Source organism: Methanoregula sp. (genome assembly GCF_050010295.1).
Classification (GTDB): Archaea; Halobacteriota; Methanomicrobia; order Methanomicrobiales; family Methanospirillaceae; genus Methanoregula.
In genome coordinates, this window is record NZ_JBEKLH010000002.1 from 114,172 (window position 1) to 229,514 (window position 115,343).

A 115,343-nucleotide genomic window follows, 5' to 3' on the forward strand; every position below is an offset into this window, starting at 1 on the left:
CGGCAGCACGGCAGTTCCCGGTTTTTGCCAGTGCATCGACATACTCGTGACTCTTTGGCATGTCCGCGCCTGCCATGGCGTGAGCTGCCAGAGCTTCTTCAGCCTCATCAATCTCGATGAGCACTCTCATCAGGTTCTTTATGTCTTCAGGTCGTTTTACCTGCCTGACCAGTCTTCTGAGGACGGGCAGGGCCCCCCGGTAATCCCCATGCGTCAGGAGATACCCGGCATAACTTCGCAGGGCATCCTGGTTGGTCGGGTCCAGCCGGACGGCAGTTGCATACTCGCCAATTGCCCCCTCATCTTCCCTCTCTTCCAGCACTTTTGCCAGATAGCTGTGAACGTAGGAAGAGTCCGGCATCTTCCGGGCAAGGTCGCGGAAAGAGACCTCAGCATCCTCATACTTCCCCGTGTAATAGGAGTTGGTTGCGGCAAGCACTTCGATATCGGGATCCCTGCCGCTCTCCAGAATTTGAGTGCAGGCCCTGAGGGATTCCTGGTATCTTCCGTCTTCAAACAGGCGGAATGCCTCTTTTTTCTGCTCTTCCCGTGAAGAGGGGATCATGCACATACCCGGTGAAATATGAGCATGAGAAGTCCAAACAGCATCCTGATCATATCACGTTTCTGGACCCGCGAGTCTCCTTTATTCTGCCATTCGATGGGAATTTCCATGATACGGGCCCCGTTCTTTTTCAGCCTCCAGAGGAGTTCGACATCGAACTCAAAACCCGTCGAGTACATCAGCGGGAGAATTTCATCGATAACCGGTTTTTTGAATACCTTTGCCCCGCATTGCGTATCGTGAAAGTCAAGGCCGAAAAGGATCCTGATGATCAGGTTGAACATACGGCTCTCGATCCTCCTCATGAAGCTCTGGCTCACGGTGAGGGTCGATCCCGGAACCCAGCGGGAACCGATGACACAATCGCTTTCTTTTAAGCAGGAAAGCAGTCGCATCATCTCCCCGATGGTTGTCGAGCCGTCTGCATCGAAATAGCCCACCCGGGATGAATGTGCCGCTTTCAACCCTGCCATCACGCCTCCTCCTTTACCCAGACGGTGATCAAAACGGAGACACCGGATAGCCAGGTCCCCCCTTTCGGCCGCAATCCGACCGATGATATCTGCCGTGCCATCGGTACCATCGCAGACAACGATGAGTTCACCTTCAAAATGCGGTATCCCATCGAAAAACAGGGTAATCCTCTTCTCCTCATTATAAGCAGGGATTACGAGGCTGTACTGGGGGCGGGGTGTCGGTGTCATGATCTCAGGGAGCCTGTCCTGATGAACGTCACGAAGTGTAACCTGTTTCATGACTGATCAGGTGTGTTGTTGATGCCGTCTGAAGCCAGAACCCGTGATACGGCATCTCTGGTATACTACTTTTTGCGGGATGCCCCAATAACATTACTGGTGTTTGCCGAGATGCTGGGCAAGCATGGTACTGGGACGGTATTTTTCCGCCATGGCAAGCGCGGTCTCACGAAGTGCGTGGTGTTCTGCGAGACAACTTGCCGGAGGAGCGGATTTGTGGAGGATTGCCGAGCTGTTCTCGGTAATCTGGATGAGTTCGGTCGCTATGACTGCGTTGAGCCAGACAAGGTCGGCAAGCATTTCTCTGGTTTCCGTATCGTGCATACAAAAACTCGTATGTTGTTGGATATAAGCCTGAGGAAATCCTGTGCGTGAAACTCCTTCCAGTACCTGGGTGACTTGTCTGACAGGTAAACAAACGGGGCGGAATATTCCCAATGCCTGTTGGCAACGTTAACGCGGGAATAGTGGCAATTTGCTAAAAATCCGGTGAGAACCCGTCATGTCGTTTCCGTACGAAGCCGGCAGAGAAGTACAGCAGATTTTCGGCTTGGTATAACCGGAAAAAGCGTCATCGCCCCAAAAATTTCCCGTCGGGTACCTCGTCTTCCGCACCGGATCCGGGTTTGCGGGATGAAGCCGGGTTAGATCAAATGATAAAACCTGATATATTCCGGGCCATGATGGTGTGAACTTCAGGGTTCAATTATCCGGGATTTTGAACAATACTCAGACCGCTGCGATACTGCGAATATAATATCCCTTATTGACATTTTTCTGCGTATAAACGCCCTGCCCGGGAACGATGTACGGCTGCAGGGAGACAGATCTGCCCGGGTAACGTCAGGAAGGAAAACCCGGCCGGATATCTGCTTTTTCTGATAAGGGCGGGTTGTCAGGAAGAAGAAATGGAGGAATCATGAAGAAAATAGTGGGAATTTTTAGTTGTATCATGCTGGTACTGATGCTGGCAACTGCTCTTGTGGCAGCAGACGACAGTACCAGTTCAACTACCAGCAGTATCAGTTCCAGCAGTTCTGCCAGCAGTACCAGTTCGGTAACCTCAACAAGTGGCGTATCCGTTGTCACTGTAACGAATATCACCACGGATCCCGAGGTTTTTTTCCCGTATGAAAAAGGTTCGATCACGGCGACGCTGACAAACTCGGGCGATACTGCTGTTGGCCTTTCCGGTGAGAACCTGCTCAGTGAAAAAATCTGCATCATAGATAAGAATACCTGGAAGACGATGGATTATATCGGGGCCGGATCCACCATGACCTACACGTTCCCCGTAACTGTTGATGCCTCTGACGGAACGTATTACGGTCTCTTTACGGTCTCCACGAAAGATGGCGGATCAATACACTATCCTTTTAAGGTCAAGGTGGATTCGCGGGAGATCAAAACTATCATTGAGGACAAACCCGATTATTTTTCCGAATCCAATGCAGGTTGCGTCAATGTGACCGTCATAAATCTGCGGGACGGTGCAATAAAAAATATCCTGATCACCCCAGAGGGTTCCGGGTTCACGACGAGCCCGGCACAAAAATATGTAAGCTTACTGGCAGCACAGGGGTCTGTCACAATTCCGTTTGAGATAACGCCCAGTATGGCAACAAACGTTACGTTCAACGTCAGTTACCAGAACGGGGATACGACCCTGGCATCGGACGTGGTTCTTCCCATCACGCTCGATCTGGATAAAACCGCAGCGTTGCCCGTGGTCAATAACGTTGCACTCGTCTCCAAAGGCACCTATTACGATCTTACCGGCGATATTACCAACGCCGGTATCACCGATGCGAAGGGACTCGTGGTCTCGTTGGGATCCCCCGCAACGGGTACGGGAACGTACCCGGAATACGCTATCGGAAGTATAGCATCCGATGATTCCGGAAGTTTTGAGCTGACGTTTACCAGCACGGATCTCACGTCAGTTCCCCTGATTATCCACTGGAAAGATTCGGATGGCAATGACTACCACATCATAAAGAACCTTAATCTCAATTCAGTATCAGGTTCCGGTGCGGCAAGTACCAGTTCCACGACCTCAGGTAGTTCCGGTATCTCCGGCGGCCCCTCCGGCACGGGAGGCCCGGGCGGGGATATGGGAGGCCCCGGAGGTAGCACCACCAGCTTATTCAGCAGCAAAGGTAACGGGATCAGTTCGTTTTACCCCGTAATTGCCGGTGGTATCATCCTCGTCGCTGGTCTCGTACTGTGGAAGAAGCGGAAATGGCTCTCTGCAAAACTGAAGAAACAATGAGAGGATCGGATATGGCCGATACCCCCCTTATCCGGCTCGCAGATGTATCGAAAGTGTACCATCTCGAGGCCGGTGACTTCACTGCGCTCGATCATGTCTCGCTCGGTATTATGGAAAACGACTTTGTCGCGCTCATGGGACCTTCAGGTTCCGGTAAATCGACCATGATGAACCAGCTGGGGATCCTCGATGTTCCCACTTCAGGAGAGCTGTATATTGCCGGGAGGAATGTGGCCACGATGACGAATCTTGAACGGACCCATATGCGCCGCGACACCATCGGGTATATCTTCCAGAAATTTTATTTAATCCCGCTCCTCTCGGCATTCGAGAACGTGGAATACCCGCTCATCCTGAAGTACAAGAAGAGGGACACAACCGGCAAAGCCACGGCCCTGCTCGAAGCAGTAGGGATTGACAAGGAAATGAGTGCCCACCGCCCCACCCAGCTCTCCGGTGGTCAGCAGCAGCGCGTGGCCGTGGCCCGCGCCCTGGTCAATGAGCCGAAAATCCTTCTTTGCGATGAACCGACGGGAAACCTTGATCGCAGGACCGGTTACCAGATCATGGATATCCTCTGCGGCCTGCACAAAGAGGGAAAGACGGTCATCCTCGTGACCCATGATCCAAAGATCGCGGAATATGCTCAGCGCACGATACGGCTTGAAGACGGGAGGATTGCAGAATCATGAGAGATATTTTCTTCGATCTTTCGGTCAGAAGTGTCCGGCTGAATTACCTGCGTTCGATCTTAGCATCCATCGGTATTGTTATTGGTGTGATCGCCATCTCCACGATGGGGATGCTCGGGACCAACATGCAGCTGGAGACAAAAGACCAGCTCTCAGCCGGAGCAGATACCATTGTTATCACGCCGGATGCGGTCAGGATGGGTCCGCCGGGATCCGGTACCACTTCCCCCACTGCTTCATCGGTTATAACCAAGACGCAGCTTCTTAAAATCAAGCAGGCTGCGGGATCAAATGCCAGTAGTATAATCCCCGTTTATTCGACAAATACGGAATTCACGTTGAGTTCTATCCCCGGCAGGGGCATGATATACGGGATCGATCCCGATCAGATTACCGAGTTCCTTACGATTGAGAACGGGACAAACATTGTTGGCGCAGATGATGCTCTCGTGGGGTCTACTATTGCTACCAATTTTAACCTCAAACTCGGGAGCATGATCAAGGTAGGATCCAGTACATCAGGATCCCGCTCGGAGGTCAAGGTCGTCGGGATTCTCAAGGAACGGGGACAGGCAGCGGATAGCGTCAGAACCGACAACGCCATCGTTGTCTCCAAGGACTGGTATGTAAAAGAGTACGGCGGGAAAGATGAGTACCCCCAGGTAAATGTGATCGTGAAAAACGTCGATAACATAACAGGTACCGAAGAGCTGATCACCGCGAAGCTCAACACCAATGCAAAAACTCCCGTTGTGCGGGTTTCGGATGCAAGTACCCAGTTGTCCAGCATCACATCGACCCTGAGCACGATGACCACGTTCATTCTTGCGATTGGTGGCATCTCGCTTCTGGTCGCTGCCACGAGCATCTTCAACGTAATGATGATGTCGGTCACTGAGCGGGTGCAGGAGATCGGGATCCTGCTCTCCATCGGGACAGAAACCGGGGAGGTACGACGGATGTTCCTGTACGAGGCATTCATCCTTGGCATCATCGGTGCCGGTCTGGGAGGAATCGGCAGTCTTGTCATCGGGTATTCCGTGGTAAGTTACATGATCGGTACGACTGAGTATTTCTTCCTGCCGGATAGCATCGTCTACATCCCTGCAGGTATGCTTATTGGTGTGGTCGTATGTATCATATCAGGGCTTTATCCTGCCTGGAGGGCTTCGAATATGGACCCGATAGACGCCCTGAGGAGCGAATAATAGGAAGAGCATCATGACACGTGCAACTCTTTCCATCCGACAAGAGGCGGTTCATATGTAATCATCATTTTTCCGGGCAGGATATCGGATGCAGGTAACATTATACCTGGCTGACGGTCATCTGGAGCAGAATTACCTTGGTAAACGGTATTGTTGCGACAGAGGAACCCGGAGACGGCACAAGGAGTGTGATTGAATGAGAATAGCGCAGGGGATGCTCACCCGGAATTCTCCCTGACGTTTTTCCATCCTGAATACATGCGTTCTCAATTGAGCAAAAGCCAATACGACTGGCCAGACACTTTGCAGGTTTATCACCACCGGGTCTTACTACAGCATGCATGTTTTTCCATTGACTGTCACCCGGGATGAAATTCCCTCACGTCCGGTTATGTATGTCTGGTTCGTACTCATCTCACAAGCTATCAGTGGAAACCTGCAGTCCCTGTGCCTTCCCTGTTCTCACTCTCTGAAATGGAACATAATTCCCACAACAAGGATAAGCACCGTGATTTTATCACCACGATCAACCATTTTTAAAAATTGTCTGTTATACTGATATCCGGTGAACCAGTGAGATATGAGATACGTATACCTGTCTGGTTCAATTATCCCTCGTCACAATTCATTATATCACTCACCTCATACTCCGAATATATACCAGCCTGGGATTATCGTTTTACAGGATGATCTGCCTGAACCGGCAGTCATCGGAAAAGGAGGTGCTCGCCAGGACGTGAGGTTACAGGTATAATGAAGACCTTTACCATGACTGGAGTCTCCAGCGATGCGCCAGGGATTATTGCAGGCCCTCATCGCAGGCGGCACCAGCATGATTTTGTGGGAGACCTCCGGCGTAAGGGAGATCAGCACCCGTACCCGGGGGATGTATCGGAACCGGCAGGACGCGATGAATGCGCAGATAAGAATTGCCAGGAATCCCAAAAACCAGGGACACCGTTGAGGTGGATATGTGATAAACCTCCCCGCAGGATAGGGCGGGCCGGCTCTCAAATCCGTGCTCTCCAACCGGAAACGGGAATGTGGCGGCACCCACAACGCGCAGCCCGCCACCCGGATTGTGCAGGGAACATCTATCCCCCTCATGCCCTGGCATCGCCCTCTCTTTTTCATCACGCTTCCCGGCGAAGGCAGTAAAACGGGGTATTGTATCTGATACGATCGGAGTTGTTGCATGAAACCGGTTTCATGCGGGTACGTCTGGCTTGGGGGCCAGTCTGTTGATAATATTCACCAGCCGGTTGAATAAATGACGATCTTTTTCCATTATATCACTCCCCTCATGCTTTGAATATAATAGGGCCCGGGAGGATCGTGATGGAGGATGATCCCAATGGGGATCATTCACAGAAGGATGATAGTGAAAAAGTCAGGAATGCCTGGAGCTCTCAGCCATATGCCCTCGATAACCGAAAGGATCACGCGGCTGGCTGCAAAAGCATACGGCTCTCCAGGTAACGACCCGGGTCGGGCCGATAAAAAAAGGAAATATCCGGTAACGTGTAAAAATTGTGCACATCATGATATTTCAGGAGAAACATCCCATGAAAAAGAGCAGTATTCTCATGTTGATTGCATCAGCAATCCTTGTAACAGCATTGATCACGGCCGGTTGTACGCAGGATTCCGGAAGTTCTTCAACTCAGTCTTCAGGACAGTCTTCAGGACAGTCTTCAGGACAGTCTTCAGGAAGTTCAGTATCGACGCCGTCTGCAGATCAGTCTGCAGCGCCCTCCGGAACACCCGCCGGTGGTGCAATGATGAACGGAACGGCACCCTCCGGAACACCTCCCGGTGGTGCAATGATGAACGGAACAGCACCCTCCGGAACACGCCCGTCAGGCACACCGCCATCCGGTGGGATAGCCTCCGGTACGCCCCCGTCCGGTACACCGGTGTCTGGTACGTAAAGGAGAGGTCCCAAGAGAGAACGCAGGCAGACAACCCGGTAAAAGAGCGGGCAGGGTGGAAATGACAGGTTTGAGGAAATGTTGTTCCGGTTAAGGTTTTTGAAAACCACCAGAAAAAAACCACGATGCCGAAGATGCAGCCCCGCAGACCCGGCCTGACGTGTCCTCCGGATCAATCTAGGGACATGTCCATTCTTTTTGGACATTCAGAGAGAGGCGGTCCCTGGCAGGATACTGGTACACAGTGTTATGCCATTGGCGTGGTATCTTGCTGTTTCCGAACATTCAGGTAAAATACCGGGATTTTCCGGTTTTCAAAAAAACATGTACCGGACAATGGGCAGGATTTTTCAGAATATTGCAGGAGCCGTATTGTCAGCCGGTTTATTGTGCATGTTCAGCCCGAATCTCTGTATTATCGGCGGTCCGGGTGCGTGCGGATAGGTGCCGGCCTCCTCTTGGCGGAAAAGCGGGGCAGGGATCAGAAATCGCCCGCAGAACCCCCTGCGTTTCATGGCACGTGCAATCAGGATTGTAAAGACAGATCCAGGCTGTTGAGATCGGAAATAAGTTCTACAACCGAAGTATACCGTTCCTGGGGTTTCTTCCGCAGGCATTTTTTGATAATGTCGAGGATGGATCTGGAATTCCTGTCGTTCAGTTCCGGGAACACCGGGTCTTCATGGAGGATTGACTGCGTCACCTCACCCATGCCATCGCCTCTGAAGGGTACCTTGCCATAGACCATCTCGTAGAAAAGGACCCCGAGCTGGTAAATGTCTGTCCATTGGCCGGAATCCCCATAGATATTCGGTGCAAGCTGTTCCGGCGCGGCATAATCCATGGAAAAACTGATAGCTCCCGTCTGTCTGGTGTCCGCGAGGGCCTTTGCAAGTCCCCAGTCCGTAATCTTCGGAATACCTTCAGGTGTTATCAGAATATTCTCCGGCTTGATATCACGGTGGACGATCCCACGATCGTGAGCATACCGCAACCCTTCGGCAACCCCAGAAATGATTGCGGCCGCCTGGTTAATCCCGAGAGGAAATTTCATGGTTGCCAGGGACGACCCGATATACTCCATTTCGATGTATGGCATGGGAAAGACGTTTGCTGCGTATATCCCGACGATGTTGGGGTGGTGGAGCCCCTGCCAGATGTGGAGTTCCTTGGTAAACTGCGTGCCGGTCACCTCGTCAAACCGGATCGGGACCTTAATCGCGATCTCCCTCCGCTCTTCCGGATCCCATGCCCGGAATACCCTGCCGACCCCGCCCTCGCCCATATATTCTGCCCCGGGATATTTTTTCTCCAGCTGGGGCGGGAGGCGGACTGCATAATAGGGTTCGGGGGAACCGGCGCTCTCGTCCCTGACGGGACCGGGTTTTTTGACGAGGGTAATGTTCCGTGGTGACGTGCCAGGCACATAAGCTGCATTCCCGGCAGGCACTCCCCGCTTTCGGGTCCGTTCAAACCAGATACCCGCTCCCGCTGACAGGATGATGGCAACCGGGATGATCCACCAGAACTGGATCAACGTGACGAGAAGCGGGGAGGGTGGCCCGGCGGTATTCGCCTGCCCGATCTGGGGCAAATTACCATATCCTGCCTGCACCGGAACCCCAGGGAGTTGCTGGGTACCCGGCTGTCCAGCCGCCGAAGTTTCCGGCGGTTTGACAAGCTGGTCCATTCCTGTTATGTTTACCAGGCCTGCGGATCTCACGAGCGTGTAGGATTCCGGCCCGCTCACAAGGGGGGCGCGATCGACGATTGGTGTTTCCCCGAGCGAGACAGGGAAGCCGTTTATCGTGTAAGGCGTATCCCCGATCCCATCGCCATTGCTGTCGGCACCTGTATAGCCCGCCCATGAATTCCCGATCGGGCCGGTAATATCGCGACCGAGGTACTGGTAATCCTGGCGGCCGGAGAACCATGCATTATCGTTTGACTGGCTGGCGACTTCATCGGGATTGTCGAACCGGTTCAGAAAGAACGTATTGGTGTGGGAAAAACGGTCGACCTCAACGCCGATACTGTTGTTCACGAACGTGTTGCCTGATATGATGTTGTTTGCTGCTGCTCTCAGGCCCATGCCGTGATCAAACCCGTCGATAGTTATCGCACTGATCCGGTTGTTGTTCGACTGGACGAGAAGCCCGTACTGGGCATTCCCCGAAAGATTTACCGCGTTCAGGGTAATTCCGTCAGCTGCAAGAACGATCCCTGCACCCGGTCCCCCCGCGATAATTTCTGGCGGGTTTCCGGTATCCAGCGCACCGAAGACGATCGGGCGGTCGATCACCACGTTTTCGTAATATTTCCCACCCGCGAGAAAGATACTGTCACCGTTACTTGAACTGTTTATCGCGTCCTGGATGGAACCGGCACTGCTTTTCCCGTCATATATGAAAACTTTGGCAGAGACCGGCGATGCTGCCAGAAGGATAACCAGGATGGAAACGGCTGCCAGGGTGGAATACCTGTTCACCATTGCCAGCCGCCGAACTCCGGAAGCCCCCAGGTCCGCCATCAGACTTCACTCATTTACGACGAAGAGGAACCGTGCTGAACTGTCACCAATCGCGAGATCGATGACATCCCCGTTTTTCAGCCCGGTCCTGCACATCGGTGCGATCAGCTCAGCGTTGACATAGGTCCCGCTTGAGCTCCCACGGTCCTCGATGAACCATTCCTTGCCCGTCCGGGAGATAATCGCGTGGGGCTTGGTTATTCTTGTCACCACCACGTAATTCTCAGGAAGGACGATGTCTCCCTCCCTGGCATGGCCCGGGAAATCCGGGTCGAACCTCCCGATGCTGACCCGGTCCTTCCTGATCAGAAATGTCCGTCCTGCCTGGTCACCCTCCACCAGATGGAGGGCCGGAAAATTCTGCCCCGATTCCAGGAGAATTGCTTTCCGCACCGGTTCAATACGCGTATGGATATCCCCGTACCCCATGGGAATGTTGACACTCGAAAAAACGCCCAGGTTCCTGATGAGCATCTCGAGTCCGCCATCGACGAGGGAAAATTTCCAGACCGGGTGGATACCCTTTGCCGTCTCCCTCCCGAACCCCGCTTCTTTTTTCACGAGACCGATCCGGACGAGCTGGTCTATGTGTTTCTTCGTGTTGGCGTAACTTGTGGTGATACTTGAAGCGATCTCGCTGATCTCTTTTGGCTGTTTCTCAATGACTTTGAGTATCTTCAACCGGATCGGGTTCGACAGGACTTCCAGGTACTCTGACAGTTCTTTTAAAAATACAGGATCTGTCGAGATTGATACCGTCTCTTTATCGGTCATGAAAGAAACCCCCGGGGGAAGTTCATATGCACACAGGAATATGCCGGGTGCTTTATCATACTATCATTGCGTGTGATAAAATATGTTGGTATCTTTTTACCGGCACGAATCGCTCGAACTCTTTTTCGGAGATATTTCCGGGCCTGGTCCGGGCACAGGGACAATCTTAATCCTCTCAGACCAGAAACCTCCTAGAATGACCATGTCATATCTGGACAAGATCAAAAAAGACGGGAAATATGCAAACCCTTTTTTTTGCCTTATGGGGATTGAAGTGGTGAGTGTGGAGCCGGGTAAATCCCTGCTGAAAATGCAGGTCCGCCCCGACATGCGTAACGGGGTCGGTTGGCTTCAGGGGGGAATGCTCGCGGCTATTGCCGACGAGGCTATGGCACTGGCCCTCTATCCTCTCCTGTCGGAACAGGAAGGAATTGCAACCATCTCGGAATCAACGAGTTTTGTCAGGGGGGCCCGGGACGGGGTGATTTTTGCCGAAGGGAGAGTGATCAGGAAAGGGCGCCGTGTCGCATTCACCGAAGGTGAAGTCTGGGCAGACGATGATAAGAAGACCCTGCTCTCCCGGACATCGGCGGCATTTGCGGTTACAACAAATTCGTAAAAAATAAGAAAAATTTATTCTTTCTCACTTATTTTTCTTCTTTCCTTTCTCTTTCTTTTCCGGTTGTTTCTGTTCAACGGGCCGGTGGTATTTGACGTACCAGATGACCCCGGCTGCAGCGACAACCAGGACAACGATCACGACGATCATCGTCGTATGCATTGAGCCGGCAGCAGCCGGTTGGGCCTTAACCAGGCCGGCCATAGCCGCAGAATTGCCTGGATCTGTCTGGTTTGCTGCAGTAAACGAATCAACTGCCTCCTGGAAACGTCCCATCTTGGAGAGGACATTTCCTCTGTTGATCAGGGCGTTCGTGTCATTCCGATCGAGGCTGATTGCCTGGTCATAGGCCGTGAGGGCATCCTGGTTTTTGCCGAGCAAGAAGAGTGCGTAGCCCTTGTTGTTCCAGAGCATGCTGTCATTGGGATAGAGTGCGAGCCCCTGATCAAGGGTCAGGAGCGAATCATTGTACATCCCCATCTGGATCTGGGCAAAGGACTTACCCTGGTACGTATAGAGGAGGCCACCTGTTACTTTAATCGAGCTCGTGTTCGACGCAAGGGCCTGGTCGAAAAAGGTAATCGCCTGCCCGTAATCTCCAGATGAGAGCAACGTTACCCCCTTGTTGTAGAAGTCTGTCGCGTTGTCCGTCCTTGTCGCATTCGCTGCGGCAACCGGGTACACCAAACAGAAAAATAATGCTATTACCAGAATGCCGGTAATCTGCCCGAATTTCATGGTTACCGGTTTGGGTTTTTCCATAAATTAATGTTGCTTCAGAAGCCCCCGTGCCGGGAATGCAAAAACGCGAAGGTCTGCGGAACGTATCCTGCCCGAATCTGCCGAAAATCGTTTTTCGCCGCGATAAGATAACACTAATAGGTATTGTGAGCAAATTGTAAAGCAATCGGGGAGTCACTGTGAAATACATCATTATTACCGGCGGTGTGATGAGCGGTCTGGGAAAGGGCATCACTGCAGCGTCCGTTGGGCGCATCCTGAAGAACAGGGGCTACCGTGTCACGGCAGTCAAGATCGATCCGTACCTCAATATCGATGCAGGCACCATGAACCCGGCACAGCACGGCGAGGTGTTCGTACTCAAGGACGGGAGCGAAGTCGACCTCGACCTCGGCAACTATGAACGGTTCCTCGACATCGAGCTCACTGCCTCCCATAATATCACCACCGGGAAAGTGTACCGCACGGTCATCGATCAGGAGCGCCGCGGCGATTTCCTCGGAGAAACGGTGCAGATCATCCCCCACATTACCGACCAGATCAAGAAGTGCATCCAGCAGGCTGCAGAAGAGGAATTCCCGGACGGGACCAGGGCAGATGTCTGTCTCGTCGAGGTCGGCGGCACAGTAGGTGATATTGAGAGCATGCCGTTCCTTGAGGCCATCCGCCAGATGCGGGGCGAGCTGCCCGCCCACGACTATGTCCTGATCCATGTCACCCTTATCCCCGAAGATACGATGGGGGACATGAAGACCAAGCCGACCCAGCATTCAGTGAAGGCGTTACGGGAGCTGGGCCTGCATGCTGACATCATCGTCGGCCGGAGCGAGAACCCTATCGGGGCAGGCACGAAACGGAAGATCTCGGCGTTCTGCGATCTCCCCCAGAGTGCGGTTATCTCTGCCGCAACCGTCCCGGATACCTACGCAGTCCCCATGGAGATGGAGAAAGAGGGCATTGCCGATGTGCTGACCCTCCACCTCGGGCTGGACAAAAAGGAGGCCGATACCAACTGGTACCGGCTGGTGACCAAGGAGTACACCAACCGTGTCACGGTTGCGATCGTCAGCAAGTACGGCATCGAGGACGTGTACATCAGTATCAAGGAGGCCCTCAAACATGCCGGGAGGGCGCTTTCCACGGAAGTGAAGATCGCGTGGCTGGATGCGGAACGCTACGAGCGGTGCCAGCTCAAGGATTATGACGGCATCCTGATCCCCGGGGGGTTCGGCAAGCGGGGTATCGAGGGAAAGATCGAGGCGATCCGGTTTGCCCGCGAGAACAATGTCCCGTTCCTCGGGCTCTGCCTCGGGTTCCAGCTCGCAACCATAGAATATGCCCGGAACAAGGCAGGCATTGCGGATGCGACCAGCGAAGAATTCGGCGACGGTTCTCATGTCATCGCCCTCCTGCCGGAACAGGAAGGGCTCCACGAACTCGGCGGGACGATGCGGCTTGGCAACTATACTGCCGATATGCGGGAAAAAACCCTGGCGCTCAAATTATACAACGAACGCCAGATCACCGAACGGCACCGCCACCGGTATGAGGTGAACCCGGAGTACATCGCCCGGCTTGAGAAGGCCGGGCTTGTCTTCTCGGCTACCAACCGGAACCGGATGGAGTGTATGGAGCTGCCCGGCCACCCGTTCTACTTTGCCACCCAGTTCCACCCCGAGTTCAAGTCCCGCCCGACCCAGCCGTCCCCCCCGTACCTCGGTTTCGTGGAAGCGTGCCGGGCGAACCAGAGGACAAAATAGGGAGAGATCCATGGTCAATACGGAGAAATTTATCCGGGAATCCATCGACGAGATCATGGCAGCTGCCGGCGATGACAGGGTCGTCATGGCCCTGTCCGGCGGTGTCGACAGCTCGGTCTGTGCGGCGCTTGCGGCCCGGGCAATCGGCGACCGTCTCATCCCGATCTATATCGATACCGGCCTGATGCGCAAAGGCGAGACGGAACGGATCCGGACGATCTTCGGTACTATCCACCTGCAGGTCGTGGATGCGGGCGACGAGTTCCTTGAGGTCCTCCGGGGAATTAGCGATCCCGAAACCAAGAGGAAGGCGATCGGGGAACGGTTCATCCGCGTCTTTGAACGGGAAGCACGTAAGCAGGGAGCAAAGTGCCTGTTGCAGGGGACCATCTACCCGGACAGGATCGAGAGCGAAGGCGGGATCAAGAGCCACCACAATGTCGGCGGGATGCCACTCCACATGGAGTTCACGAAGGTGATTGAGCCGATCCGGGACCTGTACAAAGACGAAGTGCGGGAAGTGGCCGGGGCCCTTGGCCTGCCAGGGGAGATCCAGCACCGGATGCCGTTCCCGGGGCCCGGGCTTGCGGTACGGGTGCTCGGGGACGTAACGAAGGAAAAGGTTGCAGTCATTCGGGAAGCCAACTGGATCGTCGAGGACGAACTTGTCGAGAAGTACCGCCCGTGGCAGTGCTTTGCGGCTCTCCTCGGGCTCGGTATCGGAGTCAAGGGGGACAACCGGATCCACGGGTGGATCGTCGCGATCCGGGCGGTGAATTCACGGGACGGCATGACCGCGGACCCGCTGGAAATCCCGTTCGACCAGCTGGTGAGAATCGGGTCGCGGATCACGTCCGACATCCCGAGTGTTGCGAGAGTGGTGTATGACATCACGGCGAAACCGCCGGCAACAATCGAATATGAATAATTGACAGACAAAAGGGAAAAGAAAAATCCGAATGCAACATGGGGTAACAATGGACACAACACGCCAGTATAAGGAGCTTGATGAGTGCTATTACATGCCCGCGTTCTCCCGGGATATGGCCATCGTCCGGGGAGAGGGGACAAAAGTCTGGGATGCAGAAGGAAATGAGTACATTGACTGCGTGGCGGGCATTGCCGTCTGCAGCACCGGGCACTGCCACCCGGCAGTCGTACAAGCGATCTGCGACCAGGCACACCGGCTGATCCACTGCTCCAACCTGTATTATGTCCCGCACCAGGGAGACATGGCAAAGAGACTGGTGGAGATCACCGGCATGCACAAGGCCTTCTTCTCCAACTCCGGGGCGGAAGCAACCGACGGGGCCCTCAAACTGGCCCGGGTCAGGACCGGAAAGAAAAAGTTTGTCGCCTTCACCCACGGGTTTCACGGGAGGACGGTAGGTTCTCTCGCCGTTACCCACAAACCGTCGATCCGCGAACCGTTCGAACCCCTCGGGCTGATCAGGACGTTCGTTGAATACGGGGACGTGGACGCGCTCAAAAAGGTTGTCGACCAGGATACGGCCGGCGTGATCGTGGAACCGATCCAGGGTGAAGCAGGCGTTATCATACCTCCCGACAGTTTTCTCGAGGGCATCCGGGAAGCATGCGATACGACCGGGGCCCTCATGATCGTCGATGAAGTGCAGACCGGGATGGGGCGTACAGGAAAGTGGCTCGCCATGCAGCACACGAAGGTGACCCCCGATATCGTGACGCTTGCCAAGGGAATTGCAAGCGGTTTTCCGATGGGGGCGCTCCTTGCCCGCGAAGGCATTGAGTTCAGGAAAGGCGAGCATGGAAGTACGTTTGCCGGGGGGCCTCTTGCCTGCTCGGCAGCACTTGCCACCATCGGCGTGATCGAGAAGATCCTTCCCGAGGTAAGCCTCAAGGGCGAGCGTTTCCGTCAGGGGCTCAAAAAATATCATCCCCGCATCCGGGGACTGATGATCGGCATCACCGTCGGGGATACCTGCCCGGATATCCAGAAGAGTTGCAGGGAGGAGGGGGTGCTAGTCAACTGTGCGGCGGACGGCAACCTGCGGCTCGTCCCGCCGCTCACGATCAGCGATTCAGAGATTGACCGCGTGGTCAGGGTGATTGATGGAGCACTTGGTCAGATCCTGCTATAAAAAGAAGAGCGGATACGTCTTCGCGAAGAAAGCGGAGGATATTGCGCGGGAGTACCGCCTCGGGCAGATCGCCCGGCTTGCAAGCAACGAGAACCCCGAACCTCTATCGGCGGCCGCACGTGTGGCGGCAGAAGAAGCACTCCTGAAGGTGAACCGCTACCCGGACGAGCGCGTGAACGTGCTGATGAACGCGCTCAGGGCGTACTATGGCGATTACCACTTTGTCACCGGCGTCGGGATGGACGGGGTCATCGAGACCCTGATCCGCACGCTGGTGGAGCCCGGGGAGGAGGTGGCAATTGCCACGCCGACGTTCTCGTTCTACGCCCTCGCCGCCATGGGGCAGGGTGCCGGTATCATACCCGTGCCCCGCGAAAGGGACTTCTCGGTCGACCCGGAAAAACTGATCCGTGCAGCCGGACCGGCAAAGGTTACCGTCGTGTGCTCTCCGAACAACCCGACCGGGAACGCAACCCCTGTCGAAACGGTTGCAGAGATACTCGAAGGGATCGAAGGGGTCCTTTTCCTCGACAATGCCTATATTGAATTCTCGGACTGCGATTATCTCCCGCTGATGAAAAAGCACGAGAACCTGGTACTCGGGAGAACGTTTTCCAAAGTCCACTCGCTTGCCGGGCTGCGCATCGGGTATGCGTTCACCCCGCGCTGGCTCCCGCCCTGGTACCAGCGTGCCAGTACGCCGTTCACGGTAAATTCCGTATCTGCTGCTGCCGCGGCCGCCGCACTTCCGGACAGGGACCACGCAGAGCGGTATATCGCTCAGGTCAGGAGATGGCGGGAGAAGTTCACGGAAGAGGTAAAATTCCCGGTCCTGCCATCCGACGCGAACTTCGTCATGGTCGATGTCAGGCCCCATACCGGGGACCGGATAGCAGAAGAACTCGCCCGCCAGGGGGTCGTCGTCCGCTCCTGCCGGAGTTTCACCGGACTGCCCGATCATTTTATCCGGGTGAGTGTCGGCGAGGACTGGGAGAACGAACGGTTCGTGACGGTGATCAATTCGTTATGATGTGCGGCATCACCGGCACGCCGGGCACCGGAAAATCCCTTGTGGGTATGGAACTTGCAGAGCGCGGGTATACCGTGGTCCATCTCACCGATACGGTCGGGCCGTATGTGGTCGGCGAGGATGAAGAGCGCGACGCCCAGGAGATTGATACGGATCGGTGGGCAGAAGAGTTTGTCCCGGTCGACGGTTTCGTGGAAGGCCACTTTGCCCACCTGCTGCACTGCGACCGGATTGTCGTGCTCCGCTGCCATCCCGATGAGCTGAGAGCCCGGCTGGCCCGGCGCAAGTACCGGGAAAGGAAGATACGCGAGAATGCCGAGGCGGAAGCGCTGGATGTCTGCCTCGTAGAGACCGTTGAAGCGTATGACCCTTCACAGATCCTGGAACTGGACACGACCGGCCGTTCGGCCACGCACTGTGCTGACCGGATCGAACAGTTCCGGAACGGGGAGATCCCGCCGGACTTTGGCCATATCGACTGGTCGGGCTATCTTGAGGGACTGCTATGACCCTTGACCAGTACCGCTCCCACGCGAAGGTCTATTTCGACCCCCTGGTCTCGATAGCAATCCGGTGCAGGCTGACACCGAACTTCTTCACCATCGCAGCCCTTCTTGCCTCGGCTGTTGCAGGGCTCTTCTTCTTTTTCAGGATGGAACTGTGGGCGATCGTCGCGGTCGCCGCAAACGCGCTCTGCGACGCGATGGACGGCGCCGTTGCCCGCGAGATGAAGGTCCAGAGCAAACGGGGAGACTTCCTCGACCATGCCGTCGACCGGTACGCGGACATCTTCATCATCACCGGGATCTTTGCCGGAGGGCTCGTACCCTGGCAGATCGGGGTTTTCGCCCTGACGGGGGTGCTGATGGCATCGTATCTCGGGACGCAGGCGCAGGCGGTTGGGGTCGGGCGGTACTACGGGGGGCTGCTCGGGAGGGCGGACCGGCTGGTCATGATCATGGCCGTGGGTATCATCGACCTGCTCGTCCCGCTCAGTTTCTCCGGCATCTCGCTCCTCGGCTGGATGCTCATCCTCTTCGGCCTGTTCGGGCATATCACCGCTTTCCAGCGGTTCGCGTATGTCTGGGCGAAGGTGGAATAATGTATTTCCCCGCGTTAATTCAAATTTTTTCACGGCCACTGTCTGTTTTATCACAATGCAGACACATTTTTCCGGAGAGAACCCGCCCGTTGTTTTTTCCCCGGTATTTCAGCGGTCTTTCCTGCTGGCTGCACACACCATAATTCCGGCCTGTGATCATCATGAATAGCACCGGATCCTGTAACCGGCCGGATGCTCCAGCATACGTAAGTGCCGGATTTTCGGGGTGTTTTCAATCTTCCCGGTTCAGGCACGTCCGGGCGAGGGGGTAATCACCGCTAATGGGATCGGATCCTGGCAATCATCTCTCTCTTATTTTTATGAAGAGCCGGAATATTGTTATGGGCATAGTGTCATTTTGACCACCACCTTTTTCAAAATATTCGAAAGAAAAAATGGATAATCGGACAACCAGAATAATTTTCAAAAAAGTGAATCATTGATGTGAGGCAGGGTGAATTCAGAGTTCGTACACTGAATCCGTTCTATCGCAATTTTGGGATGCCCGAGAGGCGAAGAATTAATCGTCTCATTAGCGAGGATTAACCGGAAAGAATTGATCAGAATTCATTGACTAAAAGCAGGTTGCGAAGCGACCTGTGAGCCCCGGGAACATAACGATCTCAAAATTCTTTTTAAAAGATCCGGCCCACTCATTCCACCGGCGTCATGACACGGCGCAGGCGCTCCTGAACGAACAAGCCGCCAAGGGCGAACGAGTCAAACGGGGGTGTGCAGGACCGGATCCCCCGTTCCGGCGAGAACATCACCCCGATGTCGAGATTGTCTGCTGTCAGGGCCCGGGTAAGGTACTGGAGGTCCTTCTTTATCTGGAGATCCTGGTCGTCCCTACCGTTCATGTTCATTAGTAGTTTGTTCGATTTTATAAATTTTCCGATTCCTCGAAAATCATTTTAAATTGACTGAATGACAAAAACAGGTTATTATCAGCGGATTCCGGGGTTTTCCCGGCAGCGGGTTACCGCTTGCGGCCGTTGCGGCGAGACTCCTTTTTCCCGGCTGAGGGTTTTGTCTCCCGCTGCAGGTCTTCGCTCTCCAGTTCTGCGATTATGTCAACGGGATCCTCCATCGTTCCGGTTAGCCGGATGACCTCGAGCAGCCGCTCCATCCCGATGAAATGCTCCGCCATGACCCGTGCGAGCGGCGTCATCACCAGTTTTGTCCCGCGTTTCTCCACAAGCCGGTGGGCAACAAGTTCCGGCAGCACCGGTTCCATGCTCCCGACCATCAGGCCGTTGATCCGGTTGATATCGGCTTCCTCCCCATCGCAGGCAACGGCGTTGGCCACATACTCCTCGGAGCTCTTCTCGAGGTCGTGCTCGGGGGCCACCTCCTCCATCTCGCCTTTCAGGAGCCGGATCGCCACCTCTTCCTCAGTGAACGGGTTCTCGCGGGAATAACTGCCGCCAGGTTCGGCGAGGATCACCACGCGGCCGAGGTCGTGGAAGTCCGGCCTCCCGGCCCTTCCGCCCATCTGGTTGAACTCCTGCACCGAGAGCCAGTCCCTGCCCATGGCAAGCGCGTCGAAGATTACCTGCGAGGCCGGGAAGTCGACGCCGGCCCCGAGCGCCGCGGTCGTCACCACCGCCATGAGCTTGCCCTGCGAAAAGCGGGTCTCCACGTCCCGGCGCTCCTGCGAGGTGAGCCCGGCATGGTACGCCGCCGCCCGTATCCCGAGCGCCTCTGCGATGGTGTGGCAGCGGGCCCGGGCGTTGGTGAAGATGATGGTCTGGCCCCGGTAACCCTTGGACGACGTCCGCTTGTACTCTTCGGTCGTCATCTGCTTGATGGTCGGGATCTTCTGCTTGCGCTCGACAAAGAGAAGGTAGCGCTCCAGTCCGACGGGCCGGTCCGCGTACTGGACGAGCGTGCAGTCCAGTTTTTTCGCAAGAACCTTCGGCGACCCGATGGTGGCAGAGAGGTACAGGAACTGGGCCTGCGGGGCAAGGTACTTGAGCCGGGCGATCATGCCGTCGAGCCGGTGCCCCCGGTCGTTGTCCTCGAGCATCTGGACCTCGTCGATCACCACGGTCGCTATGTTCTTCATCTTCTGCCCCCGCCGGATCATGTTGTCCACCCCCTCGTAGGTGCCGACGATGATGGGCGCCTGCGGGTTCCGGTCCCCGACCTTGCGGGTCTCGGGGAGGTTGAGCCGGCTCGTCCCGGTCAAAAGCCCGGTCCGTGCAAATTTTCCATACCGTTCGGTGAACCGCTCGTACTTCTGGTTTGCCAGCGCCACGAGCGGGACCAGAAAGAGCGTCCGCCCGCGCCCTTCGAGATAGTTCTTGATCCCTGCCATCTCGCCGATGAAGGTCTTGCCGCTCGCCGTGGCCGCAACGACCAGGAGATCCTTCCCGAACAGCAGCCCCGCCTCAACGGCGAGCTGCTGGGCAGGCATCAGCTGCTTCACACCGGCCGCATCGATGAACTGGCGGGGGAGGGGCAGTTCCTCCACCGGGGAGGTCGTCATCACCGGGTGGGGTTCGAGACGGTCGAAGAGCGCCGCCTCCATGGTCAGTTTCTCTGGCTGGAGGGTAGCGAGCACCCGGTCGAGGTTGCGGAACTGGACGAGCAGGCTCTCGAGGTGGCTGATACCGTCCCGCCCCAGCCTGCCGAGGTGGGAGACCTCCCGGCGCAGTTCCCGGCGCCCGCAGTCGAGACAGATCCGCTCCCCCTTGCCGAACACCACCGTGTTGTTGTCGTCGAGGGGCGTGTATTTCTCATCGAGCAGGCACATGCGGCAGGCACTGACTGCCCCGGCCCTGACCTGGAAATCGTGGAGGAACAGCTCGAACTTCGGGTCGCTCCTGACCATCCGCACGTCGGATTCGCGGAGGTTTGCGACAAGGTCCTTTGAAGGGGTGTGCTTGTACTCTTTCTTTCCGCCCCACTTCACGCGGTACTTGGTCGGGCGGGGGCCCCTCGGGGTCTCCATCAGGTCGACATACCCGGCCCCCCGCGTATTCCTGCCATCGACAAAAAGGAGTTTGTAGTTGCCCCCTTTCTGGGGCTGGATCAGGATCTTCATGGGGAGATCAGGTCATGGATCACGTAGGCGAGTTCCACGCTCTCCAGCCTCTTGAGGAAATCGGTGAATTCCTCGTCCACGATCACGATCGCGCAGTCGATCCCGTGGAACGCCGCCTCGATGACGCCTTCGCGGGCGCCGAAGAACATGTCGGGCTTCCTGCCCGCGGATCTCAGGGCGATGCAGGCCTCGAGGCCGACAGCGGCGACCATGCCTGCCGATCCGGTAACTTCCAGCAGCTTGTCCCGCCGCACCTTCCGGGAGCCGCCGTGCTGGATCCGCGGGACCTTGCAGACGTGGACGACCCCCTCGTGGTGGTCGATGATCCCGTTCAGGCGGGCTACTCCCACGTCCTCGCCCGTCTTCGCATCCGCCACCACGCTGCCCGTGGCCGCAAGGGGCTCCTTCCCGGCGTAGAGGAACCCGGCCTTCATGTACACGCCGACCTCGTCGCCAGCCTTCAGGTCCTCGGCGGCAATTGCGGTCCAGACCGAGACCTGCTGGATGATGTCGCGCCGTATGTGCCGGGCATACGACTCGAGGGACTCGGCGTTGGCGAGCACCCATTCGATGCCCGACTTGGTCACCTCGTAATTGCCCCTGCCGCTGGCCGAGACCATCCCTTCCTCCACGAGCTCGCGGATGTACTCCGAGATCGCCTGCGGGGTCACGCCAAGTTTCTCGGCGATCTCCTGCTGGCGGACCGCGGGCTGGTGCTCGGCGATCTCCACGAGGATCTGCATGCGCGAGACCTCGCGCTTGCTGCGCAAAATAGAATAGAGGGGGTCCTTAGCGCCCGGTGTCAAGCAGTACCAGTCCCTGTCCCTTCACGTCCATGTGGGTGATCCGTTTGGCAAGTCCTTTGATAAAGACGGAGCTGACGCCGAATTTCCGGGAGAGGTCGTTGATGGAGCTGTTGCCCTTGCCCAGTTCCCCCTCGATCTGCTCCACGACATCGCGGAGGTTCTCGTCGTTGGAGAGCGAGATGTACAGGATATCGGAGAGGTCTGCGAGGTTGCACTGGAAGTTCGCGCGGAATTTATTGTAGGTCGCCCGGAACTCTTTTTCCGGCTTGGCGCCGGGCTTTGGCATCCGCCACTGCTCCTCGACAAGATTTCCCTTCTTCAGGATCTGGAGGCACAGGGCTACGCTGTCATCATTGACCTGGGCCCTGATCTCATCTTCGGTCAGCCACGATTTGTTCAGGAGTTCGTAGACCTTCTTGAACGTGGGGTCGTTGAACGTCATCAGGAGCGGAACTAGCTCTACGGGATCGTTTACGATTCGGATATGGCCCGGCACAGTGAAAACCCTATACTTATATCGTGCCGCGAATCAATAAAATTTTGCGACAGCATCATGCAGCAAAAGGGCAGAATTACCGTTCGCGGGATCGTTCAGGGTGTCGGTTTCCGCCCGTTTGTTTTTGCACAGGCACAGGCGTTTTGCATCTCCGGGACTGTCAAGAACCTCGGCAGTGAAGTGGAGATTTATGCGAAAGGCGACCGTTTTGAAGATTTTCTTGCCGCAGTCTCCCGCGGCCCCCCGCTATCCCGGATCGATTCCGTTGAGGTTGAGGACACCGACCGGGAGATCCCGGACGGCTTCCATATCCTGAAGAGCGGGACCGGCTCGTTCAGCGGCATGATCCCGCCCGACATCGCGATCTGCGACGAGTGCATTGCCGACATTTTCGAGCCAGGCGGAAGATACGAACACTACTGGGCAACGTCCTGCGTGAACTGCGGGCCCCGGTACAGCATCATCCACGAGATCCCTTACGACCGGGAGCGGACGTCGATGGCAGCGTTCCCGGTCTGCCCGGCCTGCGGGAAGGAGTACGGCGACCCCGGCTGCCGGCGGCATCACGCGCAGACCATCGCCTGCAGCACCTGCGGCCCGGGACTGGAGCTCCTCGACCGGCTCGGGCAGCGGGCGGACTGCCCCGACCCCGTGGCGAAGGCCGCCGCCCTGCTCGACTCAGGGCACATCCTCGCGGTGCGGGGCGTTGGCGGGTTCCACCTCGCCTGCATTGAGGAATCGGCCGGGAAGCTCAAGCAGCGGCTCGGCAGGATCGAGCAGCCGTTTGCCATCATGGTCCGCCCGGACCATATCGATACGCTTGCCCGCGTTTCGCAGGAGGAGCGGCTGCTGCTCGGGGGCCAAGTCCACCCTATCGTCGTCCTTGAGAAGTGCGACCCGACGGCGCATGCCACGATCAGCAACCTCCATACCATCGGGGCCATGCTCCCCTATACCGGGCTCCACCACCTCCTCTTCCGCCACCTCGCCCACCCGCTCTTGATCATGACCAGTGCCAACATGCCCGGCTACCCGATGATAACCGACATCGGCCACGCGATGGCGAAGCTGAACCGGGACGCAGACTATTTCCTGACCCACAACCGGACGATCGTCAACCGTTGTGACGACTCGGTGGTCCGGGACGGGTACATAATCCGCCTCTCGCGCGGGATCGCCCCGAAACGGACCGCGATCGATCTCGGGAAGCACTGCATCCTCGGGGTGGGCCCCGAGCTGAACGCGAACGCCACGATCTACCGGAACGGGTTTGCCGTCACCTCGCCGCATGTGGGCAATGTACGGAACCCCGCAACCCTTGAGTACCTGCAGGAGACCGTGCGGAACCTCCAGCGGGTTCTCGGCGCACGGTTCGATGTCATCACCCACGACCTCCACCCGCAGTTCCTCTCCACCCGGTTTGCCCGCGAGATCGCCTCGGAACACGGCCTTGAACTGGTACCGGTGCAGCACCACCGCGCCCACATCGCCGCCGCGACCACGGGGCCCTGCATCGGCATCGCGATCGACGGGGTCGGGTACGGGGACGACGGCACGGTCTGGGGCAGCGAGATCTTCTCCGGGCAGGTGCCGGACCTGCGACGGGTCGCCCATCTCGAAGCGGTGGGAATGCCGGGCGGCGACCTTGCGACCCGGTTCCCGGAGCGGATGCTCTATGGCATCCTCCCGGACGAGGAGGTGCTCGGGCTCCTCTCCCGCCGCGGCTGGCCGGATATCGAGCTGGGCGTGCTGAAGAAACAGGTCGACATGGGGTTCAATGTCGCGATGACGACGAGCACCGGCAGGGTGCTCGACGCCTGCGCCGCACTCCTCGGCATCTGCCGCGAGCGCACCTATGACGGTGAACCCGCGATGAAACTGGAATCGGCCGCCGCCCTCGGGGTTGCCGAACCATGGAATCTCACATTCTCCACGGGTGACGGGTGCGAGGTGTTCTCCACCCGTGCACTCCTGCAGACCGCGCTGGAGAAGGTGCAGGCAGCACCGGCAGGTGACCTGCGGGCGATCCGCTCCACCGCCGCTTCGTTCCAGTTCAACCTCGCCCGGGGGATTGCCTGGATGGCCGTCCGGGCTGCCGGGCGGGACGGCATGAAGACCATCGCGCTGAGCGGCGGGGTCGCGTACAACCACGCGATCCGCGAGACGATCCGGCAGGAGATCGCGGCGCAGGGCTTCGACTGCCTCATCAACGCGGATTACCCGCTCGGGGACGGGTGCGTCTCGTTCGGCCAGTGCGTGTACGCCGGGACGTTCCTGAAGAAGAGGGATTGACGGGGAATTTTGGGGTTGAGGAAGCAGTTCCTCATGTATTTGATGGGGGCTGATGCCCCCATACCCCCGGCCATGATAGACGCCGCCGCCCCCGGCGGGGCGCCCCCGCGGCGGATCAGTAACTAGAAACAAATTTTGGGGAAAAAAACTCATTGCCCCGCCGTGCTCGAAGAACCTGATGGTTCTTCTCGACTTCGTAGTTCTGACGAACCACTCATTCCTTGGAGAGGACCTGAGGCGGGGAAGCCTCACGAATATTTCATTATCTTACGATTTTCATCATTCAGAAGCGAACGCATAGGTTCATTCCGTTTTTACAATGCCAAATATTCAACACCTGCTGACATTACTTGAAATAATTGCACCCACTCCACTAAGGTAACCAAGGAATCATATGCGGAATTAATGAACGGACGTTCATTCGACTCCTTTATCATCCAAAAAACAAAATCATGAATCAGGAGCAATGGAGCCGTCCGACCAGATCACCAACCAGGAAAAGAAGATAAAGGAGCTCGAACAGGGCCTCAACGACCTCCGGCAGGGTCTCACCCTCGTCCGGGACTATTACCGCGACCTCGAACCAGTCTCCCGGGAGCAGGACGCAATCGAAGCTGTCGACGAACAGGTCACCCGCCAGCTGATAGACGAAGATATCGAGTTCGAAGGTATCTGGAAGTTCCACGAGGACGCCCTCGTTCCCGACCCCCTTGCCCGGGTGCCACTCGGGGAGATGTACGGGGCGTTTGTCCGGTACTGCGAAAAGAACGGGAGGAGCGTCGTTGACCAGGACGCCTTCGAGTTTGTTTTTGAACGCCTGGAGAATCCGAAGCCGGAGCTCAGCCGCGGGGAGTGGATCGGGTACCGGCTCCGCACGGACCGGGGCTGACCGGTGAGAGGACCCGGCCCTTTTGCATGAGCCACGTCAGGATTACCCGGGAGTCCGGGATCCCTCTCGTCGGTTCGCTCTACTTCGGCATCATTGACCGCGGCACGAGCCTCCTGCAGGTGCGCCCGAGCTGTGGCTGCAACCTGAACTGCCCGTTCTGCTCCGTGGACGCAGGGCCGGCCACGCAGACCCGGGCGACCAGTTACGAAGTCGAGATGGAGTACCTGCTCGAAGCAGCGGAGGAGATCGCCCGGTTCAAGGGGGCCGGCGTCGAGTGCCACATCGATTCTCCGGGCGAGCCGCTGATGTACCACAAGCTCCCGGAACTCGTCGCGGCCCTCCGGCAGATCGACAGCGTGAGCGTCATCTCGCTCCAGACCAACGGGACGCTCTTGGACGATGCGAAGATCTCGGCACTTGAGTCGGCGGGGCTCGACCGGATCAACCTTTCGATCCACGCGCTCGACCCGGAGATCGCGAAGGTGCTGGCGGGCGCTGACTGGTTCGATATCGAAAAACTCAAAACGGCGGCAGAAGCGGTCGCCCGGAGTGAGATCGACCTCCTGATCGCCCCAGTCTACATCCCCGGTATCAACGATGCCGAGATCCCAAAACTGATCCGGTATGCGCAGGAGATCGGGGCCGGCAAACGCTTCCCCCCGCTCGGGATCCAGAAGTTCGAGCGCTACAAGTACGGCCGGACACCGAAGGGGGTGAAGGCCCAGAGCTGGTGGCAGTTCTTCAACCGGAGCCTGAAGACCTGGGAGAAGGAGTCCGGCCTGCGGCTCAGGCTCGATGCGGAAAAAGACTTCGGCACGGTCAGGCGCCCGTTCGTCCCGCTGGCTTTTAAAAAAGGAGAGAAGGTGACCGTCGAGGTCCGGGCGCCGGGCTGGATCCATGGCGAGATGCTGGGCGTCGCCCGCGACCGGGTCGTCTCCGTCTTCAACTACCCGAAGGAGTCCGGGCAGGTCCGGGTGAAGATCGTGGCAACGAAGCACAACATCTACGTCGGCGTGCCCGTGTAATTCCCTCCCGGTCTAAAAATCGTGTTTTCGCCCATATAGACCGGTGCTTCCTATGCTTATGACTGGGGGCGAAGACGGGGCATGTAATTTTTCTAAAAAACGTTTTCTTCTATCTCGCGTACCAATAAATTTTGATATCGTGGAGTTCCGGATGATCCTTACATCCTGCAGCATGAAGTGCTGTCTCCAATCATCGCTTCGAAGTCCGTAAGCACGGCCTGGATCTTCCCCGGGACATCGATGAAGTCGATGATCACCGGCAGGTCGGGTGAGAACGGGAAGACGTCGGGAGCCCGATGGTTGTTTTCGTGCCCGAATCCACCCGGACGACCCATTCTCTTTCACCGTCCGGCCCGGCAAAGCAGCTGTCAGCCGCAACAAAATCTGATACAACTATTTCCTGATCCCACTGTCCTCCCTCGATCTCTAGGTTTCATTATCCGGTACCGGATTAATCCGGCGTTTTCTCCATACTATCATCTTTTGCCTTCTTCAGGGTCTGGGAGAGTGCTATTATCCCCGTTGTGTCCCCCAGCCCCATCGTATTGAGGACGGATGATGGGACGAGTATCAGGACGGAATTATTGGTCTTCAGTCCCTCGTACAGCATATTCATGCCCCGGAGGTGGAGGGCGGTCGGGTTATCCGCATATGTTTTTGCAGCATCCTCAAAGCTCTTGGCAATCTGCCGTTCGGAGTCCCCGAGGATGACCCGTGCCTGGCGTTCGCGCTCCGCCTGGGCCTGCATCGACATCGCGTTCTGCAACTGGATCGGGATAACGACGTCGCGTATTTCCACAGATAAGACATTAATCCCCCACCCTTCGATCCTGCTCTGGATTGTTTTCTGGAGTTCGTGGTCGATTGTCTCTCTCCCGGCGAGCATGTCCGCGAGGACAGTTTTCCCTATGACATCCCTGAGAGCGGTCTGGGCCGCGAGGAGCACCGATTCGCGGTATTCTTTCACCTGGAGCGCTGCTTTTTCCACATCGTAAACCTGCCAGAAGAGCACCGCGTCCACATTCACCGGCACGGTATCCTTGGTGAGGGTCTGCTCAGCGTTGAACGAGGTCGTGATCACACGGAGGTCGACGATGTACGGGACGGTATTGAGGAACGGGATAAGGATGATTAATCCGGGCCCCCGTATCCCGATGAATTTTCCGAGAAACAATACCACGATCCGTTCCCATTGTTTGACAATCCTGATGCTCAACGCAACAAGCACGAGAACTACGATCAAAATTACTGCAACAATCATGAGGGTGAATGCATCCATCTTTATTTCCTCCCGGAACTGTCCGTCCGATGGCCGTCACACGACAGTCAACAGAGGATATCTGCCGGAGTATATATGCGTGGCGATAGTTCCACGCGGGCCAGGTCCTGATAAGGTATCGCGGGGTGACCGTCTTTCCCGCTGGTAAAAATTCCCTGCCGGCCCTGCTCCACACAGATCGTGAGACGCCCCCATGGTGGTATCACGGATTGTTTGAAATGCCCACGACCGGCCTCACGGGAAGCAGAGGGAAAAATGGGTTGGATGCTCCCGCGGGCTCAGCGATCCAGGATTTTCCGATGAAAAATCTCCTCCAATTGATCCTCATCGAAAGGAGGATTCAGTCCCCGCCGCCAGGGACCCCCGGTTGCGGGGATCCCAAAAACGGGTAATGCAGGACAATCGCTCAGCACTGGGGCGGGCCACAGGAAGCGTGAAGCGGCAGGTGACGGTGGTGCCTGCCTCTCCCTCCGGGCCTCCCTATCTGCACTCGTGCGCGAGATCCAGGTCTGGGCTGACGTTGCACCCGTTCGGGCAGCTGAACTCGGTATGGTAGTATACTTCGCCGACAACCGGCTTCACCGGAGAATAAAATATGGTGCCACAGATCTTACACTGCAGTTCGCCGGAATCCGGGTTGATGAGTAAAGTGGTCATATGGGACATGGTTTTCTCATTATCTCCCGTCAGTCTGCCGGTCTTCAATGCAGTTTCTTCCGGGGAGAACATTCCTGTTTGGAGTTCCCGGATCGTTCCGGAAGATATGGTGCAATTGTTACCGGTTGACTCTGAGTAAAATAAAAAGTGAGACAATATATTACAACCTCTTTGAAATTTTTAACAACGTTATAATCCCCCGGATACCGGAACTGGTCCGGGCCCGTTTGGTGGATTTTTATTACGGACCGTCGGAGACAGGTGAACATGTTGAATGAAATATCCTTGAAATTGTCCGCAAATTGAGATGTCTCATTCTACCGGTATGCCGGAATTAAAACAAATTGTAAAACAGATTTCGACGGATTATAATCCGGGCATGCGAAATATTCCGGAAAACAGGACCAATAAAACACTATCAAAAAGTCGAAGAATTCTGAGGAGTTCTTCTCGTCTCTCGGGTTCTGATGAATCGGCCGAAATTCGAAGATTTGCTGCGCAAATCTTCTCTTCCTCGCGGTTCTGATGAGCCACTCGGATTTCGAAGAATTCTGACGAAATTTTCTCAGATATCAGATTTAGACTGAACATTCTGAGAAGGGGATAAAAAGAGAATTCGAAGATTTTCTGCGGAAATCTTCTCTTCCTCCTGGTTCTGACGAACCAGTCGGATTTATCCGAACAGGGCACCGAGCCCTGCCATGCCGCTCTCTTCGTCTTCTTTCTTGTGCTCTTCCTTGTGCTCTTCCTTGGCGGGTGCTGCTGCGTGTGCAGCTGCGGGTGCCGCTGCGGCTGCAACGGCAACCGGTGCTGCGGCTGCCTTGCTGATGGCCTCCTCAATGTTGACACCCTCGAGGGCGGCAATGAGTGCCTTGATCCGTGACTCGTCTGCTGCTACACCTGCGGCGGTCAGGACTGCCTTGACGCCGTTCTCATCGACCTTCTTGCCTGCCTTGTGCAGGAGAAGTGCTGCATAGATATACTCCATTTGATTCACCTCAACTCTATCAAAATTTATTTTACCAGGGTCTTGAGGACCTGGCCTTCTCTGTACGCTTTACCGATAATCGCATCGACAACGTCTTTCTCGTAAACGCTCGCCTCGACCGCAAGACCGCGTGCATCCCTGACCGCCTTGATCAGGATCGCATCCATCGAGTCCTTCGTCGGGATCGCTGCTTCAATCGAGAGGGCGAGTGCCTGCCTGGCTGCGAGCTGGATCTGTCCGAGGATGACCGTCTCGTCGACCGCGAGCACGGACGGCTCGTAAATGCTGCCGTCGTGGAATGCTGCCTGGAGGGCAAGCCCCACGTCCATGGGCTTGATGTCGAGCTTGACGAGCACCGCGGCAAGTTTTGCCGAGATGACCCCGCCCTTCTTGACGACGGTCCTGGTCTCTTTGATCTTGACCTTGCCGCTCTCAATAGCCGCGGGGATTCCGGCCTGCTGCAGTTCACCGACAATCGGGCCCGGCTTGAAACTGGTCGGACCGCCCGGGACGACGATGTCCTCCGGCGCTTTCTCGCCGGGCTTTGCCGCCATCTTGGTCTTGGTCTTTTCCAGCTGCTTGTACAGCCTGAACGGGTTATCGTTGGTGAAGATGATCGCCGAGTGACCGGAGATGAACTTCGAGAGGTTCTTGACGTCCCCTCCGATCTCCTCGAACGCGTGTTTGATCAGGGTGTTCCTCGTCACCTTGATGACAGCCTTGCCCCGCAGGTTCCTGCGGATCTGCTGCACCTGCTGCGCCGGGATGCCGTACATGTCGACAAGCCCGATCAGCTTGTACTGCTTCGCATTCTTCTTGATGTCAGCGACCTCGTCCTTCTTCCACGCGGGAAGGTGGTGGGTGTATAACGCCATTATTCCAGCCTCACTGCGGGACCCATCGTGGTCTTGACAAAGACGGAACGGACGTTCAGGTGACCCTGTTCAAGGACAGACTCGATCCTCTTGACGATCGTCTCGATGTTCTCAGCGACCTGCTCCGGCTTCATTGCCGTTGTCCCGACCTTGGTGGAGAAGACCGTCTTGTCCTTGGTACGGATCTTCACCGAGTTGCGCAGGCGCTCGACGATTGGGCGGATATCCTGCCCGCCGGAGATCGGCATCGGCATCCTGCCCCTCGGACCGAGCCGGGGACCTAAGTACCGACCGACACCGGGCATGACCCCTGTCTCTGCAAGGAAGTACCGGTACTGACTGGCAACTTTCCGTGCTTCGCGGGGCTGTCCGCCGAGCCGCTCAACTTCTTCAGGGCCGATGATCAGGTCGACCTTGGCATCCTTTGCCTGCGTGACGATATCGCCTTTCCCGATGACACAGATACCGATCTTCTCGCCGGTACCGTGGGGGAGCATTATCGTCTCGTCGATACGATTCTTCGGCTGCGCCATGTCGATATTCTTGAGATTGATGGTAATATCGATGCTCTCAGAGAACTTACGCTTAGGCGCCTTCTCAATCGCCGTTTTTACGGCTTCCAAAATTCTGGTCCTGTCAACCATCAGTTTCCTCCATAGTTCTGCGACCGGACCTATACCCGATCTCCTATGGTTTTCTCACTCTTATTTCACGAGCACGCTGTCGTACTTGCCTTCATTGATGAGGGCGAAGACATCCTTTGCCTTCTTGCCGTCAATGGTAACTCCCATGCTGACGCACGTGCCGACGACTTCCTTTACGGCAGTCTTCAGCTCGTAGGAGAGCATGCCTTCGAGTTTCATGTTGGCAATCCTGACAGCGGCCTCGAATGGCAGGTTCCCTGCCACTTTGACGTTGGGCTCTGCGGATCCTTTCTCGATACCGGCCTCTTTCTTGATGAGCGCCGTGGTTGGAGGAATACCAACCGTCACCGTGAACGCCTTCTTCGCGTCGACTTCGATCCTGACCGGGACCTGCATTCCGTTGAACGAGGCGGTCTTCTTGTTGATCTCGTCGACTACTGCCTTCACGTTGATACCGAGTGGTCCGAGCGACGGTCCAAGGGGTGGACCTGCCGTTGCCTTTCCGCCGGGTACTAAAACCTCGACCACTTCTGCCATAGTCTTTGCACCATGCCGTCCCTTTGTTCAAGGGGTTCAAGCTTGGGTCTGTAAATATTGATGCCAAGGGAAATAAAGGTGATCTTGGAATGAAGATAAGATCAAACTTCTGAATCAATGAGTTGAGCGTAACACCTCTTCAATAGTGTAATTACCTAGACAATCAATGATCACAAATCATGGATATTTTGGAGAGCAGCATAAATCGAGCTATCCATCTATTGAAAACTCCAGTAAATTATGAAGATTACATCTCGATTAAAATCAAACCAATTCAAGGAGGATGCTGTTGTTTCAATTGTTGGCCAAAAACATGGGCCCGTATCAACGACTATATCTACCCCCTTGAGATACGAGATGAAGGTGATGTGTTACTTGAAACAAATAATGAAAAATTTGTTTTAGAATGTCATGAGAATGGCCCGGAAATTATCACTTATCTTGAACTGGGGATATCTGCTATTGGTTTAATCATTACTTTGTTAAAGTTTCTGCAAGATGATAATAAGGCGCCGGCGAAAATAAAGATCCTAAAACGTCGTTTAATTAAAGGTCAAATCGAAGAAGAGGAACTAATGGAAATCGATTTTCCTCTTTCTGACATGGTTGTTGAACGAATTAATAAAAACTTAGAAAAGGCACTCAAACGAAAGAAGAAAATTTAATGCTTGATCTTCCTCTCTCTTTTGGCTGTCTTTGCAGATGGATCAGTTGAATGATTTAGTTTAGTTTCGTGAACGGAATCCAATCCTGGTAGAATCGATGTCAGATCAGATTCAACATCAATCCCATATGTAACTGCAATCTTCGCGATATGAATTCCAAAAACTCCACGCATTTCACCGATGAAGCAATGCAACTCCCAACGATTGTTAAAAGACCGATGGGAACAAAATGGCATCCAATCATTTTCAACTCCCATTCTATCGAGATATTTTCTACAAGCGGCTCTCATAGCTCGAAGAGACATTGAAAGTTCACTATCTTGATCAATTTTACCGATTCTTTCGGTTAGAAACACTCTGATTTGCACCACAGAATCAATACAATGTTCTGGCACTTCAATTTCGCACGCATTATACAGCACGCGTCGATCTTCCAAGAAAGCTATTACTTCTCTGGCATGATCTCTTTCCGTATTATCAGGATTCCAAGAAATTCCAAAAATCGGGGTACTGATTCCAGTGATACGTTTCAAAATTTCTTTGGAGTTCATTAACTGAAGATGTGGATTCAGACATTATTATTTTGTGGGATCTCTTCAGCAGATCAATCAATGATACATCTTATCAACCTCCTTGCCCAGCGAGGCCCCGACGAGGCGGCCGAGCGACCCCCATCAGGGGGTGGGAAGACTCGCTAGGCATCTGGGATCGTACAATTCTTTATTCCGGCACCCCCCACCCCCCCCGTCCACAACATTTGTACCCGTGCGACCCCCCCCTCTTCTCTCAACCATACCCGGCCCCCACTCTCAAGATAATTTTACACCGTAGAAATGCAAGCCAACCAGCCATAAATCCGGTTCAAAACCGGGAGGGGGCTTGGGGGGTCGCATGGGTACAAATCAACATCCGCGGCCCTTGGACCTTGCCGGTCCTGGCCCAACAGGCATCGTTACGCCCCGGAATTTATGTCGGAGATTCCACTGGAAGGCGGGGCATCGTTTATGCGCTGGAATGATCGGGCCAGATCGCAAATGTACCCCCACGACCCCCCACGACTCCGCAACGTGGGGGATGCATTCAAGAAAAAATTTACAAATGCCACCGTGTCCGGTACGCTGAACAAATTCTTTCCAGCATCTTCTGATACTCAGTATCGATATCGATACCCAGATTGTTCTCCCGGGCAAGGAATGGAGGATTCACATTATCAATGAACACCGGGATGAAGAGGATGTAGTCATAACCTTTGACATGCGTAAGCCCGATCTTTCGTGTGGGAAGAGCCTGGAATTTTTGCATCGTCAGCGCAGGATCGTTCGCCCTGTTCTCACTGATATCTTCCGGGAAATCATCCCATAATTTCTGATCGCCCGAGGATAATCGCAGCACAACCGTATCCTGGAATTTGCGTGGTTTTTTCTTGAAATGGGATTTGACGCCATCGGGGACATTGAGTACACGATCCGCCAATCCGATCATAACGGTTGCCCCCATGATAATCTCGGATTTTATCCCATGGAGATCCTGAAGGACCTCATAAAGATCATCGAATCTTGCATCACGGTTCCGGTGAGCGGTAATGACCGATTTATTCTCGATGCAGACCCTGACTTTCTGGAGATCGGGATTGCCGGAAGCATCCGGCTCACCGATGAGCAGGTCCATCTTCCTTCCCCTTTGAGTAGGAGATTCGACATTCAACCAGTTTTTTACGATGTGACTATTGATGTCTTTTTTCAGTTCCGGGCATTTCCGCATCAGATCCCGGAAGATTCCCCGGCTGACAATATCCGAATGCATCTGCTGACGATGATTGTGATAGTGTTCTGAAACGATATTATCTATCACTTCATCGAAAGGTGTTTTCATTCTATCATCCGCTTATCCGGCGATCTCACCGGAATCTTCAGGAACGAGAAGATCGGTAACTTTCTCGCTTGACAGCCAATTATTTTCCAGAATGTTGAATGGAATCGGGATCTGTTTCAATATTGTGCTTTGCAACCGGAGAAATCCGTTCGCTGCACGCTGGCAATTCGATTCCAGCCATAACCGGACCTCACGAGAATTGAGATATTCATGTAATGTTTCGAGATGGTCCGGATTCTTTGGTATGATATAATAGACAGAATGTCCCGGGACTAACTCGCCGGAATAATCAATCTTGAAGAATGGCTTTTCCGTGATATCCTTACAAAGAATTTTTCGTTGCAGGATCTGGGCAAGAGGGGGATTTTCATGAAAGGCATACCAAGGTTTTTTTGCAGTACACGTCCTTTTCAGCAGACGGGTGCGATTTTCCGGTATCAGTAGGAAATTTTTCAAGGCACCGAGCTGGTTCTCCGGAATTAATTTCCCACTCAACTCATAGGGGGTAATCATTTCAAGATCCGATTGGATCTTCGAAGAATTGAATGACAAATCTCTCCCTGTTATCGTAGGTAACGCATACTGTTTCAGCTCCGCAGGGATCTCTTTCTTTTTGCGGACATAGACAGCGTCCGCCCCGGTTGCGACTCCACAACTGACACGAAGACACAGATCTCCAAGAGTACAGTAACCAGCTTTCTTTCCGGTTTTTCCGTAGATCGCTGGGAAGGCAGATGTCCCGTCTTCAGGAATCTGAACAGCTTTTGTACGGCCATCCCGGAAAATTATCGTGGTTGGGACATATGATTTCTTGTGAGTTATCGTGGTTACTGCCGGGTATGTAATAAGATTCCCGAATGACTGTTCATGGATCAGATCGATCTCATTGATGCAATATCCCGAAAAGAGGATCCTGAGCTGCGACGCACTCTTCACCGAGAGATATTTTTCCGGTGTTATGAAGACGAGCCTCCCGTTTTTTTCTAGGCAGTGGAGTGCCTGTTCGAAGAAGAGGAAGTAGAGATCGAACCGTCCGGTTGCCGAGCGGAATCGCGTACGGTATTCTTTCTTTTCCGGTTCGGTTAACCCGGTGATGGGAACGTATGGCGGGTTTGCGATAATAAAATTAAATTTCCTTTCGGGCGCTCGCAGGAGAAAATCTTCGTGCAGGATTTGTATTGAAGGGAGTCCGGAATATTTTTCATACGCGACAGCGATGTGGCGGGGATCGGAATCGATACCGGTAATGCGAGGGAGTTCTCTGTTGTTTTTATCGCACCACCGGATTATCCCTTCGATAAACGCCCCCCTCCCGCAGCCGGGATCCAGAAGAGTGTCATCCGGCTCCGGGGGTGTTTTCTCAAATAATTTTGCCACCATGAGATCGACTACTGACGGAGGCGTCGGGACAAACCCTTTCATGAGAATTTCCTATCCATATCTGAAGGATCGGGAGTATTAAGGCTATCGGAGTGAAGGGCGAAAGTAAACACGTATCATATCGACCACTCTTTCATCAGGCTCGCATCGATTCCTAAAAAGGAGCGGGGTATACTCACTCCGTTGGTAAGGGGCTATTGAGATACACAAATCCGGCCCCGTTTTGACCCCCGTTTCCCCTTTCCGGCACCTTCACCATGTCAGTTTCGCGAAAAACCATGAGAGTTTCCATGCATTCACAGCGTGAATTTCCCCCATTTTACGTCGTAAAAGTGGGATGTCTCAGACCATGTTAATATGGGAGAGTTAGGACGCACGATCTCCACCAAAAACATATTCCGGACAATGCCCGGAAAACTGCCAAAAAACACCCTGCAAAAAGCCTCACGTATCCCCATTTTTCGGGCCAAAAAATGGGTCCAGACCCAGAAGGTCGATCCGGGCTGGGTTTCGCCTTCCAAAAGGATCTATTAGCGCACATTTTCCTGCCCGAATTTTGATTTGTTTGGCGTAAAAACTGCAAATCTCTGTTTTTTCAAAAACCCGCACCGGAATTCCCCTGTTTTTGCACGAAATTCCGGAAATTATTCTCCCGGGGAGGCAATCCGGGCTCGTACAATGCCCGGATTTGAGGTTGAAAGATGATGTCCCGTGCGGGGGTGTCAGAAAGGTGGTATCATGCAGTTTCCGATGAAATCCTGTCATGTCACCCAAATTACCCCATCCGAATCACTTACAATAATTTCCCGTATAATTCCGGACCGCGATCGACAACCGCAATAACCATGAAGGCCGGAGTGCAAAAGAGAATATAAGGGAGACAACATGAAAGATTCCCGGACATTTTCACCGGCATTCACCTACAGCCATGAAATGGTGAAACGGCTTGCGGCAATTACAGCAGCCCGGGAAGTAATCCTCCATGCGCATCTCGTCCCGAAATGGGAAGTCTCAATCCGCAGGGAGCAGCTGGTCCGGGCTGCACACGCCTCAACTGCAATCGAGGGAAACCCGCTCTCACTCGAAGAAGTGAGCCGGCTGGCGGAAGGCCGGGACGTAATGGCGGCCCGTCGGGCGAAAGCTGAGGTGCTCAATTACCTGCGGGTGCTGGAACATATCGATACCTACCAGAACGGCGGGAAAATCCTGGAAGAACATATCCTCGCGCTCCACCGCGACATCACGCAGGGGACCCTTGACAACCCGGCAGCCGAGGGGGCGTTCCGGAAGGTCCGGGTCGTTGTCGGGAACCGGCATACAAAGGAAGTTGTGTATTCTCCACCACCCGCAAAAGAGGTTTCTCCGCAGATGGCCGCCCTCGCCAGCTGGCTGAATTCCGATGAGGCACACCAGATGCACCCGGTCCTCGTCGCCGGGATTGCTCACTACGAACTCGTGCGGATTCACCCGTTCGTAGACGGCAATGGGCGGACGGCCCGGGCCCTTGCCACGCTGATCCTTGCGATGCGGGAGTTCGATATCAAACGGTTCTTCACGCTGGATGATTTTTACGACAGCGACCGGCCGGCGTACTACGCAGTGCTCAAGGCGGTGAACGCAACCTACCCGGATTGCACGGTCTGGATGGAATACTTCACGGAAGGCGTAGAGATCTCGCTGCACCGGGTAAAGGAGCGGGTTCTGCTGCTCTCATCCGATGAGCACCGGAAGGCATCTGGTGGGCAGGTGGCTCTGTCCGATCGGCAGATGAAGATTATCGAATATATCCATGCCCATGGATCGGTGAAGAGCGGGGATCTGATGCGGCTGTATGGCATTTCCCGTCAGGCCGCGGGCAAGGAACTTGCCGGGATGATAGAGCGGAATCTCATAAAAACTGAAAGAAAGGGACGTGCCACTCAGTATGTGATGGTATAACCTGTCAATCTCTCATAATTCTGGGATGGAACTGCCCTCAAAAAGCCCACCGGATTTTCTCCATGGTTGTCGATTTGGTTGTCGATTTGGTTGTCGATTCATAATAATTATGAATGAAAAACTGATCCGGGGCTGATGCTTCAAACCGCAACCTCGATGATCCGTGCCCCTTTACCGGGAATGACATCCTCATCGGGTTCGAGATAGAGCGAGGCCGCTTCCCTGATATTCTGTATGGCCTCCCTGATAGTCCGGCCCTGCGAGATGCAGCCGGGCAGGGTGGGCAGGGTGACGACATACCAGCCGTCTTCGCCTTTCGTGATCACAACTTTGAGGTTCATCGTCCGCCCCCTGGTCATTGTACTTATCCGGACCGGCAGGGGATAATATGAGGGATTATACCATACTCGGTTCGCGGGAGAGAAATCAAAAAAGCACGGTGGTACATTAATCCTTTCCGAGAAATTTCCCGATAATAGTCCGGTACCGGTCCTCCCGATCACTGAGATCGTGCTGTGTTGTTCCAAGATCCCTGAAGATCGCCCGGAGTTCTTCTTCAACCATGGACAGCTGTTCGTATGCAACACGAAGCTCATCATTCCGTTTCTCCAGTTCCAGTTCTGCAGTCTTCCTGCTGGTAACATCTTCGAGTGATTCAACGGCCCCGATGATATCCCCCTTCCGGTTTTTAATGAGCCCGGCAGTGAAGTGGAGCCATTTTCCCCCCGCACCCATCTGGGGGAAGAAATCCGTTGCTTCATAGGCATCGTTGACAAGGACAGATTTCGTATATTTGTCCTGATAGTATTCCGGAATCTCATCCTTTACGTTCTCGACAAGAAGATCAGCGAGGCATGGACGTCTGGTGGTGTAGAAGGCCCTCCATTGCTGATCTGTCCCGATCACCTCATCTGCCGCTATACCGCTGTATACTGCAAGCGCACGGTTCCAGTAGAGGATCTTATGATCGCGGCCAATCACGAATTGCGGTATCGGGGATTCCTGGATGATCGCATTCAGAGTAATCTCCTTTTCTTCAAGCGTACGCTGGCTTATCGCAAGATCATCGTAACTTGTCCTGAGCTCTTCTTCTACTGCAGTCAGCTGCTCATATGCCGCGCAAAGCTCATCATTCTTTTTCATGAGTTCCAGTTCTGCGGTTTTCCGATCCGTGATATCCCTGCCAACCGACTGGTATTCGACAAGGGTGCCGGACTCATCGAAGATTGCCCGGTCACTCCAGTGATGATACCGGAAAGAACCATCCGGCATAATAACACGGTGCTCAATTGTTCCTATGGGGCTGTTCCGGGTCAGTGATGCGAAATGCAAGCGGATTCTCCCGGCATCATCTTCCGGTATGTGCGGAATGAACCGGTAACCGATGGTTCTCTCCCGTTGTATCCCAAAATACCGGCAATATGCATCGTTCACAAAATTGTGGGTTCCATCCGGTCTGAACCGGCAGATGAATTCAGTCTGGTCCTCGACAACATTCCGGTACCGTTCTTCACTTTCCTTCAACGCTCTCTCCGCATGTCGTTTTTCAACTGCCAAGATAATTTTATGACTGAGTTCCCGGAATTGTGAACGGATCTCTCCCCCTTTCTGGACATAATAATCCGCGCCTGCATCGAATGCCTGGATAACAATCTCTTCCCGTCCTTTACCGGTAAAGAGAATGAACGGCAGATCGGGATACAGGGAACGGACGGCTTTCAGCAGTTCGAGTCCATCCATCTCCGGCATCTGGTAATCGGAAATCACCCCATCGTAATCTTTCGTGCGGAGCAAGCCGAGTGCATCAGCAGAAGACGGTGTGGTTTCGACATCAAATGCACCCTCGCGTTCGAGGAATTGTTTTCCCAGATCCAGAAGGGCTGGCTCGTCATCTACATAGAGAACGGAAACACGATTGCAGGGCACAGGCACGTCGAACACCGGGGAAGATGCAGGGAACCGTCAATTCATACCATGCCGATCATGATGCCCGGATGTCGTGGACTCTGATAATCCCTGGATATTCCACAGGCAATTTATCGGAATTGGATTCAAAGGTCATTGGATTCCGGTTCTTTAACAAAATTTGGTTATTTATTATATAAACTTTTTTACATTTGGTTATCAAATACCTGTACAAATTGCCCCCGGTTGGCAATGATTATTTCAGGGAACAGGGGATTACTTCTATTGTTTATCCTGTATCTTCCCGACGGACCATTGACGGGGGGGGAGTATTCTGGACGAGGAATATTACCATCAGATAATCGGCCTCTTAAGGGATGCGCAGAAGGGTCTGACTATCGAAGAAATTTCAAAAAAACTGAACCTGAGCAGAATTACCACGACAAAATATCTCAATTCCCTCTTCGTTGCCGGCCAGGTGAATATGCGAAAGCTCGGCCCGGCGAAAGTCTATACCCTCTCGACAAGACTCCCGGCCGAACAGATCCTCAGTCAATCGTCGGATCTGATCCTTATCCTTGACGAATCGTACACCATCAGGAATGTCAGCGAATCCTTCCTTCTGGCATTCGGGATCAGGAAAGATGAACTGGAGAACCAGAATGTCAGCACAACCATCATCGGCCCCGGTCTGATCGACCGGATCCGGGACCCCGTACGACAGGCAATGGCGGGGAAAGAGGCCGCGGTGAATGCATGGATCCCGGTACAGAAAGAATGGAGGGCATTCCGCATCCGCATCATCCCTCTTGCATTTGGCTGGGGAGACAAAGGGATCGCGGTCATGCTGGAAGACCGGTCTGAGGAGATCATGGCACAGGAAGAGAACGCCCTTCTTGCTGATCTGCTCAACGAATCCCCGGCTGCCATTACCGTCTCCGATTTCGAGGGAAATTTTCTGTATTCCAATGAAAAGAATCTCGATCTTCATGGATATTCGCAGAGCGAGTTCCTTGATCTGAATATCAACCATCTCGACATTTCCGAGTCTGCAAAACCCATTGATGAACGTCTGGAGGATCTTAAGAGATCCGGTGAGGCGTCATTTGAAGTAGTCCATATCCGGAAAGATAGCCAGCAAATTCCCCTCGAAGTCCATGCAAAGATCGCCCGATGGGGAGACAGGGATGTGGTTATCGGCATTGCCACAGATATCTCCGAACGAAAACGGTCGGAGGCTGCGCTGAAGGAGAGTGAACGCAGGTTTTCCGACATCATCGATTTTCTCCCCGATGCCACGCTGGTCGTGAACCGTGAGGGCATCGTTATCTCCTGGAATCGCGCCATGGAAGAGCTCACCGGTGTCAAAGCCGGTGATATTGTGGGAAACGGGGATTATGCCTATGCGACTGCCATGTACGGGGAACGCCACCCGTTTCTTCTCGATCTTATCTTCCATGATGTTCCGGACGTGCGGAGGCACTACCGGCACCTCCGGAAAGAAGGCTGCACCTTCACAGCAGAAACGGCCCTTACTCCTCCCAATGCCGGAGAACGGATTGTCTGGCTGAAAGCATCTCCTTTGTTTGACAAGGACGGCAGGATTACCGGGGCTATAGAGTCCATCCGGGATATTACCGAGCGCAAACGGGCAGAAGAAGAATTACGCGAATCGGAACAGAAATTTGCTACCGTCTTCCAGAGCAATCCGGTTGCTCTTACTCTCGTATCGGCAACCGATGGGGTATTTGTCGAGGTTAATACCACGTTCTCGGTACATACCGGATATGCCCGGGAGGAAATAATCGGCAGGACGTCAGAGGAACTGGGAATTTTTGCTGATGATGATGCATATGCACAGATGGTCTCCCTGCTCCGGGACCAGCGTCCCATACATGGCATGGAATTACGGTGCCGGATAAAAAGCGGCGAGATCAGGACCTGCCGGTTTTCCTCCATTGGTATCATGATGGGCGGCAGGCCTCACATCCTTTCTATGGTAGAAGATATCACGGAACGCAAAAAGGCGGAGGAGGCCCGGTTGCAACAGACCCGGGCGCTTGCAACACTCAATACCCTGGCAATTGAGCTGGCATCGATGCCATCGGGTAAGGCTGTTGAAAAGACAATTTTAAAAACACTTATGGAGATGTCTGGCGCTGTTGCGACGTGGTTCTCCGACTATGATCCCGTTGACCGGACGCTTCGGGTAACAGATATGGAGATTGCGCCGGGCATGCTGGAAAAAGTCGTCAAGCTCCTGGGGAAACGACCTTTTGATTTGCGGATGCCGGTGAGCGATGAGATGTACCGGGAGATTACCCGGGATATCATTGGGAAGAAAAAGACACTGACCGAGGTCAGTTTTGGGCAGATCCCGCCACTTGTCAGTAAAACCATCCAGAAGCTGGCTGGCATCGATCGATTGATCGGAATAGCATGCGTTATCGAGGGCCAACTGTACGGTATTTCGATGCTGGCAATGAAAAGCGGCCAGCTGGATCCGTCAACCGAAATTCTCAAGTCGTTTTCTCATATTGTTGCCGTTTCCCTCCGCAGGAGGCGTGCGGAGAATGCCCTCCGGGAGAGCGAGGAGCGCTACCGCCTTATCCTCGAGAATGCAAACGACGGTATACTGGTCAATGAAATGACGCCGACGGGGCCGGGAAAATTCATCGATGCTAATGTTCAGGCATGCCGGATCCTTGGCATGAGCCGCGAAGAGATGCAGGATGTACGCCTTATCGATCTCGACACACCCGAAATGAAAGAACGATCTCATGAGATTTTCCAGGAGATAGTAAGAAACAACCACGCTGTTTTCCAGACCAATTACCGGACAAAAGACAACCGGGAAAAAACCATTGACATAAGTGTAAATCTTTTCGATCTCAATGGGCGCCCGACCATGCTCTCGGTAGTCCGCGATATCACCGGGCGCAAGGCCACGGAGTCTGCGTTCCGTGCAATGGTCACGAGCATGGTGGGAACGACGGGTATGGAATCGCTGGACCGGATAACGGAGAGCATCGCTGCCTGGCTGGGGGCGGATTGCGTCATGATCGGTGAGATTACGTCGGATCGCGAACGCGTACAGATGCTCTCCATGCTCCTCGACGGTAAAAAAATTGTGGATTTTTCCTACTCCCTGAAAGGCACTCCCTGTGAAAATACCGCGGAGAAAGGGTTCTGTGTGTACCCGGATGAGGTCCGCAGGCTCTTCCCGGGTAGCCGGGATCTCCGGGAGTTCAATATCCGGGGCTATGCCGGGACACCGCTGCGCAATTTCGAAGGGCAGGTTGTCGGGGTTCTCTGTATTTTGACGCGGAAGCCTCTCAATTTGCCACCGCAGGCCCGGGAGATCATCGAGATCATCGCGGTAAAAGCGGCTGCCGAGATCGGGCGCAGGAATGCATTGGACGCCCTGAACGAGAGCGAGAGGAAGTTCCAGGCCCTCTCCAGGAACCACCCGTGACCGGTTGCGATCAACAGCGTCCCGGATAATGAGTCCCTTGATCTCAATGCAGAGTTCCTAAAAGAGCAGCAGGCAAATAAAAAAAGGAGGGGAAGAACCTGTGAAGGACACCGGCTCCTACACACGCTTCAGCGTGTCGATCGCAGCGGAGTGCGGTGTGGCATCGTGCAGGTACGTGAGCTCGATCTCATCCTTCGAGAGGACCTGGCCGGTCGTGTACCCGTTGTCCTTTTCGGCCATGGAAAAACTCCTGCCGTCACGGGCGATCACGCCAGCCACACCAACGGATTCCTGGATGCCATTGATGGTAAAGACAAGCCGGCCGTTAAAGAGCCGGTCCTCCTGGCCGGTCACGATAAACTGCATCGTAGCATTGGAATAATCCGAAAACCCGACACCCTCATCATAGCCTTTCATGGGACCGGACCACGTGCCGGTCAGGTCCGGGATGACCGGCGCAGAGGAAGTGGTCTGGACAGCGGGAGTTGGTGCAGGGGCAGAAGACGTACATCCGCAGGCAAGGACGGCAAGAACAATGATCAGGAGACAGAGAACGGATCTCATTTGTGAGGATATCCTGCCGATGACAGATAAACGTGATGCAATGGGTACGGCCCGACCACCCATCCCCGGGACTAGTTGTTCCCATAAAGACGAACACCTAATCACCTGCACAATAAATTTTTTGCGACACCGGGGGAGGGAGATCGGGTACTTTTTCCTGACATAATCCGAATAGTAACTATGCTCCTTGTTGCCGCCCGGTGTCATGTCCGCCCGGATCATTGGCAGGACTTTGTTCATCAGGTAGACCGGATTATCCCCCTTGTCCGTGCAGAGCCCGGATGTACCAGGTATGAACTCCATGCAGATGCCTTTGAACAGGGACTGTTCATCTTTTGTGAAGAGTGGGAGAGCCGGAAACACCTTGATGATCATATTGCCACCCAACATATGCAGGATCATTTTGCGACGTGTGCCGGGTGGATGGCAGCACCAACCGAATTGACCGTGTATGAAGTATCGGGGCTTCGGACCGTGGTGTTACCGTAATCCGCAGTGACAACACCGGATCGCGTAGTATCCGGATTGTGTCCAATCCGGTACCCCCGGTTTTTCCACCAGTACCATCCACAACAACCGTTTTTGCACCATGCAACGGTAAATCTGTTTCTGCACGAGCGCTTTGGGGGACACATCCTGAGGGTAATAGCAAAAATGGATCGGCCATGGTTCCGAATCATCAGTCACGACCCCATCCGATCCCCCCGGGTGAACGGGTAGGGCAGCGTGACATGCCCTTGTTCCTATGTCAACACGCTCAGAGACAGACTCATATGAATCCCGATCTCCAATACTGTACGCATGGAGAAGAAGATCGTCTTCGCGTTATTGTACATCCTGGTATTTCCTGCCCTCATTCTCGTCCTCTCCGGAGATCTTTTCTGGCCTCAGGGCTGGATCTTCGGCATCTGGTTCATCCTTCTCTGTTTTTCGACAATCCTGTACCTGTACCGGAAAGACCCGGCCCTGCTTGCGGAACGGTTCAGGAGACCCGGTGCCGGCAACCAGGAACACTGGGACAGGTATGTTGTCTATGGGATCGCGATCGGATTCATGCTCTGGATTGTCATCATGCCCCTTGATGCAAAACGGTTCGGGTGGTCCCCCGCATTCCCATTCTGGCTGAACGTTTGTGGGGGAGCCGGGCTGGCCGGATCGTTTTTCCTGTTCTTCCGGTCATTCACCGATAACACCTTCCTGTCCCCGCTAATCAGGCATCAGGACGACAGGCAGCAGCGGGTGGTGTCGACAGGAGTATACGGATTTGTCAGGCATCCCATGTATCTGGGAGCGATCCTGATGTTTATCGGGGCGCCCGTGCTGCTCGGCTCATTCTTCGGTCTGCTCGCGGGGCTTGCCCTGACCATCCTTCTTATGGCGAGGATACTCGGGGAAGAAGAGATGCTTTCCCGGGACCTCGAAGGCTACCGGGAGTATACCCGGAACGTCCGGTACCGGCTCATTCCTTTTCTCTGGTAGCGGCAAATTTTTTTTTAAATAATACACCATGTATGGTGTGTATTTTTACGGTATTCAATCATGTTCGTCTCATAACGAGCAATGCTGCGCCAATTATCGAAATAATCCCAATTTCAATTCCTAATAACGATGATTGAGTGGGTGTATCGGTTGGCCAAGCGGTGGGAACAGGTATGGTAGTTGCCTTACATCAGTATAATTCACGGACCCGCACAGTCGGTATCGTTATTTCGCGCCGAAAAAGCGCCGAAAAAGAATTGTAAGTTCAGTTCAAGTAAAGAGCATCAGATTGGTAATATCGTCTTTCAGGTCGCCGGAGCAGTACTCTATCCCACCGACAAGCGAAGTGACCAGCCGGGGATCAAAGTTTCCTTTCGTGTACAAGCAGGTCATATTCTTCCCTTCCAGCATCGTCTTCATCTTCTGCATCTCGCTCTGGTTTAACCGCACCAGCGTCTTTGTGAAGACACAGTTGTCGGACGAGGTATACTGGAACGTCCCGACCGCGTCGGTGATGGTAACGGTCGTGTCCGTGCAGTTCTTGGCTGCCGCGATGAATGCAGACTGCTCCTGGACAATGGCATTCTGTGACGCCGAATTCGGACTATTCGAAACGCATCCGGCAAAGAGCGTCAAAAGAACGAGCCCGGAGAGGAACATGGCGGTCATTTGTAGGGTATCTTTTGGTCTCATCTCTTTCATGGCAACCTCACCGCGAATAAACCATCTGGTTCACCAGATTGCCATCCTTTACCGCTGTATTCGGACTGACATATATCTCGAAATTCCAAAGGTTACTCAAAAGGGATGGTTCGGTCGATGTCTGCGGTAAACTGGTGCCGTAGACATTCTGGCTGGCACTGGGGAGGTTATTCCCGATCGTTGCGACGAAATTACTGTTACCCGGGCTCGGGTAATCGTCGAGGTTGTTTCCTTCAGCAAAATCTCTCTTGATTGCGTCCGCCTCATTTCCGGCAACGTTGTTGTTCAGTGCGGTCTTCGCATAACCGATACCAACCGCGAGTTGACCTTCGCTCTTTTTCAGTTGTGCCATGTCCCAGTTTGCCTGGAAATTATTTGGATCTTTTACGAGGACCATCTGGTACCCGTTTTCGATCTCAGATCCCATGGTCTTGATCTTGTCCTTGTCCTGATTAAGCAATGCCCGGTCCTGGGTAATATCCGGAGGTTCGTCCAGGTACTTCCCCGTCAGACGATAATTCAGGTTGCTCGCTGCGTTGAAAGCATCGATATCATGCTGAAGTCTGTCCCGCTCGTCGCAGAGGGGCAGGTAGTTGAGGAGCTCGGCATGTGGACCGGCCAACATCGAAGCGTAATAATCAACCGGGGTCGGAGAAACCACAGGAGTGACCTCATTTGACCCCGGGCACCCCTGGCTGTTTGTCCCGCTGAACGAAGTTGTGCCGGTACACGCGCCAACCGTATCCGGGCCGGTGTAATCCCAGCTGTATTTCCCGGTAAATGCAGAGCAGTCCGTGGTAAAGAAAATATCATATGCCGACAATGTTGACGATCCCGGCGGATCGGATACCGTCCTGCCCGGTATGTGCAATATGTTTCCGGAAATAAATGTTCCCGTGGCAGGTCCATGGCCGATATCGCCCATGACTGCACTCGTGAGATTATGCTGGATTGAAACAGAACTCTGGGTTGTGGTAACTCCTCCTCCACAACCGGACTGGTCTTCCGTGATCGTTACCATCCACTGGCTTGTCCCGCTATAGGTATTCCAGCTCCATGGCGGGGGAGTGGTTTGAGCGGCAACGGGGACCAGGAAGAACAGGATTATAATAAATACCAGGGCACACTTGGACATACACATCTGTCCAGAGAACTCCATTGTATATATGTATTCCCCCTGAGGGGGCTGTTGCATTACCGGGACTTAATGAAAATGATAGCGTTGTGACCCGTTCCTATTGACGGTGTAAACGTCCCGACAACGCAACAGAACCGCTGCTTCGGGTTGTATGTCGGTTCTTTCTTTTTTTAGAAATAACAGGAACCGGACTGTTTCTCTCTTTTGCACATCGGTTAAGAAAGGTACCTGATTATTCTTTGCTGCTTTGTCCTGCTCGCAGAATCGGAGGGGTCTCCTTTGGTCCCGCGTGATCATGCCCGACCAGCCAGATCCTGCCGATCGGTCACAACCCCCTCCCCTCTCGGGTCTCCGGCGAAAGCCCGGCCTGCCACCATTCTTACCCCATCCGACCCCCCTCCCGCATTCAGCTCGCCAAAGTCCAGCTTACACACAAAATTCACGTCGTAAAACCACACAAAAATCCACAAAATACCTGCCCAAAACTCCAGGGGATCTGGGGGGTCGGGCGGTGTACTTTATGAAACCAGGACCATGAAATGATCCTACAAACCAAAAAATTTCTGACGTGAACTTCCGGGACAAGCCTTTCCACAGGGTATCGGCATGTACCCTCCCGACCCTCTCCCACCATCAAACATGCAGAAAACCGGTCGGAATATTTATCTGATCACAGATGTATTCTCCCGCCATGGCATACAACATGATGGATTCTATGTGGGGCGGAAACTATGGTTACGGCTACGGTTTCCCGTTCTTCGGCGTGGCTATGATGCTCTTCTGGCTGGTCGTCTTCATCGCGATCGCGTATCTCGTGTACAAGGACGCAAACTCGCGGGGAATGAACGGGCTGCTCTGGTTCATCCTGGTCATCATCCCGATGATCGGGATCGTCTTCCTGATCATCTACGTGATTATCCGGGAGACCGGTGCACATAAAACGGTTGAAGGTATCAGGACGCCGATGGATATCCTTAAGGAGCGGTACGCGAAGGGCGAGATCACGGGCGAGCAGTTCCAGAAGATGAGCGAAGACCTGAAAAAATAATCCACTTTTTTCGCTGATCAGGAAGAGCACCCACCCGCGAAGCGTCCTGATAGCAAAGCCGGAGATTGTCTTATGAATTCTCCAGCCTTCCCTTTCCCATAGAACGGCAGGCTCCTCCCAGATCTCTCCTGTACAGGCTCCGTTTAGCCCTCTCCGGAGGTACGAGAGGCAATAATTCGTCAAAATGAGGCAATGATTCATGCAAATCCGGCATTCCGGCCGACTGAAAACCTGAGGCAATAAATAGCAGTATTTGGGTGCACGATCCCGCCCCATAACATATTTCAGATAATGACTGAGTGACCAAGGAAAATCACCCTGAAAAAAGTCGCCCGTATCCGCATTCTGGGGTGCGATTACTACCCGCAGGGTAGTAAGAGCTTGAGAAGAATGCGTTAGCATTCTTCGATGCCGAAAAACGGGTACAGAACCCGAATCGATCTGGGCTTGAGTTTCGCCTTTCAAAAGCGTACATTAGCGAACATTTTCCTGCCAGAATTTTGCTTTGTTTGGCGTAAAAAAGGTAAATATGTGCTGTTTCAAAAACCCGAACCGGAATTCGCATGTTTTAGCAAGTAATTCCGGAAACCAACCTTCCGGATGGGCAAACCGGGCTCGTAACGGGCCCGGATAAGGGGTAAAAGGATGATGTGCCAAGTAGTGGGTGTCAGATAAAGGGTATCGTGCGGTTTTTGATGAAATAACGGCCCGCCACAATATTATCCCATCCGACCCCCTCCCTCGCATTCGGCCTGCCCGGAAATGAAGGGCACTTCCCAGGAGGGCGGGGAGCCTTTGCGTAGGGTATGACACACCTCGCGATCGTTTCCTGAACGGTCACAGGAACTGTTCACCATAGGAAATTACGGTCTGCAGGGTTTTCAGCCGTGCATACCATTTATTACCGGATTCGACAACGGTCCAGGGAGCGACGGGAGTATTTGTACGGGCGAGCATTTCATCGACTGCCTCATCATAGAGATTCCACTTCTCATGGTTCCTCCAGTCCTCATCCGTGATCTTCCACTGTTTCAACGGATCCTTTTCCCGCTGCCTGAACCGCCGGATCTGCTCATTTTTATCGATTTCGAGCCAGAATTTTATCAGCCCTCCACCGTCCTCCACGTACGTTTCTTCCATCTCATTGATCTCGTTGTATGCCCGTTTCCACTCGGTCTCGGAACAGAAGCCTTCGATCCGTTCGACAAGAACACGCCCGTACCAGCTCCGATCGAAGATCGTTATCTGTCCCCCTCCCGGGAACTGCCGGACAAACCTCCAGAGATAGTGATACTCGTTCTCCGCATCATTTGGCCGGGATATGGGAATGACATCATACCCCCGCGGGTTCATGTGCCGGACAAGGCGCATAATGTTGCCTCCCTTACCTGCTGCGTCCCACCCTTCATAAACGATAATAAGGGGGATCTTCCTTTTGTACAACCGGTACTGGATTTCCCGGACCTGCTGCTGGTACATGATTAAATTTTGTTCGTATTCAGGCCGGGTCAAGGCAACTGCGGGAAAGGATTTACGTTTGACATCGACTTTCTTTGGTCTCGTAATATCGGAATTTCCATTCTTTTCTAAGGCATTTTTATCTGATGCTGCCAGGTTTTTTTCCAGTGTTTTTATCACTGCTGAAAAGGCCTTGAGAATCGTGTAGTTCCTGTCAGTGGCCTCAATTATCATCCACGGGGCGTAAGGGCGGTCGGTCCCTTCAATATAGTCCTCAATAACAGGAAGATAACTGTCATACTGGTTATGAAAATCCCAGTCACCTTTGGTGATCATCCACGATGTCAAAGGATTTTGTTCACGTTCATCCAGGCGTTTTTTCTGCTCTTCCTTGCTGATATGGAGAAAAAATTTAATGATGATGGTTCCGTCATCAGCCAGCTGGCGTTCGAACTGGTTGATCTGCGACAGGGAGTGTCTGACTCCCCGTTTCCACTCGATTCCTGAAATTATCTCTGCAAGTGAGCGGCTGTACCAGCTTCGGGCAAAGAGGGCGATGCGTCCTTTTGCAGGGATCTTTTCCCAGAAACGCCATAATAATGGCCGGGTCCTCTCTGCGTCGGAGGGTGAACCGATCGAGTGCAGGGAGAATCCACGGGGATCCAGGAACTGGATGAGTTCGTTCATCACCATTGTGATGCCGGAGGCATTCCAGCCTTCAACGACAATTATTACCGGTATTTTTTTATCCCGTAGATCTCTCTGAAGAATTCCCAGCTGTTTTTGCATTGGTTCAATATCCTTTTGAAACACCTTATCGTCAGTCTTTTTTGCCAGATCAAACCGTTCAAACATCAAAAGGTCCCGTCCTTGTCATCATCAATCAGGGAAATTAAGAAAGAATTCCCGATCAGATAAAACTTACGTGATGTACCTGCCACTCTGGTATTTCCGGAGAGAACGGAGAATTTCATGGCCGTAGCTGGCAGGTTGTGGCACCCATTCTGTTCTCTGGCTCTTGGTTAACAATCGGGCAAAAATTCCGGGGGGAAGGATTTCCTCCGGGTGCCTTCGTTTGGTGTTCGGCACATATCCGACAAAATCCCGTCGTGCCACCAACTTTACTCCATCCGACCCCTCCCAGGTGAATTTCCTGTCATAAACCAACACCACCCGATACGCAATCCTGGGCCGGACGGGTCGCCAGCGGCAACATGTCCCCGATCCCGTTGCTGCTTCAAAGAGAGCTGCTGCCCACACGTGAGGGTATCGCACTATCCGGCGGATAAAAACGCTTTGACCGCAACGGACAAAACTATTGACCTCGTACATTCTTCCATCAGCTTTTAAGGACGTGTTCATGATTACAAGCAGCTGGTTGCATTCTGATCTTGAGAAACGAAAATCAGATACGCAGGGCTGGGGGATCTTTGCCAGAGTGGATATCAGAAAAGATGAGAGGCTGGCAATATTCGGGGGGAAGATCATGCTGATCGATGAGATGTACCAGCTTCCTGCAGAGATGCAGAGATACACTATGCAGATCGAAGACCGCTTTGTCCTGGGCCCTGCCGGTACTGTTCCGGAAGATACGGATTTTTTCAACCACAGCTGTGACCCCAACAGCGGTTTCAAAGGCCAGGTTTTTCTGGTTGCCATGCGGGATATCAGAGCCGGTGAGGAGATCACCTTTGATTATGGCATGACCGTTTCAGAATCGGTGGGAAGCGATATGATCTTTGAAATGGATTGTGCGTGTGGTTCTCCCTGTTGCCGGAAAACGATAACGGAACAGGACTGGATGCTTCCCGGATTACAGGCTCGTTACAAAGGCTATTTTTCACAGTTTATCCAGGAAAAGATAGAGGAACTGAATCGGAACAGTTTTGGGGAACTGACAACCGAGGAAGTTATTATCCCTGACGATAAAAAAACAGAATTGCTTGTCCCGTGATGCATCAGTCCGGGCAGCGGAACTCTGAACTACCAGAACCAGATTCCACGGGTGCGGCTGCCTGGGTTGCTGGCGAAATCCCGGTGTAATTTAGGAGAACGGAACCTTGGGCGATCCTGCAAACCAATAACTTCCTGATGTGAACTTCCCGAACAAACCCTTCTGCACGGGATCGGTCTGTACCCATCTGACCCCCCCAACCCGGACCAGATACACGAATCCCGGATGACCGGCAGGATGCAGGGATGGTGCAGGCAGCACGGACGTGCCGGTACCCGCGTTTCCGGTGTTGCCGGCTGACACCGATTGGGAAGATATGCCGTACCGACCCGGACAGGATCTCCGCCCGGTTGAATTACCGGTCCACCAGTTCAGCGATAATACGGGATTGCGGGGATCTTTTAACGATTCACCTTTTTCACCGGAGCACACCGGAAAATCTTCCGGCAGGCAAACGTTTATTGCGGTTCGCTTCGTGAGAGTGTGTTCATGGCACCCTCAGCACGGGACCGGTTCCGGGCTTTCCTGCAATCAGGTGCCCTGAAGGTGGCACTGGTCTACCTTGTGATCGGTCTTGCCTGGATCTTTTTTTCCGATAACCTCGCTTTTGCAATAACCGGCGGATCGGACGCGTTCCTGCTCTACTCGGAGCTCAAAGGGTTCGGGTTCATTATCGTCACGACACTATTGCTCTACGGTCTCATCCATTACTTCACGGGTGCATCAGAAAAACAACAACAGCTGCTGTTCCAGTACGAGACCCGGTACCGGAAGCTCTACGAGAGCATGAGGGATGCATTCGCAAGTGTAGACATGGCAGGCCGGATAAAAGAATACAATCCTGCGTTCCGGGAGATGCTGGGCTATTCCGATGAAGAGCTCCGGGGGTTCACCTACCGTGATATCACCCCGGAGAAATGGCATGAGTCCGAGGAGAGGATCCTGAAAGAACAGGTCCTGCTGCTCGGCTATTCTGATGTCTACGAGAAAGAATACCGGAGAAAGGACGGGACGATCTTCCCCGTGGCATTACGCGCGTTCCTTCTCCGGGACGATACAGGACAGCCGGCTGGTCTGGGGACTATCGTCCGGGATATCACCGAACGCAAACGGGCTGAGGAGACGCTCCGGGAGAGCGAGGAGAAACTCCGGCTCTTCATCCGGCACGCGCCTGCCGCCCTCGCCATGTTCGACCGCGATATGCACTACATTGCGGCCAGCCGCAGATGGATAGCGGACTATCATCTCGAAGACCGGGAGATCCTTGGCCGGTCTTACTATGAGATCCTTCCCGAGATCCCGGACTACTGGACGGCCGTACACAGCCGCGGCCTTGCGGGCGAAGTTGTTCACGCCGATGAGGATCGGTTCGTGCGGGCAAATGGAACCGTCCAGTGGCTGAGCTGGGAGGTGCGCCCGTGGTTCACAGCCGACAACACGGTCGGCGGAATCGTCATCTTTTCCGAGGACATCACCGAGCGCAAGAAACAGGAGCAGGCCCTGCAGATCGCGAACCAGAAACTGAACCTGATGAATACGGTCGCGTGGCATGACATCTACAACAAGATCTCCGGACTTCGGGGATATGTCGAGCTGAGCAGGGAGCATATCACCGATCAGAAAGCTGAGGAATTCCGCACCCGCGAGGAAGAGATCCTCAAGGTGATCCAGCAGCAGATCCTGTATACCAAGGAATACCAGGAGATCGGCCAGCAGCCCCCCCGCTGGCACCGTCTCGGGAGCCTCCTGGACACCATCCGCAGCACGGGTCTGGCAGGATCTGTCCGGATCACGAACGAAGCGGAGAACCTGGAGATATACGCAGATCCTGTCATCGAAAAAGTGTTCTGGCACCTTATCGATAACTCGGTAAAGCACGGGAAAAAGGTTACAGAAATCCGGATCACCGCCCGTGAATCTGCATCCGGATGCACCCTGGTCTACCAGGATGACGGAGTCGGGATTCCGGAAGACCGGAAACATGACCTGTTCACCAGGAGTTTTGGCAAGATGACCGGGTTTGACCTCTTCTTTGTCCACGATATCCTTGAAATCTATGGTATGAAGATTGATGAGAACGGAGAGCCGGGTAAGGGGGTCCGGTTCGAGATCAGCGTGCCGGGGGGACAGTACCGGTTCACCCCTCATTAAGCTGAAATTCTGTCCGGGAAGGCTCATACCGGGAGCTGCGGGGTGGGGCACGGACTGAAGGAAGCAACCAGGGATTTCCGGACCAATCGATCCCTGCCACCAGTTATTTGATTTTAAAAATCAACAACAGTACTGCATGCACACGAAGGTCCCGCTTAGTGAGCTCAACGACCGGCTGAAGCGTTTCCGGGTAAGGATGGACACTGTGAACCCCGGCTGGGAGCTTGCGATCATCTCCAGCAACGTCAACCTCTACTATTTTACGGGGACGATGCAGGACGGGATACTGCTCATCCCACGCCAACGTGAACCTGTCCTCTGGGTCCGCCGGAGCTTCGCACGTGCAGTGGACGAGTCCCGTTTCCCGCAGATCCTCCCGATGCAGAGCTACCGGACAGCGGCAGAAGCAACGGGTGCGATTCCCAGGACCGTGTATCTGGAGACCGAACAGGTATCGCTCGCCACGTACCAGCGGCTCCGGAAACATTTCGCCTTCAGCGATGCAAGAGCAGTCGATGGCGTGGTGGCAGACATCCGCTCGGTCAAGAGCCCGTACGAACGGCAGCTGATGGAGCAGGCGGGCAGCATCCACCGCCATGTCCTCGAGGACCTCGCCCCGGGTATCCTCCGCGAGGGTATAAGCGAGGCCGAGTTCTCGGGCGAGCTCTATGCAGTCATGGTGAGGGAAGGCCACCACGGGATCGTCAGGTTCGGGATCTCCGGGGCCGAAATCATGCTGGGGCTGATCGGCTTTGGCGAGAGTTCCATCTACCCGACCTACCTCGACAGCCCCGGCGGCAACGCCGGGATGTCGCCTGCCGTCCCGCTGCTCGGCAGCCGGGAGCGGAAGCTCAAGAAGGGGGACCTCATCTTCTGCGACATCGGCTGCGGGTATCACGGCTACCACACCGACAAGACCATGACGTACGTGTTTGGCGGGACGCTGCCGGACGAAGTCATCGCGGTCCACCGGCGGTGCCTCGACATCCAGGACGCCATCATCCCCCTCCTCAGGCCGGACGCGGTTCCCTCGCAGATCTACGAGACGGTAACGGCCGATCTCGAACCTGCGTTCCTCGAAAATTTCATGGGGTACGGGGACCGGAAAGTCCAGTTCCTCGGGCACGGGATCGGCCTCGAGATCGCCGAGAACCCGGTGATCGCCAGGGGATTTGACACACCGCTCGAAGAGGGGATGGTCATCGCTCTCGAACCCAAGAAAGGGATCAAAGGGATCGGGATGGTCGGAACCGAGAATACCTTCCTCGTCACCCCGGGTGGCGGCCGCAGTATCACCGGTAGTCACCCCGGCCTGATGCCGGTCGGGTGAACATCTGCTTTATTTTCAGACAGCCAATGCGCCATTGAAGCTCCCTCGCTTCCTGACAGGGGGACAGGGTGCTATCCAATAACATTTCTGTAACTTTCCGGTTTTTAGGGGTTCAGTTCCCATAGTCAGGTATGTCTGTTGAAACAGATGCTGTAACAACGGTTGCCGGGCTCATGGCCCTGGCAGCACGGACCGCGCCCAAGGCGGTCGGGATCGATTCGCTCACCATCGAGATCGTGACGGGCAAAGACCAGGAGAAGATCGGGGAGAAAATGATCCGGATCGCTGCCGAAACCGGCATGGATTTTTTCCGGATCAACGGCGAACAGGTCAAAGCCAGCGATGCGATGGTCCTTATCGGAGTGAGCGGGGAGAAGAGCCTGGGGCTGAACTGCGGCGGGTGCGGGTATGCAAGCTGCACGGAGATGGAGAAAGCCTGCACGGCTGCAGGATCCCACACGACGGATTATAAAGGTCCGAACTGCGTCTTCAAGGTCACGGACCTCGGCATTGCGGTCGGGTCGGCGGTGAAGACCGCGAGCATCCATAACGTGGACAACCGGGTCATGTATACCGCCGGTGTTGCCGCACTGAAACTCGGGATGCTCAAAGAGTGCAGTATCGTGTACGGGATTCCCCTGAAAGCGTCAGGAAGAGATATTTACTTTGCCGCCACGATCGAGCACTGAACCGTCACCCGCGGGCGCCGAACAGATTCTCCGGCGCCAGAACCCCCTTTTTATTCAGGACTGCAGTGTCCTGTCCGGGGAATAGGTCCGGGCTCATCCGGCTATCCGATCCTCTCAGCCGCGTCCGGGCAGAATTCCGTGACCCATGTGCTGATGCTCTCGAGGATGGGGACGAGGGCTTTGCCGGCACCGGTCAGACAGTAGTCCACCCGGGGGGGAATTTCAGGGTGCAGCGTGCGGATGACGAGGCCGTCCCGTTCCAGTTCCCGCAACTGCTTTGCCAGCATACGGGGGCTGACATTCTCCAGTATGTCCCGCAGTTCATTGAACCTTGGCTTTCCCTCCCCGATATGCCAGATGATCCGGGCTTTCCATTTCCCGCCCATGATTGCGAAGGCCGCCTCGATCTCGCAATGGTAGGTGCAGGTTTCACGCGTTCGGTTCATGTTACCTGGTAACAATATGATAACTGATTCCTATAATATACTGGCTATTGATATTCTACCGGGCCGGGATGTACCGGACGAGGTTACGATGAAGGTCATTGCACTGAACGGAAGCCCGAACAAGGACGGAAATACGAGCCTGCTGATCCGCCATGCGCTCAGGGAGATCGAGAAGGAGGGGATCACCACCGAACTCATCCAGATCGGCGGGAAGAACGTCCGTCCCTGCACCGCCTGCTGGAAATACTTCGAGAACCGGGACCAGCGGTGCGTGCTGGAAAATGATATGGTGAACGACTGTATTGAGAAGATGATCGAAGCGGACGCGATCATCATCGCAACGCCCACGTATTTTGCCGGCGTGACACCGGAGATCAAGGCGTTCATGGACCGCTCGTTCTTTGTCGCAAAAGCCAACGGGGACCTCTTCCGGCAGAAACTCGGGGCAGGGATTGCGGCACAGCGCCGGGCCGGGGCGGTCTGCGCAGTCGACACGATCAACCATTTCTTTGGTATCAGCGGGATGTTCACCGCAGGATCGCGGTACTGGAACTTGGCGATAGGGCTCAAGCCCGGCGATGTCGAAACCGATGAAGAGGGCGTTGATACGATGCGCCAGCTTGGCCAGAATATCGCGTGGTTCGTCAAAAAGACCTACAAAAAGTGAGTATCCGGAGATATCCGGATCTCTTTTATCGGGAGTATTCTACCAGGGTATCACATGATCTGTCCAATCTGTGACTCCTGCCAGTCGGGGCATTGGTGAGGGTAATCATCGCACAGGGCAAATTGCAGATCTTCCGGGCGTCCCCATGGTGCGGATCCGGGCCCGACACTGCCTCAGAAAGATCGGTAATGTTCATCCTCAGGTCGCCTTCTCAATCGGTATGTACGGAAGGAATGACAGGAGATCGGACGTGAGCGTGTCCATCCCGGTCCGCTCCATGAACCGGGCGGTCCGTTCGTGCGGCTTTGCATGGCTCCGGTAATACCCGGCGAGCCGCTGCGCACAGTCCAGCGCTTCCACCGCTGACAGATTCCGGGCAACCATGTCCCCGAACCTCGGCCGTGTCCCGCCGTTCCCTCCGAAGAAGATCGTCCACCCCCGGTTCGTCCCCATGATCCCGATGTCCCGCGTATGGCTTTCGCCGCAGCAGCGCGGGCACCCGGATACCCCAATCTTGATCTTCGCCGGGAATGTCTGGTTCCTGAACTGCTCTTCGGCAGCCAGCGCAAGCCCGACGGAGTCCTGGTTGCCGTACCGGCACATGTCGGTGCCGAGACAGGCCTGTACGAATTTCACGCACGGGGCAGTCTCGGGTTTTGCCAGCGTCCCCAGTTCATCGATGACCTTCTGCACGTCGCCCGGTTCAAGGCCGGCAAGGATGATCCGCTGGCCGGAGGTGATCTTGAGGACCGGTACGCGGTACTTCCTCCCGATCCTCGCGATCGTTTCAAGATCGTCCGGCGTGACTATTCCCGCTGGTGTCCGTGTTATTACCGCATAGCATCTCCCGTCCCGCTGGAGTATCGCGCCTCCTTGATCTGCCATCCACAACAACTCCCGTGGAGAGTGTTGTACCGTGCCGGATTATCTTTATTGTGCCCGGGGGCGGTTCCGGCGCGTTGTATTGACTTTGTGATTTGGTTCGTAACGGAGAATAGCGGGGAGAGTCACCCTGGTCCGCCAGGATCAGTCAGATATGGTCTAACCTGCGGGTTCAACGTTTCGCCCCGCATTTTTACACGGAACACTGCTCCCATTTTATGAATACATAAGCTCCTCCGGGCAACGGGTGATCAGGGTGCGAACAACACCCGGGAAGACAGGTGACAGAAATGAAAAACACCAGGATAACAATGCTGTGCGGCTTCTGCATGATCTGCCTCGTTGCGGCGATCATGCCGGCCGCGAGCGCTCTCGGGAACGGGACTTCATGGAACGACAACCCCGAACATATCACCGCGATGCAGGCAGGCGTGGCGTACGCCGGCGCAATCGGACAGGCACAGATGGACGGGGCGATCAGCTATATCGGTACCCTCAGCAATGGTGCCGGGACAGGCCAGCTCTCCTCTCTTGAATCGCAGTTCACCGGCACAGAGTCCTCGGTGCAGTCGATGACCGCCGCTGATCAGATCAAAGCCGCGGAAACGCAGATGGGTGCAGACCGGAAGGAGTTCATGAGCACGGCAAGAGGATCACTGAAGGAGTACAACGGCACCGGAAAGGCCCTCCGCGAGAGCGTCAACGCCTCGGTCATGGCACAGTCAACTACGATTCAGGACCTCAAAAACACGTGGTGGACGGACCGCGGGACCGCCCGGATGGATGAGTTTGCACACAACGATCAGGAACGGAACAGCGTGCTCGCGAAACTGACGGCAAGAGGTGTCGATGTCTCGCAGGCACAGGAGGTCGAAAACCAGATCCAGCAGGAAGGCACTGCCCTGAAGGCCGCGTTCGACAGCCAGGACGGGAAAGCAGTTCAGTCCGCAAACCAGCAGCTGGCGACGTTGTGCAGCCAGTTCCGCGATATCGTGAAAGGCTACCGGACTGCCCACCCTGCGGGGGCAACGGTGACACAGACCGCTACCGTTCCTGCACCGGCCTAACCTTTTTTATTGAGACCAATCAAGGATAGTCCAATTCTGACTCCGGTTTTGGCTCCTTCTCGGACACGTTCAGTTCCCGGTGCACGGTCGTTCTGCACCGGTTACATGAAAAAGAGATAAAGTATTACCGGTCGCTGAACTTCTCGACGACCCGGACGTTGTCGCCCCGGACCGTGATCGGGATCGGGACCACGCTCTCGTAGAGCTCGACCGTGATCTCTTCCTTCGCGGAGTCCACGCGCTTGACCACGGCTTTCTCTCCCTTGAAGGGCCCGGCGATCAGCTCGACGATGGTGCCTTCCTCGATGCCGGAGACGACAGGTTTCGGGATGAGGAAGTGGCCGACCTCAGCAAGGGTAGTCTCGCCCTTGATCACCGACCGTGCATGGGCAACCTTCTCCACGAGCTGCTCGATCCGGTTCATCTTCTCAGGGGTCTCCACGAGCACGTAGCCCTGCAGCTCGTTGGGCACGATAATGGCCGTGACCTTGACGTCCGTTGCCTTGGTATCGATCGCCTTGAGGATGTTGTCCGCGACCGTCCGCTCCTGCTTCGATGTCGTCTTGATGGCAAATATCCGGTTGACGAATACCTCAGGAGCTGCGGGTGCCACCGCGGGGGCGGTACTGGGTGCTGGACTGGTTGGCTGTGTCATAAGCATCGGGCCGGCCTAGAATCCCAGCAGGGCCTTGTGAACGAAGAAGACATAGATGATGAAACCGATCAGTCCGACAAGGAGGACACCGGCTGCCGCAACAGTCGCGATCTTGGTAAACTCTTCCCGGGTGGGGGTGCGCGCGAGTTTGAGCACCCGCAGGTATTTGCGGAGCAGCTCCTCGTGTAATACGTCTGTTTTGAAGTCAGGCTTTGAAATTTCCATATCCGCTCACTTGAGAAAATCGATCTCAAACTGTTTCTGTACTTTGGGGGTAAGCTTCTCATTACGACCATATATTTGTGGCGACCGTACGCCCGTGACCACCAGCAGGGTGCGCATCTTGTTTTCCATCCCCGGGTCGATCTGGGCACCCCAGATGATACGCGCATTCGGGTCTACGCGGTTGTAGACCTCCTGCACGACACCTTCCGCTTCTTCCATGGTCATGTCCGGGCCGCCGACCACGTTGACGAGCGCGGCGGTCGCGCCGGAGATATCCACGTCGAGGAGCGGCGAACGGATCGCCTTCTTGACCGAATCTGCCGCCTTGTCCTCGCTGTCGCTCTCGCCCATGCCGATCATGGCCACGCCGCCGCGCTCCATGACCGTGCGGACATCGGCAAAGTCCAGGTTCACGAGCCCGGGCATCGTGATCAGTTCGGTGATTCCTTTGACCGCACGCATCAGGACCTCGTCCGCGACCTTGAACGCCGCATAGAGCGGGAGCTTGGGCACGACCTCGAGGAGCTTGTCATTGGGCACAACAATGACCGTGTCCGCCACGTCCCGGAGGCGTTCGAGGCCTGCCTCTGCATTCTCCATGCGGATGGCACCTTCCGCAGCGAACGGCAGGGTGACGATCGCGATCGTGAGGGCCCCTTCCTCCCGGGCTGCCTTTGCCACGACCGGGGCCACGCCGGTCCCGGTGCCACCGCCGAGCCCGACCGTGATGAAGACCATGTCGCAGCCGGAGACCACGGCACGGATCTCCTGCTCGTTCTCGAGGGCAGCTTCCTCGCCGATCTGCGGGATGGAGCCGGCCCCGAGGCCGCGGGTACGCTGGCGGCCGACGAGGATCCGCTGGTCCGCGTGGGTGCGGATCAGGTGCTGGGCGTCGGTGTTGATGGCGATGAGCTTCGCACCGTGGATACCCTCTTCCATCATGCGGGAGATCGTATTCGACCCGCCGCCCCCGCACCCGATCACCGTTATCTCCGTCTTGAGCTCGGCAAGGATCTGGTCAAGGTCTTCGTTATTCTGCGTGGGCGATACGGTCTCGTCCCTCGCCTTGGTTAGTGCCTCTTCAACAATTGACCTCATGGAAACTTCTCCAACCCCGGGATATGGATGTCAGTCTCACTGCAGGAAGATACCATGTCGGGTGTGATCACCCTGCCGTTGATCTCAATAGCCTGACCTGCTGAAAGGCGTTGGTAAAAAGGTCCGGGTGGTACCCCCAGTTCGCGCGCTTTTCCGGGGTCAAACCGTACCTTGGTTATGATCAGGTGATCGCTCTCCGTTGCAGTGATCTCTTTATTACGTATGATTTTTACGCACAAGGTATTTAAATCATGTATTATCCGCGAAGAATGTTCCTCATACGTGATAAATTGAGGAAGCAGTCGATTTGCGGCCGTGGAAATGTGAACGACCGGCAATCTGTCGAGATCTTTTATCAGCCCCGGCTCGTCCGATTTTGCTGTTTCTCCAATTAAAACCGGATTTGCCCGGACAAGGGTGAGTTTTCCGGAACCTGAAAGGTCGTGGACATAGCAGCGGGCGCCCGGGGAGACTGCACCGGCCATCTCCCTGGCGGCACAATACGTCTCCCACGAGAGGCGGCCGATGGCAGCAATCTCGCTCCCGGACAACCGCGGTATCGCGAGCTCCGCCAGCACCCCGGACAACCGGCCAATGTCTTCGCGGGCGAGCGCTTTCCGGTCGATGTAGGCCGCCACCGCCCCGCTCTTCTCTATCATGGCAAGGACCATCTCCTTATTCAGTGCAGGTATCTCGCGGGTGTGGGCGATGTGGCCGAATGCCCCACGGGATGTGAGGGCGATCTCCGTCTCACGGGCCGCGTAATGGGTCCCGCCGAACCCGATCAGCGGTACCGGATCGATCGGCACGGCGGAGAGAACGCTCTCCGCCACGGCCCGCCCGGCGACCGGGTCGGTCCACTCCTTCTCGGTGCTCCCGATCTCGACAAAAAAAGAAGGGAGCGCGAGCGCAGTCGGGCCGTGGTGGGTCACCTCGTACGAGACCCGGTAGCCCTCCGGGCAGTGCCGGGCGAGCGCCCGGAGCGTAGCCTGCATCATCGCCGGGGCAGCGGGTGCAAGCGTCCGCGGCTCCCCGCCGAGTTCCGCCTCCCGGAAGTTCCCGGTCACGTGGACGGTGAGGACGGGGACCGGGTTGACGCTCGCGTGCCGGGAGAGGAAGATGACGAGATCGGCATCGCACCCTGCATCGACCCGGCCTGCGTGGATCAACCGTTCCTCCACGTCGATGAACTCGTAGGTACGCCCCGGAGTCTGCCCACCAAAGCTGCTGCTGTCGAGCAACTGTCCGATATGGTGCCGGATATTCTGTCCCGCTTTGTCCTGCCGGGAACTGACGAGCGCGACCTTCATTGATCACTACTTTGCGGTACATTTTCAATAAGTCTCTCATGGAATTGCACATAATTTAATGAGAAAATTCCGTTCTGGAGAAATATTGGGTCTATAGAACTGCTCAAAGATATACTACGACGCTTTTGGGGATGTCGACATGACGGAGTCATGGAGACAAGAGAAGAACGCATCAGCGTTCTTCGAATAGCCTGCCACCAGAGCACAGCGAAGATGCTCTCGTATCTTCTCGAATCTGCCCTTGCCCAGGGCAACGGCAGATTTCCCCCATATTGGGATAGTTCCTCAGAAGGTTGATGAAAAATCCTGAAAAACGGAGAGATTTAAAAAGGGGGTCATGGGGATCCTCCCCTTGCATTGCCTCCCCCTACTGGGAGACTGCTGTTCGAAGAATTCTGACGAATTCTTCTCCACTTCAAGGTTCTGATGAACCTTTCAGATTCCCGAAGGGAAGAGCAGGCTTGAGAAGAACTCGTCAGAGTTCTTCGACGTGAGAGAGGAGGTCACCCTCATGACAGTCGAAGAACGCGAGGGAAACCTCACACACAATTTCAGAAAATCCGGATTTTCCGGTTGTAGATCTTTCATAATTCACGGGTAGTAAACACTATACGCAAGTACACAGAACAGTGTTACCATGGACGCCAAAAAAGTGGAGAAGATCTTCATTGAGGAGGGGATCGACCGGGAGATCACCTGCCCGCAGGCATTTGCCATCGCGGAGAAGCACAAGATCACCAAGCGCGAGGTCAGCGATTACTGCAATTCCCACGACGTCAAGATCCGTGCCTGCCAGCTGGGCTGCTTCAAGTAACTTTTTTTAAATGAACGTTCCAGCCCCGCACGCATCCGCTCCGCAGGGAAAAGGAGCTGGTGAGATGAGCTGCTGCTCCGGGGCATGGTCCGGGTTGTCCGTTGGCCTCAGGCAATCCCGGTATGTTCCGGGCACGGGCAGGGGGCACCCCTGCGGAAGCGTGTACCCGCTCATGGCTCCATGCCCTTGGCCTTTTTTTAGCCCTTCGGGTGGCTGGCCTCCCGTGCGGCCCGGACCGCCATCCCCACCGCTTCTTCCGGGGTGGCGCACGGTATTATCCCCGGGATCTTCCAAGTGGAGAGACCGAACACCGGGCGCTCATTCTTCAGCGCAACCGCGATCTCCGACAGGGTCCCGTAACTCCCGCCGATGGCGATCACCGCATCCGCCGACTGGGAGACGAGCACGTTCCTCGCGTGGCCGAGCCCGGAACGGATGACGATGTCAAGGTACCGGTTGCCATGACCGGTATCCGGCACGATGCCGACAGTCGTCCCGCCCGCCTTCTGTGCGCCTCTGCACGCCGCCTCCATAACGCCGCCGAGTCCCCCGCAGATGAGTATCGCGCCGGCTCCGGCAACCAGGCTTCCGACGGCATGTGCAGCCCCGGACTCCTCCGGTGTGGTATCGGCAGCACCAATCACCGCGATCTGCATGTAGGTAACCTTGGGCCGGCACCACATAAAACCAGATACTGGCTGGGTGCCAGGTCCGGATACATCCCCCGCCAGCAGTTTTTAAAAAGAACAACCGTGAGCGGAAGATGACAGCACCCCTGAAAACGGCGGTACGATTACCGTTTCAGCACGCACGAGTAGGCCACATCGGCGCCCGACATCATCTCAGGATAGTAGCGGGAGACGTACTCCTTGACCATCCGCCGGGCGGAGAACCGCGGGGCGTTGCTCTTGATCGATTCCTTCATCATGCTCACCCAGCCGTGTGGGATACCGTCAAGCGCGGACGAGTAGTAGAGCGGAACGACCTCGTTCTCCAGCAGGTTGTAGATGGCCCGGGCGTCCTCCTCATCACGGTTGTCAACAGCCGAATCGCTCCCGAACGCCCAGCCGTTCCTCCCATTGTACCCTTCCAGCCACCAGCCGTCGAGGATGCTCAGGTTGATCACCCCGTTCAGGGCGGCTTTCATGCCGCTCGTCCCGCTGGCCTCCATCGGAGGGAGCGGGTTGTTGAGCCAGACATCGACGCCGTGCACCAGGTACTGGGCGCTCTGCTCGCTGTAGTCTTCCACGAACGCGATCCTCCCCTCGAACACGGGGAGTTGTGCGATCTGGTAGATCTGCTGGAGTACCCGTTTCCCGTCATCATCGGACGGGTGGGCCTTGCCCGCAAAGACGATCTGGACCGGCCGCCAGCGGTCGGTGACGAGACGCCGGAGCCGGTCCATGTCAGAGAAGATCAGGCCCGCCCGCTTATAGGTGGCAAATCGCCGTGCGAACCCGATAGTGAGGGTGGAGGGGTTCAGGAGCAGGCCCCCGGTGACCAGGGTACGCGGGTCCTCCTGCCCTTTTGCCCATTGTATCCGCTTGCGCTCACGGATACGGTTGATCAGCTTGATCTTGAGGTCGAAATGGAGGTCCCAGAGCTTCTCGTCCGGGATCTCGTCGATGAGGTCCCAGATGGTCTCATCGTCATGCTCCTGCTGCCAGTTCGGGGTGACGGGGTAGACGTACGTGTCGATGAGATCCTCGATCCTCGGGTTCATCCACGATGGAAGGTGGACACCATTGGTTATCGCATCGATCGGGATGCGGTCATAGGGCAGGTCCTTCCAGAGGTTCCGCCACATCTGGCGAGCGAGTTCCCCGTGCCTGCGGGAGACGGCATTATGGCAAGCGGAGAGGCGCATGGCAAGGACGGTCATGTTGAAGCCTTCGCCCGGGAAGTCCGGGTGCGCCCCGAGACGGAAGAAGGTCTCCCGGTCGATCCCGAGCGCCGGGTAATAGGTGCTGAAGTAGCGGTCCATCAGCTCTTCCGGGAAGACATCGTGCCCGGCCGCGACGGGAGTATGGGTGGTGAAGACCGACGTGACCTGCACCTGGCAGAGGGCCTCCCCGAACGGGATCCCCCGCTCCACGCGTTCCCGGATCCGTTCCAGCAGGGCGAAGGCCGGGTGTCCCTCATTGAGGTGGACGGCACTGTACAGGATGCCGAGCGAGTGCAGGACCTTCCGGCCCCCGATGCCCAGCACGATCTCCTGCTTTAACCGTTCCTCCCGGTCGGACGTGTACAGGTTCGAGGATATCCGGCGGCTGGCCGGGTCGTTGAGGGGGATGTCGGTGTCGAGGAGGTAGAGGGGAACCCTCCCAACGTCCACTTTCCATACGGCAACCGAGATCGGGGGCTCGATATAGGGAACCCGGATCACAAGCTGCTCGCCGGATTCATTCAGCACGCGCTTGACCGGTGCGGCGTCCCGGTCAAGGGTCTCCCGGATCCCTTCCTGCCAGCCGTCCGCCCTGATATGCTGGTGGAGGTAGCCCTCCGAGTACATGAACCCCACGGCCACCAGCGGGACGCCAAGGTCGCTGCACTCCTTGAGAAAGTCCCCTGCAAGGAACCCGAGCCCCCCGGCATACATGGGAAGGGAATGGTGGAGCCCGTATTCTGCCGAAAAATACGCGATGGTGAGGGTGCGGCCCTCGGGGTACTGCTCCCGGAACCAGCCGGTCCTGGCGTTCATGTAGCGCCGGAACCGGTTCATCACGATCTCGTACCGGCGGAGATATTCCGCATTCTTTTCCGCGGTATCAAAAAACTCCACAGGGGCGTCCCGGAGCATCCGCACGGGGTTGTGGACGCTGGTCTTCCATGCCACCTGGTTCAGCTGCTTGAACAGGACGCGTGCCTCGGGGTGCCAGCTCCACCAGAGGTTGTACGCGAGCTCGACGAGCCCCGAGAGCCGCGGGGGGATGTGGGTAAAACGGTTGTCAGGTCCGGACACAACAGTTGAGCGCTCTCTCTTCTGGTGCCATAAACGTTTGGATAGGCGGGGTATGCCCTGGCCTCAACCCGCGGGTCTGCCCGTAACGGGCTTTTCCCATTAACCGCGCCGGGCTGATACCGGCATGGCCGGTCCCGGATGCGAGAAAAACTACTTTGTGCCGGGGCGCCAACATGTGTCCATACGTTTCAGGCATCCCGCCATCGTACAGTGAGGGGTCTTGTGAAGGAAGTCACCGCGAACTTCAGTGCAGAGGAGATCGAGCGTGAGGTGCAGGAATACTGGCGCACCCACGACACCTACCAGGCGGTCAGGAAGCACCGCAGCACGGGAAAACCGTTCTTTTTCGTGGACGGCCCGCCGTATACCACCGGGCACATCCACCTCGGGACGGCATGGAACAAGATCCTGAAGGACAGCATCCTGCGCTACCACCGGATGGGCGGCAGGCATGTCATCGACCGTGCTGGGTACGACATGCACGGGCTGCCGATTGAGGTGAAGGTCGAGCAGGCCCTCGGGTTCGCGTCAAAAAAGGATATCGAGAAGTTCGGCATCCAGCCCTTCATCGAGAAGTGCCGCGAGTTCGCGGTGACGAACAAGAAACTGATGGATGACCAGTTCGCTGCCCTCGGCGTCTGGCTCGATTTCCCGGGAGCATACCAGACCGTCAAGCGGGAATATATCGAAGCGGCGTGGTGGACGCTCGCCCGGGCCGAGGACCGCGGGATGCTCGAACGCGGGCACCGGGTCGTGAACTGGTGCCCCCGCTGCGAGACGGCGATCGCGGACGCCGAAGTTGAGTACTGGGACGAGAACGACCCCTCGGTCTTCGTCAGGTTCCCCCTCAAGGGCAGGACGAACGAGTTCCTCCTCATCTGGACGACAACGCCGTGGACGCTGCCGGCAAACGTCGCGGTCGCGGTGGCCAGGGATTTCGTGTACGCAAAGGTGCTCGCAAAGAAGGACGATAAGGAAACCCTGTTGTGGATCGCAGAGCCGCTCGTGAAAGCGGTGCTCAAGAAGGGGCGATGCAGGGATTTCACCCTGCTTGAGACGAAGAAGGGTGCCGAACTCGCAGGGTGGCAGTACGAGTCCCCGCTCGCATCCTGCGTCCCGCTCCAGCGGGAGATCAGCCACAAGGTCGTGACCGCTGACTTTGTCGCGCTCGAAAACACCGGCATGGTCCACATTGCGCCCGGCCACGGGTGGGACGACTTCGTGCTCGGGACCAAAGAAGGGCTCGCCATCGTCTGCCCGGTGGATGGCGCAGGAAGGTTCCGGGATGAGGCAGGAGAGTTTGCCGGCCAGTACGTGCGGGACTCGAACGAGAACGTCCTTCAGGCTCTGGGCGATCACCTCTTTGCGAAGGAGACGGTCACCCACCGCTACGGTCACTGCTGGCGCTGCAAGACCCCGATCATCTTCCGTGCCACCTCGCAGTGGTTCCTGAAAGCCTCCGAGATGCGGGACCTGATGCTCTCGGAAGTGGAGAAGGTGACGTGGTACCCCGACTGGGCGGGAAGCGCACGGTTCTACGACTGGATCAAGGAGGCACGCGACTGGTGCATCTCCCGCCAGCGCTACTGGGGCATCCCGATCCCGGTCTGGGTCTGCCCGAAGTGCGGCTCGTACCGGGTCATCGGCACGATCCGGGAGCTCGAGGAGCGGAGCGGGAGGCCGCTCGAAGATCCCCACCGCCCGTACGTGGACGGCGTGACCATCCCGTGCCCGTGCGGCGGCACGATGAAGCGGGTCGAGGACATCTTCGATGTCTGGTTCGACTCCGCGGTGGCCTCGTGGGCCACGCTCGGCTACCCGGGGAAGACGGAGGACTTCGAGAAGCTCTGGCCGGCCGATTTCATCACGGAAGGGCAGGACCAGACCCGCGGGTGGTTCTATTCCCAGCTGGGAGCGAGCACGATCGCATTCGGAAAGGCGCCCTACAAAAGCGTCTGCATGCACGGTTTTGCCCTCGACGCTGAGGGCAAAAAGATGTCCAAGAGCCTCGGCAACGTGGTGAACCCCACGGACGTGATCGAAAAGGTCGGGGTCGACGTCCTCCGGCTCTACGTCCTCTCCTCTTCCGCCCCGTGGGACGACCTCAAGTTCAACTGGGAGGGCGTGGGCACCATCAACCGGGCGGTCAACATCCTCTGGAACGTGTACCGCTTCCCGCTCCCCTACATGATCCTCGACAGGTTCGAACCGGCCTCGAAGGACGGGGTCTGGGACGATGCGTACATCAGGGCGCACCTCCGGCAGATGCCTGACGAGGACCGGTTCATCATCTCCCGGGTCAACTCTGTCGCCGCGCTCGTCGATGCCGCGATGAAGGAGTGCCAGCTCCACCGGGCCACCCGCGAGCTGGTCAGCTTCATCCTCGAGGACCTCTCGCGCTGGTACGTCCAGCTCGTCCGCCCCCGCATGTGGCTCGAGGGCGAGTCGGAGCAGAAGGTCTTCGCGTACGAGACGATCTACTATGTCATGCGCCGGCTCAGCCAGCTGCTCGCCCCGTTCTGCCCGCACATCACCGAAGAGATCTACGGGAACCTGCGGTGCCGGAACGACCCGTCCAGCGTCCACCTCCTCGACTGGGACGCCGGCGAGCTGCTGCTCGTGGACAGGGCGCTGGAAGAGGCAGTTGGGATCGTCCGCTCGTTCGACGAGGCATGCGCCAACGCCCGCCAGGCCGGCAAACGGAAACTCCGTTGGCCGGTCTCCGAGGTGGTCGTTGTGACGGACTCAGAGCCGGTGAAAGACGCGATCGAGCGCCTCAACCCGGTCTGCATGGACCGGGCAAATGCCCGGAAGGTCTCGGTGGTCATGGGCAGGTGGGAGCGGATCGGCTGGCACCCGGAGCCGGTGATGAAAGCCCTCGGGAAAAGGTTTGGTAAAAATTCCTTCACGGTGAAGTCCCTTATCGAAGCGGCCAACGGAAACCTGCTCAAAGCGGAGACCGGTGCCGGGCGAACGGTCATGCTGGGCAGCGGGGACAACGTCTTCGAGATCGGAAGCGATCACGTGACCTTCACTGAGAAACTTCCTGAGGACATATTCTCGGCCCCCATGACCGATGCGACCGTGTACGTAGACGTCTCCCTCACACCCGGACTCGAAGCGGAAGGCTACGCCCGTGAAGTGATCCGGAGGATCCAGGAGACCCGGCGGCAGCTCGACCTCGCGGTCGAGGACTTCATCAGCGTCGAGGTTGCGGTGAGCGAACCGCGGGTTCTCGCCCTCCTCCTCGACAACGAGATCGTAGCGATGATCAGCGATGAGGTGCGGGCAACATTTTTCGGGTTCAGCAGGGACGGGACACAGCCGGACCCTGCCCGCTACACGTCCGTGAAGGAATGGGACGTCGAGGGCGTGGCGATGACGATCGGGATTGCAAAGAAGGAATAAAATCCTGTCTGTCTCTTTTTTATTGGATATTCCGTTCTCTGGAATTTCAAAGCCTGGCGGTCGGGTACCGTCATGAGTCCTGCACAACCCGGGCCCGGGTAAAGGGGCAGGAAATTCATCGTTCAGTCCGGCATCATTGCCGGGTTCTTTGTGAAAAACGATGACATGCATGCAGAAAAATTTACGGGATTTTTGTTTGAGTGAACCGGTCTTCCGGTCGAAAAGAGGGAATAGAGGTGAAATGAATTGAGGTGAATTTATTTTGAAGCATCCGGCCGTCCGGTTATATGGGTGGCAGGTTCTGCACGATACCCTGGAGGATTGCTCTGTCGATTTTCAAGAATACCGCCCAGTCAATCAGTTGATCACCTCCCTTAACAGGTTATTTGATAATAATCTTTCAATGTATTTAATATTTTTGATTTTTAAATATCGTCAAATTCTTGTCTGAATTTTGATTAAATGCATATTATCAGCGCTATTCAAAAATTTATGACGGTAATCACCTGGCATTTCATTTCTGGCCGCTTCAGCAATCGTGACAGGAATAAGGCCCGGAAGAACCGAAAGGATCCTTCGAGGCGGAGGCATCTATCCTTGCCGGGGAGATCGAGCCATCTGCCCCATCGTCGAAACGGATCTAAAAGATGATAAAAAACCTGATAATACGATTGAGAAAGACTACAAAAATCAGCCAGTTGAGATCAGCTTCTTCAAAAATTCCTTCCCTTCCGGGCTCGCGAAGAGCGGGAGATCGTAGTCCACGGTCACCGCACTCCGCTCCGTGACCACGCTCTCCTGCGTGACGGGATTGAACCCTTCCTTCTCCGTGAGTTTCTTGTAGACCAGGACCCCCCTTCGCTGCCAAGCCGGGGTCAGGGCGAGGTTGAATCCCTTTGTATGCATCATCTCGTGGAGGTCCTTTGATGGCAGTCCTTTGAGCTGTGCCGCAGCCTCTTTTGCGCTCAGTCCCTCTTCGATCAGTGCCTGCTGGCAGTAGCCGTTCAGGTGATTGCGCCACGCCTCGTTCTGCCGGTCTGCGAGATATTCCATCGCGTACTCCGGTGTTGCCGGGATAACGCGGGCGTCGAACGAGAGGATGGACGTGCCGCCAAGGGCGAGGGTCAGGGAACTTGCGGCGAATGATGCGGCCACCGAATCGATCTTCTCCACCCGTGCGCTGAAGGGAAGGCGGCTGAACCAGAGGTTGATCTCGTCCGAGAAGGTGAAGGCAAAGTCCGGGTTGAGCCCGCTCTCAGAAACCAGCGTCGTGCAGGCCGTGACCATCGAGTTGTTGAAGAATTCGTCGAAGGGCTTCTCGAGCCCGAGGTTCTCCACGAGCCGGTGGAATGCCCGGCCGTCAAGCCGGACAAAAACAGGAGGAATGGCGGAGATGGCTGAAAATATTTCCCGGTTTTCCATAGGATGACCATGCGGGAGTACAGGACAATATGGATGGGGTCCCGCTGTTCCTCGTCCGCTGCGTTACTCTTCCGCGCTTCCGCTCGTGAAAGCCCCGGGGAGGTGGCGGATCAGGACGATGTCGTCGATTGCGCTGATGATGCGGTACGGGATCTTAAGGCCTTTGAAGTTCTTCATCTCGAAGAGCTCCTCATTGACCTTTCCCACGACGATAGCTTCAATCTTTTTCTGGTCCACGTCAATGACAACATCCTCGACTTCGCCAATAAACATGCCTTTGTCCGTGTAGATCTGGAGCCCGAACAACTCGGTAATCTGGGTTTCCATCGTTATCAGATGAAAGTATATACTTAAGAGTTAAAAAGATAATCCTTTGTTATGGACGGGTCTTTTCGGATCGGGCGCTTATTTGGGATTCCGATCCTGATTCACTACACATTCCTGCTCGTCATCCCCCTCTTTGCCTGGATCATCGGCAGCCAGATTACGCTGACCACGGGTATGCTTACCGAGGTGTTCCAGGTGCCGATCGATACCTCGCTGATCACGGCAGGATTTATGCCCTATATCCTCGGTACGATCGTGGCCTTCGGCCTCTTTGCCGGCGTGCTCGTGCACGAACTCGCCCATTCCCTCGTTGCAAAAAGGAAAGGGATCGCGATCAACAGTATCACGCTCATGATCTTCGGCGGTATTGCCACGATGGAAGAGGGTGTGCCCGACCCGAAGATCGAGCTCCCGATGGCGCTCGTGGGCCCGATCGCAAGCCTCGTGGTCGGCATCGTCTGCACCGGGATCATGTATGCGGTCCCGTCCCTTTCCCTGAGCCCGGGGACCGCCGGTGTGCTGGTCTTCCTGTTCGGCTACCTCGGCATGCTCAACATCATCCTCTGTTTCTTCAACCTCCTGCCTGCATTTCCCATGGACGGGGGCAGGGTACTCCGGGCATGGCTTGCCAAGCGGATGCCGCTTCACCGTGCAACCAAGATCGCGGCCGACGTGGGCAAAGGGTTTGCCATCCTGTTCGGGATCATTGGCCTTTTTGCCTTCTCACCGTTCCTGATCCTGATCGCGCTCTTCATCTACATCGGGGCAAACATGGAGTCAACGGCGATGAAATACAGCCACCTCCTGCAGGACGTCACGGTGGGCGACATGATGAGCAGGCCGGTCACCACGGTCCCCCCCACCATCCCGGTGAGCCAGGTGATCGGGATGATGTACACGAGCAAGCACCTCGGCTTCCCGGTTGTCGAACGGGACACGCTGATCGGCATGGTCACCCTCGCCGATGTGAACCGGACATCGTCGATCGACCGCGAGGCCATGCAGGTCCGGGACATCATGTCCCGCGACCCGATCACGCTCCCGCCGACCGCTCCGGTCATCGATGCCCTGCGGATCATGTCGGCACGGAACATCGGCAGGATCCCGGTCGTGCTGGACGGGAAGATCCTCGGGATCGTGACCCGGACGGATATCCTCAAGGTGACGGAACTGAAGCAGATCTAGGCTCATGGGTAATCTGGATAGGGATCGGACCTGGCACAGAGAAGATCTCTTCCAGCAATATACTATTAGTTGTAAAAAATATTTCAAAAAATATTTAAATTAATGGAACGCTCTTTGTTTATAATGGATATGAGCGGAAAGCCTCTGACAGATTGTCGCGATTTTTCCACACCGTTTATCCTCGTGTCGGCAGTGTTCTTTGGCCTGTATATTTTCCCGGCAGCGGGAATTTTTGCTGATATGATTCCGGGAACAAAGATGCTCTTTTTTCCGGAGTCCGGTTTCATGTATATTTTCAATGGCACATTTTTCTATGCAGTCCTTATGATCGTCTCGTTTGCCGGGAGTGTCCTTCTGGTCAGGAGGATGAAGAAACGATCCCTGCGCTGGCCGGATGGGCTTCCTCTTTGTTTTGTGATGGGTATCATTGGCGTCCTGCTTGTCATCTACACTTTTTATGAACCTTCAGACCCGGCGAGAAGATCCCTGATATCCGCAATCATCGGAGCGATACTCGCGTACGCGGCGCTGCCTGCCTGTGCGGCATATTTCCTGAACTATTGGGGAAAAACCTGTGGCAATATATCCGCTCCGATTATCAGGGTATCATCAGCGATCGGGATCGTCGGACTTGCTTTTTTGGTCGGTCTGCTTTGGTACATGATTACCTATGTCCCGCCTCCGACATCACCGTATCATGACAATTTCATGAACTTCAATCCGGCCGATGTGCTGATAATGCTCGTTGGTCTCTTCTACGGGGCAATTTTACTGCCGGCCATTGGCTTTGTCTTTATGGCACGCGGATTGGAGTACCGGAAGATCCCCCCGGAACTGGATCCTGAAGACCATGCCCTGATTATACCATGATACCCCCTGACTATATCATGATACCATATCCCCCTTTTTTACTGTTGACAATGCGAGCATTGAGTAAAATGAACCTGGACTACTTTTTCAGAATATGAGATGGGAATCAATCGTCGACGTCCCTGCAACCTTCCGGTACGCTTCGAGCCCGGTAAACGGACGCTTTGCCAGTACTGCTGCAACCCTTTTCTTCCCCACACCCGGCAGCCACCTGATGGCAGACGCCGGCAGCGTGTTTATCATCACCGGCACCGGCAGGGCCGTGAGCGACCGCATGCCCCAGTCCACGACCACGGCATCGGTCACGGTTCCCCGCTCAAGACTGAGGGGGATGCCGACGAGGATGGGATACGACCCCATCTGGCGCCCGAACGAGAGGTTCCCTGATACCTCGATCCTCACCTCGCGGAGCACGGTGCCGATGGGGAAGACCCGCTGGAGCATCGGGAGGTCGATCTTCGTCCGGACGAACTCCTTGAACACCCGGAACCGGCGTTCGTATTTCCCGAGGGTGTTGTTCATGAAGGCAGGGGTGCCTTCAAACGGCATCACCTGCCGGATATTCACCCGCCGGACGGCGAGGCCAGCGTCGCGGACCCGGACGAGGAACTGCTCGTTCAGCTCATAAGTCTTCACGGTCTCTCCGGCAAGGCCGCAGACGAAGTTGAGCCCCGGGAGGAGCTCGGGCACGTTGTCCCGGCGGCCACCCCCCAGCTCGTTGACAACCCGGATCGCCCGGAAGACCTCATCCGGCCCAGCCTTGAGATTATTGGCCGCAACAACGGCGGGATCGGCCGTCTCCATCCCGAACGCCGCTACATCCCCGGGGGTATGGTGGCGGATGATCGCCCGCAGCGCTTCCTGGCTCTCCTCCTCGTGCCGGGCGATGGTGGCCGGGTTGGTGTTGTCGATGTGGAGCGTCTTCAGATCCGGGGCCGCAGCACGGATCGAGGAGAAGAGTTTCTCGAGCAGGTCGGGGCGGGGTACGGGGTACTCTCCGGCACCGGCGCCGTAGGTGAGGATGTCCGGCTGCCGTCCGACCCGGAAGTGCAGGGCGCCGCAGGCATGGAGCGCTGCAACTTCTGACGCGATCCTGCGGATCTCCCGGTATTTCGGCACCCCGTAGAACGGCTCGGTGCAGAACGAGCATCCGCCTGTCGCCCCGTGGGCGCAGCCCCGGGCGGTCTCGAGCTCGCACATCACGTACGGGTAGTCCGGGTGCTGCCGGATGATGCTGCTCCCCGTAACACTCCACGGATCGGTACGCGAATAGTCCAGCATGCCGTCCGGATCATTTCCGGCGAGATAGTTGTCGAGAGCGATCGCCGGTTCGCCGGTCAGCAGGGCATCGAACCCGGCAATCACCTGCCGGACCGCCCGCTGCCCGCCTTCGGCAGCGTACCCGAACCCAATCGGGCCTCCGACCAGTTTCTCCGGCCCCCTCACCATGTGCCCGACCTGCTGGATCTCGGTCAGCGTTGCCGGTGTGCCGCCGAGATATTTTCCCGGCACAGTGACACCCGCGATCATCACGAACAGATCGGCCCGGTTCATCCTGTTGACCTGCTGCGGGTCGGAGCGGAGCTGGTCGATGGTGAGGTAGCTGACTGTATACCTGTGCCCGATGAGTGCCCCCGCCACCGTGCGGATATAGGGCGAGAGGTAGGGTGGGACGCCGAGGCACGCGGGCTCGTCCACGTACCCGTCGAGGATGAACGCGTCCGGGCTCATACACGGTGGCCGATCAGGGCGAGGAGTTTCCGGGCCCAGAAGAGTTTGCCCCGCTTGAGCGGGTCGACGTTCCGGTCATCGAGATCAAAGCCGGCAAGCGTGACGGAGGAGGCCCCGAGCTCGTCTGCTGCAAACACGGCCCGGTCGCCGTCCGTGAACCCCCCGAAGTTGTGGACGTGCGGGAGAGGAGTGGCCTGGGTGGTGGCCACGAGCGGCCCGGGGAACCTCGGCACCCAGTACTTCAGGAGCGGGATGTTGTCGCCGTGCGCATGGACTACGACGATCGTCCCTTCCCGGTTCAGTTCAGGGAGCCGGTCCGTGGCCCCGTCAAGATCGGTGAAGACCGCGTCAGGGCGGATGCCATGGGTATCGAGCACGTAGGCAGCGGCATCGGCGGCAAAAACGATCCCCCGGACTTTATCGAGCTCATCTTTCAGGCACGGGGCGTTCCCGCAGACGGTGACATTGTTACCGCAGGTGAGAGCTGCGAGGGAGAGGAGGTTGTCCCGGGTCATGAGCGAGGCGAGGAGCCGGGCTGCTTCCTCGTCCCCTGCCCGGTCGAACCCGAAGTAGTCGAGGATCTCAAGGTAGTGGGGCTCCCACAACTCGAAATTCATGAGTGCCTCATGAATTTCTCGATCCTCAGCATCTGATGATGCTTCGGATATTCGAAATTCATCGCTCCGATCCGAAGTTCTCAGGCCCCATTCTTTTTGCCCTCGTTCTCCAGCCCCACGAGGTTCTTGAACTTCTTGAGGATAGGCTCGATCACGATCTCGAGCAGCTGGGCCTTGTTCTCCACCCTGCCGAAATAGTGGAGCGGGAGGGTGGCGGCGGCCATGTTCGGGTGGCCGCCCGCGTCGCCCATCTCCCCGAACGCCTCTGAGAGCGCATTGCCGATGTGGAGGCGGATGTCGCGGTTTCGGGCCGAGATCACTATCGCGTTGTCCGTGATCCCGTAGACGAGCGCCGTGTTCACGCCTTCGAGCGTGATGAGGAGGTCGGCCGCCTGCGGGAGGGCATCGCGGTTCATCACGTACCCGACGTTCGCGAAGAGGTACCCGCTCTGGACCTTCCGCTCGTGGATCGCCTTGCCGATCACGTCGAGCGTCTCCTGCGACATCGATGGGGACATGATCTTGTCGAGAAGGTCGGCATCGGTCAGCGGCAGGAGGAAACCCGCGTAGTTGAGGTCCTGCGGCGTCACGTTGCGCGTGAACTCTTTGGTGTCCGTGCGGATTCCGTAGAGGAGGGCGGTCGCCACCCGTTTGTCGACTGGCACATCGAGTTCCTGCAGGTACTGGGTCATGATGCTCGCCGTCGCCCCGACCCCGGGACGGATATCGACAAACATGCCCTGAGACGCCACGTGCCTGCCCTCCTTGTGGTGGTCGATGACGACATTGATCTTCGTCTGGGGCGGGATGTCGTTGTTTGCGCCTGGAGCGGAACAGTCGACGATGGCGAGGTAGGTGCACGCCGAGAGCGCCTCGGGGGTCAGGTGCTCCATCTTGATATCGAGCAGGTTGACGAAGGTCCGGTTCTCCTGGTGGCCGATGTTGCCCTCGTAAAAGATCCGGGGTGTGAGGGTTTTGGGGTTTGCATGCTTTGCGATCTCCGCGAGGGCCATGGCAGAGGAGATGGCATCGGGATCCGGGTTCTTGTGGGTGATGATCCCGAACGTCCCCTCCCAGCCGGCGAGCATGGTGAAGAGCCGCTGGGAGATCCGGCTCGAGTGCTGCTTCCGGATCTGGAGGACGGCGGAGCGGGCGACCACTTCCTGCGGGTAGAGGACAAACTCTGCTCCGGCGGCTGTGAGTTTCTGGCCGCTCACCGGGTCGATGGCGCGGGCAACGATCTGCACTGACGGGTAGCGTTTCTTGATCGTGAGGACGGCCGTGAGGTTTGCATCCGGCTCCCCGGTCATGACGAACGCGATCTCGAAGACGGGGAGCCCTGTGAGGAGGTCGGGGGACGTAAGGTCACGCTGGTAGGCGTCGTATTTCTGGTCGCGGAGGTGCCGGACCCGCGATTCGTCTCTGTCCACCATCACCACGCCCTCGTTCTCCTTTGCCAGCTCGAGGATGATGTTGTAGCCGGTTGTCCCGCACCCGAAAATACAGTATTTTGCCGGTCCCGACGGCCCGAGCGGGGTCTCCTGAAGCATGGTACAGAAGTGTACATTGCAGGAATATTAAGGGATTCCAATGGAAACGTCAGTATGCGATTCGGCCGGTCGAAGAACTCTGATGCGTTCTTCTCCTGGGTCGGGTCTGAAGGCCCTCACCATTCCAAAACATTTATTCGGCATTATCGACCACATTATTAGGTCTAACTGGCTTGGGTCTGTAGCTTAGTTCGGCATAGCGGCGGACTCTTAATCCGCAGGTCAAGGGTTCAAATCCCTTCAGGCCCGTTCTCCTGTTTTTTGTGATTTTAACCTAGCCAGGTTTCCGTTCCGGACTGGATTGATCAACGATATCATTTTAGACAACAATTCCGGCCGGTAGCCTCACCCCTGCTCCTTCCTGATTATGGCGTCGTGGCCTGCGCACTGACCGGTACCAGCCCGGTGATGATCAAAGCAAAGCCGCCGGATACAAAAGTACCGATCACGTTCAGGACCGGTCCTGTTTTTCCCACCGGTGTGCAACCCGGCTCTGCAACTCGGAACATTCATCGTTCATCAAGACAATTGCATCTTCCAAAGACAACCTGCATGACGCACCGCCCGGGGCCCCGGAATGTTTTCCCTCCTGTATGTTGATGACGAGCCGAACCTGCTCGAGATCGGCCAGATCTTCCTCGAGAGTACCGGTGAGTTCAATGTCAGGACCGTTCTGTCGGGGGAGGAGGCACTTGCCGAACTGGCCAAAAACCCGTACGATGCCATCATTGCCGATTACCAGATGCCGGGGATGGACGGTATCGAGCTCCTGAAGAATGTACGCCGCTCATTTGGAGATATACCGTTCATTCTCTTCACCGGCCGGGGGCGTGAAGAGGTGGTCATCGAGGCGATCAACAATGGCGCGGACTTTTACCTGCAGAAAGGTGGCGACCCGGATGTTCAGTTCGCTGAACTGGCTCACCAGGTACGGCAGGTCGTGTCCCGGAGGAGGGCAGAACAGGCGCTCAGGGAGAGCGAACAGAGCCTGAAGGCAAGCGAGGAGTATCTCAAGCGCATTTTTGGAGCCGTACAGGCAGGAATCGCCATCATCGATGCAGCGACCCACGAGATCCTCGATCTCAATCCTTCGGCGGTCAGGATATACCGGGGGAAGAAAGAGGACCTCATCGGGAAACCCTGCCACCAGTTTATCTGCCCGGCTGAGCAGGGAAAGTGCCCGGTTTCAGACATGGGCCAGGCGGTGGACAACAGCGAACGTGTCCTCCTGACCGCTGACGGGTCCAGCGTATCCATCATCAAGTACGTCGTCCCGATCGACCTTCAGGGGCGAGCCTGCCTCCTCGAGACCTTCATAGACAACACCCGGCAGAAGCAGGCGGAACAGGCACTCCATGAATCAGAGAAAAGGCTGGCAGAGATCATCGACTTCCTTCCCGATGCTACGTTTGCAATCGATACGAGCGGCCATGTCATCGCATGGAACCACGCCATCGAAGAGATGACCGGCATATCCGCGGCAGACATGATCGGGAAGGGGGACTATGACTATGCGGTCCCGTTCTACGGTGTCCGGAGGCCCATGCTTGCAGACCACCTCCTCAGGCCGGATGACGAAGCGGAAAAGATGTACATCTCCATAAAAAAATCCGGCAATACCCTGACCGCGGAATTTGACAATGCGGTCCTGAACGGGCACCGTGTCGATCTGTGGTGCAAGGCACGGGCGCTCTGCAATGAGAAGGGTGAAGTTGCCGGCGCCATCCAGTCCATCCGGGACATTACGGAGCAGAAACAGACCGAGGACGAACTGCGGGTCGCAAACGAGCAGCTGGTTGCGGCCGAGGAAGAGCTCCGCGGCCAGTACGAGGAACTCGTGAAGAGCGAGCAGGAGGTACGGAAGCGGCAGCAGCAGCTGGAGGAGATCGCAGCCAACGTGCCGGGGGTTATCTACCAGTTCTTTGCCAGGCCAGACGGGAGCATGGGGCTGTCGTACGTGAGTGCCCGTTCCGGGGAGATCTTCGGGGTTGACAAGACTGTCATCGATTTCTTCCAGTGGTTTGTAAGCCATGTCCATCCAGACGACCTGCCGGGGTTCATGGAGACTGTCGCTCACGTAGTGAAAGACCCTGAAAAGTGGAATTTCGAGGGGCGGTTCGTCAAACCCACCGGAGAGACGATCTGGTTCCAGGCCATGTCAAGCCCGGTCGTCCATGGAAACGAACTGATATTCTCGGGAGTCATCTTTGACATCACCTCGAGGAAAGAGAGCGAGTCCCGGCTGAAGGAAGCCTATGAGCAGCTTACCGCGGTGGAAGAAGAGCTCCGGCAGCAGTATGAGAAGCTGGCACATAGCGGCGAGGCACTCAGGGCAAGCGAGGAAAAGTACCGCTCCCTCGTCGAGACGACAGATACCGGCTACGTGATCATCGATGATGAGGGGAAGGTGCTCGATGCCAATGCCCGGTATGTCGCCCTGACCGGCCATACGGATCTTGAAGAGATCCTCGGGCGAAGCGTACTTGACTGGACAGCCTGTTACGAGAGGGAGAAAAATACCGCTGCGGTACAGCAGTGCGTCCGCGACGGGTTCATCAGGAATTTTGAGATCGATTATGTGGATGCCGTGGGGCATATTACGCCGGTCGAGATCAATGCAACGCTTATCCGCGAGGGCGGGATCGGCCGGATCATCACCCTGTGCCGGGATATTTCCCGCCGCCGCGCCATTGAAAAAAACCTGCAGGAGAGCGAGGAGCGCTACCGGATCCTCACGGACTTTGCATTCGACGGTGTTCTCATCCAGGACTTTACGGGGAAGATCCTCTACGTGAACCCAAGTATCCTCCGGATGTTCGGGATACCGGACCCGGCTCTCGTGATCGGGAAAAATATCCTTGATTTCATCTCACCGGAATACCATGATACTGTTATCCGGGACATGCAGAATGTCATCTCGGGAACCGACAGCTACCTCCAGACCTACCGGGCGTGGGCCCCGGATGGAAAGGGCATCTGGATCGAATCGATCGGTACGAAGATCCAGTACCAGGGAGAGCCGGCAAATATTGTCGCTCTCCGGGATATGACCGGCAGGAAGCAGGCTGAAGAAGCCCTCCACCGGGCCAACGAGAAACTGAACCTCCTCAACAGCATCACCCGCCACGATGTTGCAAACCAGCTCACCATCGTGCTCGGGTATACCCAGCTCTCCCAGCACACCAGGCCCGATCCTGTCATTGCGGGGTTCCTTGCCAAGATCGAGAAAGCAGTAAGCATGATCCAGCGGCAGATCGAGTTTACGCGGACCTACCAGGAACTGGGTGTCGAGACCCCTGCATGGTACCGGATCGGGGATGTTGTCAAAGCCGCTGAACCCCAGAACTTGGCCGTTACCTGCTCCTGCGGGAGTTATGAGATATTCGCCGACCCGATGCTCGAGAAGGTTTTTTTCAACCTCTTCGACAATGCGGTCCGGCACGGGCAGCGGGTGACAGCAATCACGGTCAGGTGCGGGATCGAGGGCGAGGAGATGGTGATAACTGTCCAGGACAACGGCATCGGGATCCCGCTCGACGTGAAACAGAAGATCTTTGAGAAAGGATATGGCAAGAATACGGGGTTTGGCCTCTTCCTTGCCCGGGAGATCCTGGCCATCACCGGTATATTCATCCACGAGACGGGGACCCATGGCAAAGGCGCCCGGTTCGAGATCACGGTGCCGAAAGGAGCGTACAGGAGCGGGAAAGAACCCCGGTAACTGACGGGAGACCGGCCGGGTATCCGGCGAAGGGGATGAACCATTACCACTCCCTCTCCGGGCCGGCCCCGAAAGAGAGTGATCTCCGGTACCGGAAGCCGGCCCGGACAGAAACAGAAAAGAGGAGTTACTTCTTTTTTCCTGCGCCGGCATCGTCCCGGATCAGTCTGCACTTGTTCACGCATTCCCAGTTCTCAGGGAGGAATTTCCCGTCAGGCCCCGCTTTCATGACCGCGTGGCGCCGTTCACCGCAGACAAGGCACTCCATGAGTCCTGTTGACTCATCTACGATCTTCATGACATGGTCTTTTTTTGACATCTACCGGATTTCCGGCGGCAGGCATGATAAAGGCATGGATCGGGACGCCGGAGGGTTGCCCCTCAACGCTTCGCGGAGGTAACCATCCGTCCTCCGGGACCAGGCCCTGATACCTGAACGGGCTACGGAACCCGGCTGCGCGCTGACCGCTGGATATATCTTCCCCGGAAAAAAAGATCCCACCGGATATTTTACCATGAAGTTCCACGGGAGTATGACGGAAAAGAACCTGCTTGCGGCATTTGCCGGTGAGTCACAGGCACGGAACCGGTACACGTTCTTTGCAAGTGCAGCACGGAAGGAGGGCTACGAGCAGATCGCGGCGATCTTCCAGCAGACCGCAGAAGAGGAGAAAGAGCATGGGAAACTCTTCTTCAAACAGCTCAAAGGCGGCGCGGTGGAGATCACTGCGGCCTATCCTGCCGGTGTGATCGGGACCACGAAGGAGAACCTCGCGGCAGCAGCCGCGGGCGAACAGATGGAGTGGGGCACGCTCTACCCCGCATTTGCAGCGACCGCGAAGAAAGAGGGATTCGGGGAGATCGCCTATCTCTTCAAGATGGTCGCGGAAGTGGAGGTCCACCACGAGGCGCGGTACGTGAAACTGCATGCGAACCTGGTAAACGGAACCGTCTTCAAATCCGAGATGCCCTCGAAATGGTACTGCCGGAACTGCGGGTTTGTCCATGACGGGAAGATCGCACCTGCGAAGTGCCCGGTCTGCGATCACCCGCAGGTGTACTTCGAGCTGGTGGCAGAAAACTACTGACTCCTTTTTCGAAATAAATTCCGATACGGGTACCGGTTTTCCGGTTTCCTTTCGCGGGCAGGATCCGGCCCGGCAGGGTATCCGCGTGTTTACGTGATCCAGCCCATCCGCACCCACCGGTCATACTCCATGGTGCGGAGATCCTTGTTCTCTTCCACGAGCGTCCGGAAATATGCCCGGTTGTCTGCAAGGATCGCCTCCTGGCCTGGATCAGAGTACCCGACCGAGATCGCATCCGCGAGCTTCCTGCCGAGGGCCCGTGCTGCTGGCTCGTGTGCATCCACGGTCTCCGGGTTCCCGCCCGTGGCAACCCTGAGTCCCCCGACCGAAATCACCCCCAGATAGTTCTGGACATGGTTCATGTACGAGACCACCTCGTTTCCGCCGGATTCGTGCGTGGTGGCGACCGAGCACCCGTATTTTCCGGAGAGCATCTGGTAGTGGATCGCGTCCGCGAGCCGGTCGAAGAAGACCTTCATCTGGCCGGAGACATTGTCGATATACACCGGTGATGCGAAGACGATTCCGTCCGCTTCCTTCATCCTCTCAACGATGGCCAGGACATCGTCGTCAAATACACATATCCCGTTGAACGAGCAGCCTTCGCAGGCCGTGCAGGGTGTGACCCGGTAATCGCAGAGGTCGATCATCTCCGTCTCCGCACCGCCCTCCGCGGCTCCTGCGAGTACAAAACCGGCAAGTTTTCGCGTCATGCTCCGGATCGTCCGGGGGCTTCCGTGAATGGCGAGGATCTTCATGGTATTCCTGCTCAGGAGATGGGGCGGCAGGAGTTAAGAGGGAGATGGAATACTCATTCTCATGAGAACAACCGGGCGATCCCTTCAACCGTATCGAAATCGGTATCGAACGAAGGATCCGGATGATCTTCTTCATCCTCATGATGTGGACGGAGACTGCATCCTCACCCGAACCGGTACCCGCTGTGCACGAGCCACGCGAGTCCCAGCAGGATCACGACAATGATGAGTGCAGTGATCTTCAGGTATGGGATCTCCCCGGCCGCTTTTTTCACTGTCCCGCGCCGGGGTTCTGCGCCGCCCCCTCCGGTTGCTGTCACCCCGCCGCCCCGGCTGTAGTTCATGCCAACCGCAGGCCGGGGTTTTCTGTTCCAGCTGCCGATTCCCGTACAGGCATGGTTTGGCGGGAGCCGGCAGTCAGCACAGAATTTTCCCCCGCAGTGCTGGCAGGTGTACGGCAGTGCAGTCTCGTTGCCGCAGTGATCGCAGCGCGTCATAAATTTCCCTATGATGTTCTTCGGATAAAGTATTCTGCATCCTGCCACCCGGGTGGGCGGGATGGAGCCGGCTGCCCTCTCCTGGTCCGGGGTGATCCGGAAGATCGGCTTCCGGTTCTTCCGGACCTGCTGTACCCTGTTGCAGAAACGGGGGCTTCCTGCGGGCCGCTATTTTGCAGGTTCTCCGGTTCTATTTTGAAGTTATTTTCGAAAAATACTGGCAATTTTCAGGATTTTCCTTGCGCGTGGACAGCATTTCCTGTGCAGCCGGAGAATGGGATCGCCGGATTGCCCAACGGAGAGCGTATCGGCCTTATTTGAGTATTATTCCCGGAGACCCTAGCCACGGCCTCCAGAGGGTATCACGATCCCCGTTTCCAGGATCTGCTCTGCCGGACCTCTGCAGCTGCAACCCAACCCCTTATGCCGTACCATGCCGGATATTTATCCATGGGGCAGTACGTGAAGGGCGATGTCCTCCTCGCTTCCGTTGCACTGGATGACCGGACCGCGCCAAAGATACGGCCGGTGGTGGTGATCCTGACAGAAGAGCCCGGCAGGATCCATATCCTGCCCGGTCAGCAGCAAGCCGCCGTCCGATGCGCCCAGCCTGCCACTCTCCATCGACGATTTTGCTACCGGGGGTCTCGACATCTTTGACGAGAGTTACGTGATGACATCACGGGTAATCTGCCTCCGGAGTGGCGCGGTGATCGGCAAAAAAGGGCGGCTCACCACAGAATCATTTGCGGAGATCACCGCACGGGTGCCGGCAGCCGTGCTTCCCGGCCCCGCAGCGGCCCGGCGGCCCGGCAGGTCCCGGAAGATGCAGTGAACAGCGGATCGGTCCGGAATTTTTTTGTTTTTCGCGGAATGGGCAGTGGTGCATCAGCATCCTTATTATTTCCCGTGATAAGGTTCTTGGGATGGACATCGCAGAGGCAATCCGGGAGATGGAGGCACAGGTGGGCAGGATCTCGCCCGTCCAGAAATTTCTTCTCGGCACGGACGGCTCGGTCACCCAGATCCTTGAATCGATCACCGGAAAAAAAGTCGTCATCAGGACTCTCGTTCAGGAGATCGTCCCTGCTGATGGCACTGCTGCCGGCAACCTGAACATTGCCGAGGGCGACCCGGTCAACTTCCGGATCGTGGAGATCTCAACGGAAGAGAGCGGGGAGGTGCTCATCTACGCGATATCCCACACGCCCGTCCGGCGTCTCTCCCCGGACTTCAAGGACGACCTGATGAAGGCGGACATCCCCATCGGAAAGATCATCAGGCAGCACAACATCGAGGCACGGCGGGAGATCCTTACTGCCCGCGTCCTACCTGCCACGGAAGAGGCCGGCAGAGTATTCTCCATCTGCAGGAACGAACCGATCCTCTCCCGCCAGTACCAGATCATCCACGGCGGCAAACCGCTCATCTTCATCGAGGAGCAGTTCCCCTACAACCGGTTCCTCGACCAGCGGCGGGTTGTCGTGAACACGCCCTCGCGGATCCACGTCTCGCTCATCGACATGCACGGCGGATCGGGCCGGGTTGACGGCGGCATCGGCATCACTCTCGACGAACCCGGTATCATGCTGGAAGCAGAGCTCTCCCCGGTCCTGACCGTGTGCGGCTGTGACCCGGTAACGCGGGAGCGGATCGGACAGGTTGCAGCGGGCATACTGCAGGACCTGGGGCTGGGCGGAAGCGTTGCGATCACGGTCAGGAAGATGTACCCCTCCCATATCGGCCTCGGGAGCGGGTCGCAGCTCTCGCTTGCTGTGGCACGGGCGATCGCCGAGCTCCACGGACGGCAGCTCACCGCACGGGAACTCGCCCGGCTCACGGGCCGGGGCGGGACCTCCGGCATCGGCACCGCGGCATTCGACCACGGGGGGTTCATCATCGATGGGGGGCACCGGTTCGGGGCAGGGGGGGAGAAATCGGATTTCCGCCCGTCATCCGCTTCGCGGGGTGTCAGCCCCCCGCCGGTTATCTTCCGCCATGAGATGCCGGCCGACTGGAAGATCCTGCTCGCCATCCCCGACCTCCCGGCCGGCGCCAGCGGGGGCCATGAAGCGGATATCTTCCGGCGGTTCTGTCCGGTCCCGCTCGACGAGGTCCGGGCCCTCACCCACGAGGTGATGATGCGGATGCTCCCCGGTATTGTCGAGCGCGACCTCGACCTTTTCGGCTCCTCCATCAATACCATCCAGGGCCTCGGGTTCAAGAAAGTCGAGCTCAGCTTTCAGTCGCCTCTTGTCACCGGCCTTCTCTCTACCCTGCGCGAGGGCGGCGCTGCCGGGGCAGGTATGAGCTCGTTCGGCCCTGCGGTCTATGCCCTCGGGGATACGGGGATGCAGGACCTCGAGCGGGCGGCACGGACATTCATGGCAGAGCAGGCCTGCGGCGGAACGACCCTTCTCACCACGGCCCGCAACCACGGCGCAATCGTCCGGGTTGCGTGAGGTATTTTTTAAAAGGATCTCACAATCTGCTGTATCCCATCACCATCCCCGTTCCCGGTTGCGCCGGGTCTGTTCAGCATTATACCTGCAATCGGGGGACTGCTTGGATTGCGGATCCGTTTTCCGCATATCACGAACCTGCGCCATTTTCCGAACAATCAACACAGTCGGGATGTCCCCTTTTTATCGCATGGATTCTGGTTCAGGGATTTGTCACGTGAGAGAAGTGCCCCGGTAACTTTCCCGTTATGCACACGTGCCATACTTTTGTTGAACCGTGCATCTGTGAATGGGGGATCGGTACCGGGTGCCTGACCCGCTGCACTCACCGTATCCTGCACTTTCCTCGTCGGAACAGGGTGATACCGGGGGTATTCCAGAGAGTGTCGTTGCTGGATCCGGTTCAGAGATCTGCCTGGAACGGGGGGTGCCTCGTCCATTTTATCCTGCCCGGCGGGTCTGGTTGCCTCACGGGACATGGACAGATCGCAGGTGACGGGTCAAAGGTATTGTCTCATGGGTGGTGAGGAGTGCCGTTGAAATCGAGGTGTCGGCGGGGGAACGTGATCGAATCCATAGCTTCAAAACACGGGCCGGGCAGGGTCCTGTTCAGTCAGGTATATTACCAAGAAAAAAAATAGGGAGTCGATAAATAGTTCTCCGGATCGTTGAGCTGATGAAAGGTTTCCTCCAAGCCTGTATCTTCCTGCTTGCATTCACACTGATGATCGGCTATGTATCGGCAGAAGTGGCTTACTCCTCCCCGCCGGCAGTGCCTTCCCCGGCCGGGGTGCGTCCGACTTCTGTTGCCGTGGACAGCGCAGGCTTCATCTATGCAACGGACGGGTATACCAACAGTATCTGGAAATTCACTCCAAACGGGACGTACGTGACACAGTGGGGTGCCAGCGGTACTGGCAAAGGCCGGTTCCAGTATCCTGAGGGCATAGCGGTGAATGCAAGCGGCTCTGTCTATGTCGTTGACACCGGGAATAACCGGATCGGGGAGTTCATGTCAAACGGAACGTACGTGACGCAATGGGGTGCCGGAGGTATTGGCAACAACCAGTTCCTGTATCCTGATGGGATAGTGGTGAACGCGAGCGGCTCTGTCTACGTCGCTGATACTTACAATCACCGGGTCCAGGTGTTCACACCGGACGGAACGTACGTGACGCAATGGGGTGCCGGAGGTATTGGCAACGGCCAGTTCCTGTATCCTCAGGGCATAGCGGTGAACGCGAGCGGCTCTGTCTATGTCGCTGATACCTTTAATCACCGGGTCCAGGTGTTCACGCCAGACGGGACGTATGTGACGCAGTGGGGTTCTGGCGGTACTGCCAACGGCCGGTTCTGGTATCCTGATGGGATAGCGGTGAACGCGAGCGGCTCTGTCTATGTCGTTGACTGGGGAAACAACCGAATCCAGGTGTTCACACCGGACGGAACGTATGTGACGCAGTGGGGTGCCGGCGGTACCGGCAATGGCCAGTTCGAAAATCCCGGGGGCATATCCGTGGACGCTGATGGCAATGTCTATGTCGCTGACTGGGGAAACAACCGGATCCAGGTGTTCACACCGGACGGAACGTATGTGACACAGTGGGGTGCCGGGGGTACCGGCAATGGCCAGTTCGAGAATACCGGTGGTATTTCAGTGAACGCGAACAATTATATCTATGTCGCTGGTTAGAGGTACAACCGGATCCGGGAATTTTTCCCCTCACTTCCGGTCGCCTTATTCACCGCAGACCTGACGGCAGGCGTCGCCCCACTGACATTTCATTTCACTGATGCCTCCACCCATTCACCGATCATACTCGTGATACCGGTTCTTGCTCTCATCAGGTATTTCGGATAGTGGAAACGACGCCTGTGAATGTGATCTTCGGGCATTTCTCCCGGAGTCCTGTGGTATCGTCCGGTTCACTCTCTTTTTTTGATACGACCATTTGTCTTTGTGGTACGTTTTGCGGGTTTTTGTCTCGTCTTATATCGCTTTTTTATGGTAGAGGGGGAGATCGTTTCCAATGTCACTGTTTGAAACGGGGAGAACTGTTCTTGTGTGTTGTCGTGACGTTGTGATGGAATCTGCGATGGAGAATATCCGGTCACATTACGAAGGTGCGCCAGAACCGGTAAATTTATAGGTTCCTTTCGGCACGGTGAACTCGAACTGTGCCCCGTTCCCGAATCTGCCCGTTTCCGCAATTAAGATCCCTGTTATCGAGAGGATTTCCCGGGAGAGGAAGAGCCCGAGCCCGGTATCCCTGCCGAAGTTCTGTTCGAAGATAAGCAGTTTATTCTCATCTGGTACACCCTGGCCGTTATCCTGCATGAAGATTTTGAGACCGCCATCCGTCTCACGGCAGGACAGGCTGATGCGGGTCACGTCGCCGCCATGCCGGAGTGCATTGTCAAGCAGGTTGTAGAATACTTTCTCAAGGAGCGGATCCGCAAAAATTTCGTACCCGTCTGCCGGCAGATCAAGGGAAATATCGCACATCAGGAAGTTATGCGTCGCATGCAGGAAGACCTCTCTGATGTTCTGCCATCGGGGTTCTTTGACGCCAAGGTGCTCGTACTCCTTCGTAAACCCGATCTGACTGTCGATCGTTTCCGCGGCTCTTAAAGCGATACCGATTAATTTCCGCGTATCCAGATCCAGAGGATCGGTATCGATGAGATCGAGAGCACTCCGGAGCGCAAGAACCTGGTTCCGGATATCATGCCGGGTGATACTGAAGGGGAGCTGCAGCTTCCTGTTCATCATCCGGAGCGCCTCTTCGGCGTTCTTCTTCCGGAATTCATCCTCCATGGCCTTACGTTGTTCCACGGATCTCCGGATTTTATGGGAGAGTTCGGCGAACTGGGCAACCGGATCGCCGCCTTTCTGGATATAGAAATCAGCACCGTTCTTAAATGCCGCAATTGCGATCTCTTCCCGTCCTTTTCCCGTGAAGATAATGAACGGGAGCGCCGGGTGTTTTTTCCGGAGACGTTGTAAGAATTCGATGCCGTCCATCTCCGGCATCTGGTAATCGGAGACAACCGCATCATAACCTCCACTCCTTAAAGTATCCAGCGCTTTTCCGGGTGAGGGTTCTGTACTTACCGAAAATTCACCCCGCTGCTCAAGGAAAAGTTTGCAACTTATGAGGAGAGCAGTATCGTCATCTATGTATAATACGGAGATCGTAGCAATTCATGACCTGTTATCGTGTAATTTTTTTTAACAAATGAATAACCTTGGTATATGCGATTCAGGTGCGTTGTCGTGGCATTGACAGGGAACCCTGAGAACCTGCTGCCCGGGGTTTCAGAACGGATGGGGTTCTTCAGGAACTATTTTGGAAGACGATATGAGAGTCCTTGACGATGCACCGGAACGCCGCACATGTTCTGATACGATGACGGGACTTTGGAAAAGATACTTCGCTATGGACCAATTCACGAAACTATGGTAAGAGGCAGGAACTGAACCCAAAAAAATTAAATTTATCCTCAAATCCACCAGAACAACCCGGTGGTATTTCGTTCTGTGGCAGTAAGATTTGCAAGCCGGTCCTGCTCCTGCTGCAGCACCGTGATCTGTTCCTGCATTGCCTGCTCGACATCGGGTTGCAGGGTGGAATTCTGCATCAGCTGTTCGAGAGTCTGGATCCTCTGCTGGTTCAGTGCTACCTGATCATCAATCTGGTTCGCGGCCGCCTTGTCGCCACCAAACATAAACCGGAAAAGGGAATTTCCGTTCTCAATCCGCTGTTCGAGAGGCGTGATGTTACTCTCCGATGCATTGATCTCATCCGCGATCCCGACAACCCGCGGGCCGATCTCCCCGGTAAGGTTCTCCATTGCCATCAGTGAATGAGCGGCGATCTGGACATCATACCCTTTCATGAGATGCTCCCTCTGCACAGCTGTAAGATTGGCAATCTGCGCCTGATCGGTCCGACGTTCGGCCTGGATCTGCGCTCTCAGGGCCGTCACATTGTCGGCGAGCGCGATCCCGCTCTGGTGGAAGTATGCCAGCATGCCCTGGTGCTCCTGCTGTATGGCCTCATAGCCGGCGGTCAGGTTTTCGTACAGGTTCTCCCGCGCCTCATTCGTAGTTGTATCATTGTTTCTGAAAGCCTCACGATTCTCCTGGAGATCCTGCTGCAGAACCTGCCGCTGATCCTGTACACCTTCATGTCCCATCGTCAGGTTTTCACGAATATCCTGGTGCGTCTCCATAACGTCCTGACGGATATCCTGGCGTTGTTCCCGGATGGTCTCAGAAGGAACAACCACATCATGAACATCAGCCATGATTCCGTGTCCCTGCTGGTTATCCTGCAGGTAACTATCTTCTGACGCCATGCCGACAGGAGCGGCCAACGCGGCAGTGACACAGAACAGCGTGAAGATAATGACACTTGCAATGAGTTTTTTCATGGATCACCCTTTAGCACTCAATGAGAAAATTTTTCTATAGAAGTTCATGAACCTTTTGGCTTTGCAGAACCGGTATTGACCTTTAACCGGAACCATGAACACCTGATAGCCCGGATCGGTCCTGAGGCGTTGGGCGAAAAAGGCCGATCGTCCTCCCGTTCTGTTTCACATCGGCAACCGGCCCGGGCGGTCCAGCATACCTGTTTTCTTTATTCTCTTGAAGAACAGACATGAAAAAGGAGCATGAATCCTGTGATTCCTCATTCTGCAGGCATATGTCTTCGGATAATCTGCGTCTCCAAAGCCTGGAAATTTACGTTACCAGATTCTGCTTCGCGTACTGGTACACCCCCTTTCGGTCGAAGGCATTCAATACGATATAGTTGTGGATCTGCACATAGTTCTGGTACAGGGCAAGGGTCTGCCGGTAGCCGGCAAGTTCTGTGTTGTAGGCTGTCACAAGCGCGTTGTGGGCCGATACCTGTGAATTATATCCCCGGAGGTCTCCGCGGCTTCTCATCGATGTCATCTGGACCTCAAGGCCGCCGATCCTCGCTTGTTTTGCATTGAGATCCTGTGCGCTGGCATTCAACTGCGGCTCCAGCTCTTCGATCCGTTTCTCAGTGAGGGTTACGGAGTCTTCAAGAAAGCTGGTCTCGTTTCCACTCGTGTACTCTTTTGTGCCATCACCGATGGGTATCACGAGTGGATCGGACCGGAGTACCACTCCTCCTGCAAGGGTTGTTGTCGGGACGCCTACATAGGAGTAGACGGTCGTCTCGACGAACGCATATCCGGTGTTCTTGTAGAGGGAGTTGTCCGACCCGACACCTACGGCCATGTGATCTTCCGGACCAAACGAGAAGAGAGCGACCCGGTAGCCTTCGTGTGAGAGCAGGCCGGCGAGAAGGAGGCTCTTATCCTCGCAGTCCCCGGCACCGTCCATGACCGTCTCGATGGGGTACCTGGCGGGAGTATCCGTATTTACCTCATACTGCAGAGACTGGACGTAGACTGCCATCAGTTCAAGGTATTCATCATCGGAGAGACCGTTATTCACCCGGATCTTGTTGAGCTCCCCGGTGAGGTCACGGTAGAAATCATCCTGTGCAGGGTCAGTTATCATGGCACGATAACTGTCGGCAAGCCAGGTGTTCTCTGACACATTCCCGTACAGAGTTATTTTCTGGTCAGCCTGTCGGGCTCCCTCGTAGACCGAGTTGTTGATCGGGACTGTGACCACGAGCGTGGCACCTTCGAAGGGAAAGGAATGGTTTGCCACGAGCTGGGGGAATGTCTCGGCAACGGGATCGATATGTGGAGTGATAACCAGGTCTTTTGGACCGAGAAGACCCCCGAAATATATGGATGATGCTGAGAAAACAAGGATAAAAACGATGCCGTAAAAAAAATACCGGGACGGTTTGCTCATGAAGATTCTCTCCCGGAAAAGATTTCGCCGCTCCCATTCCTGAGGAGACGGGGCGGGTCACCTATCAAACCAATGATCCGTAAGGGACGGCTGCCGAACCTGAATGCCTTGGTGTTCACAGGATATCCTGGTATGATAAGCGTTGATCCCTGAGAGAGATTAAACGTCTCTTCATGCCAGGTAAAGACTGATACGTTGACCGGGAAAATCCGGTTCCATCCCCCGGTGTTCCTTTTCCGCGTTCTCCACCCGGTCTTCATCTGGCCCTTTTCTTTAATTCAGATTAACTGAATTTGGGCTTTGGTGAAATCCTCATATTAAGCTACCCGGGTTGTTGCTTATCAACATCAGTAATGGTTCTGCTACGTCTGCGGTTGATGACTGATTTTTCACCCTGTTAAAGTTATCCCGTCAACCGCCGATGCAGCAGCACCAGGAAGGCAATTGAAAAGAATGCCCATTTTACCGTTTAATGTAAATTTTTTGTCCGGGAACAGGACCGGAATTTGGAACAGTTGACTGAATTTTAAACGCTTTTATACCAATGTCCGGTCATGAAAACCGTCTCCGGAAATTCCGGGTCAGATTGTGAAGAGTTCCCGTTCCGCAGTGATGGAGAAGAGCCCGGCCCTGACAGCGGCATCGATCCAGCCGTGGCCGTAACTGAAACAGGCAAGGGCATCTTCAGGCAGCCCCTTCCGCAGGAACCCGTCACCCTGGTGGGCATACACTGCAGCGATAAAGAGGGTCCGTACGGCAAATTCGTATACCGGGGCTGAATGGTCCGGGGCGCATCGGACCGATATCCTTGCGGTCTCAAGCAGTCGCTGGTAGCGCAGGGTCTTCTCCCTCAGCCGGTCGCCCTGTGTTGCGGGAAGGATCTCGCAGGCTTCGGAGAACGGGCAATCCGCTTTTCCCGGACCGGCAGCCAGCAGCCCGTATGCCACGCCGAAGTGCAGCCAGCCGAACCCGTACCAGCAGCTGGCGAGGGCATTAACCGGATCACCGGAGTCGAAGAATGTCTTCCCGTCGCTCTTATAGGCTTCCGCCATCATCAGGACAGACGCTGCAGTCCGCCCGAGTGAACTCTCATCAGGGACGAGGATGCGGGCAACGGAAAGAGAGCGTGAGAGGAGAGCCTGGCATTCCCGGAGCTTCATAGCCCTCCAAACCTCTCAAGGTATTCCCGTTCCATGTCATGCAGGCCCCCCGGGACGACCAGGATATGGAGCGGCGGGCCAAAATCTGTCGCGGTTATCGTATCTGCCGGTCCGGCCCTGACGACCGGTTCATCCGAACCGGCCCGCGCAATGCCCACGTACAGGGGAATCGTGAGCTCTTTTTCCTCCGCCATACTCTCCAGAAGCGAGACTGCCTCGGGCACGGTCATGTACCGGTCATCTTGGATATCAAGGTACACAAGCGTGTGCAGCCGGAGCGCCCGGTTCTGCAGGATCACGTCGATTGCTGTTGTCGGAGACCAGTTCTTCTGCGGGAACGGGACGGAGCAGGACTTGCCGAACCGGTAGTTCTGGAGCCCGGTGAGGCCGCAGACCGCACTGGAGATGGAGGAAGCATGTACGATCCCGGTCTTGATCCCCCTCTCTGCAGCCCGGATCCGGAGGTCTGCATGGGTGGTCGATACCATCGGGTCCCCGGCACAGAGAAACGCAACGTTCCCGTTCCCTGACTGCTCGAGGATCGCATCGGGGTGCTGCTCCACGTCCTCACGATAGAGCGGGTGGACCGGTTTTCCATAGTACTGTTCGAGATCTTCGCGCGATGACCCCATGAGCCGTGAGGTGTAGCATTCAAGGTAGACGTAGTCTGCATTCCTGATGCAGTTCAGCCCTTTTTCCGAGATATCGTTCTTATCGTACAGTCCGAGCCCGATGAAGGTCAGCATGGCCTCTCCATGATTTCAGGAGACACCCCTTGTCCCCTGCAATCCCCGTTTTTCTAGGATACCGCCGCGATAGAATCCACAAGCGATTCGACGACGAACCGGACATCCGGTTTTCGTATCGCGGAGATCGCAAATACCGGGATATCCGTCGGGATCCCGTGGGACTTCCTGATCTCCTGCTCGTCCATGCTGCCGGGCAGATCCCTCTTGTTGGCGGCAACCACGAACGGAATCCTCCGGCACGTTAGCTTCTCGATGAGTTGCCGGGCGCACGGAAGCAGGCCCGCTCTTGTGGCATCGATAACAAGGACTACTCCCATGGCATGCCTGAGCGAAGGCAGGATACGAGGATCAAACGCGGTATGCCCCGGTGTCCCGTACAGGGTAATACCAAAGTCATTCCAGTGGAGCCAGCAAAAATCGATCTCTTGGTTCTTCCCATTCCTGCAGGTTACTCCGGTATCCTCCTGTCCTTCGTTCCTGCATGCACTGGTGACAAACGTGGATTTACCGGAACCGGGGGGCCCGGTCACCAGGATCTTCGGGACGTACGGGACGACACGACCCTCTGAAATAGTGAATGGGACGGAACGGCAATAGTGCGGGGACCAGGACGTATGGACAAGGGTGAAAAAGGTGAACTGCGGAAGCGGGTGGAGCGACGATCTGGCCCGGAGTACAAGGTCAAATGAAAACTCACGTACAAACCGTTCCAGAAGCGGCGCACCCTCGAAATTCAGGAGTTCGAGAATACATGTTGACGTTCCTGAATCCTTTGCCGACTCAAGGATTTCCAGGCCGGTTTCAAGGCCGAAATCCTCATAGAGGAGGTCGAAGTAGGCAAAGATGACCTCCACCGGGTTGTCCCTGCAGACTTTTTGTATTCGTCTCACCCATTCACGTTTTCCTGCCTCCTGCGAAGGGAAGATTCTCTGGATTCTTTCCCTGTCAAAGGTGTCAAGAAATACGGGTTGTTTTGGCGCACAGTCCAGTCCTGTGCCATGCATCCGGGCAGCATCATTCCCGAACGCATCAGCTGTTGTGTGGGGGAGGATCACGAGGCAGGATGCCCCTTGTGCAAGTGCGGACGAGAGTGCCGAGATCATGAAAAGCCGGCCGTCGACACCCTGGTCAAGACTGTAGAGCACCCTGCCGTTCTTGGGAATTCCTCCACCGACCATCTCGTCAAGGCCGTTTATTCCGGTCGAGATCATTCCAGGAGAGTCACCTGGCCTTTGGTAACGGTGAACTTCCGCCAGTCCCCGCTGACGCCGCGGATCCCCTGGATCCGCAGGTAGCTGATGTTATGTTCGAGCTTGACTTCAATGACACAGTTCATCAGCTGTTTGATCAGGGAGAGCGTCTTGTCATCGAACGATTCGCTGTTGAGCAGGTAGATGCCGACCCCCTCGATCTTTTTCAGCTTGGCGATGAGGACATGAAGGAACTGGTACAGGACCTCAAGCCTGCGGTACATCAGTAATGTTGAAATTGAATTTACGCATAACCTGATTGGAGGAGGAAAGAGGCCCGTTTCGCCCTCGGAAAAATCCCCCTCGAAAATAGTCTCGATCATGTTGGAAAATTTGATGCCGATCCCCGTGAGGTCCGTAGGACTTGATACGAACATCATTCTCTGGGTATCCATGACCCCCGGTGTCGAGCTCTTGGTGATAGCGTCAATGACGCCGGTGAACCTCTTGTCTGCACCGGCGAGCTTGAACGCGTCGATCACTTCGGCAGCACGTTCGTTGGTGGAGAGGACGATTGTGTACTCTCCCTGCAATGGTTTTGCAAGGGCATAGGCGAGATGATCGGCATAGCTCATGGGTGGTGCCAGGATGAGTACATTGATCCCTGCGTCGAAGCCTCCGCTCACCTCGTCTATGAGTGCGATCCCCGTCTTATAAGAGTACATTTGCTGGTGATTATTTCGTCAGAAGGTTTATAATGGCTCCTATTTACCGGCAAGGGAAACCGGGGTAAAAATGGCGATTTTCGCCCCCGCCCCCGGTTGCCGGAAAATGGCCGTTCTGGCGGATACGGAGGAAACAGACAGGACGCGGACAATGGCGGATGAATGCAGCGGACACTGCCTGCCTCCGGACATGACGTTTATGGTTTGGGTGATGGGCCTGGCCCGGGCCGGTATCCCGACCCTCAAGGATATTTACCTTTGACCGTCAATAGGTGGGTAGAGATGATTTACTGGCTCTACGAGCGCATGCTCATGCGACGGATAACGGAACTCCCCGGGCATGTATGCTTCATGATCAGCGGGCAGGACATGGCCGATGCACCAGGGAACCTCTACAAAGTCACGTCGTGGTGCAACGAGATTTCGGCATACGTATCCCGGTGCACTTCGCCGCCCTGTCCGGGGATCCACAGCCTTGTCTTCCATATTGCTACACCCACTCCTGAAAACCTTGAGTATCTGGAGGAAATCCGCAAAATCGGTACAATAGCACATCTCGCCGTGCATGTCGGTGACAGGGAGGAGATTACCGGAACAGGCATGGACGTTGTTGTTGCCGCTGGTAAAAGCGGCAGGGAAGAGATTACCGGGTGCATCAGGAAAATGGCAAAGGACAAGGTTCCTCCGGATTCTGTCAACGAAAGGCTCATCGAGTCCTGCCTGACCTTCCAGTACACCCCCGATGTTGTCATCAAGAGCGGGGGGGATCACCTGACCGATTTTCTGATCTGGCAGTCGGTGTACTCCGAGCTCTTCTTCTCCGATGTTAACTGGAAATTTTTCCGGAAAGTGGATTTCCTGCGGATCCTGCGGGACTATCAGTCGCGGATACGCCGCTTCGGAAGATAAAAACGAGGCGCTGGAGAAATCATCGGCTTTCCTCATGGATGCTCTTGGGGGAGACTGCTGTTCGAAGAATTCTGATGAATTCTTCTCTCCTTCAAGGTTCTGATGAACCTTTCAGGTTCCCGAAGGGAAGAGCAGGCTTGAGAAGAACTTGTCAGAGTTCTTCGACTTGAAAGAGAGGGTCACACTCATAACCATCAAAGATACAAACGAATCACACGATAAAACAAGGTTTCTACAGAGCTAAAACGATATTATTTCAGACGGATATTCACCCAGGACGGGACACCACCGTCTGCGGTTCTCTCCTGGAGTGCAAACTGGTTTTTCAGCGCAACCGAAACCATCTTCCGGTCAGGGACCGGTGTTATCTTCTGCTCACGGCACCAGCGGCCGAACGCCTGGTACAATTCATCCTTGGAGATGATGGCGTCATCAGCCTCGATACGTGCTATTTTTGCGGCGACAAATTTTTTCAGCGCCCCGCCGGCTTCACGCTTTTTCGGGACCCCTTTCTGACTTTTTTTCAGCGAACCCGGACTTGGCAACGCGGACAACTGACGGGCATCTTTTCCGGCATCCGGCACAGGCGGCACTGGTGCCTCCGGTGCAGATTTAACTGTCGGCTGACGTTTTGATCGCATCGCCTTTGTCACTGCGGACGGGTCGTCAGCGTTTATGACCGGAGCCCGGGATACCGGCGTGATTTTCGGAGCGTCACCCTGCGTTCCTGCAACGGGGCTCTCCACAGCGATGATGACCGGCGGTGGGACCGGTTGTCTGCTGATCTGCTGCTGGCAGTAATCGACGCCGACCAGATCAGCCAGTGCACGGTTGCATATATCAGAGATATCGAGACCGGCTTCATCCGCCGGGAGGAAAATATCCTCCCTCACGGCTACGGTAACATGGCGCCATCCTGCACCCGGTTCCTTTTTTCCCGTCATGGCCCACCATCTCTTGATCTGTCCGTCAAAAGAAATATAGTACCCGATCCTGTCGTGCGGGAAGACCCGCTGCGTATTCAGCAGGGTTTTTCCGAGACGCGCTGGTCATAGATACGGATGGCCCGGAGAAGATCGATCTTCCTGAACAGCGGCCAGTACGGGGCACAGAAATACACTGCCGATTCATGGCCGTTTGCAAGCCAGGGCAGGAAATTTGAGGTGCGGTATTCGTTCCCCGTCCTGATAATAAGGTCGACAGGAGGGATCCATTTTCCACCATGGAGGTGGCGCTCGACCATCTGGACATCGATTGCCTCAGGGCTGATCTGCATCTCCGCAACCTCTTTGAGGATCTGCCGGGCAGCGAGTACGATCTCATTTCTTCCGCCGTACGCAAGGGCGATATTGAGATAGAAGCCGTCATGGTCTTTCGTGGCTTCTTCCGCTGCGTCAATTGCAGATTTGAGGTCATCGGGGAGCATCGATCGGTCGCCGACCATCTGCACCCGGATCCGGTACCTTTTCACCCGTTCATCGGTGACCACGCTGGTGAATTTCTCCCGGAACAGGCTGAAAAGATGATCGATCTCCTCTTTCGTCCGGGAAAAATTTTCCGTTGAGAACGTATAGAGACTGATGTGCCTGATACCCAGTTCATGGGCCCAGTCAAGCATCTCTTCGGTCCTGTCAGCGCCGGCCCGGTGCCCCCCCGCCGCATCGATGCCAAGGAGTTTTGCGTACCTGCGGTTGCCGTCCTGGATGATGGCGATATGATTGGGTACATGCCTGCACTGGATGCGGAGATAGCGCTCGTACACGGGTTCGAGGAGATTGCGGAAGATCATACGGGCGTCACCTCCACGATCATCCCTCCGTTGGGATATCGCTCGAGAACGTATTTTTTTCCGGGAACCTCGTCTGCATATTTCTCAAGCAGCCACCATGCCATCTCAATCCGTTCACCACAGTCCTCGAAACTATCCGGCTCCATCTTTTCCCGGCAGAACTGAACCGATGCCTGGTGGAGTTCCGGCAGGGGCTCAAGGACCCCATACACGATGGTGCCGTCATCGGTGATCTCATCGAAAGGCCGTGCTGTGTTATCCGCTACCCGTTTCAGCCGCTCCCTCAGCTGCACCGAATCCTTGAACGCGGATGAGCACCAGTGCACCTTCCCGTGCCGGCAGAGCTCCGCTGCCCAGCCCTTCGCCCCGTCAATGGCATTGTGCAGCTCGTCGGCAAGCTCGTAGCCCCGCTCCCGCATCTGGGATGCGTTGGTCTCGCCCCATTCCAGCTCATTGACATTGAGAAAGTCAAGGAACGGGAGTGCGGCGATGAGGAGCTCGAGCCCGGGAAGTGCCGGGACTTCGATCCCGATATCGAATCCCATCTCCTTTGCCCGCTGTGCAGATCGGATGAATTCTGACTCGAGGATCGTTTCCCAGCACTCGCGGGGTGGGTGGAGCCGGATCTCATCGACGAGCCCTGTCATCTGGCCGAGCTCGTCGTCCGTGGGAGCTTTTGCGGTATACAGATGGATCTGGTGTTCCGGGCCGAAATGACCTTTGAGCATCCGGCAGTACTCCGTCACCCTGTCGAGGCAGAGGAGCGGTTCGCCGCCCGTGACGCCGGTCCCGAGGGCACTCATGTTCTCTGCCTCCTCAAGTATCTGTGACGGAATGTCGACCGGGTGCTCATTTGCATACACCGTGTCGGTCCCCTTTCTCTCAGAGGAGAGCGGGCAGTACCAGCAGGAGCGGTGGCAGCGTCCCGTAACAAAGAGTACCATCTTCGCGCCCTGGTGGCAGAGAATGCAGCCTTTTGACAGCGTCACGGTTTGCACCTGTTTCCGAACCGGAAAGCGGTCGGTCCTGAAAAGTAATCTTACTATTAGGTGTCCGTAATTCAAAACCCTTCTTAGGCCCGGCTGCCGCTCTGTAGATAAACGTGCCTAAGAATAATTCATCAGAATTCTTCGACAGCGGAGCCTTTGTTCGAAGAATCCTGCGAGTTCTTCTCATGTCTCATCTCTTCGAGATTCGACAGGCCGAAGTCTCCGGGGGGATCTGAGTGAGCAAGTTGCATCCAACAGACGCGAGATCCTTCGTAGTTAGAATGGGACAAGACCCAGCAGTATATCCTGCCGGCAGAGTGTCTACCTGAATATCCGATGGATTATGTACTAACATCTTTATAACCTAGACAATACACGAGTTAATGGATTATGAGAGATGGTGCTGCAGGGCAAAACGGGGATTATGCTCTGTCTGAAGTGATCGGGTTTGTCCTGATCATCGCAATTATCATAGCAGCGTTCTCGCTCTATCTGACCTATGGCGTCCCGGCCCAGGGACGGGAGAACGAGATCGTCCAGATGAATGCCGTGAATGACCAGTTTGTAGATTATAAAATCGGACTTGACTCTCTGTTCACCAATAATAAGGTGGGGACAACCGTGAGCAATTCCTTCACCCTCGGGACCGAGGGAGGGCATACTCAGGGGACGATGAGCGTTATCCCGATTATGAGTCCGGTAAAATCCACGGGTATTCTTTCGGTCGACCTGAGGACCACGTATCCCGAGACCCTGGATATCACATCCCAGTCGCTCATCCTGAACTCCCTGAATCTTTCAGCACGTACTTCGGTAGATCTTCCGACGACTGCCAATTACACGCTGGACCACGTATATGCCAATATCTCAATCCCCTCGTCATTCGTTCTTAACCGTACTGGCAATTTCGGCTTAACCGTAAATACCACCCGGTGGGTCGCCACCGTCAATCTCACGCCCCAATCGACACTCTATCAGTGGTACAAAAGTGTAAACTCCCAGACTCCCCAGGTGAATCCTTGTGGACCTCTCTATGTAACAAACCCGAACCAAAATGGAACTGCAATTCAAACAGTTGAACCTCAATTTCTTGATGCCGTTTGTCTCGTACCAATGAACGAATACAACTACACCGGCACGGATCTTACCATCAGTATCACCAAGGGCAACATCATCACGATGACAAAGTATCCCGTGTACAAAAATGTCGTTCCCGGCAACACTTATTCTGTCGACCTGATGGACAGCACGTACGGGCTTAATTCGGTGACGGCAGCTTCCGATTTCATCAATCTGAAGGTTGATCAACCCTTGTCCCCGGTGACCGGGAACGGCAATATCACCTACAACTTCATTGAAGAACCGTATACGATCACCCCTATCCCCCTCGGGGCAATTGAATACCAGGCACAGAACAATTACTGGATTTCGCAGGATTATTATTACCAGATGGGGGGAGTCTTCCTCTCCCAGATCCAAGGGAACAACACCTACAAGCTACCCCCGGAAATCTCATTCTCCACCGACGAGTCGAATCCTGCACATAAGATCATCACGGTGAATATCAATGCAGTCAGCATTACCGACCCGTATGGCGGCAGTGCCGTCGGAGGCAACAGCCCTGTCCAGATCAAGACAACCCTTGACTCTGTTTACCCCTTCCCCTATGCGACAGGAACAGCCAACACGAGATGGATCCGGATCGGCATCAATACTACCGATGACCAGGCACGGGCGATGTGGACAAATTATTTTAGTTATTCCTCTCTGGTCGCCGATCTGCCTTCCAGCACGGTCATCGGAAATACCACGACCGAGAGTTTTATCAACATCTCCGGCTTTGGTACAGACACCTATGGCATCAACGTGATTGCATCGAATGCCACCTATACCGCAGCAGTTTATGGCGTGGGTGGATAGCCGGTGAACCTGACCGAATACGAAAACGGGTTATCCGATGTCTTTGGCGCAATGCTTTTGATCGCCGTTGTTGGGGGTGCTGTTGCACTCGTCGGTGTTGCGATCCTCTCACAGCCGACACCGGAGACTGTCCCTTCGCTGAATACGGATATTACCCTTGTCAACCGCACGATCCTGATTACCCATAACGGAGGTGACACACTCCAGAGAACCGGGATGTCTATCCTGGTGGACGGGGTCGATCGTACGAATTCATTCAGCCTGATGAATGGAGGTAACTGGTCCGGCTGGGCAGTCGGGGACACGCTCATGTATCAGGTGCCCGATAGCCGGTCTTTGCCGAGCTCCATCGAGGTAATATATACGAGCGGGTCATCCAGAGACGTTGTCCAGTCATTAAGAGTTCCCCCTGCCACGACACCCCCGTGACCTCCTCTTCCGGTCATCCATTATTCAACGGCTCACCGCCAGGCGGTTTTGCCCTTCTCATACTACAATATACCGATACTTCAACTTGGCCGGGTACCCCCCCTGAATATTCCGGTCTCCCGACCGGCTTCAGAACCAAAGAAAAACTAAAGATAGCAGAATGCCTTAACATAGCATAACGGTCAATCGGGGAGATGTACCGCATGCAGCAATCGAAAAAGACCAGTACCCGTGAATCCGGCGTGTCTGAGGTTATTGGCGCCGTCCTGCTCATATCGATCGGGGTTACTGCTGCTGCAGTCATCGGTGTCGCAGTACTGTCTCAGCCCACTCCCGTGAACGTCCCTGCTCTGGATGCGATCATCTCCAGTGTCGGGCACACGATTCAAATCTACCATAACGGGGGGGATACGTTGCAGAGTGCAGCTATACAGATCCTTGTCGATGGAACGGCGGAACCATTTCAGAAAGGGACGGATTCTTCATGGCAGTCCTGGTCCATCGGCGAGACACTGACTTATGTTGACCCGAACCCGAATGGAGCGAAAAGCGTACAGATCGTGTATACCGGGGCTTCTTCGCCTGCCATATTGGCCTCTGCGTATTTTGGCCAGAATGGTATGCCCCTTGCTTCCCGTACCATAACGGCAACGGCCGGAACTGGAGGAACAATCTCCCCCTATGGCACAGTTGGTGTAATTTACGGTGACAGCCAGCAATTCAATATCACCCCCAACACCGGCTATCATATTGCGAATGTGGCAGTTGACGGCAGTTCGGTAGGGGCCGTACCAGCCTATACATTCCCGAGTGTCACATCAGATCATTCGATCTCGGCAACATTTGCGATTAACCAGTATACGATAATCCCGTCGGCTATAGGCAACGGGGCAATAAACCCCAACACGCCACAAACGGTGAATTACAGTGCCACCCCGTCATTTACCTTCACCCCGAATGCCAATTACCAGCTCAGTTTTGTAACCGTCGACGGGTCGAATGTCACGCCTTCCGGGAACAGTTATACCTTCCCGCCGGTGACAGCGAACCATGCCATATCGGCAACGTTTGCGATCCAAACCTATATGATAAATGCCACAGCCGGTTCCAACGGAGCGATCTCGCCATCCGGTATGGTCAATGTAAACTCCGGTGCCAACCAGAGCTTCACGATAACCAATAGCACCGGTTATTCTATTTCCAATGTCCTTGTGGACGGTGTGCCGAACGGTTCCATTTCAGGTTATACCTTCACCAACGTGCAGGCAAACCATACGATCTCGGCAACATTTGCGGGTTTGACGTATACGATAAATGCCACAGCCGGTTCCAACGGAGCGATCTCGCCATCCGGTATCGTGAACGTAAGCTATGGTGCCACCCCGACATTTACCTTTACGCCGAACACCGGCTATTATCTTAGTACAGTAACCGTCGACGGGAACCCTGTCACGCCTTCAGGGAGCAGTTATACCTTCCCGCCGGTGACGGCGAGTCATACGATATCAGCAACGTTCGCCATCAACATGTATACGATAACTGCCACAGCCGGCCCCAATGGTGCGATCTCGCCACCCGGTATCGTGAACGTAAGCTATGGTGCCGGCCAGGGCTTCACCATTACACCGAATACCGGTTTTTATACTGCAAGTATCCTTGTGAACGGCATTCCCGTTGTTGGACCGCCGGAAAGCGGCAATCCAGCGTACACGTTCTCCAATGTCACGGTGAACCAGACGATCTCGGCAACATTTAATGCGACCCAGACCGTAACCGGCATCTCACCGGCCGCCGGCCCGCTAGGCGGTGGAATGGTAGTCACCATCTCCGGCAGCGGCTTTACCGGGGTGACTGCAGTAAGGTTTGGCGGCAATGCAGCAACCTCGTACACGTTTACCAACGATACTTCGATCAAAGCGACTGCCCCGGCGGCCGGTTCAATCGGAACCGTTGACATCACCATCATCATTAACAATATCGTCTCAGCGACGTCATCAGCTGACAGATATACCTATACAACCCCGCTCACGGCTATCGGTGCGATCACCGGCACGACTACGGTCGGTAGTACGCTGACAGCCGGTGCACTGACGCCATCGGGTGCAACTGCAACCTATCAGTGGCAGTATTCTACCTCACCGACTGGCACATATACAGCCATCTCGGGAGCAACAGGGAGCACCTACATAGTGGGATCAGGTTATGTCGGTGATTACATCGAGGTTGTCGCAACCGGAACGGGCAGTTATACCGGTTCAGTGACCAGCGTGGCGTCAAGCCAGGTAACGGCCCCGCTCACGGCAATAGGAGCGATCAGCGGCACGCCTCAGTTCGGTAGTACGCTGACAGCTGGTGCACTGACGCCATCGGGTGCAACCGCGACGTATCAGTGGCAGTATTCTACCTCACCGACTGGCACATATACAGCCATCTCGGGAGCAACATCTTCCACGTACACCGTGGCTGCAACGTATGTCGGTGATTACATCGAGGTTGTCGCAACCGGCTCGGGCGGCTATACCGGTTCAGTGAACAGTGTTGCATCAAGCCAGGTAACGGCCATTACGATAACGGCAATAGGAGCGATCAGCGGCACGCCTCAGTTCGGTAGTACGCTGGCAGCCGGTGCACTGACGCCATCGGGTGCAACCGCGACGTATCAGTGGCAGTATTCTACGACATCGGGCGGTACGTATACAGCCATCTCGGGAGCAACATCTTCCACGTACACCGTGGCTGCAACGTATGTCGGTGATTACATCAAGGTTGTCGCAACCGGCTCGGGCGGCTATACCGGTTCAGTGACCAGTGTTGCGTCAAGCCAGGTAACGGCCATTACGATCACGGCAATAGGAGCGATCAGTGGCACGCCTCAGTTCGGTAGTACGCTGACAGCCGGTGCACTGACGCCATCGGGTGCAACCGCAACCTATCAGTGGCAGTATTCTACGACATCTGGAGGTACGTATACTGCCATCTCGGGAGCAACATCTTCCACGTACACCGTGGCTGCAACCTATGTCGGTGATTACATCAAGGTTGTCGCAACCGGCTCGGGCGGCTATGCCGGTTCAGTGACCAGTGTTGCGTCAAGCCAGGTAACGGCCATTACGATCACGGCGATAGGAGCGATCAGCGGCACGCCTCATGTGGGTACTGCACTGACGGCAGGTGCATTGACGCCCTCAGGTGCGACCGCTACCTATCAGTGGCAGAGATCTCCCACATCAGGCGGTACGTATACAGCCATCTCGGGAGCAACATCTACCACGTATACTCCGGTTGCCGGTGATGGCGGCTACTACATCGAGGTTGTCGCAACCGGAACGGGCGGTTATACCGGCGCCGTCACCAGTGTATATGCAGGACCGGTAACGATAGTCCCGGTCATCCAGACGTTCACCTCATCAGGCACATCGACCGTGCCCCAAGGCGCCGTTAGCGTTCAATACTGTGTAGTAGGAGGCGGCGGTGGCGGAGGGCATTACGGTGGCGGCGGTGGCGCTGGCGGGTTCTTAACCGGCACATTAACAGGTAGTTTATCCACTTCTTATACGGTAACTGTTGGTGGCGGTGGCAACGGGGCAACAACTGCAACCGCTGCTGGTGCAAGCGGGATCGCCTCTGTATTTTCAACTATTTCCGCGGCCGGCGGTGGTGGCGGAGGTACCAGCAGCACCACTGCTTCGGTTCATAACGGAGCAAATGGAGGTTCCGGTGGTGGTGGTGTAAGGTCAGGAAGTTCTGGCGGAACGGGCACATCGGGTCAGGGAAACAATGGTGGAGTGGGAAATACTAATGGAGGCAATTATCTTGGCGGCGGTGGCGGTGGCGCCGGTGCTGCTGGTAGTGCTGCAACTACTACTGTTGCCGGTAACGGGGGCGCAGGTAGCACATGTCCCATTAATAGCGTAATTTACGCCGGAGGCGGCGGTGGCGGCGCCGATTCTACGCATACGGCTGGTGGTGGCGGTAGCGGTGGCGGCGGCGCCGGGTCCAGTTTTGGTGCCGGTACAATAGGAACAGCAAATACCGGCGGTGGCGGTGGCGGTGGCAATAACGGTGGCGGTGGCAACGGGGGCGCTGGCGGCTCCGGTATCGTCATCCTCTATTACTCTTAATCCCCGATACTGGCTGGCTGATGAACGGATAGCAGAGAGAAGACTTCATCTGCCAACCAATATCTGTACGGGTAACCCGCCCGTTTAACGCCGGATTTTTCGGCTCTGAAAACCGGGCATGAACCTATAACTCCGCAATCATGAAAATCGTTCATTTTCGAGAGGTCCCCCGCATCAGGGCCACTCCGAGACACGGCGGCGAAGGGAGGTTGAACCCGGGGTGGCGGCATTAACTGCCGCAGCCTTCTAGCGCGTCTGTACGTAATACCGATGATTTCTACAAAGCCGATTTTTCCTGGAATAATCTCCGAACATTAATCTGATTCTGACACTCCCGGGGCCATGCGCCAGAATGACGGATTATTGGGGCTTTCGAATAATCCATCGCGATTGGAAAACCAGCCTCTCGTGCAAAATCCTGTTAAGGATGATGGAACGCTCTGCACATCCGAACATGTACAAACACTCCGCTTATAGCGTCGTATGGATCTCCGCTATGCCCCGAGGTGTGGATGTATTACTGGAGGTGACGAGTGTCCCGCCCTTATAGATCTGGATACTCATGGTCCTGACGGACCCATCCCCTTTTTCGATGAACCCGTCGATCGTTCCGCTGCTCATGTACATCTGGTAGAACTGATCACCCGAACTGTTCACTTCCCGGACCATCCCGTTCGCGGCGATCTGACCGGTAAAATTCCCCGGGTAATCGACCAGCACCCAGACGCCGGTTTTGGGAATAATGTACTGGGCCTGGAGGGAGAGCGTGGCTGGTGCGGTAGTTGCCACGGGCTGGAGAGTCGCGATCGTTGTGGGAGCCGGTGTCGTGGTGGTCGTGGGTTTCGTAGTCGTCTGGCGGGGGAGGGACGGCTTTTCAACCGGCCCCGGTATCAGCATGATCATGCCCCCGATACAGATTCCGACGATAAGAATCAGAGCAACGATCGCAAGAAGCGGCGAAACCGGTGGCGGTTCTTCCGGAAGGGGATTTTTTGTGTTCCGGGCTATGCCATAGATCGTCCATTCCGGGACTTCAGGGCGGCCCGAAGGAATGTCGACCTCTCGTGTACCCGCATCCATACTCTCCTTCCTGCTGAGTGAAGGGAACGCGGCACGATACGGTTCCAGCCTGACCGGAACCCCGTGATTCCTGAGGATCGCGATGCATTTGTCACGGTTCTGGACATCCATGCCGGTAGCCAGATGAATAAAAATGAGTTCAATCTCGCGTGTTCTCCCTCCCCCTGAACCGACCGTGAGCTGTATGACCGGTTCACGCAGCCTGTTCGTCCCTGCAACAGCGAGCACGATTGCGGCATAGGGGATATTCTCCGCGGGATTTCCAGAATCACTTTCCACAAGGATGAGCCGGCTGCCGGTGAAGGTTGCCATGTAACCGACACCGCTGATAATGAGTTTCTGGGTTGTGTGAATGACGGACTCATCGCTGCCCAGGTTCAGGTTATCCATAGGACCACACAGGTGTATATCTGTAGTTACTGTATGTCTCCCTCATAATAATCCCTACAGGTTCCTGACGGAATCAACCGGACCGGCGCCCGTAACCGGTTGCCAGCCCCGGTATCCGTATCTCCGTATTCCTGCTCACGAGCAGGTTGTACGCATCGTGTCCCGTGTTATACCGTACCAGCACATTCCGCAGTTCGAGGACCGTTCCATAGGGGGCGGAGGTGATCAGGTCGTTTTTTGGTGTAATGTGGTACGAAGGCAGCACAGCGTACACCGGTGTCCTTGCCGTCCCGTCGCAGATCTTGAATACATGGCTCCGGGCATCGCCGAGTTCCCCGCTCATCTTCAACCCGGCAACATTGACCCGTTTTCCTACGTGCAGGTGGATCCTGGACAACCGCAGGAATTTTGATCCCGGGGAGATCTGGTAGGTACTCCGCCGCTGCCCGTCCTTGCGCAGGACTGCATAACTGTACTTGATGTCCGTATTCACGTACCGGTACGAGTCCTCGCAGCGGGCAAGCGCCTCCATCACGGTTGTCATCCTGATGGCTGGAGCGGACTCAAAACTCCAGCAGCGGGGGGCAGTGCAGGGAGTGCCCCAGATGAATGAGCACGGGGCGTGGATGGAAAGGCCGTATGTTGCCAGCGCGATCGTAAGGGATCGCATCCGTTTGGCGTTCTCCTCGTCGGCAGGCTCGACGATGAGGACAGAACCCTCAGGTGCCAGCCGTTCTGCAAGCCGTGCAACAATGCCGGCCCGTGTGTCAAGGGTCGAATCCGGTAATTCATTGAGGACATTGGAAAAGATCAGGAGATCGATCTTTTCAGGGACGTCAGAGATATTCACGTCCCTGAGATCCGCTTTTATCGGCGGCATGATCTCAACGCCGGCGCTTTTTTTTACAAATTCTCGGGCCAGAAACGTGAACGCTTCGAGATGTTCTTCCGAACGCTCTACCGACCAGACGGTTGCCCGGGCACCATCGAGCCTTGAGTAGAAATCAGCGATGGCGAGCGGGACGACCCCGGGCCCGGTCCCGGCATCGAGGATGGTCATGGTATTCTTCAGCAGGCCGTCCCGTGCGAGCATGGCGAGAAGACGTTCGGTCTGCATGAGATAGACCGGGAAATGATATGCCAGATAGCCCAGAACACTGTATCCTTTGGTGTACTGGAGGGAACGTTTATGGGATGGTTTCCAGTAATCGTCCTTCTGCGCAACGATCGCCCTCCGGAGCCGCTCAAGAATGACCGGATCCGTCCAGTCTCTTCCCACTTTTTTTGCCAGGTAGCACCCGATGCCCCGATCAAGGGCTGCAGGGATTGACCGTGCTGTAAAAAATGCTTCCGTCCGCTCCTGCTCTTCCCTGTTCAGGAGGTACTGTTGCGGTAGAACTATCCGCGAGATCTCGACATCACCGGCGTTCTCTTTTGCCGTAAGACCGAGTCTTGTAAGTTCTGGTCTGATGATGCCATATATCCGGCTGACGGTCATTGGCTCATCAAAATACGCTGTAATCTCCGACAGGGAAAAAACCGGTGTTGTGCTCGCCACATATCGTACGGTCGAGAGGACCTTTTTCTTGTTCATTGCCTGCCGGTTACTTGGCCACGGACGATATTACATCTTTGGGAAGACTGTAACGGCCGGAAGGGCCGTTACAGGCTTGAGAAGAACGCGGGATCGTTCTTCGAATGAAACAATGGTTGACAGGATGGCCGGAAGGGCCGTTACCGGCTTGAGAAGAACGCGACCCGTCCATGAACGATAAGCGGGTGATCCGCCCCCTTTTTGGACTCACCGGATAAATCCATAGTGTTGTATGGCAGGCGCACGTCCTTCCCGGTGTTCGTTTACCGGCATCTCTCGTTTTTTTGCTGAAAAGAGGATAGATGCCTTCGTAATCGCCGACATATCTGCGATTACCGCACAGGAAGGTCGTCACCCCCGCGATATTCTTCCCTCCTGTCGGACGATCATTCTTTCGGTGCAGTGATGACGGACAGGTACTTCTTCGGTACCCCCGGGGAAAAGAGAGAGGAGACGAAACGCTTGAAGGAGGTGCTCAAGTCGGTTCCGCTCGCACTGAAGGACCGGCTTGAAAGCGAAGGTTCCTCTTCGGTAGCAATTCTCCCGTCCCTGCCACTGAAGGTGGAGGGTGGCACGGTACGGGGCCTTCTCTCCTTAAAGCACTGCGCGAGGGGGGATGCCGGCCTGGGAACGATTGGGGGTAATACGCTGCCCATCAATCCCGAATTCGGCAACTGGCTGGCGCTGGCTGCGGTGATTACTGAAAGGGAGATCAAAGCATCCCCGCCCCCGCTTTCCCCGCCGGAATGTACCCGGTGCAACCAATGCGTTGAAGCATGCCCGGCCGGGGCGATCCATGAGGGTTTTGTCACCATCATGGCTTGCCGGAATCTTATGGACTATATCCCCTGCCCGCTGCTCTTCCCACTGGTCAGACACACCTTGCAGAGAAAAAAGAGTGCCCGCATCACGACCGCGTTCCTGAACAGGTTCGGTTCCCTGGTCGGGAATCAGGTGACCTGCACAGCATGCATAACTGCCTGTCCGTACTTCCATAAGCAAAGAAGGTGATTACTGGTCATGCTCGATCACTGTCCCGGGGCTGCCAACCTGCGCACGCCTATGCTCTCAATCAAGAAGTGCCCCCAGTGCGGCGGGGAAGTCGAAATCTTCTCAAACGACATATCGGTGAAGTGCAGCACCTGCGGTTTTGTGGTCTACAACGATATCGAGTCCTGCGTCCAGTGGTGCAGGAATGCGAAGGAGTGCGTAGGGGAAGAGATGTACAACAGGATCATGGCGCGGAAGAATGCGAAGGCGCAGAAATAGGATTTGGGTATACTTTTTCTATCCCGCCTCATTCCGGAGTGGTCCTGAGATGGAGGAGTCTCGTAAATATTGACAGATAGTATCATTTTAGGGCTCGTTAAAAATCCTATTTCATCCTGTAATTCGTATATTATTTGTCAGTTATGAGGGTGACCCCCTCTTTCAAGTCGAAGAACTCTAGCGTGTTCGATCGAAGACCTACGGTCTTCTCCTGTCTCAAGTCTGATGACTTTCGACAAGAGGGAGTTTTTCCACACTCCCTCTGCCACATCTCTAATGAGATGCGGCATTCTCCAGCCTGCTCTTCCCTTCGGGAACAGCAGTCTTCCCGGAGGGGGGCAATGTAGGGGGAGCATCCCCTTGAATCTATGAGAGGTCTTCAGACCTCGAAGAGGAGAAGATTTACGAAGTAAATCTTCGATCCCCTATTTTTCAGAGGTTTTTCACCAACCTTCTGAGGGACTATCGCATTATGGGTTGCCGCAGCGGCGGGGGGCTGAGGTGCTTTGCCGAAGCCCCCAAGAGCGTTAGGAGAGTTTTCTGACGATTCTTTCAGAAAAAAATGGGCATATTACCAAAGACGAATTTACGGAAGTGCCAGCATCCGCTCGATGGCGCCCCGGGCACGGCTGGCGATCTCTTCCGGCACGGTGATGCGGGGCTGGAGGGTGGCAAGCGCGTCCCGGACTTTTACCAGATCGGTTTTTTTCATGTTGCGGCAGAGTGCTTCCGGGGAGAGGGGGTAGCAGCGTTTGTCTTTACACTCCCGGGCAAGCCGGTGCAGGATCCCGACCTCGGTCCCGATGATGAACTCGTGTTCTTCCGAACTGCAGACATGCCGGACAATACCTGAGGTGCTGGCGACATGGTCCGCCAGATCGATGACCTCCGGGCGGCACTCGGGATGAACCAGGAGGACTGCGCCCGGGTGGGCATCGCGTGCTTCCCGTACCATTTCCGGCGTGATCCGGTCGTGAACGATACAGAACCCTTCCCAGGGCAGGATCTCTTTTTTGGTGAACCGCTTGGCATAGCGCGCGAGGTTTTTGTCCGGAACAAATATGATCTGGTCCTGATCCACTGAATTGACAACCCTGATGGCATTCGACGAGGTGCAGCAGATATCGCTCTCAGCCTTCACCTCCGCGGTCGTGTTCACGTAGCAGACGACGCCAGCGTCCGGGTACCGGGATTTCACGAGCATGAGCTCTTCAGCCGTGATCATCTGTGCCATCGGGCAGCAGGCGTCCTCCGCGGGAAGCAGTACGGTCTTTTCCGGTGAGAGAATAGCTGCGGTCTCGGCCATGAAGTCCACACCGCAGAAGACGATGACCTCACCTTCCATCACGGCGGCAGCGCGGGAAAGTTCAAGGGAGTCACCGGTCAGGTCAGCGATATCCTGAACCTCAGGAGGCTGGTAGTTGTGCGCAAGAATGATCGCGCCCCGCTTCTCCCTGAGCCGGAGGATCTCTTCCCTGATGTCAGTCCTGTCCTTCACGCTCTCAAAACTCCTGTATCCTATTCATCGCTCCTTTTTAATCAAAGCGTCGCTGCCGGTGGGGGTCCAGCTAGTTCGTTGACCAGACCGGATATTTATCCGATGAGCCTGCCCAGTACCTGGTTAAGCGTATGAAGATCATTTTTCCGGATAAGACAAGCAGGGTGACCGAAATCACCCCGGTGACGGTCGACGTGCTCCTGCAGGATCTCGGGATCAACTCCTTTGAGGTCCTTGTCTTGCAGAACGGGAAGCTTGTGACGGAAGATGCTGTCGTGGAGAACGGTGACGAGATCCGGGTCATCCGGATTGCCCACGGGGGATGAGGGTTGACCCGCGATCCCCTGCCCGGAAAAACTCCTCAGTGTTCGATCTGCAAGGAGCCGGCCGCGTTTCAGGACAAAATAACCGGCCGCCACCTCTGTGGGAACCATTTCATGAGCGATCTGGAACAGAGGGTGGCAGAGACAATCCGGTCCCGGAAGATGATCCTGCCCGGGGACCGGGTTGCAGTTGCCTTAAGCGGGGGTAAGGACAGCACGGCACTCCTGATGCTCCTCTGCAGGCTCCTCCCGGCCTGGGATGATGTCCGGCTCACTGCCATCACCATTGATGAAGGTATCCTCGGATATCGCGAGGATACCATCCGCTCGGCCGAACGGCTGGTCGGGAAGTACGGACTTGATCATATCCGCATCTCATTTGCGGATCTTTTCGGGGGTTCGCTTGATGAGATCCTCAAAGACCGGCAATCCGGGGCGTGCAGTGTCTGTGGTATCCTGCGGAGGAAGGCGCTCATCGTCGCAGCCCGGAGAGCGGGGGCAACCAGACTGGCGACCGGTCATAACCTTGATGACGAGGCGCAGTCCGTCCTGATGAACCTGCTCCGCGGCGACCTGCCACGCCTGGTACGTGACAGCAGCCATAATTCTTCCGGGCAGTTCATTCCAAGGATAAAACCCCTGGGCCTCGTATCGGAAAAAGAGATTGCAACCTATCTCATGCTCCAGGGTGCATGGGTGGATCTCCCCGAGTGCCCGTATACTCTCCATGCCCTGAGGAGGGAGGTGAGGGCTATGCTCTCCACGCTGGAATACCAGTACCCGGGAACCATGCTGCACCTCATGGAGAGCAAACGAAAGATCGAAGGGTATTGCGGTGAAGAAACCCTGGCCGGACCGATCCGTTCCTGCCGGGAATGCGGTGAGCCCTGCAGCGGCGAGATCTGCCAGTTTTGCCAGCTCCGGCAATCACTGGGCCGGTGACGGGTCTGGTTCTGTCCCTTCAATGCGGTACGTGTGCGTGTAGATTACCATCTTCCCTCCCCGGGCAAACCCGACCACGGTCAGCCCGGTCTTCTCGGCCGTCTCCACGGCGAGGGTTGTTGTCGCACCCCGTGAGACGATGATCGGGATGCCGGCGATAAGACATTTCCGCACCATCTCGGACGAAATTCTCCCTGATACGATCACGTACGTCCGTGAGAGGTCAATGCCATTCCGGAGGCCGTAACCAATAACGCGGTCGAGCGCATTGTGCCGCCCGATGTCCTCGGAGACCGCAAGGATCTTCTCCCGGTCCAGCAGCGCAACGATGTGTATCCCTCCCGTGGTGACGTGGAGCTCGGAGTTCAGGACCGCCTTGACGGAGTTCCAGATATCGGCAGTGCTGATCGTATAACCGGAATGGATCTTCGGGAGTTTTTCGGTGTCGATATAGGACGTGCTCCCGCCGCAGCCGGAGAGGATTGTCTTCTTGGGGCCGAGCACCTTGAAGAGATTCTTCGTAATGACGCTCATCCGGTTCTTCTCGATCTTGATCGACTCGATCTCATCAACGCCTTTGATGATCTGCTCGGTGAAGAGGTAGCCGGTCACAAAGTCCTCGAGCTGCACCGGGCTCATCATCGCGGTCATCGCATGCCGCCCGTTGACGAAGAGGGCGAGGGGTGCCTCCTCGATCACTTCGTGGAAGCCTTTTTTGGCTTTTTCGCCATCGACCCGGATACAGGGCAATCGTCTGAACATGATATATTCCGTAAGATAATCCTCCGGGGAATGCATCAGCATTGCATTATTTCAGGACTTCATCCATGCTGCCGCTGCGATAGCCCTCGAGGTCGAGTGTGACGTAGGAAAACCCGATACCCCGGAGTTTTCCTGCAATGGTGCTCTGCAGATCCAGTATTTTTCCCATATCCTCTTTATGTACTTCTATCCGGGCAATGTTCCCGTGCATGCGGACCCTCAGCTGACCAATCCCCAGTCCTGCCAGAAAGGCTTCTGCCTCTTCGATCCTGCGGAGTTTTTCCGGGGTTATGGGGTCTCCGTAGGGAATACGCGATGATAAGCAGGCAGCCGACGGTTTCTGCCAGACCGGGAGGCCGCACGCTTTTGCGATGGCGCGGATATCCTGTTTGGTTATTCCCGACTCTATGAACGGGTGGAGGATCCCCTCCTCGGTAGACGCGGTGAGGCCCGGGCGGTGCTCGCCCATGTCCGAGACATTGATACCGTCCGCAATACATGCAAGGCCCAGTTCTCCTGCCCGTTTCTTCAGGTACTCAGCTGAGATTTTCTTACAGTAATAGCACCGGTCTGATGAATTTTTACAGAATTCTTCATCATCCATCTGCGGGACGCGGATGATATCGAGCGCGAGTCCCAGTTCTCCGGCAATCTGTTCTGCCTGTTCCACTGCTGACCGGGGAACCACGGGACTGTCAAGGAGCACGCAGCGGGCTCGCTCTCCCAGTACCTGCCGTGCAAGGGCTGCCAGGAGGGTGCTGTCGACTCCCCCGGAAAAGGCTACGAGCATCGAACCCTGTTTACGGATATTCCCAAGGAGAACCTGTTTTTTTTCTGAAACGCTCATGGTGTCATCACACGCGGCAAAACGGATGGGAGGAAAGAGTGGATTTATGAACCGCACCGTTCTCTGGATGGTGCGTCTGAGGAGCTGCCGCACTGGCTCTCCTCGCCTTCCCGCAACTGGTGGCAGATGTCACAGGTGCGCTGGACGAGGTTCACGTTCCTGCCGTCCCTGAGGTCCTGCGCCAATTGCTCGATGGACTTTTTCACCTCATTCTCAAATTCGATCCGGTACCCGCGTTTCCCCGACAGGTACTGCGACACTGCGGAGGGTGCAATCTCGAGCATCCGCGCCGCTTCCACCTGGGAGACGCCGCACTTGACAAGCTCCACCGCGATTGCCGCCCGGATTGCGGGCAGGACATCCCAAACGATCTTCTGGCAAGGAGATTCCATCACAACACAACCTTTATGTTGTTACAATCCCGACATAATAGATTGCATTCACAATTGTGAATTTGTCCTGACAGCAGATAAATCCTGCCCTTTATTCCCGTCCGGTAGGGATTGCATTCCCCGGGAGTCCCCGCAAGGCAGCGGCCGGAAAGGTTGCTGGTCACGGCGCCAGCGTGTAGGGAAAGAATAATCCCGTGAACGGCGCACATAATCAGGTATACGGAGAAGAGCATGGGAGAAAAACGCCTCGTCTACATGGATCACTCGGCGACCACGTACACCCGGAAGGAAGTACTGGACGCAATGATTCCCTATCATGCGGAAAACTTTGGCAATCCCTCCTCCATTTACAGCATCGCACGCGCTTCCAAAAATGCTATTGACATTGCCCGTGCGCAGGTCGCAAAGGCGCTTGGCGCAGACCCGGAGGAGATATACTTCACCTCCTGCGGGAGCGAATCCGACAACTGGGCCATCAAGGGTATTGCATTTGCCAACCGGAAGAAGGGCAACCATATCATCACCACCAAAATTGAACACCATGCCGTTCTCCATACCTGCGAGTACCTGGAAAATCAAGGTTTTGCCGTTACCTATCTGCCGGTAGACAAATACGGGCTTGTCGACCCTGCGGAACTTGAAAAAGCCATCACGGACAAGACTATCCTCATCACGATCATGTATGCCAACAACGAGATCGGCACCATCGAACCCATCGCTGAACTGGGGGCAATTGCCCGCAGGCACAAGGTGTATTTCCATACCGATGCCGTTCAGGTCATCGGGAATGTTCCGGTCGACGTCAGGGCCCAGAACATCGACCTGCTCTCGCTCTCCGCCCACAAGTTCTACGGCCCGAAAGGTGTGGGGGCCCTCTATATCCGGAAAGGGGTAAAGATCGACAACCTGATCCATGGCGGAGGTCAGGAGCGCCGGCGTCGTGCCGGTACGGAAAATATTGCCGGCATCGTCGGGCTTGGAAGAGCTATCGAGTTTGCAACGGCTGATATCGAGGGACATAACCGGCGGATCCGGGCAATGCGGGACCGTCTTCTCAAGGGGATCGTGGAAAAGATACCGCATGCCTACCTCAACGGCCACCCGGAAAAACGGTTGCCCGGGAATATCAACATCAGTTTCGAGTTCATCGAAGGCGAGTCTATGCTCCTCTGGCTGGACGACGAAGGGATCTGTGCCTCGACCGGCAGCGCCTGCACGTCAGGATCCCTCGAACCCTCGCACGTCCTGCT

At 55.7% G+C, this 115,343-nt stretch carries 103 protein-coding genes and 1 tRNA gene (2 of these 104 only partly in view); 45 read left to right on the forward strand and 59 right to left on the reverse strand.

Features of this window, described 5'->3' with window-relative positions:
- The 3 genes from ABSB80_RS03515 to ABSB80_RS03525 all read right to left on the reverse strand — a co-directional run.
- Positions 1-565: the beginning of a tetratricopeptide repeat protein gene (locus ABSB80_RS03515; protein WP_428368221.1), read on the reverse strand. The gene continues 1,244 nt to the left of window position 1, outside the view; the window shows 565 of its 1,809 coding nt (coding positions 1-565); it begins with the start codon at positions 563-565; its stop codon lies off the left edge, out of view.
- Positions 562-1,320, reverse strand: coding sequence for a dolichyl-phosphate beta-glucosyltransferase (locus ABSB80_RS03520; RefSeq protein WP_428368223.1), 759 nt, complete (start codon positions 1,318-1,320; stop codon positions 562-564). The genes ABSB80_RS03515 and ABSB80_RS03520 overlap by 4 nt, the downstream gene beginning before the upstream one ends.
- A 93-nt stretch (positions 1,321-1,413) precedes the next feature.
- Positions 1,414-1,644 carry a hypothetical protein gene (locus ABSB80_RS03525; RefSeq protein WP_428368225.1) on the reverse strand — a complete coding sequence of 77 codons (231 nt, stop codon included), beginning with the start codon at positions 1,642-1,644 and terminating at the stop codon, positions 1,414-1,416.
- A 595-nt stretch (positions 1,645-2,239) separates the two neighbouring features.
- Between ABSB80_RS03525 and ABSB80_RS03530 the strand changes: the two genes are divergently transcribed.
- The 4 genes from ABSB80_RS03530 to ABSB80_RS03545 all read left to right on the forward strand — a co-directional run bounded on the left by ABSB80_RS03530 (position 2,240) and on the right by ABSB80_RS03545 (position 7,488).
- Entirely contained in the window at positions 2,240-3,592 is a 1,353-nt protein-coding gene (locus tag ABSB80_RS03530; protein ID WP_428368227.1) for a COG1361 family protein, read from the forward strand.
- Positions 3,593-3,603: 11 nt separating this feature from the next.
- Positions 3,604-4,284, forward strand: coding sequence for an ABC transporter ATP-binding protein (locus ABSB80_RS03535; protein WP_428368229.1), 681 nt, complete (start codon positions 3,604-3,606; stop codon positions 4,282-4,284).
- Positions 4,281-5,492, forward strand: a complete 1,212-nt coding sequence (locus tag ABSB80_RS03540; protein ID WP_428368231.1) for an ABC transporter permease — start codon at positions 4,281-4,283, stop codon at positions 5,490-5,492. Before ABSB80_RS03535 ends, ABSB80_RS03540 begins: the two co-directional genes overlap by 4 nt.
- Before the next feature lie 1,633 nt (positions 5,493-7,125).
- Positions 7,126-7,488, forward strand: a complete 363-nt coding sequence (locus ABSB80_RS03545) for a hypothetical protein (RefSeq protein WP_428368233.1) — start codon at positions 7,126-7,128, stop codon at positions 7,486-7,488.
- A 461-nt stretch (positions 7,489-7,949) separates the two neighbouring features.
- On the opposite strand, the gene ABSB80_RS03550 is transcribed toward ABSB80_RS03545, so the two are convergent.
- Together ABSB80_RS03550 and ABSB80_RS03555 are read right to left on the reverse strand one after the other, a co-directional pair.
- The gene (locus ABSB80_RS03550) at positions 7,950-9,953 is read right to left on the reverse strand and encodes a protein kinase domain-containing protein (RefSeq protein WP_428368235.1); all 2,004 of its coding nucleotides are present in this window, start codon (positions 9,951-9,953) and stop codon (positions 7,950-7,952) included.
- 6 nt (positions 9,954-9,959) lie between these two features.
- Positions 9,960-10,727, reverse strand: a complete 768-nt coding sequence (locus ABSB80_RS03555) for an FHA domain-containing protein (RefSeq protein ID WP_428368237.1) — start codon at positions 10,725-10,727, stop codon at positions 9,960-9,962.
- Between the two features lie 196 nt (positions 10,728-10,923).
- Between ABSB80_RS03555 and ABSB80_RS03560 the strand changes: the two genes are divergently transcribed.
- Positions 10,924-11,346 (forward strand): PaaI family thioesterase, encoded by a 423-nt coding sequence (locus ABSB80_RS03560; RefSeq protein WP_428368239.1) that lies wholly within the window; start codon positions 10,924-10,926, stop codon positions 11,344-11,346.
- A gap of 24 nt (positions 11,347-11,370) precedes the next feature.
- On the opposite strand, the gene ABSB80_RS03565 is transcribed toward ABSB80_RS03560, so the two are convergent.
- Positions 11,371-12,084, reverse strand: coding sequence for a tetratricopeptide repeat protein (locus tag ABSB80_RS03565; RefSeq protein WP_428368241.1), 714 nt, complete (start codon positions 12,082-12,084; stop codon positions 11,371-11,373).
- A gap of 182 nt (positions 12,085-12,266) precedes the next feature.
- On the opposite strand from ABSB80_RS03565, the gene pyrG reads away from it, so the two are divergent.
- Genes pyrG through ABSB80_RS03595 form a run of 6 tightly spaced genes read left to right on the forward strand, consistent with a single transcriptional unit; the run spans position 12,267 to position 18,099 of the window.
- Positions 12,267-13,847 (forward strand): CTP synthase, encoded by a 1,581-nt coding sequence (gene pyrG / locus ABSB80_RS03570; RefSeq protein ID WP_428368243.1) that lies wholly within the window; start codon positions 12,267-12,269, stop codon positions 13,845-13,847.
- Positions 13,848-13,857: 10 nt separating this feature from the next.
- Positions 13,858-14,775 (forward strand): glutamine-hydrolyzing GMP synthase, encoded by a 918-nt coding sequence (gene guaA / locus ABSB80_RS03575; RefSeq protein WP_428368245.1) that lies wholly within the window; start codon positions 13,858-13,860, stop codon positions 14,773-14,775.
- Between the two features lie 49 nt (positions 14,776-14,824).
- Entirely contained in the window at positions 14,825-15,967 is a 1,143-nt protein-coding gene (locus ABSB80_RS03580; RefSeq protein WP_428368247.1) for an aspartate aminotransferase family protein, read from the forward strand.
- On the forward strand, positions 15,939-16,997 hold the full coding sequence (locus tag ABSB80_RS03585) for a pyridoxal phosphate-dependent aminotransferase (RefSeq protein ID WP_428368249.1): 1,059 nt from the start codon (positions 15,939-15,941) through the stop codon (positions 16,995-16,997). Before ABSB80_RS03580 ends, ABSB80_RS03585 begins: the two co-directional genes overlap by 29 nt.
- Entirely contained in the window at positions 16,994-17,506 is a 513-nt protein-coding gene (locus tag ABSB80_RS03590) for an adenylate kinase family protein (protein WP_428368251.1), read from the forward strand. Before ABSB80_RS03585 ends, ABSB80_RS03590 begins: the two co-directional genes overlap by 4 nt.
- The gene (locus ABSB80_RS03595; protein ID WP_428368253.1) at positions 17,503-18,099 is read left to right on the forward strand and encodes a CDP-alcohol phosphatidyltransferase family protein; all 597 of its coding nucleotides are present in this window, start codon (positions 17,503-17,505) and stop codon (positions 18,097-18,099) included. Before ABSB80_RS03590 ends, ABSB80_RS03595 begins: the two co-directional genes overlap by 4 nt.
- A gap of 653 nt (positions 18,100-18,752) precedes the next feature.
- Here the strand turns inward: ABSB80_RS03595 and ABSB80_RS03600 are convergent.
- The 4 genes from ABSB80_RS03600 to ABSB80_RS03615 form a co-directional block, all read right to left on the reverse strand.
- Positions 18,753-18,959: a hypothetical protein gene (locus ABSB80_RS03600; protein ID WP_428368255.1), complete on the reverse strand. Its 207-nt coding sequence runs from the start codon at positions 18,957-18,959 to the stop codon at positions 18,753-18,755.
- A gap of 119 nt (positions 18,960-19,078) precedes the next feature.
- Complete coding sequence (locus tag ABSB80_RS03605; protein WP_428368257.1) at positions 19,079-21,148, reverse strand: DEAD/DEAH box helicase; 2,070 nt, start codon at positions 21,146-21,148, stop codon at positions 19,079-19,081.
- On the reverse strand, positions 21,145-21,954 hold the full coding sequence (locus ABSB80_RS03610; RefSeq protein WP_428368259.1) for a DUF7839 domain-containing protein: 810 nt from the start codon (positions 21,952-21,954) through the stop codon (positions 21,145-21,147). Before ABSB80_RS03610 ends, ABSB80_RS03605 begins: the two co-directional genes overlap by 4 nt.
- On the reverse strand, positions 21,938-22,450 hold the full coding sequence (locus ABSB80_RS03615; protein WP_428368261.1) for an ArsR family transcriptional regulator: 513 nt from the start codon (positions 22,448-22,450) through the stop codon (positions 21,938-21,940). Before ABSB80_RS03615 ends, ABSB80_RS03610 begins: the two co-directional genes overlap by 17 nt.
- Positions 22,451-22,507: 57 nt before the next feature.
- Between ABSB80_RS03615 and hypF the strand changes: the two genes are divergently transcribed.
- From hypF to ABSB80_RS03630, 3 genes are all read left to right on the forward strand, one after another.
- Positions 22,508-24,742 carry a carbamoyltransferase HypF gene (gene hypF, locus ABSB80_RS03620; RefSeq protein ID WP_428368263.1) on the forward strand — a complete coding sequence of 745 codons (2,235 nt, stop codon included), beginning with the start codon at positions 22,508-22,510 and terminating at the stop codon, positions 24,740-24,742.
- Positions 24,743-25,208: 466 nt separating this feature from the next.
- On the forward strand, positions 25,209-25,631 hold the full coding sequence (locus ABSB80_RS03625; RefSeq protein WP_428368265.1) for a hypothetical protein: 423 nt from the start codon (positions 25,209-25,211) through the stop codon (positions 25,629-25,631).
- Between the two features lie 26 nt (positions 25,632-25,657).
- On the forward strand, positions 25,658-26,656 hold the full coding sequence (locus ABSB80_RS03630; RefSeq protein ID WP_428368267.1) for a radical SAM protein: 999 nt from the start codon (positions 25,658-25,660) through the stop codon (positions 26,654-26,656).
- 158 nt (positions 26,657-26,814) lie between these two features.
- Here ABSB80_RS03630 and ABSB80_RS03635 read toward each other — a convergent pair whose 3' ends face one another.
- From ABSB80_RS03635 to ABSB80_RS03665, 7 genes are all read right to left on the reverse strand, one after another.
- Complete coding sequence (locus ABSB80_RS03635; protein WP_428368269.1) at positions 26,815-26,991, reverse strand: DUF190 domain-containing protein; 177 nt, start codon at positions 26,989-26,991, stop codon at positions 26,815-26,817.
- 116 nt (positions 26,992-27,107) lie between these two features.
- Positions 27,108-27,935: a slipin family protein gene (locus tag ABSB80_RS03640; protein ID WP_428368271.1), complete on the reverse strand. Its 828-nt coding sequence runs from the start codon at positions 27,933-27,935 to the stop codon at positions 27,108-27,110.
- Positions 27,936-28,415: 480 nt separating this feature from the next.
- The gene (locus ABSB80_RS03645; RefSeq protein ID WP_428368273.1) at positions 28,416-28,601 is read right to left on the reverse strand and encodes a hypothetical protein; all 186 of its coding nucleotides are present in this window, start codon (positions 28,599-28,601) and stop codon (positions 28,416-28,418) included.
- Positions 28,602-29,265: 664 nt separating this feature from the next.
- Positions 29,266-29,580, reverse strand: coding sequence for a 50S ribosomal protein P1 (gene rpl12p, locus ABSB80_RS03650; RefSeq protein ID WP_428368275.1), 315 nt, complete (start codon positions 29,578-29,580; stop codon positions 29,266-29,268).
- A gap of 26 nt (positions 29,581-29,606) precedes the next feature.
- A complete protein-coding gene (locus tag ABSB80_RS03655; RefSeq protein WP_428368277.1) occupies positions 29,607-30,455 on the reverse strand; it encodes a 50S ribosomal protein L10 in 849 nt (282 codons plus the stop codon).
- Complete coding sequence (locus ABSB80_RS03660) at positions 30,455-31,099, reverse strand: 50S ribosomal protein L1 (protein ID WP_428368279.1); 645 nt, start codon at positions 31,097-31,099, stop codon at positions 30,455-30,457. Before ABSB80_RS03660 ends, ABSB80_RS03655 begins: the two co-directional genes overlap by 1 nt.
- A 60-nt stretch (positions 31,100-31,159) precedes the next feature.
- Positions 31,160-31,636, reverse strand: a complete 477-nt coding sequence (locus tag ABSB80_RS03665; RefSeq protein WP_428368281.1) for a 50S ribosomal protein L11 — start codon at positions 31,634-31,636, stop codon at positions 31,160-31,162.
- A gap of 179 nt (positions 31,637-31,815) precedes the next feature.
- Between ABSB80_RS03665 and ABSB80_RS03670 the strand changes: the two genes are divergently transcribed.
- Positions 31,816-32,301: a hypothetical protein gene (locus tag ABSB80_RS03670; protein WP_428368283.1), complete on the forward strand. Its 486-nt coding sequence runs from the start codon at positions 31,816-31,818 to the stop codon at positions 32,299-32,301.
- On the opposite strand, the gene ABSB80_RS03675 is transcribed toward ABSB80_RS03670, so the two are convergent.
- From ABSB80_RS03675 to ABSB80_RS03685, 3 genes are all read right to left on the reverse strand, one after another.
- Complete coding sequence (locus ABSB80_RS03675) at positions 32,298-32,852, reverse strand: DUF6650 family protein (protein WP_428368285.1); 555 nt, start codon at positions 32,850-32,852, stop codon at positions 32,298-32,300. The genes ABSB80_RS03670 and ABSB80_RS03675 overlap by 4 nt on opposite strands.
- Positions 32,853-33,393: 541 nt before the next feature.
- The gene (locus tag ABSB80_RS03680; RefSeq protein ID WP_428368287.1) at positions 33,394-34,173 is read right to left on the reverse strand and encodes a hypothetical protein; all 780 of its coding nucleotides are present in this window, start codon (positions 34,171-34,173) and stop codon (positions 33,394-33,396) included.
- A 12-nt stretch (positions 34,174-34,185) separates the two neighbouring features.
- Complete coding sequence (locus tag ABSB80_RS03685; protein ID WP_428368289.1) at positions 34,186-35,595, reverse strand: N-6 DNA methylase family protein; 1,410 nt, start codon at positions 35,593-35,595, stop codon at positions 34,186-34,188.
- A gap of 843 nt (positions 35,596-36,438) precedes the next feature.
- On the opposite strand from ABSB80_RS03685, the gene ABSB80_RS03690 reads away from it, so the two are divergent.
- Entirely contained in the window at positions 36,439-37,491 is a 1,053-nt protein-coding gene (locus ABSB80_RS03690) for a Fic family protein (protein ID WP_428368291.1), read from the forward strand.
- 140 nt (positions 37,492-37,631) lie between these two features.
- On the opposite strand, the gene ABSB80_RS03695 is transcribed toward ABSB80_RS03690, so the two are convergent.
- Positions 37,632-37,832 carry a type II toxin-antitoxin system HicB family antitoxin gene (locus tag ABSB80_RS03695; RefSeq protein ID WP_428368293.1) on the reverse strand — a complete coding sequence of 67 codons (201 nt, stop codon included), beginning with the start codon at positions 37,830-37,832 and terminating at the stop codon, positions 37,632-37,634.
- A 106-nt stretch (positions 37,833-37,938) separates the two neighbouring features.
- Positions 37,939-39,423 carry a response regulator gene (locus ABSB80_RS03700; RefSeq protein ID WP_428368295.1) on the reverse strand — a complete coding sequence of 495 codons (1,485 nt, stop codon included), beginning with the start codon at positions 39,421-39,423 and terminating at the stop codon, positions 37,939-37,941.
- A 457-nt stretch (positions 39,424-39,880) separates the two neighbouring features.
- Between ABSB80_RS03700 and ABSB80_RS03705 the strand changes: the two genes are divergently transcribed.
- The gene (locus tag ABSB80_RS03705) at positions 39,881-42,871 is read left to right on the forward strand and encodes a PAS domain S-box protein (protein WP_428368297.1); all 2,991 of its coding nucleotides are present in this window, start codon (positions 39,881-39,883) and stop codon (positions 42,869-42,871) included.
- Positions 42,872-42,988: 117 nt separating this feature from the next.
- On the opposite strand, the gene ABSB80_RS03710 is transcribed toward ABSB80_RS03705, so the two are convergent.
- Positions 42,989-43,435, reverse strand: coding sequence for a hypothetical protein (locus ABSB80_RS03710; RefSeq protein WP_428368299.1), 447 nt, complete (start codon positions 43,433-43,435; stop codon positions 42,989-42,991).
- Between the two features lie 180 nt (positions 43,436-43,615).
- Between ABSB80_RS03710 and ABSB80_RS03715 the strand changes: the two genes are divergently transcribed.
- Positions 43,616-43,924 (forward strand): putative quinol monooxygenase, encoded by a 309-nt coding sequence (locus ABSB80_RS03715; RefSeq protein WP_428368301.1) that lies wholly within the window; start codon positions 43,616-43,618, stop codon positions 43,922-43,924.
- Between the two features lie 312 nt (positions 43,925-44,236).
- Positions 44,237-44,914, forward strand: a complete 678-nt coding sequence (locus ABSB80_RS03720; protein ID WP_428368303.1) for a methyltransferase family protein — start codon at positions 44,237-44,239, stop codon at positions 44,912-44,914.
- Positions 44,915-45,184: 270 nt separating this feature from the next.
- Here the strand turns inward: ABSB80_RS03720 and ABSB80_RS03725 are convergent, their stop codons facing one another.
- Positions 45,185-45,607, reverse strand: a complete 423-nt coding sequence (locus tag ABSB80_RS03725; protein ID WP_428368305.1) for a hypothetical protein — start codon at positions 45,605-45,607, stop codon at positions 45,185-45,187.
- Between the two features lie 16 nt (positions 45,608-45,623).
- Entirely contained in the window at positions 45,624-46,751 is a 1,128-nt protein-coding gene (locus ABSB80_RS03730) for a hypothetical protein (RefSeq protein ID WP_428368307.1), read from the reverse strand.
- Positions 46,752-47,445: 694 nt separating this feature from the next.
- Here ABSB80_RS03730 and ABSB80_RS03735 point away from each other — a divergent pair.
- Positions 47,446-47,802, forward strand: coding sequence for an SHOCT domain-containing protein (locus ABSB80_RS03735; protein ID WP_428368309.1), 357 nt, complete (start codon positions 47,446-47,448; stop codon positions 47,800-47,802).
- A gap of 837 nt (positions 47,803-48,639) precedes the next feature.
- On the opposite strand, the gene pap is transcribed toward ABSB80_RS03735, so the two are convergent.
- Entirely contained in the window at positions 48,640-50,115 is a 1,476-nt protein-coding gene (pap, locus tag ABSB80_RS03740; protein ID WP_428368311.1) for a polyphosphate:AMP phosphotransferase, read from the reverse strand.
- Between the two features lie 505 nt (positions 50,116-50,620).
- On the opposite strand from pap, the gene ABSB80_RS03745 reads away from it, so the two are divergent.
- The 4 genes from ABSB80_RS03745 (at position 50,621) to ABSB80_RS03760 (ending at position 55,384) form a co-directional block, all read left to right on the forward strand.
- Positions 50,621-51,214 (forward strand): SET domain-containing protein, encoded by a 594-nt coding sequence (locus ABSB80_RS03745; protein WP_428368313.1) that lies wholly within the window; start codon positions 50,621-50,623, stop codon positions 51,212-51,214.
- A gap of 489 nt (positions 51,215-51,703) precedes the next feature.
- Complete coding sequence (locus tag ABSB80_RS03750) at positions 51,704-53,365, forward strand: PAS domain S-box protein (protein WP_428368315.1); 1,662 nt, start codon at positions 51,704-51,706, stop codon at positions 53,363-53,365.
- Positions 53,366-53,501: 136 nt separating this feature from the next.
- Positions 53,502-54,695: a M24 family metallopeptidase gene (locus ABSB80_RS03755; protein ID WP_428368317.1), complete on the forward strand. Its 1,194-nt coding sequence runs from the start codon at positions 53,502-53,504 to the stop codon at positions 54,693-54,695.
- A gap of 131 nt (positions 54,696-54,826) precedes the next feature.
- On the forward strand, positions 54,827-55,384 hold the full coding sequence (locus ABSB80_RS03760; RefSeq protein WP_428368319.1) for a ferredoxin domain-containing protein: 558 nt from the start codon (positions 54,827-54,829) through the stop codon (positions 55,382-55,384).
- A gap of 101 nt (positions 55,385-55,485) precedes the next feature.
- Here the strand turns inward: ABSB80_RS03760 and ABSB80_RS03765 are convergent, their stop codons facing one another.
- Positions 55,486-55,830 carry a winged helix-turn-helix transcriptional regulator gene (locus ABSB80_RS03765; RefSeq protein ID WP_428368321.1) on the reverse strand — a complete coding sequence of 115 codons (345 nt, stop codon included), beginning with the start codon at positions 55,828-55,830 and terminating at the stop codon, positions 55,486-55,488.
- Between the two features lie 16 nt (positions 55,831-55,846).
- Here ABSB80_RS03765 and ABSB80_RS03770 point away from each other — a divergent pair, with 16 nt between their 5' ends.
- Entirely contained in the window at positions 55,847-56,497 is a 651-nt protein-coding gene (locus ABSB80_RS03770) for a flavodoxin family protein (RefSeq protein WP_428368323.1), read from the forward strand.
- A gap of 198 nt (positions 56,498-56,695) precedes the next feature.
- Here the strand turns inward: ABSB80_RS03770 and ABSB80_RS03775 are convergent, their stop codons facing one another.
- Positions 56,696-57,382, reverse strand: coding sequence for a ferredoxin-like domain-containing protein (locus ABSB80_RS03775; protein WP_428368325.1), 687 nt, complete (start codon positions 57,380-57,382; stop codon positions 56,696-56,698).
- A 287-nt stretch (positions 57,383-57,669) separates the two neighbouring features.
- On the opposite strand from ABSB80_RS03775, the gene ABSB80_RS03780 reads away from it, so the two are divergent.
- A complete protein-coding gene (locus tag ABSB80_RS03780) occupies positions 57,670-58,446 on the forward strand; it encodes a hypothetical protein (protein ID WP_428368327.1) in 777 nt (258 codons plus the stop codon).
- Between the two features lie 124 nt (positions 58,447-58,570).
- On the opposite strand, the gene ABSB80_RS03785 is transcribed toward ABSB80_RS03780, so the two are convergent.
- The 4 genes from ABSB80_RS03785 to ABSB80_RS03800 are packed head-to-tail and all read right to left on the reverse strand — an operon-like array spanning position 58,571 to position 61,734.
- Positions 58,571-59,101 carry a transcription elongation factor Spt5 gene (locus tag ABSB80_RS03785; RefSeq protein ID WP_428368329.1) on the reverse strand — a complete coding sequence of 177 codons (531 nt, stop codon included), beginning with the start codon at positions 59,099-59,101 and terminating at the stop codon, positions 58,571-58,573.
- Between the two features lie 15 nt (positions 59,102-59,116).
- A complete protein-coding gene (locus tag ABSB80_RS03790; RefSeq protein ID WP_428368331.1) occupies positions 59,117-59,326 on the reverse strand; it encodes a protein translocase SEC61 complex subunit gamma in 210 nt (69 codons plus the stop codon).
- 6 nt (positions 59,327-59,332) lie between these two features.
- A complete protein-coding gene (ftsZ, locus tag ABSB80_RS03795) occupies positions 59,333-60,424 on the reverse strand; it encodes a cell division protein FtsZ (protein WP_428368333.1) in 1,092 nt (363 codons plus the stop codon).
- The gene (locus ABSB80_RS03800; protein WP_428368335.1) at positions 60,421-61,734 is read right to left on the reverse strand and encodes a D-aminoacyl-tRNA deacylase; all 1,314 of its coding nucleotides are present in this window, start codon (positions 61,732-61,734) and stop codon (positions 60,421-60,423) included. Before ABSB80_RS03800 ends, ftsZ begins: the two co-directional genes overlap by 4 nt.
- Before the next feature lie 637 nt (positions 61,735-62,371).
- Between ABSB80_RS03800 and ABSB80_RS03805 the strand changes: the two genes are divergently transcribed.
- Positions 62,372-62,548 (forward strand): hypothetical protein, encoded by a 177-nt coding sequence (locus tag ABSB80_RS03805; protein ID WP_428368337.1) that lies wholly within the window; start codon positions 62,372-62,374, stop codon positions 62,546-62,548.
- A gap of 197 nt (positions 62,549-62,745) precedes the next feature.
- Here the strand turns inward: ABSB80_RS03805 and ABSB80_RS03810 are convergent, their stop codons facing one another.
- Both ABSB80_RS03810 and glgP read right to left on the reverse strand, forming a co-directional pair.
- Positions 62,746-63,204 carry a TIGR00725 family protein gene (locus ABSB80_RS03810; protein WP_428368339.1) on the reverse strand — a complete coding sequence of 153 codons (459 nt, stop codon included), beginning with the start codon at positions 63,202-63,204 and terminating at the stop codon, positions 62,746-62,748.
- 137 nt (positions 63,205-63,341) lie between these two features.
- Positions 63,342-65,510 (reverse strand): alpha-glucan family phosphorylase, encoded by a 2,169-nt coding sequence (glgP, locus tag ABSB80_RS03815; protein ID WP_428368341.1) that lies wholly within the window; start codon positions 65,508-65,510, stop codon positions 63,342-63,344.
- A gap of 222 nt (positions 65,511-65,732) precedes the next feature.
- Between glgP and ileS the strand changes: the two genes are divergently transcribed.
- Positions 65,733-68,918: an isoleucine--tRNA ligase gene (gene ileS / locus ABSB80_RS03820; RefSeq protein ID WP_428368343.1), complete on the forward strand. Its 3,186-nt coding sequence runs from the start codon at positions 65,733-65,735 to the stop codon at positions 68,916-68,918.
- Between the two features lie 690 nt (positions 68,919-69,608).
- Here ileS and ABSB80_RS03825 read toward each other — a convergent pair.
- The gene (locus tag ABSB80_RS03825) at positions 69,609-70,340 is read right to left on the reverse strand and encodes a tRNA(His) guanylyltransferase Thg1 family protein (RefSeq protein ID WP_428368345.1); all 732 of its coding nucleotides are present in this window, start codon (positions 70,338-70,340) and stop codon (positions 69,609-69,611) included.
- A 63-nt stretch (positions 70,341-70,403) separates the two neighbouring features.
- Positions 70,404-70,667: a PRC-barrel domain-containing protein gene (locus ABSB80_RS03830; RefSeq protein ID WP_428368347.1), complete on the reverse strand. Its 264-nt coding sequence runs from the start codon at positions 70,665-70,667 to the stop codon at positions 70,404-70,406.
- A gap of 51 nt (positions 70,668-70,718) precedes the next feature.
- Between ABSB80_RS03830 and ABSB80_RS03835 the strand changes: the two genes are divergently transcribed.
- Both ABSB80_RS03835 and ABSB80_RS03840 read left to right on the forward strand, forming a co-directional pair.
- The gene (locus tag ABSB80_RS03835; RefSeq protein ID WP_428368349.1) at positions 70,719-71,852 is read left to right on the forward strand and encodes a CBS domain-containing protein; all 1,134 of its coding nucleotides are present in this window, start codon (positions 70,719-70,721) and stop codon (positions 71,850-71,852) included.
- Positions 71,853-71,981: 129 nt separating this feature from the next.
- Positions 71,982-72,722 carry a hypothetical protein gene (locus ABSB80_RS03840; RefSeq protein WP_428368351.1) on the forward strand — a complete coding sequence of 247 codons (741 nt, stop codon included), beginning with the start codon at positions 71,982-71,984 and terminating at the stop codon, positions 72,720-72,722.
- An 87-nt stretch (positions 72,723-72,809) separates the two neighbouring features.
- Here ABSB80_RS03840 and ABSB80_RS03845 read toward each other — a convergent pair whose 3' ends face one another.
- The 3 genes from ABSB80_RS03845 to ABSB80_RS03855 all read right to left on the reverse strand — a co-directional run bounded on the left by ABSB80_RS03845 (position 72,810) and on the right by ABSB80_RS03855 (position 76,620).
- Complete coding sequence (locus ABSB80_RS03845; RefSeq protein ID WP_428368353.1) at positions 72,810-74,453, reverse strand: radical SAM protein; 1,644 nt, start codon at positions 74,451-74,453, stop codon at positions 72,810-72,812.
- Positions 74,450-75,070: a 6-hydroxymethylpterin diphosphokinase MptE-like protein gene (locus tag ABSB80_RS03850; protein WP_428368355.1), complete on the reverse strand. Its 621-nt coding sequence runs from the start codon at positions 75,068-75,070 to the stop codon at positions 74,450-74,452. The genes ABSB80_RS03845 and ABSB80_RS03850 overlap by 4 nt, the downstream gene beginning before the upstream one ends.
- 80 nt (positions 75,071-75,150) lie before the next feature.
- Positions 75,151-76,620 (reverse strand): DHH family phosphoesterase, encoded by a 1,470-nt coding sequence (locus tag ABSB80_RS03855; protein ID WP_428368357.1) that lies wholly within the window; start codon positions 76,618-76,620, stop codon positions 75,151-75,153.
- Between the two features lie 175 nt (positions 76,621-76,795).
- Between ABSB80_RS03855 and ABSB80_RS03860 the strand changes: the two genes are divergently transcribed.
- Positions 76,796-76,869, forward strand: a tRNA-Lys gene (locus ABSB80_RS03860).
- A 328-nt stretch (positions 76,870-77,197) separates the two neighbouring features.
- Positions 77,198-80,341, forward strand: coding sequence for a response regulator (locus ABSB80_RS03865; RefSeq protein ID WP_428368359.1), 3,144 nt, complete (start codon positions 77,198-77,200; stop codon positions 80,339-80,341).
- Positions 80,342-80,468: 127 nt separating this feature from the next.
- On the opposite strand, the gene ABSB80_RS03870 is transcribed toward ABSB80_RS03865, so the two are convergent.
- Positions 80,469-80,660 carry a hypothetical protein gene (locus ABSB80_RS03870; protein ID WP_428368361.1) on the reverse strand — a complete coding sequence of 64 codons (192 nt, stop codon included), beginning with the start codon at positions 80,658-80,660 and terminating at the stop codon, positions 80,469-80,471.
- Positions 80,661-80,856: 196 nt separating this feature from the next.
- On the opposite strand from ABSB80_RS03870, the gene rbr reads away from it, so the two are divergent.
- Positions 80,857-81,429: a rubrerythrin gene (rbr, locus tag ABSB80_RS03875; RefSeq protein WP_428368363.1), complete on the forward strand. Its 573-nt coding sequence runs from the start codon at positions 80,857-80,859 to the stop codon at positions 81,427-81,429.
- Between the two features lie 89 nt (positions 81,430-81,518).
- Here the strand turns inward: rbr and ABSB80_RS03880 are convergent, their stop codons facing one another.
- From ABSB80_RS03880 to ABSB80_RS03890, 3 genes are all read right to left on the reverse strand, one after another.
- Positions 81,519-82,187: a flavodoxin family protein gene (locus ABSB80_RS03880; protein WP_428368365.1), complete on the reverse strand. Its 669-nt coding sequence runs from the start codon at positions 82,185-82,187 to the stop codon at positions 81,519-81,521.
- Positions 82,188-82,351: 164 nt separating this feature from the next.
- Positions 82,352-82,684 carry an AN1-type zinc finger domain-containing protein gene (locus ABSB80_RS03885; protein ID WP_428368367.1) on the reverse strand — a complete coding sequence of 111 codons (333 nt, stop codon included), beginning with the start codon at positions 82,682-82,684 and terminating at the stop codon, positions 82,352-82,354.
- 444 nt (positions 82,685-83,128) lie between these two features.
- Positions 83,129-83,338: a hypothetical protein gene (locus ABSB80_RS03890; RefSeq protein ID WP_428368369.1), complete on the reverse strand. Its 210-nt coding sequence runs from the start codon at positions 83,336-83,338 to the stop codon at positions 83,129-83,131.
- Between the two features lie 19 nt (positions 83,339-83,357).
- On the opposite strand from ABSB80_RS03890, the gene ABSB80_RS03895 reads away from it, so the two are divergent.
- From ABSB80_RS03895 to ABSB80_RS03905, 3 genes are all read left to right on the forward strand, one after another.
- The gene (locus tag ABSB80_RS03895; protein WP_428368371.1) at positions 83,358-83,519 is read left to right on the forward strand and encodes a hypothetical protein; all 162 of its coding nucleotides are present in this window, start codon (positions 83,358-83,360) and stop codon (positions 83,517-83,519) included.
- Between the two features lie 91 nt (positions 83,520-83,610).
- Positions 83,611-85,146, forward strand: a complete 1,536-nt coding sequence (locus tag ABSB80_RS03900) for a beta-ribofuranosylaminobenzene 5'-phosphate synthase (protein WP_428368373.1) — start codon at positions 83,611-83,613, stop codon at positions 85,144-85,146.
- Between the two features lie 676 nt (positions 85,147-85,822).
- The gene (locus ABSB80_RS03905; RefSeq protein WP_428368375.1) at positions 85,823-86,839 is read left to right on the forward strand and encodes a 6-bladed beta-propeller; all 1,017 of its coding nucleotides are present in this window, start codon (positions 85,823-85,825) and stop codon (positions 86,837-86,839) included.
- A 423-nt stretch (positions 86,840-87,262) separates the two neighbouring features.
- Here ABSB80_RS03905 and ABSB80_RS03910 read toward each other — a convergent pair whose 3' ends face one another.
- The 7 genes from ABSB80_RS03910 to ABSB80_RS03940 all read right to left on the reverse strand — a co-directional run bounded on the left by ABSB80_RS03910 (position 87,263) and on the right by ABSB80_RS03940 (position 94,839).
- Positions 87,263-88,351, reverse strand: coding sequence for an ATP-binding response regulator (locus ABSB80_RS03910; protein WP_428368787.1), 1,089 nt, complete (start codon positions 88,349-88,351; stop codon positions 87,263-87,265).
- 299 nt (positions 88,352-88,650) lie between these two features.
- Positions 88,651-89,583, reverse strand: coding sequence for a hypothetical protein (locus ABSB80_RS03915; RefSeq protein ID WP_428368377.1), 933 nt, complete (start codon positions 89,581-89,583; stop codon positions 88,651-88,653).
- Positions 89,584-89,896: 313 nt separating this feature from the next.
- Entirely contained in the window at positions 89,897-91,015 is a 1,119-nt protein-coding gene (locus ABSB80_RS03920) for a type 2 periplasmic-binding domain-containing protein (RefSeq protein WP_428368379.1), read from the reverse strand.
- Positions 91,016-91,596: 581 nt separating this feature from the next.
- Positions 91,597-92,175, reverse strand: coding sequence for a DUF357 domain-containing protein (locus tag ABSB80_RS03925; RefSeq protein WP_428368381.1), 579 nt, complete (start codon positions 92,173-92,175; stop codon positions 91,597-91,599).
- Positions 92,172-92,921 (reverse strand): diphthine synthase, encoded by a 750-nt coding sequence (gene dph5, locus ABSB80_RS03930; RefSeq protein ID WP_428368383.1) that lies wholly within the window; start codon positions 92,919-92,921, stop codon positions 92,172-92,174. Before dph5 ends, ABSB80_RS03925 begins: the two co-directional genes overlap by 4 nt.
- A gap of 53 nt (positions 92,922-92,974) precedes the next feature.
- Positions 92,975-94,135: a GTP-binding protein gene (locus tag ABSB80_RS03935; protein ID WP_428368385.1), complete on the reverse strand. Its 1,161-nt coding sequence runs from the start codon at positions 94,133-94,135 to the stop codon at positions 92,975-92,977.
- Positions 94,132-94,839 carry an RAD55 family ATPase gene (locus tag ABSB80_RS03940; RefSeq protein WP_428368387.1) on the reverse strand — a complete coding sequence of 236 codons (708 nt, stop codon included), beginning with the start codon at positions 94,837-94,839 and terminating at the stop codon, positions 94,132-94,134. The genes ABSB80_RS03935 and ABSB80_RS03940 overlap by 4 nt, the downstream gene beginning before the upstream one ends.
- Before the next feature lie 282 nt (positions 94,840-95,121).
- Between ABSB80_RS03940 and ABSB80_RS03945 the strand changes: the two genes are divergently transcribed.
- Positions 95,122-95,748: an undecaprenyl diphosphate synthase family protein gene (locus ABSB80_RS03945; protein WP_428368389.1), complete on the forward strand. Its 627-nt coding sequence runs from the start codon at positions 95,122-95,124 to the stop codon at positions 95,746-95,748.
- A gap of 251 nt (positions 95,749-95,999) precedes the next feature.
- Here ABSB80_RS03945 and ABSB80_RS03950 read toward each other — a convergent pair whose 3' ends face one another.
- The 3 genes from ABSB80_RS03950 to ABSB80_RS03960 all read right to left on the reverse strand — a co-directional run bounded on the left by ABSB80_RS03950 (position 96,000) and on the right by ABSB80_RS03960 (position 98,526).
- Positions 96,000-96,692, reverse strand: coding sequence for a hypothetical protein (locus tag ABSB80_RS03950; RefSeq protein WP_428368391.1), 693 nt, complete (start codon positions 96,690-96,692; stop codon positions 96,000-96,002).
- Between the two features lie 77 nt (positions 96,693-96,769).
- Positions 96,770-97,537 (reverse strand): polyprenyl diphosphate synthase, encoded by a 768-nt coding sequence (gene uppS, locus ABSB80_RS03955; protein WP_428368393.1) that lies wholly within the window; start codon positions 97,535-97,537, stop codon positions 96,770-96,772.
- Positions 97,534-98,526: a radical SAM protein gene (locus ABSB80_RS03960; protein WP_428368395.1), complete on the reverse strand. Its 993-nt coding sequence runs from the start codon at positions 98,524-98,526 to the stop codon at positions 97,534-97,536. The genes uppS and ABSB80_RS03960 overlap by 4 nt, the downstream gene beginning before the upstream one ends.
- Before the next feature lie 390 nt (positions 98,527-98,916).
- Here ABSB80_RS03960 and ABSB80_RS03965 point away from each other — a divergent pair, with 390 nt between their 5' ends.
- The 3 genes from ABSB80_RS03965 (at position 98,917) to ABSB80_RS03975 (ending at position 104,996) form a co-directional block, all read left to right on the forward strand.
- A complete protein-coding gene (locus ABSB80_RS03965) occupies positions 98,917-100,446 on the forward strand; it encodes a hypothetical protein (RefSeq protein ID WP_428368397.1) in 1,530 nt (509 codons plus the stop codon).
- 3 nt (positions 100,447-100,449) lie between these two features.
- The gene (locus ABSB80_RS03970; RefSeq protein ID WP_428368399.1) at positions 100,450-100,875 is read left to right on the forward strand and encodes a type IV pilin N-terminal domain-containing protein; all 426 of its coding nucleotides are present in this window, start codon (positions 100,450-100,452) and stop codon (positions 100,873-100,875) included.
- A gap of 203 nt (positions 100,876-101,078) precedes the next feature.
- Positions 101,079-104,996 (forward strand): beta strand repeat-containing protein, encoded by a 3,918-nt coding sequence (locus ABSB80_RS03975; protein WP_428368401.1) that lies wholly within the window; start codon positions 101,079-101,081, stop codon positions 104,994-104,996.
- Between the two features lie 471 nt (positions 104,997-105,467).
- On the opposite strand, the gene ABSB80_RS03980 is transcribed toward ABSB80_RS03975, so the two are convergent.
- Complete coding sequence (locus ABSB80_RS03980) at positions 105,468-106,466, reverse strand: hypothetical protein (RefSeq protein ID WP_428368403.1); 999 nt, start codon at positions 106,464-106,466, stop codon at positions 105,468-105,470.
- 73 nt (positions 106,467-106,539) lie between these two features.
- Positions 106,540-108,060, reverse strand: coding sequence for a small ribosomal subunit Rsm22 family protein (locus tag ABSB80_RS03985; protein WP_428368405.1), 1,521 nt, complete (start codon positions 108,058-108,060; stop codon positions 106,540-106,542).
- 405 nt (positions 108,061-108,465) lie between these two features.
- Between ABSB80_RS03985 and ABSB80_RS03990 the strand changes: the two genes are divergently transcribed.
- Positions 108,466-109,071 (forward strand): 4Fe-4S binding protein, encoded by a 606-nt coding sequence (locus ABSB80_RS03990; protein WP_428368407.1) that lies wholly within the window; start codon positions 108,466-108,468, stop codon positions 109,069-109,071.
- 9 nt (positions 109,072-109,080) lie between these two features.
- Positions 109,081-109,329, forward strand: coding sequence for a hypothetical protein (locus ABSB80_RS03995; RefSeq protein WP_428368409.1), 249 nt, complete (start codon positions 109,081-109,083; stop codon positions 109,327-109,329).
- Positions 109,330-109,915: 586 nt separating this feature from the next.
- On the opposite strand, the gene nadA is transcribed toward ABSB80_RS03995, so the two are convergent.
- Complete coding sequence (gene nadA / locus ABSB80_RS04000; RefSeq protein ID WP_428368411.1) at positions 109,916-110,827, reverse strand: quinolinate synthase NadA; 912 nt, start codon at positions 110,825-110,827, stop codon at positions 109,916-109,918.
- Positions 110,828-110,958: 131 nt separating this feature from the next.
- On the opposite strand from nadA, the gene ABSB80_RS04005 reads away from it, so the two are divergent.
- The gene (locus tag ABSB80_RS04005; RefSeq protein ID WP_428368413.1) at positions 110,959-111,153 is read left to right on the forward strand and encodes a MoaD/ThiS family protein; all 195 of its coding nucleotides are present in this window, start codon (positions 110,959-110,961) and stop codon (positions 111,151-111,153) included.
- A 111-nt stretch (positions 111,154-111,264) separates the two neighbouring features.
- Entirely contained in the window at positions 111,265-112,092 is an 828-nt protein-coding gene (locus ABSB80_RS04010; RefSeq protein WP_428368415.1) for a TIGR00269 family protein, read from the forward strand.
- Here the strand turns inward: ABSB80_RS04010 and fdhD are convergent.
- From fdhD to ABSB80_RS04025, 3 genes are read right to left on the reverse strand one after another with little or no spacing between them, the layout of a single operon-like run.
- On the reverse strand, positions 112,078-112,854 hold the full coding sequence (fdhD, locus tag ABSB80_RS04015; protein WP_428368417.1) for a formate dehydrogenase accessory sulfurtransferase FdhD: 777 nt from the start codon (positions 112,852-112,854) through the stop codon (positions 112,078-112,080). The two genes, ABSB80_RS04010 and fdhD, sit on opposite strands and share 15 nt — an antisense overlap.
- Positions 112,855-112,900: 46 nt before the next feature.
- Positions 112,901-113,701, reverse strand: coding sequence for an ATP-dependent sacrificial sulfur transferase LarE (gene larE, locus ABSB80_RS04020; RefSeq protein ID WP_428368419.1), 801 nt, complete (start codon positions 113,699-113,701; stop codon positions 112,901-112,903).
- A gap of 44 nt (positions 113,702-113,745) precedes the next feature.
- Positions 113,746-114,093, reverse strand: coding sequence for a transcriptional regulator (locus ABSB80_RS04025; RefSeq protein ID WP_428368789.1), 348 nt, complete (start codon positions 114,091-114,093; stop codon positions 113,746-113,748).
- 231 nt (positions 114,094-114,324) lie between these two features.
- On the opposite strand from ABSB80_RS04025, the gene nifS reads away from it, so the two are divergent.
- A protein-coding gene (gene nifS, locus ABSB80_RS04030; RefSeq protein WP_428368421.1) for a cysteine desulfurase NifS crosses the window boundary here: on the forward strand, positions 114,325-115,343 show its 5' portion. Its footprint extends 181 nt past the window's final position; 1,019 of the gene's 1,200 nt are visible here — the first part of the coding sequence; it begins with the start codon at positions 114,325-114,327; the stop codon falls past the right edge of the window.

Bases quoted from the DNA above. Each gene is read 5' to 3' on its own strand.
- ABSB80_RS03750 (WP_428368315.1), top strand. From the start codon at position 51,704: ATGGCACCCTCAGCACGGGACCGGTTCCGGGCTTTCCTGCAATCAGGT.
- ABSB80_RS04025 (WP_428368789.1), bottom strand. From the start codon at position 114,093: ATGGAATCTCCTTGCCAGAAGATCGTTTGGGATGTCCTGCCCGCAATC.
- ABSB80_RS03890 (WP_428368369.1), bottom strand. From the start codon at position 83,338: ATGTCGAGACCCCCGGTAGCAAAATCGTCGATGGAGAGTGGCAGGCTG.
- ABSB80_RS03780 (WP_428368327.1), top strand. From the start codon at position 57,670: ATGAAAAACACCAGGATAACAATGCTGTGCGGCTTCTGCATGATCTGC.
- ABSB80_RS03835 (WP_428368349.1), top strand. From the start codon at position 70,719: ATGGACGGGTCTTTTCGGATCGGGCGCTTATTTGGGATTCCGATCCTG.
- ABSB80_RS03830 (WP_428368347.1), bottom strand. From the start codon at position 70,667: ATGGAAACCCAGATTACCGAGTTGTTCGGGCTCCAGATCTACACGGAC.
- ABSB80_RS03900 (WP_428368373.1), top strand. From the start codon at position 83,611: ATGGACATCGCAGAGGCAATCCGGGAGATGGAGGCACAGGTGGGCAGG.
- ABSB80_RS03805 (WP_428368337.1), top strand. From the start codon at position 62,372: ATGGACGCCAAAAAAGTGGAGAAGATCTTCATTGAGGAGGGGATCGAC.
- ABSB80_RS03895 (WP_428368371.1), top strand. From the start codon at position 83,358: ATGACATCACGGGTAATCTGCCTCCGGAGTGGCGCGGTGATCGGCAAA.
- ABSB80_RS03845 (WP_428368353.1), bottom strand. From the start codon at position 74,453: ATGAGCCCGGACGCGTTCATCCTCGACGGGTACGTGGACGAGCCCGCG.
- ABSB80_RS03665 (WP_428368281.1), bottom strand. From the start codon at position 31,636: ATGGCAGAAGTGGTCGAGGTTTTAGTACCCGGCGGAAAGGCAACGGCA.
- ABSB80_RS03525 (WP_428368225.1), bottom strand. From the start codon at position 1,644: ATGCACGATACGGAAACCAGAGAAATGCTTGCCGACCTTGTCTGGCTC.
- ABSB80_RS03790 (WP_428368331.1), bottom strand. From the start codon at position 59,326: ATGGAAATTTCAAAGCCTGACTTCAAAACAGACGTATTACACGAGGAG.
- guaA (WP_428368245.1), top strand. From the start codon at position 13,858: ATGGTCAATACGGAGAAATTTATCCGGGAATCCATCGACGAGATCATG.
- ABSB80_RS03850 (WP_428368355.1), bottom strand. From the start codon at position 75,070: ATGAATTTCGAGTTGTGGGAGCCCCACTACCTTGAGATCCTCGACTAC.
- ABSB80_RS03825 (WP_428368345.1), bottom strand. From the start codon at position 70,340: ATGGAAAACCGGGAAATATTTTCAGCCATCTCCGCCATTCCTCCTGTT.
- ABSB80_RS03925 (WP_428368381.1), bottom strand. From the start codon at position 92,175: ATGAAGCTCCGGGAATGCCAGGCTCTCCTCTCACGCTCTCTTTCCGTT.
- ABSB80_RS03600 (WP_428368255.1), bottom strand. From the start codon at position 18,959: ATGAACGGTAGGGACGACCAGGATCTCCAGATAAAGAAGGACCTCCAG.
- ABSB80_RS03705 (WP_428368297.1), top strand. From the start codon at position 39,881: ATGCGAAAGCTCGGCCCGGCGAAAGTCTATACCCTCTCGACAAGACTC.
- ABSB80_RS03770 (WP_428368323.1), top strand. From the start codon at position 55,847: ATGATAACTGATTCCTATAATATACTGGCTATTGATATTCTACCGGGC.
- ABSB80_RS03735 (WP_428368309.1), top strand. From the start codon at position 47,446: ATGGCATACAACATGATGGATTCTATGTGGGGCGGAAACTATGGTTAC.
- ABSB80_RS03915 (WP_428368377.1), bottom strand. From the start codon at position 89,583: ATGAAAAAACTCATTGCAAGTGTCATTATCTTCACGCTGTTCTGTGTC.
- ABSB80_RS03730 (WP_428368307.1), bottom strand. From the start codon at position 46,751: ATGTCCAAGTGTGCCCTGGTATTTATTATAATCCTGTTCTTCCTGGTC.
- ABSB80_RS03535 (WP_428368229.1), top strand. From the start codon at position 3,604: ATGGCCGATACCCCCCTTATCCGGCTCGCAGATGTATCGAAAGTGTAC.
- ABSB80_RS03595 (WP_428368253.1), top strand. From the start codon at position 17,503: ATGACCCTTGACCAGTACCGCTCCCACGCGAAGGTCTATTTCGACCCC.
- ABSB80_RS03685 (WP_428368289.1), bottom strand. From the start codon at position 35,595: ATGAAAGGGTTTGTCCCGACGCCTCCGTCAGTAGTCGATCTCATGGTG.
- ABSB80_RS03840 (WP_428368351.1), top strand. From the start codon at position 71,982: ATGAGCGGAAAGCCTCTGACAGATTGTCGCGATTTTTCCACACCGTTT.
- ABSB80_RS03760 (WP_428368319.1), top strand. From the start codon at position 54,827: ATGTCTGTTGAAACAGATGCTGTAACAACGGTTGCCGGGCTCATGGCC.
- ABSB80_RS03935 (WP_428368385.1), bottom strand. From the start codon at position 94,135: ATGATCTCGACCGGAATAAACGGCCTTGACGAGATGGTCGGTGGAGGA.
- ABSB80_RS03670 (WP_428368283.1), top strand. From the start codon at position 31,816: ATGGATATTTTGGAGAGCAGCATAAATCGAGCTATCCATCTATTGAAA.
- ABSB80_RS03695 (WP_428368293.1), bottom strand. From the start codon at position 37,832: ATGAACCTCAAAGTTGTGATCACGAAAGGCGAAGACGGCTGGTATGTC.
- rbr (WP_428368363.1), top strand. From the start codon at position 80,857: ATGAAGTTCCACGGGAGTATGACGGAAAAGAACCTGCTTGCGGCATTT.
- ABSB80_RS03640 (WP_428368271.1), bottom strand. From the start codon at position 27,935: ATGGATGCATTCACCCTCATGATTGTTGCAGTAATTTTGATCGTAGTT.
- ABSB80_RS03775 (WP_428368325.1), bottom strand. From the start codon at position 57,382: ATGGCAGATCAAGGAGGCGCGATACTCCAGCGGGACGGGAGATGCTAT.
- ABSB80_RS03745 (WP_428368313.1), top strand. From the start codon at position 50,621: ATGATTACAAGCAGCTGGTTGCATTCTGATCTTGAGAAACGAAAATCA.
- ABSB80_RS03590 (WP_428368251.1), top strand. From the start codon at position 16,994: ATGATGTGCGGCATCACCGGCACGCCGGGCACCGGAAAATCCCTTGTG.
- ABSB80_RS03720 (WP_428368303.1), top strand. From the start codon at position 44,237: ATGGAGAAGAAGATCGTCTTCGCGTTATTGTACATCCTGGTATTTCCT.
- ABSB80_RS03635 (WP_428368269.1), bottom strand. From the start codon at position 26,991: ATGGGTCGTCCGGGTGGATTCGGGCACGAAAACAACCATCGGGCTCCC.
- ABSB80_RS03945 (WP_428368389.1), top strand. From the start codon at position 95,122: ATGATTTACTGGCTCTACGAGCGCATGCTCATGCGACGGATAACGGAA.
- pap (WP_428368311.1), bottom strand. From the start codon at position 50,115: ATGTTTGAACGGTTTGATCTGGCAAAAAAGACTGACGATAAGGTGTTT.
- ABSB80_RS03940 (WP_428368387.1), bottom strand. From the start codon at position 94,839: ATGTACTCTTATAAGACGGGGATCGCACTCATAGACGAGGTGAGCGGA.
- ABSB80_RS03550 (WP_428368235.1), bottom strand. From the start codon at position 9,953: ATGGCGGACCTGGGGGCTTCCGGAGTTCGGCGGCTGGCAATGGTGAAC.
- ABSB80_RS03585 (WP_428368249.1), top strand. From the start codon at position 15,939: ATGGAGCACTTGGTCAGATCCTGCTATAAAAAGAAGAGCGGATACGTC.
- ABSB80_RS03985 (WP_428368405.1), bottom strand. From the start codon at position 108,060: ATGAACAAGAAAAAGGTCCTCTCGACCGTACGATATGTGGCGAGCACA.
- fdhD (WP_428368417.1), bottom strand. From the start codon at position 112,854: ATGTTCAGACGATTGCCCTGTATCCGGGTCGATGGCGAAAAAGCCAAA.
- ABSB80_RS04010 (WP_428368415.1), top strand. From the start codon at position 111,265: ATGAGCGATCTGGAACAGAGGGTGGCAGAGACAATCCGGTCCCGGAAG.
- ABSB80_RS03800 (WP_428368335.1), bottom strand. From the start codon at position 61,734: ATGAAGGTCGCGCTCGTCAGTTCCCGGCAGGACAAAGCGGGACAGAAT.
- ABSB80_RS03660 (WP_428368279.1), bottom strand. From the start codon at position 31,099: ATGGTTGACAGGACCAGAATTTTGGAAGCCGTAAAAACGGCGATTGAG.
- ABSB80_RS03625 (WP_428368265.1), top strand. From the start codon at position 25,209: ATGGAGCCGTCCGACCAGATCACCAACCAGGAAAAGAAGATAAAGGAG.
- ABSB80_RS03905 (WP_428368375.1), top strand. From the start codon at position 85,823: ATGAAAGGTTTCCTCCAAGCCTGTATCTTCCTGCTTGCATTCACACTG.
- hypF (WP_428368263.1), top strand. From the start codon at position 22,508: ATGCAGCAAAAGGGCAGAATTACCGTTCGCGGGATCGTTCAGGGTGTC.
- ABSB80_RS04005 (WP_428368413.1), top strand. From the start codon at position 110,959: ATGAAGATCATTTTTCCGGATAAGACAAGCAGGGTGACCGAAATCACC.
- rpl12p (WP_428368275.1), bottom strand. From the start codon at position 29,580: ATGGAGTATATCTATGCAGCACTTCTCCTGCACAAGGCAGGCAAGAAG.
- ABSB80_RS03785 (WP_428368329.1), bottom strand. From the start codon at position 59,101: ATGACACAGCCAACCAGTCCAGCACCCAGTACCGCCCCCGCGGTGGCA.
- ABSB80_RS03810 (WP_428368339.1), bottom strand. From the start codon at position 63,204: ATGCAGATCGCGGTGATTGGTGCTGCCGATACCACACCGGAGGAGTCC.
- ABSB80_RS03710 (WP_428368299.1), bottom strand. From the start codon at position 43,435: ATGAGATCCGTTCTCTGTCTCCTGATCATTGTTCTTGCCGTCCTTGCC.
- ABSB80_RS03630 (WP_428368267.1), top strand. From the start codon at position 25,658: ATGAGCCACGTCAGGATTACCCGGGAGTCCGGGATCCCTCTCGTCGGT.
- larE (WP_428368419.1), bottom strand. From the start codon at position 113,701: ATGAGCGTTTCAGAAAAAAAACAGGTTCTCCTTGGGAATATCCGTAAA.
- ABSB80_RS03520 (WP_428368223.1), bottom strand. From the start codon at position 1,320: ATGAAACAGGTTACACTTCGTGACGTTCATCAGGACAGGCTCCCTGAG.
- ABSB80_RS03655 (WP_428368277.1), bottom strand. From the start codon at position 30,455: ATGGCGTTATACACCCACCACCTTCCCGCGTGGAAGAAGGACGAGGTC.
- ABSB80_RS03980 (WP_428368403.1), bottom strand. From the start codon at position 106,466: ATGGATAACCTGAACCTGGGCAGCGATGAGTCCGTCATTCACACAACC.
- ABSB80_RS03765 (WP_428368321.1), bottom strand. From the start codon at position 55,830: ATGAACCGAACGCGTGAAACCTGCACCTACCATTGCGAGATCGAGGCG.
- ABSB80_RS03870 (WP_428368361.1), bottom strand. From the start codon at position 80,660: ATGTCAAAAAAAGACCATGTCATGAAGATCGTAGATGAGTCAACAGGA.
- ABSB80_RS03555 (WP_428368237.1), bottom strand. From the start codon at position 10,727: ATGACCGATAAAGAGACGGTATCAATCTCGACAGATCCTGTATTTTTA.
- ABSB80_RS03560 (WP_428368239.1), top strand. From the start codon at position 10,924: ATGACCATGTCATATCTGGACAAGATCAAAAAAGACGGGAAATATGCA.
- ABSB80_RS03540 (WP_428368231.1), top strand. From the start codon at position 4,281: ATGAGAGATATTTTCTTCGATCTTTCGGTCAGAAGTGTCCGGCTGAAT.
- ABSB80_RS03530 (WP_428368227.1), top strand. From the start codon at position 2,240: ATGAAGAAAATAGTGGGAATTTTTAGTTGTATCATGCTGGTACTGATG.
- ABSB80_RS03580 (WP_428368247.1), top strand. From the start codon at position 14,825: ATGGACACAACACGCCAGTATAAGGAGCTTGATGAGTGCTATTACATG.
- ABSB80_RS03855 (WP_428368357.1), bottom strand. From the start codon at position 76,620: ATGCTTCAGGAGACCCCGCTCGGGCCGTCGGGACCGGCAAAATACTGT.
- ABSB80_RS03995 (WP_428368409.1), top strand. From the start codon at position 109,081: ATGCTCGATCACTGTCCCGGGGCTGCCAACCTGCGCACGCCTATGCTC.
- ABSB80_RS03885 (WP_428368367.1), bottom strand. From the start codon at position 82,684: ATGACGCGCTGCGATCACTGCGGCAACGAGACTGCACTGCCGTACACC.
- ABSB80_RS03605 (WP_428368257.1), bottom strand. From the start codon at position 21,148: ATGAAGATCCTGATCCAGCCCCAGAAAGGGGGCAACTACAAACTCCTT.
- ftsZ (WP_428368333.1), bottom strand. From the start codon at position 60,424: ATGAGGTCAATTGTTGAAGAGGCACTAACCAAGGCGAGGGACGAGACC.
- uppS (WP_428368393.1), bottom strand. From the start codon at position 97,537: ATGATCTTCCGCAATCTCCTCGAACCCGTGTACGAGCGCTATCTCCGC.
- ABSB80_RS03990 (WP_428368407.1), top strand. From the start codon at position 108,466: ATGACGGACAGGTACTTCTTCGGTACCCCCGGGGAAAAGAGAGAGGAG.
- ABSB80_RS03725 (WP_428368305.1), bottom strand. From the start codon at position 45,607: ATGAGACCAAAAGATACCCTACAAATGACCGCCATGTTCCTCTCCGGG.
- ABSB80_RS03920 (WP_428368379.1), bottom strand. From the start codon at position 91,015: ATGAGCAAACCGTCCCGGTATTTTTTTTACGGCATCGTTTTTATCCTT.
- ABSB80_RS03645 (WP_428368273.1), bottom strand. From the start codon at position 28,601: ATGTCCCATATGACCACTTTACTCATCAACCCGGATTCCGGCGAACTG.
- ABSB80_RS03690 (WP_428368291.1), top strand. From the start codon at position 36,439: ATGAAAGATTCCCGGACATTTTCACCGGCATTCACCTACAGCCATGAA.
- ABSB80_RS03565 (WP_428368241.1), bottom strand. From the start codon at position 12,084: ATGAAATTCGGGCAGATTACCGGCATTCTGGTAATAGCATTATTTTTC.
- ABSB80_RS03950 (WP_428368391.1), bottom strand. From the start codon at position 96,692: ATGACGGGAAAAAAGGAACCGGGTGCAGGATGGCGCCATGTTACCGTA.
- ABSB80_RS03675 (WP_428368285.1), bottom strand. From the start codon at position 32,852: ATGAACTCCAAAGAAATTTTGAAACGTATCACTGGAATCAGTACCCCG.
- dph5 (WP_428368383.1), bottom strand. From the start codon at position 92,921: ATGCTGACCTTCATCGGGCTCGGACTGTACGATAAGAACGATATCTCG.
- ABSB80_RS03880 (WP_428368365.1), bottom strand. From the start codon at position 82,187: ATGAAGATCCTCGCCATTCACGGAAGCCCCCGGACGATCCGGAGCATG.
- ABSB80_RS03715 (WP_428368301.1), top strand. From the start codon at position 43,616: ATGCTCCTTGTTGCCGCCCGGTGTCATGTCCGCCCGGATCATTGGCAG.
- ABSB80_RS03965 (WP_428368397.1), top strand. From the start codon at position 98,917: ATGAGAGATGGTGCTGCAGGGCAAAACGGGGATTATGCTCTGTCTGAA.
- ABSB80_RS03680 (WP_428368287.1), bottom strand. From the start codon at position 34,173: ATGAAAACACCTTTCGATGAAGTGATAGATAATATCGTTTCAGAACAC.
- ABSB80_RS03975 (WP_428368401.1), top strand. From the start codon at position 101,079: ATGCAGCAATCGAAAAAGACCAGTACCCGTGAATCCGGCGTGTCTGAG.
- ABSB80_RS03755 (WP_428368317.1), top strand. From the start codon at position 53,502: ATGCACACGAAGGTCCCGCTTAGTGAGCTCAACGACCGGCTGAAGCGT.
- ABSB80_RS03865 (WP_428368359.1), top strand. From the start codon at position 77,198: ATGTTTTCCCTCCTGTATGTTGATGACGAGCCGAACCTGCTCGAGATC.